This window comes from Geodermatophilus sp. SYSU D00708 (genome assembly GCF_054050115.1).
Window position 1 is genome coordinate 111,885 of the sequence record NZ_JBJGYS010000005.1, and the last position, 85,381, is coordinate 197,265.

At 73.9% G+C, this 85,381-nt stretch carries 75 protein-coding genes and 4 tRNA genes (1 of these 79 running past the window's edge); 22 read left to right on the forward strand and 57 right to left on the reverse strand.

Annotated features, from left to right (window positions below):
* The 8 genes from rpoB to ACI79D_RS06635 all read right to left on the reverse strand — a co-directional run.
* Positions 1 to 2,413: the 5' portion of a DNA-directed RNA polymerase subunit beta gene (gene rpoB / locus ACI79D_RS06600; protein WP_456917535.1), read on the reverse strand. It extends 1,097 nt beyond the left edge of the window; the window shows 2,413 of its 3,510 coding nt (coding positions 1-2,413); the start codon lies at positions 2,411 to 2,413; its stop codon lies beyond the left edge, outside the window.
* Positions 2,414 to 3,020: 607 nt separating this feature from the next.
* A complete protein-coding gene (rplL, locus tag ACI79D_RS06605; RefSeq protein ID WP_456917536.1) occupies positions 3,021 to 3,413 on the reverse strand; it encodes a 50S ribosomal protein L7/L12 in 393 nt (130 codons plus the stop codon).
* Positions 3,414 to 3,430: 17 nt separating this feature from the next.
* A complete protein-coding gene (gene rplJ, locus ACI79D_RS06610; RefSeq protein ID WP_456917537.1) occupies positions 3,431 to 4,024 on the reverse strand; it encodes a 50S ribosomal protein L10 in 594 nt (197 codons plus the stop codon).
* A gap of 383 nt (positions 4,025 to 4,407) precedes the next feature.
* Positions 4,408 to 5,127 carry a 50S ribosomal protein L1 gene (gene rplA, locus ACI79D_RS06615; RefSeq protein WP_456917538.1) on the reverse strand — a complete coding sequence of 240 codons (720 nt, stop codon included), beginning with the start codon at positions 5,125 to 5,127 and terminating at the stop codon, positions 4,408 to 4,410.
* Positions 5,128 to 5,261: 134 nt separating this feature from the next.
* On the reverse strand, positions 5,262 to 5,693 hold the full coding sequence (gene rplK / locus ACI79D_RS06620; RefSeq protein ID WP_091446692.1) for a 50S ribosomal protein L11: 432 nt from the start codon (positions 5,691 to 5,693) through the stop codon (positions 5,262 to 5,264).
* Between the two features lie 88 nt (positions 5,694 to 5,781).
* Positions 5,782 to 6,660 carry a transcription termination/antitermination protein NusG gene (nusG, locus tag ACI79D_RS06625; protein WP_456917539.1) on the reverse strand — a complete coding sequence of 293 codons (879 nt, stop codon included), beginning with the start codon at positions 6,658 to 6,660 and terminating at the stop codon, positions 5,782 to 5,784.
* A gap of 44 nt (positions 6,661 to 6,704) precedes the next feature.
* Positions 6,705 to 7,259, reverse strand: a complete 555-nt coding sequence (gene secE / locus ACI79D_RS06630) for a preprotein translocase subunit SecE (protein WP_456917540.1) — start codon at positions 7,257 to 7,259, stop codon at positions 6,705 to 6,707.
* Positions 7,260 to 7,368: 109 nt separating this feature from the next.
* Positions 7,369 to 7,441 (reverse strand) — tRNA-Trp (locus tag ACI79D_RS06635).
* A 333-nt stretch (positions 7,442 to 7,774) separates the two neighbouring features.
* Here ACI79D_RS06635 and ACI79D_RS06640 point away from each other — a divergent pair.
* On the forward strand, positions 7,775 to 9,031 hold the full coding sequence (locus ACI79D_RS06640) for a pyridoxal phosphate-dependent aminotransferase (RefSeq protein ID WP_456917541.1): 1,257 nt from the start codon (positions 7,775 to 7,777) through the stop codon (positions 9,029 to 9,031).
* Positions 9,032 to 9,140: 109 nt separating this feature from the next.
* Here ACI79D_RS06640 and ACI79D_RS06645 read toward each other — a convergent pair whose 3' ends face one another.
* The 7 genes from ACI79D_RS06645 to ACI79D_RS06675 form a co-directional block, all read right to left on the reverse strand.
* Positions 9,141 to 10,562 (reverse strand): M1 family aminopeptidase, encoded by a 1,422-nt coding sequence (locus ACI79D_RS06645; RefSeq protein WP_456917542.1) that lies wholly within the window; start codon positions 10,560 to 10,562, stop codon positions 9,141 to 9,143.
* Positions 10,559 to 10,975 (reverse strand): MaoC family dehydratase, encoded by a 417-nt coding sequence (locus tag ACI79D_RS06650; protein WP_456917543.1) that lies wholly within the window; start codon positions 10,973 to 10,975, stop codon positions 10,559 to 10,561. Before ACI79D_RS06650 ends, ACI79D_RS06645 begins: the two co-directional genes overlap by 4 nt.
* A 40-nt stretch (positions 10,976 to 11,015) precedes the next feature.
* Positions 11,016 to 11,462: an FAS1-like dehydratase domain-containing protein gene (locus tag ACI79D_RS06655; RefSeq protein ID WP_456917544.1), complete on the reverse strand. Its 447-nt coding sequence runs from the start codon at positions 11,460 to 11,462 to the stop codon at positions 11,016 to 11,018.
* A 33-nt stretch (positions 11,463 to 11,495) separates the two neighbouring features.
* Entirely contained in the window at positions 11,496 to 11,660 is a 165-nt protein-coding gene (gene rpmG / locus ACI79D_RS06660; RefSeq protein WP_097205646.1) for a 50S ribosomal protein L33, read from the reverse strand.
* A 96-nt stretch (positions 11,661 to 11,756) separates the two neighbouring features.
* Positions 11,757 to 11,830 (reverse strand) — tRNA-Met (locus ACI79D_RS06665).
* Between the two features lie 46 nt (positions 11,831 to 11,876).
* Positions 11,877 to 11,949, reverse strand: a tRNA-Thr gene (locus ACI79D_RS06670).
* 70 nt (positions 11,950 to 12,019) lie between these two features.
* Positions 12,020 to 14,569, reverse strand: a complete 2,550-nt coding sequence (locus ACI79D_RS06675; RefSeq protein ID WP_456917545.1) for a putative bifunctional diguanylate cyclase/phosphodiesterase — start codon at positions 14,567 to 14,569, stop codon at positions 12,020 to 12,022.
* A 613-nt stretch (positions 14,570 to 15,182) separates the two neighbouring features.
* Between ACI79D_RS06675 and ACI79D_RS06680 the strand changes: the two genes are divergently transcribed.
* Positions 15,183 to 15,614: a pilus assembly protein TadG-related protein gene (locus ACI79D_RS06680; protein ID WP_456917546.1), complete on the forward strand. Its 432-nt coding sequence runs from the start codon at positions 15,183 to 15,185 to the stop codon at positions 15,612 to 15,614.
* 68 nt (positions 15,615 to 15,682) lie between these two features.
* Here the strand turns inward: ACI79D_RS06680 and ACI79D_RS06685 are convergent.
* Positions 15,683 to 15,764, reverse strand: a tRNA-Tyr gene (locus ACI79D_RS06685).
* Between the two features lie 88 nt (positions 15,765 to 15,852).
* Between ACI79D_RS06685 and ACI79D_RS06690 the strand changes: the two genes are divergently transcribed.
* Positions 15,853 to 16,344 carry a YajQ family cyclic di-GMP-binding protein gene (locus tag ACI79D_RS06690; RefSeq protein WP_456917547.1) on the forward strand — a complete coding sequence of 164 codons (492 nt, stop codon included), beginning with the start codon at positions 15,853 to 15,855 and terminating at the stop codon, positions 16,342 to 16,344.
* Positions 16,345 to 16,431: 87 nt separating this feature from the next.
* Here the strand turns inward: ACI79D_RS06690 and htpX are convergent, their stop codons facing one another.
* The gene (htpX, locus tag ACI79D_RS06695) at positions 16,432 to 17,301 is read right to left on the reverse strand and encodes a zinc metalloprotease HtpX (RefSeq protein WP_456917548.1); all 870 of its coding nucleotides are present in this window, start codon (positions 17,299 to 17,301) and stop codon (positions 16,432 to 16,434) included.
* 189 nt (positions 17,302 to 17,490) lie between these two features.
* Between htpX and ACI79D_RS06700 the strand changes: the two genes are divergently transcribed.
* From ACI79D_RS06700 to ACI79D_RS06715, 4 genes are all read left to right on the forward strand, one after another.
* Positions 17,491 to 19,428 carry a 2-oxoacid:acceptor oxidoreductase subunit alpha gene (locus ACI79D_RS06700; RefSeq protein ID WP_456917549.1) on the forward strand — a complete coding sequence of 646 codons (1,938 nt, stop codon included), beginning with the start codon at positions 17,491 to 17,493 and terminating at the stop codon, positions 19,426 to 19,428.
* Positions 19,425 to 20,516 (forward strand): 2-oxoacid:ferredoxin oxidoreductase subunit beta, encoded by a 1,092-nt coding sequence (locus ACI79D_RS06705; protein WP_456917550.1) that lies wholly within the window; start codon positions 19,425 to 19,427, stop codon positions 20,514 to 20,516. The genes ACI79D_RS06700 and ACI79D_RS06705 overlap by 4 nt, the downstream gene beginning before the upstream one ends.
* 226 nt (positions 20,517 to 20,742) lie before the next feature.
* Positions 20,743 to 21,507 (forward strand): ABC transporter ATP-binding protein, encoded by a 765-nt coding sequence (locus ACI79D_RS06710; RefSeq protein WP_456917551.1) that lies wholly within the window; start codon positions 20,743 to 20,745, stop codon positions 21,505 to 21,507.
* A 233-nt stretch (positions 21,508 to 21,740) separates the two neighbouring features.
* Positions 21,741 to 22,856, forward strand: a complete 1,116-nt coding sequence (locus tag ACI79D_RS06715; protein WP_456917552.1) for a LacI family DNA-binding transcriptional regulator — start codon at positions 21,741 to 21,743, stop codon at positions 22,854 to 22,856.
* Between the two features lie 15 nt (positions 22,857 to 22,871).
* On the opposite strand, the gene ACI79D_RS06720 is transcribed toward ACI79D_RS06715, so the two are convergent.
* The 10 genes from ACI79D_RS06720 to ACI79D_RS06765 are packed head-to-tail and all read right to left on the reverse strand — an operon-like array spanning position 22,872 to position 31,959.
* Positions 22,872 to 25,214, reverse strand: coding sequence for a xanthine dehydrogenase family protein molybdopterin-binding subunit (locus tag ACI79D_RS06720; protein ID WP_456917553.1), 2,343 nt, complete (start codon positions 25,212 to 25,214; stop codon positions 22,872 to 22,874).
* Complete coding sequence (locus ACI79D_RS06725; protein WP_456917554.1) at positions 25,211 to 25,696, reverse strand: (2Fe-2S)-binding protein; 486 nt, start codon at positions 25,694 to 25,696, stop codon at positions 25,211 to 25,213. Before ACI79D_RS06725 ends, ACI79D_RS06720 begins: the two co-directional genes overlap by 4 nt.
* Complete coding sequence (locus ACI79D_RS06730) at positions 25,693 to 26,559, reverse strand: FAD binding domain-containing protein (protein ID WP_456917555.1); 867 nt, start codon at positions 26,557 to 26,559, stop codon at positions 25,693 to 25,695. The genes ACI79D_RS06725 and ACI79D_RS06730 overlap by 4 nt, the downstream gene beginning before the upstream one ends.
* The gene (locus ACI79D_RS06735; RefSeq protein ID WP_456917556.1) at positions 26,556 to 27,026 is read right to left on the reverse strand and encodes a GlcG/HbpS family heme-binding protein; all 471 of its coding nucleotides are present in this window, start codon (positions 27,024 to 27,026) and stop codon (positions 26,556 to 26,558) included. The genes ACI79D_RS06730 and ACI79D_RS06735 overlap by 4 nt, the downstream gene beginning before the upstream one ends.
* Positions 27,023 to 27,910 (reverse strand): NAD(P)-dependent oxidoreductase, encoded by an 888-nt coding sequence (locus ACI79D_RS06740; RefSeq protein WP_456917557.1) that lies wholly within the window; start codon positions 27,908 to 27,910, stop codon positions 27,023 to 27,025. The genes ACI79D_RS06735 and ACI79D_RS06740 overlap by 4 nt, the downstream gene beginning before the upstream one ends.
* 33 nt (positions 27,911 to 27,943) lie before the next feature.
* The gene (locus ACI79D_RS06745) at positions 27,944 to 28,264 is read right to left on the reverse strand and encodes a redoxin domain-containing protein (RefSeq protein ID WP_456917606.1); all 321 of its coding nucleotides are present in this window, start codon (positions 28,262 to 28,264) and stop codon (positions 27,944 to 27,946) included.
* A gap of 9 nt (positions 28,265 to 28,273) precedes the next feature.
* A complete protein-coding gene (locus ACI79D_RS06750; protein WP_456917558.1) occupies positions 28,274 to 28,426 on the reverse strand; it encodes a hypothetical protein in 153 nt (50 codons plus the stop codon).
* Between the two features lie 15 nt (positions 28,427 to 28,441).
* Positions 28,442 to 29,374 (reverse strand): fumarylacetoacetate hydrolase family protein, encoded by a 933-nt coding sequence (locus tag ACI79D_RS06755; RefSeq protein WP_456917559.1) that lies wholly within the window; start codon positions 29,372 to 29,374, stop codon positions 28,442 to 28,444.
* 28 nt (positions 29,375 to 29,402) lie between these two features.
* The gene (locus ACI79D_RS06760; RefSeq protein ID WP_456917560.1) at positions 29,403 to 30,710 is read right to left on the reverse strand and encodes a bifunctional 3,4-dihydroxy-2-butanone-4-phosphate synthase/GTP cyclohydrolase II; all 1,308 of its coding nucleotides are present in this window, start codon (positions 30,708 to 30,710) and stop codon (positions 29,403 to 29,405) included.
* Position 30,711: 1 nt separating this feature from the next.
* Positions 30,712 to 31,959 (reverse strand): LLM class flavin-dependent oxidoreductase, encoded by a 1,248-nt coding sequence (locus tag ACI79D_RS06765; RefSeq protein WP_456917561.1) that lies wholly within the window; start codon positions 31,957 to 31,959, stop codon positions 30,712 to 30,714.
* Positions 31,960 to 32,176: 217 nt separating this feature from the next.
* On the opposite strand from ACI79D_RS06765, the gene ACI79D_RS06770 reads away from it, so the two are divergent.
* Together ACI79D_RS06770 and ACI79D_RS06775 are read left to right on the forward strand one after the other, a co-directional pair.
* Positions 32,177 to 34,144, forward strand: coding sequence for an AMP-binding protein (locus ACI79D_RS06770; RefSeq protein ID WP_456917562.1), 1,968 nt, complete (start codon positions 32,177 to 32,179; stop codon positions 34,142 to 34,144).
* A gap of 90 nt (positions 34,145 to 34,234) precedes the next feature.
* Positions 34,235 to 36,154: a helix-turn-helix domain-containing protein gene (locus ACI79D_RS06775; protein ID WP_456917563.1), complete on the forward strand. Its 1,920-nt coding sequence runs from the start codon at positions 34,235 to 34,237 to the stop codon at positions 36,152 to 36,154.
* Between the two features lie 9 nt (positions 36,155 to 36,163).
* Here the strand turns inward: ACI79D_RS06775 and ACI79D_RS06780 are convergent, their stop codons facing one another.
* The 6 genes from ACI79D_RS06780 to ACI79D_RS06805 form a co-directional block, all read right to left on the reverse strand.
* Positions 36,164 to 37,162, reverse strand: a complete 999-nt coding sequence (locus ACI79D_RS06780; RefSeq protein WP_456917564.1) for an LLM class flavin-dependent oxidoreductase — start codon at positions 37,160 to 37,162, stop codon at positions 36,164 to 36,166.
* Between the two features lie 67 nt (positions 37,163 to 37,229).
* Positions 37,230 to 37,994 (reverse strand): ABC transporter ATP-binding protein, encoded by a 765-nt coding sequence (locus ACI79D_RS06785; RefSeq protein ID WP_456917565.1) that lies wholly within the window; start codon positions 37,992 to 37,994, stop codon positions 37,230 to 37,232.
* Positions 37,991 to 38,749 carry an ABC transporter ATP-binding protein gene (locus tag ACI79D_RS06790; RefSeq protein ID WP_456917566.1) on the reverse strand — a complete coding sequence of 253 codons (759 nt, stop codon included), beginning with the start codon at positions 38,747 to 38,749 and terminating at the stop codon, positions 37,991 to 37,993. The genes ACI79D_RS06785 and ACI79D_RS06790 overlap by 4 nt, the downstream gene beginning before the upstream one ends.
* Entirely contained in the window at positions 38,746 to 39,801 is a 1,056-nt protein-coding gene (locus ACI79D_RS06795; RefSeq protein ID WP_456917567.1) for a branched-chain amino acid ABC transporter permease, read from the reverse strand. The genes ACI79D_RS06790 and ACI79D_RS06795 overlap by 4 nt, the downstream gene beginning before the upstream one ends.
* The gene (locus ACI79D_RS06800; RefSeq protein WP_456917568.1) at positions 39,798 to 40,658 is read right to left on the reverse strand and encodes a branched-chain amino acid ABC transporter permease; all 861 of its coding nucleotides are present in this window, start codon (positions 40,656 to 40,658) and stop codon (positions 39,798 to 39,800) included. Before ACI79D_RS06800 ends, ACI79D_RS06795 begins: the two co-directional genes overlap by 4 nt.
* Positions 40,659 to 40,733: 75 nt before the next feature.
* Complete coding sequence (locus ACI79D_RS06805; RefSeq protein WP_456917569.1) at positions 40,734 to 41,996, reverse strand: ABC transporter substrate-binding protein; 1,263 nt, start codon at positions 41,994 to 41,996, stop codon at positions 40,734 to 40,736.
* 205 nt (positions 41,997 to 42,201) lie between these two features.
* Here ACI79D_RS06805 and ACI79D_RS06810 point away from each other — a divergent pair, with 205 nt between their 5' ends.
* The 3 genes from ACI79D_RS06810 to ACI79D_RS06820 all read left to right on the forward strand — a co-directional run bounded on the left by ACI79D_RS06810 (position 42,202) and on the right by ACI79D_RS06820 (position 44,947).
* The gene (locus tag ACI79D_RS06810) at positions 42,202 to 43,218 is read left to right on the forward strand and encodes an LLM class flavin-dependent oxidoreductase (protein WP_456917570.1); all 1,017 of its coding nucleotides are present in this window, start codon (positions 42,202 to 42,204) and stop codon (positions 43,216 to 43,218) included.
* Positions 43,219 to 43,220: 2 nt separating this feature from the next.
* On the forward strand, positions 43,221 to 44,081 hold the full coding sequence (locus tag ACI79D_RS06815) for an amidohydrolase family protein (protein WP_456917571.1): 861 nt from the start codon (positions 43,221 to 43,223) through the stop codon (positions 44,079 to 44,081).
* Between the two features lie 92 nt (positions 44,082 to 44,173).
* Positions 44,174 to 44,947 carry a hypothetical protein gene (locus ACI79D_RS06820; RefSeq protein WP_456917572.1) on the forward strand — a complete coding sequence of 258 codons (774 nt, stop codon included), beginning with the start codon at positions 44,174 to 44,176 and terminating at the stop codon, positions 44,945 to 44,947.
* Between the two features lie 25 nt (positions 44,948 to 44,972).
* Here the strand turns inward: ACI79D_RS06820 and ACI79D_RS06825 are convergent, their stop codons facing one another.
* The 11 genes from ACI79D_RS06825 to ACI79D_RS06875 form a co-directional block, all read right to left on the reverse strand.
* Positions 44,973 to 47,096, reverse strand: coding sequence for a molybdopterin cofactor-binding domain-containing protein (locus ACI79D_RS06825; protein ID WP_456917573.1), 2,124 nt, complete (start codon positions 47,094 to 47,096; stop codon positions 44,973 to 44,975).
* Between the two features lie 29 nt (positions 47,097 to 47,125).
* A complete protein-coding gene (locus ACI79D_RS06830; RefSeq protein WP_456917574.1) occupies positions 47,126 to 49,465 on the reverse strand; it encodes an amidase family protein in 2,340 nt (779 codons plus the stop codon).
* Positions 49,462 to 50,028: a (2Fe-2S)-binding protein gene (locus ACI79D_RS06835; protein WP_456917575.1), complete on the reverse strand. Its 567-nt coding sequence runs from the start codon at positions 50,026 to 50,028 to the stop codon at positions 49,462 to 49,464. The genes ACI79D_RS06830 and ACI79D_RS06835 overlap by 4 nt, the downstream gene beginning before the upstream one ends.
* Before the next feature lie 49 nt (positions 50,029 to 50,077).
* Positions 50,078 to 50,926 (reverse strand): alpha/beta hydrolase, encoded by an 849-nt coding sequence (locus ACI79D_RS06840; protein ID WP_456917576.1) that lies wholly within the window; start codon positions 50,924 to 50,926, stop codon positions 50,078 to 50,080.
* The gene (locus ACI79D_RS06845) at positions 50,923 to 51,927 is read right to left on the reverse strand and encodes a Gfo/Idh/MocA family protein (RefSeq protein WP_456917577.1); all 1,005 of its coding nucleotides are present in this window, start codon (positions 51,925 to 51,927) and stop codon (positions 50,923 to 50,925) included. Before ACI79D_RS06845 ends, ACI79D_RS06840 begins: the two co-directional genes overlap by 4 nt.
* 87 nt (positions 51,928 to 52,014) lie before the next feature.
* On the reverse strand, positions 52,015 to 53,769 hold the full coding sequence (locus ACI79D_RS06850) for a CocE/NonD family hydrolase (protein ID WP_456917578.1): 1,755 nt from the start codon (positions 53,767 to 53,769) through the stop codon (positions 52,015 to 52,017).
* Between the two features lie 55 nt (positions 53,770 to 53,824).
* Positions 53,825 to 54,658: an ABC transporter ATP-binding protein gene (locus ACI79D_RS06855; protein ID WP_456917579.1), complete on the reverse strand. Its 834-nt coding sequence runs from the start codon at positions 54,656 to 54,658 to the stop codon at positions 53,825 to 53,827.
* Between the two features lie 26 nt (positions 54,659 to 54,684).
* Complete coding sequence (locus tag ACI79D_RS06860; protein ID WP_456917580.1) at positions 54,685 to 56,448, reverse strand: CocE/NonD family hydrolase; 1,764 nt, start codon at positions 56,446 to 56,448, stop codon at positions 54,685 to 54,687.
* Between the two features lie 79 nt (positions 56,449 to 56,527).
* Complete coding sequence (locus ACI79D_RS06865) at positions 56,528 to 57,433, reverse strand: ABC transporter permease (RefSeq protein WP_456917581.1); 906 nt, start codon at positions 57,431 to 57,433, stop codon at positions 56,528 to 56,530.
* Positions 57,430 to 58,191 (reverse strand): ABC transporter permease, encoded by a 762-nt coding sequence (locus ACI79D_RS06870; RefSeq protein ID WP_456917582.1) that lies wholly within the window; start codon positions 58,189 to 58,191, stop codon positions 57,430 to 57,432. The genes ACI79D_RS06865 and ACI79D_RS06870 overlap by 4 nt, the downstream gene beginning before the upstream one ends.
* A 30-nt stretch (positions 58,192 to 58,221) precedes the next feature.
* Complete coding sequence (locus tag ACI79D_RS06875) at positions 58,222 to 59,259, reverse strand: ABC transporter substrate-binding protein (RefSeq protein ID WP_456917583.1); 1,038 nt, start codon at positions 59,257 to 59,259, stop codon at positions 58,222 to 58,224.
* A gap of 276 nt (positions 59,260 to 59,535) precedes the next feature.
* Here ACI79D_RS06875 and ACI79D_RS06880 point away from each other — a divergent pair, with 276 nt between their 5' ends.
* Positions 59,536 to 60,288, forward strand: coding sequence for an SDR family oxidoreductase (locus ACI79D_RS06880; protein WP_456917584.1), 753 nt, complete (start codon positions 59,536 to 59,538; stop codon positions 60,286 to 60,288).
* Positions 60,289 to 60,317: 29 nt separating this feature from the next.
* Entirely contained in the window at positions 60,318 to 62,186 is a 1,869-nt protein-coding gene (locus ACI79D_RS06885) for an oxidoreductase (RefSeq protein WP_456917607.1), read from the forward strand.
* A 96-nt stretch (positions 62,187 to 62,282) separates the two neighbouring features.
* Here ACI79D_RS06885 and ACI79D_RS06890 read toward each other — a convergent pair whose 3' ends face one another.
* Genes ACI79D_RS06890 through ACI79D_RS06900 form a run of 3 tightly spaced genes read right to left on the reverse strand, consistent with a single transcriptional unit; the run spans position 62,283 to position 65,340 of the window.
* A complete protein-coding gene (locus ACI79D_RS06890; protein WP_456917585.1) occupies positions 62,283 to 63,074 on the reverse strand; it encodes an SDR family NAD(P)-dependent oxidoreductase in 792 nt (263 codons plus the stop codon).
* Positions 63,071 to 64,054 (reverse strand): cyclase family protein, encoded by a 984-nt coding sequence (locus ACI79D_RS06895; protein WP_456917586.1) that lies wholly within the window; start codon positions 64,052 to 64,054, stop codon positions 63,071 to 63,073. Before ACI79D_RS06895 ends, ACI79D_RS06890 begins: the two co-directional genes overlap by 4 nt.
* 59 nt (positions 64,055 to 64,113) lie before the next feature.
* Positions 64,114 to 65,340, reverse strand: a complete 1,227-nt coding sequence (locus ACI79D_RS06900) for an FAD binding domain-containing protein (protein ID WP_456917587.1) — start codon at positions 65,338 to 65,340, stop codon at positions 64,114 to 64,116.
* Between the two features lie 131 nt (positions 65,341 to 65,471).
* On the opposite strand from ACI79D_RS06900, the gene ACI79D_RS06905 reads away from it, so the two are divergent.
* Complete coding sequence (locus ACI79D_RS06905) at positions 65,472 to 66,710, forward strand: PucR family transcriptional regulator (RefSeq protein ID WP_456917588.1); 1,239 nt, start codon at positions 65,472 to 65,474, stop codon at positions 66,708 to 66,710.
* Positions 66,711 to 66,721: 11 nt separating this feature from the next.
* Here the strand turns inward: ACI79D_RS06905 and ACI79D_RS06910 are convergent, their stop codons facing one another.
* From ACI79D_RS06910 to ACI79D_RS06925, 4 genes are read right to left on the reverse strand one after another with little or no spacing between them, the layout of a single operon-like run.
* Positions 66,722 to 67,690, reverse strand: a complete 969-nt coding sequence (locus ACI79D_RS06910; RefSeq protein ID WP_456917589.1) for an NAD(P)-dependent oxidoreductase — start codon at positions 67,688 to 67,690, stop codon at positions 66,722 to 66,724.
* Positions 67,594 to 68,373: an alpha/beta fold hydrolase gene (locus ACI79D_RS06915; RefSeq protein WP_456917590.1), complete on the reverse strand. Its 780-nt coding sequence runs from the start codon at positions 68,371 to 68,373 to the stop codon at positions 67,594 to 67,596. Before ACI79D_RS06915 ends, ACI79D_RS06910 begins: the two co-directional genes overlap by 97 nt.
* Positions 68,370 to 68,951 carry a carboxymuconolactone decarboxylase family protein gene (locus tag ACI79D_RS06920; protein WP_456917591.1) on the reverse strand — a complete coding sequence of 194 codons (582 nt, stop codon included), beginning with the start codon at positions 68,949 to 68,951 and terminating at the stop codon, positions 68,370 to 68,372. Before ACI79D_RS06920 ends, ACI79D_RS06915 begins: the two co-directional genes overlap by 4 nt.
* Positions 68,948 to 70,078 carry an LLM class flavin-dependent oxidoreductase gene (locus tag ACI79D_RS06925; protein WP_456917592.1) on the reverse strand — a complete coding sequence of 377 codons (1,131 nt, stop codon included), beginning with the start codon at positions 70,076 to 70,078 and terminating at the stop codon, positions 68,948 to 68,950. Before ACI79D_RS06925 ends, ACI79D_RS06920 begins: the two co-directional genes overlap by 4 nt.
* A 260-nt stretch (positions 70,079 to 70,338) precedes the next feature.
* Here ACI79D_RS06925 and ACI79D_RS06930 point away from each other — a divergent pair, with 260 nt between their 5' ends.
* A complete protein-coding gene (locus ACI79D_RS06930; RefSeq protein ID WP_456917593.1) occupies positions 70,339 to 71,487 on the forward strand; it encodes a flavin reductase in 1,149 nt (382 codons plus the stop codon).
* Positions 71,488 to 71,501: 14 nt separating this feature from the next.
* Here the strand turns inward: ACI79D_RS06930 and ACI79D_RS06935 are convergent, their stop codons facing one another.
* Entirely contained in the window at positions 71,502 to 72,539 is a 1,038-nt protein-coding gene (locus tag ACI79D_RS06935; protein WP_456917594.1) for an asparaginase, read from the reverse strand.
* Positions 72,540 to 72,619: 80 nt separating this feature from the next.
* Here ACI79D_RS06935 and ACI79D_RS06940 point away from each other — a divergent pair, with 80 nt between their 5' ends.
* From ACI79D_RS06940 to ACI79D_RS06955, 4 genes are all read left to right on the forward strand, one after another.
* Complete coding sequence (locus ACI79D_RS06940) at positions 72,620 to 73,987, forward strand: dihydroorotase (protein WP_456917595.1); 1,368 nt, start codon at positions 72,620 to 72,622, stop codon at positions 73,985 to 73,987.
* Between the two features lie 93 nt (positions 73,988 to 74,080).
* Positions 74,081 to 75,619, forward strand: a complete 1,539-nt coding sequence (locus tag ACI79D_RS06945) for an aldehyde dehydrogenase (RefSeq protein ID WP_456917596.1) — start codon at positions 74,081 to 74,083, stop codon at positions 75,617 to 75,619.
* A complete protein-coding gene (locus ACI79D_RS06950; RefSeq protein ID WP_456917597.1) occupies positions 75,619 to 76,329 on the forward strand; it encodes an enoyl-CoA hydratase/isomerase family protein in 711 nt (236 codons plus the stop codon). The genes ACI79D_RS06945 and ACI79D_RS06950 overlap by 1 nt, the downstream gene beginning before the upstream one ends.
* Before the next feature lie 61 nt (positions 76,330 to 76,390).
* Complete coding sequence (locus ACI79D_RS06955; RefSeq protein ID WP_456917598.1) at positions 76,391 to 77,053, forward strand: GntR family transcriptional regulator; 663 nt, start codon at positions 76,391 to 76,393, stop codon at positions 77,051 to 77,053.
* Positions 77,054 to 77,059: 6 nt separating this feature from the next.
* On the opposite strand, the gene ACI79D_RS06960 is transcribed toward ACI79D_RS06955, so the two are convergent.
* The 5 genes from ACI79D_RS06960 to serA all read right to left on the reverse strand — a co-directional run bounded on the left by ACI79D_RS06960 (position 77,060) and on the right by serA (position 83,772).
* Positions 77,060 to 79,525: a xanthine dehydrogenase family protein molybdopterin-binding subunit gene (locus tag ACI79D_RS06960; protein ID WP_456917599.1), complete on the reverse strand. Its 2,466-nt coding sequence runs from the start codon at positions 79,523 to 79,525 to the stop codon at positions 77,060 to 77,062.
* Positions 79,522 to 80,040, reverse strand: coding sequence for a (2Fe-2S)-binding protein (locus tag ACI79D_RS06965; protein WP_456917600.1), 519 nt, complete (start codon positions 80,038 to 80,040; stop codon positions 79,522 to 79,524). The genes ACI79D_RS06960 and ACI79D_RS06965 overlap by 4 nt, the downstream gene beginning before the upstream one ends.
* A gap of 8 nt (positions 80,041 to 80,048) precedes the next feature.
* Positions 80,049 to 80,918, reverse strand: a complete 870-nt coding sequence (locus ACI79D_RS06970) for an FAD binding domain-containing protein (RefSeq protein ID WP_456917601.1) — start codon at positions 80,916 to 80,918, stop codon at positions 80,049 to 80,051.
* A 213-nt stretch (positions 80,919 to 81,131) separates the two neighbouring features.
* Positions 81,132 to 82,154 (reverse strand): 3-isopropylmalate dehydrogenase, encoded by a 1,023-nt coding sequence (locus ACI79D_RS06975; RefSeq protein WP_456917602.1) that lies wholly within the window; start codon positions 82,152 to 82,154, stop codon positions 81,132 to 81,134.
* Between the two features lie 16 nt (positions 82,155 to 82,170).
* The gene (gene serA, locus ACI79D_RS06980; RefSeq protein ID WP_456917603.1) at positions 82,171 to 83,772 is read right to left on the reverse strand and encodes a phosphoglycerate dehydrogenase; all 1,602 of its coding nucleotides are present in this window, start codon (positions 83,770 to 83,772) and stop codon (positions 82,171 to 82,173) included.
* Positions 83,773 to 83,956: 184 nt separating this feature from the next.
* Here serA and ACI79D_RS06985 point away from each other — a divergent pair, with 184 nt between their 5' ends.
* Both ACI79D_RS06985 and ACI79D_RS06990 read left to right on the forward strand, forming a co-directional pair.
* A complete protein-coding gene (locus ACI79D_RS06985; RefSeq protein ID WP_456917604.1) occupies positions 83,957 to 84,754 on the forward strand; it encodes a hypothetical protein in 798 nt (265 codons plus the stop codon).
* A gap of 88 nt (positions 84,755 to 84,842) precedes the next feature.
* Complete coding sequence (locus ACI79D_RS06990) at positions 84,843 to 85,250, forward strand: hypothetical protein (protein ID WP_456917605.1); 408 nt, start codon at positions 84,843 to 84,845, stop codon at positions 85,248 to 85,250.
* The last annotated feature ends 131 nt before the right edge of the window (positions 85,251 to 85,381 follow it).

The following is an 85,381-nucleotide window of genomic DNA, read 5'->3' on the forward strand; positions in this document are numbered from 1 at the left end:
TGGGCGTGACCTTGCCGACGAGGATGTCGCCGGGGACGACCTCGGCACCGATGCGGATGATGCCGCGCTCGTCGAGGTCGGCGAGGACCTCCTCGGAGACGTTCGGGATGTCCCGGGTGATCTCCTCGGCACCGAGCTTGGTGTCGCGGGCGTCGACCTCGAACTCCTCGATGTGGATCGAGGACAGGACGTCGTCCTGCACGAGGCGCTGCGACAGGATGATCGCGTCCTCGTAGTTGTGACCCTCCCACGGCATGAAGGCGACGAGCAGGTTCTTGCCCAGCGCCATCTCGCCCTGGTCGGTGCACGGCCCGTCGGCGATGACCTGGCCGACCTCGACGCGCTGGCCCTCGTCGACGACGGGGGTCTGGTTGATCGAGGTGCCCTGGTTCGAGCGGCGGAACTTCAGCAGGCGGTAGGTCTGCCGGGTGCCGTCGTCGGCCATGACGGTGACGTAGTCGGCGGTGGAGTCCTCGACCACACCGGCCTTCTCGGCCACCACGACGTCGCCGGCGTCGACGGCGGCACGCAGCTCCATGCCGGTGCCGACCAGCGGCGCCTCGCTGCGCAGCAGCGGGACGGCCTGACGCTGCATGTTCGCGCCCATGAGCGCGCGGTTGGCGTCGTCGTGCTCGAGGAACGGGATCATCGCCGTCGCGACCGAGGTCATCTGCCGCGGCGAGACGTCCATGTAGTCGACCTGCTCGGGCGAGAGGTAGTCGACCTCACCGCCCTTGGTGCGGACCAGGACGCGCTCCTCGGCGAACCGGCCCTGGACGTCCAGCGGCGAGTTGGCCTGGGCGACGACGAAGCGGTCCTCCTCGTCGGCGGTCAGGTAGTCGATCCGGTCGGTGACCACACCGTTCTCGACCCGGCGGTACGGGGTCTCGATGAAGCCGAAGGCGTTCACCCGCCCGTAGGCCGACAGCGACCCGATCAGGCCGATGTTCGGGCCTTCCGGCGTCTCGATCGGGCACATCCGGCCGTAGTGGCTCGGGTGGACGTCGCGGACCTCCATGCCGGCCCGCTCACGGGACAGACCACCCGGGCCCAGCGCCGACAGACGACGCTTGTGGGTCAGGCCCGCGAGCGGGTTGGTCTGGTCCATGAACTGGGACAGCTGGCTGGTGCCGAAGAACTCCTTGATGGAGGCGACGACCGGCCGGATGTTGATCAGGGTCTGCGGCGTGATCGCCTCGACGTCCTGGGTGGTCATCCGCTCGCGGACGACGCGCTCCATGCGGGAGAGGCCGACCCGGATCTGGTTCTGGATCAGCTCACCGACGGTGCGCAGCCGGCGGTTGCCGAAGTGGTCGATGTCGTCGACACCGTGCTCGGGCTCGCCCGCGTGCAGGCGCACCACGTACTCGATGGTGGCGACGATGTCGTCCTCGGTCAGCGTCAGCGTGCTCTGCGGCACCTCGACGCCGAGCTTCTTGTTGACCTTGTAGCGGCCGACCTTGGCCAGGTCGTAGCGCTTCGGGTTGAAGAAGAGGTTCTCCAACAGCGCCTGGGCGCTCTCCCGCGTCGGCGGCTCGCCCGGCCGCAGCTTGCGGTAGATGTCGAGCAGCGCCTCGTCCTGCCCGGCGATGTGGTCCTTCTCCAGGGTGGCGAGGACGGTCGGCGACCACTGGAAGTGCTCGCGGATGCGGTCCTCGGTCCAGCCCAGCGCCTTGAGCAGCACGGTGACCGGCTGCCGGCGCTTGCGGTCGATGCGGACGCCGACGGTGTCGCGCTTGTCGACGTCGAACTCCAGCCACGCACCGCGGCTGGGGATGACCTTGGCGCTGAAGACGTCCTTGTCGGAGGTCTTGTCCAGGGTCTTGTCGAAGTAGACGCCGGGGCTGCGGACGAGCTGCGAGACGACGACACGCTCGGTCCCGTTGATGACGAACGTGCCCTTGTTCGTCATGATCGGGAAGTCGCCCATGAACACCGTCTGGCTCTTGATCTCGCCGGTGGTGTTGTTCATGAACTCGGCGGTGACGAACAGCGGCGCCGCGTAGGTCATGTCCTTGTCCTTGCACTCCTCGAGGGACGCCTTGACGTCCTCGAAGCGCGGGTTGGAGAAGGACAGCGACATCGAGCCGCTGAAGTCCTCGATCGGCGAGATCTCCTCGAGGATCTCGGCGAGGCCGCCGACCGCGGTCGCCTGCTCCTCGGGGGAGAGGGTGGCCCGCCACTCGGGGCTGCCGACCAGCCAGTCGAAGGAGGCCGTCTGCAGCGCCAGGAGGTCCGGCACCTCGAGGGGCTCGGAGATCTTGGCGAACGAGACGCGCAGCGGGGCGCCGGGGATCTTCTGCTGGTCGGCCTCGCCGGTGCGGGGGCCGGTCTGCGGGGGCTGCTGGGTGGTACCGGTGGTGCCTGACTCAGTGGTGCTGGCGGAGATGCTGGTGGGGCGAGAGCCTGCCAAGATGCGTCCTTCCAAGGACCTCACGACGTGCGGGCGGTGGGTGCTGGTTCGTCCTGGGTCGTCGTCGGTAATGGCGGGGCTGTCCGCGTCGGTCCTGCACCGTGTCGGTCTCCCGGGTGTGGCCGGGACGAATCCCGGGCACCACTGGTGACCCGTCAGTAGCGGGCAGGCAGTCAGGGGGCAGCGCAACAGAGAACCCTACCCCTGCTACGGCGGGCTGTCCACGTCGGGGGTCCGGTAGCGACCGGAGACACACCCGGGAAGGCAGCCGGCCCAGCGGGGCCGGGTCGGGTCGTGCGCGACGACACGGCCATGATGCCAGGCCGACCGCCTCTGCGGGACCGCCACGCCGGGCTTTCCTGGCCGGACCGCACGGTCCGCCGGACGTCAGGGGATGGCGCGCCCTCGCCGTCCGCCGGTCCGACGGCGCACCGGCGAGGGCTCGGGGGCGGAGCCGGCGAACGCCGCAGGGGCCGCCCTCCGGGTGGAGGACGGCCCCTGCGGGTCGTGCGAGGTGGTGCTCACCCGGCGACGAGGCGCCGGGCAGGGGGCTTCGCTGCAGGGTCCCGCTGCCTGCGCGTGCGAGGCGTGGGGGCAGCGAGGGCCCTTACTTGACGGTGACGGTGGCGCCGGCGCCCTCGAGAGCGGCCTTGGCCTTCTCGGCGGCGTCCTTGGCGACCTTCTCCAGGACCGGCTTCGGCGCGCCGTCGACCAGGTCCTTGGCCTCCTTGAGGCCCAGCGAGGTCAGGCCGCGCACCTCCTTGATGACCTGGATCTTCTTGTCACCGGCGCTCTCGAGGATGACGTCGAACTCGTCCTGCTCCTCGGCGGCCGGGGCACCGCCGTCGCCGCCACCGGCGGCCGGGGCGGCCGCGACGGCGACCGGCGCAGCAGCGGTGACCTCGAAGGTCTCCTCGAACTGCTTCACGAAGTCGGACAGCTCGAGCAGCGTCATCTCCTTGAACGCGTCGAGCAGGTCCTGGGTGGACAGCTTGGCCATGATCTCTCCTTCGGGGGTCAGTCGGTGCTGGCCGCGGCGTCGGCGGCGTCAGCGTCGGTGGCGGGGGTGGTGTCAGCAGCAGCGGAGTCGGCGCCCTCGGCGGGCTTCTTCTCCTGCAGCGCAGCGGCCAGGCGGGCGACCTGGGACAGCGGGGCCTGGAACAGACCCGCGGCCTTGGTGAGGTTGCCCTTCATCGCGCCGGCCAGCTTGGCCAGCAGGACCTCGCGCGGCTCGACGTCGGCCAGGGCGGTGACCTCGGCGGCGCCGACGGTGCGGCCCTCGACGACGGCACCCTTGACGACGAGCAGCGGGTTGGCCCGCGCGAAGTCACGGATGGCCTTGGCGGCGTTCACCGGGTCGCCCTCGATGAAGGCGATCGCGGTGGGCCCGTTGAGCAGCGGGGCGAGGTCGCCGAAGCCGACCTGCTCCGCGGCACGCTTCGTCAGGGTGTTCTTGACGACGGCGTAGCTGCTGCCCTCACCGAGGGAACGGCGCAGCTGGGTCAGCTGGGCCACGGTCAGCCCGCGGTACTCGGTGAGCACCGCCGCGCTGGACGACTGGAACCGCTCGGTGATCTCGTCGATCACCGCGGCCTTCGCCTGCGTGGGCATGGGCCTCCTCTCGTCTGTCGGGCGACCACCGGCCGGTGCACGACGGCGGGCGATGTCCGGGCCCGGAGACGAGGAACGCCCCGGCGCAGGGCGCACGGGGCGAGGGGTGGGCGCACGGCGCTCACCGATCGAACCGTCCTCCTGCGCGGGCCGCCCGGGATCCGGGACCTTCGATCGCACGCGGACGTGCGACGACCTGCGGTCTTGGGGGGAACGAGGTCAAGGGTACACCCGCCCGCGGGGCCGCCGCTGTCGCCGTCGTCACCCGGGACGACGGAGGCCCCGCCGCGCGGTGCGCGACGGGGCCCCGTGACGTGCGGGTGCTGGCCCCGTCCAGAGGCTCACCGCGAGCGTGCGAGCGGTGAGGGGGACGGGGTCCTTCCTCAGGCGGTGGGCTCGTCCACCGTCAGGTTGCGGGTGCGGTTCGGGTCGACCGGGATGCCCGGGCCCATGGTCGTGGAGATGGTGACCTTCTTGACGTACCGGCCCTTGGCCGCGGCCGGCTTGGCCCGCAGGACCTCGTCCAGCGCCGCGGCGTAGTTCTCCACCAGCTTGGTCTCGTCGAACGAAGTCTTGCCGATGACCAGGTGCAGGTTGGCCTGCTTGTCGACGCGGAAGTTGATCTTCCCGCCCTTGATGTCGTTGACGGCCTTGGTCACGTCGGGGGTGACGGTGCCGGTCTTCGGGTTCGGCATCAGGCCGCGCGGGCCGAGGATGCGGGCGATGCGGCCGACCTTGGCCATCTGGTCCGGGGTCGCGATCGCGGCGTCGAAGTCCAGGAAGCCGCCCTGGATGCGCTCGATCAGGTCGTCCGAGCCGACGACGTCGGCGCCGGCGGCCTCGGCCTCGGCGGCCTTGTCACCGGTCGCGAACACGATGACCCGGGCGGTCTTGCCGGTGCCGTGCGGCAGGTTGACCGTGCCGCGGACCATCTGGTCGGCCTTGCGCGGGTCGACGCCCAGCCGCATGGCCACCTCGACGGTCGCGTCGTAGGTGGTCGGCGACGTCTCCTTGGCCAGGGACGCGGCCTGCAGCGGGGAGTACAGGTTCTCGCGGTCGACCTTCGCGGCCGCCTCGCGGAACTTCTTGCCGTGCTTCGCCATGGTGTGTCCTCTCCCCCGGCGCGCGGCCGGGAGTCGTGTGGTGCGCGGGCCTGGCGAGAGGCCCTCCCACGAGTGCTGTCGGGCCCGTGGCCCGGACCCGGTGGTACAACGCCGCCGCCGAGCGGCGGCTTCCGTCAACCCTGGACGGTGATGCCCATCGACCGGGCGGTGCCGGCGATGATCTTCTCGGCCTCGTCGAGGGAGTTGGCGTTGAGGTCGGCCATCTTGGTCTGGGCGATCTCGCGGACCTGGTCACGGGTGACGGTGGCGACCTTGGTCTTGTGCGGCTCGCCGGAGCCCTTCTCCACGCCGGCCGCCTTGAGCAGCATGCGCGCCGCCGGCGGGGTCTTGGTGACGAAGGTGAACGAGCGGTCCTCGTAGACCGAGATCTCGACCGGGATCACGTTGCCGCGCTGCGACTCCGTGGCGGCGTTGTAGGCCTTGCAGAACTCCATGATGTTGACGCCGTGCTGGCCGAGCGCCGGACCCACGGGCGGGGCGGGGGTGGCCGCACCGGCGTTGATCTGGAGCTTGATGACCGCGGTCAACCGCTTCCTGGGGGGCATGACTTCCTTCTTCGTGACGGGGTGGAACGGCCTCGTCGCAGGGCCCCGCCGCGAGAGTGCGAGCGGTGGGGAGCGACGGGGTCCTTCCTCAGATCTTCTGGACCTGGTTGAACGAGAGCTCGACCGGCGTCTCCCGGCCGAAGATGGAGACGAGCACCTGCAGCTTCTGCTGCTCGGCGTTGATCTCGTTGATCGTGGCCGGGAGGGTGGCGAACGGGCCGTCCATGACGGTGACCGACTCGCCGACCTCGAAGTCGACGACGGCGGCCGGCGCGGCCGTGGTGGTCGTCGTCTCGGCGGCCTTGGCCGCCGGCTTCTGGACGGCCGGGGCGAGGATCTTGACGACCTCGTCGAGGGTGAGCGGCGAGGGCCGCGAGGTGGCGCCCACGAAGCCGGTGACGCCCGGGGTGTTGCGCACCGCGCCCCAGGACTCGTCGTTGAGCTCCATGCGGACCAGCAGGTATCCGGGGAAGACCTTGCGGTTGACCTGCGTGCGCTTGCCGTTCTTGATCTCGGTGACCTCCTCGGTGGGCACCTCGATCTGGTAGATGAAGTCCTCCATGTCCAGCGACTGGATGCGGGACTCGAGGTTGGTCTTCACCTTGTTCTCGTAGCCCGCGTAGGAGTGGACGACGTACCAGTCGCCGGGCGCGATCCGCAGGGCCTTGCGAAGCGTCTCGGCCGGGTCCTCGTCCTCCTGGTCCTCCGGGAGGTCGGAGGACGGCGCGGGCGCGGCCAGCGGGTCGCTCACGAGGCTCTCGGCGTCGCCGCTCTCGACCTCGGGCGCCGCGTCGGCCACGCCGGTGAGGGCGTCCTGGTCGGCGGTGTCGGAGGAACCCTCGGCGGCACCGGGCTCCCCCGCGCCGGTCTCCACGTCAGCGGCACCGCGGACGTCGAAACGTGCGTCGTCGAGGTCGATCCCCTCGACGGCGCTGTCGGTGTCGAAGGGCTCGCGGGGGTCGGTCACGGTGTCTCTTCCTCGTCGGCGTCGTGTGGGTGTGGCGGCGGTGCTCAGCCGAAGACGGCGAGCACGCCCTTGGCGAAGAGGAGGTCCAGGCCGGCCACCAGCGCCACGATGAAGGCCACGAAGACGATGACGACGGTCGTGTAGGTGATCAGCTCGCGCCGCCCCGGCCAGATGACCTTGCGCAGCTCGGCGACGACCTCGCGCAGGAACCGGCGGATGCTGCGCCGCTGGCGGACCTCCTCGGCGCGGGCCCGCTGCGCGGCCGCGCGCGACCGCGTGCCGGCACCGTCCGCGTCCCGCCCGGCGGGACGGGCAGCGGTGCGCTCCCGGGCCGGCCTGCGGGTGCGCGAGGCGACCGGCTCGTCGTCGTCCTCGTCGTCCCCCGCGGTGATGCGGCTGCCGCGCCGGGCGCCCGAGGGGCGCCCGGCCACGACCTTGCCCTCGTCGGCCTCGGCCTCGGCGGCGACGTCGGCCTCGGCGGCCTCGAGCTCGGCGGCGTCGTCGACGCCCGGGGCCTCGCGGTCGAGCTGCTCGTCGGTCAGCTCGGCGTCGGAGGCCGCGCGAGGATCGTCCTCGCGGCCCGGCTTCTCGTCGCTCACTGCGCCTCGCTCGCCTCGTGGGTGGTGGCCGCTGCTCTCGGGCCGACGGTCGGTGGTCGGTGCTGTCGTACGGATCGTGCACGTCGCCGGCGGGAGCCGGCGGCACGGGCAGGGGTGACAGGACTTGAACCTGCAGCCTGCGGTTTTGGAGACCGCTGCTCTGCCAATTGAGCTACACCCCTATGCCCTGGGCCGGGCCTGGGACCGCGCGCCCCACCCCGGCCAGCACCGAGCCCGTGGGGGCATCCGGGGCACGCCGGTGGCGGGGTCAACTGCCCCAGGACAGCCAGTGTACGGGACCGACGGGGGCCTCAGCCAACGTCCCTCCGAAAGGGTGCCGAGGGATCGACGAGTCCGCCCCGGGGCCGGTCCGCCGGGCGCTGGAGGGAGGCCGTGCGAGAGGAGGCCGGCGGGCCACCTCCCCCCGTCGTCACCGACGGTGCTCGAGGCCACCGGGGGTCGGTGGTCCGGGATCGGGGGCGACCCCGGCCGCCATCCTTTGACACGATGAGGGCATGACCGCCGTCTCCTCCTCGGAGCCCGCTGCCCCCGCCACCGACCTGCCGCCAGCGCAGCGGCGGATCTCCCGCCGGATCGCCGCCATCGCCGAGTCCGCGACGCTCGCGGTGGATGCGAAGGCCAAGGCGCTCAAGGCGGCGGGCAAGCCGGTGATCGGCTTCGGCGCCGGCGAACCGGACTTCCCGACGCCCGACTACGTCGTCGAGGCCGCCCTCACCGCCTGCCGCCAGCCGGCCATGCACCGCTACACCCCCGCGGGCGGCCTGCCGGCGCTCAAGGAGGCGATCGTGGCCAAGTCCGCCCGCGACTCCGGCCTCCGCATCACCCCGGCCAACGTGCTGGTCACCAACGGCGGCAAGCAGGCCGTGTACGAGGCGTTCGCCACGATGCTCGACCCCGGTGACGAGGTGCTGCTCCCCGCGCCGTACTGGACGACCTACCCCGAGGCGATCGCCCTCGCCGGCGGCGTGCCGGTGCCGGTCGTGGCCGACGAGGAGAGCGGCTACCTGGTGTCGGTCGCCCAGCTGGAGGCCGCCCGCACGCCGCGCACCAAGGTGCTGCTGTTCTGCTCGCCGTCGAACCCCACCGGCGCGGTGTACCCGCCCGAGGTGGTCGAGGAGATCGGCCGATGGGCGCTGGACAACGGGCTGTGGGTGCTCACCGACGAGATCTACGAGCACCTGACCTACGACGGGGCCACCGCACCCTCCATGCCGGTCGTCGTCCCCGAGCTGGCCGACCGGTGCGTCGTGGTCAACGGGGTCGCCAAGACCTACGCGATGACCGGCTGGCGGGTCGGCTGGATCGCCGGCCCAGCCGACGTCGTCAAGGCGGCCACCAACCTGCAGTCGCACGCCACCTCCAACGTGGCCAACGTCTCGCAGGCGGCCGCGATCGCCGCCCTGAACGGCGACCTGTCGGCGGTGGCGACCATGAAGGAGGCCTTCGACCGGCGGCGCCGCACGATCGTCGCCATGCTGCGCGAGATCCCCGGCGTGGCCTGCCCGGAACCGCGGGGGGCGTTCTACGTCTACCCGTCGGTGAAGGGCCTGCTGGGCCGGCCGATCGCCGGGCGGACGGCGAGCACCAGCGTCGAGCTGGCCGAGCTGATCCTCGAGGAGGCCGAGGTCGCGGTCGTCCCCGGTGAGGCCTTCGGCACCCCCGGGTACCTGCGGATGTCCTACGCGCTGGGCGACGACGACCTGGTGGAGGGCGTCAGCCGGATGCAGCGCCTGCTCGGCTCCGCCGACTGAGCACGGACCCCGAGAAGGACCCCCCTGCAGGGTCCCGCCGCTCCCAGGCTCGTGGCGGGACCCTGCAGGGGGGCCACCCGACCGCGGGCAGGCTCGCGGCGGACCGGGCCTAGCCGGGCAGGTCGTCCTCCTGCAGGGCCCCGGCGTCCACCAGGACGTCGAGGGCCGCGGGGAGGTCCTGCAGCGCGAGGGCGACGTCCTCCGGGGTGGCGATCGTCCAGGCGTTGGCGTTGACGTAGCAGCGCAGCGCGGCGTCGAAGGCCTCGGCACCGGCGGCCTCGCGGGCGGCCAGCAGCGCGGCACCGCCCTTGCCGTAGACCCGGCGGAAGTACGGCCCGGAGGCCGTGAACGCGTCCATCGCCGAGCCGACGTCCCCGGGCACCTGCAGCGCCTGCTCCACCTCCACGCCCGGCGCCGGGAAGGCCACCGACTCCGCGTAGGTGGCGAAGGCCTCGTCCAGCCAGGGGTCGCGGAACTGGGAGTCCCCGACCATCCCGTAGAACCACATGTGCGCGACCTCGTGCAGCAGCACCACCCGGTCGGCGCCGGCCAGCAGGATCGAGCTGGGGTACTCGATGCCGCCGCCGTAGTCGGCGAGCAGGGGCACGGTGAGCGTCTCGTACGGGAAGTCGCCGAAGCGCTCCTCCAGCGCGCCGATGGCCTCGACGGTCCAGCCGGCCAGCTCGTCGGCGGGGACCTGTGGATCGGGCAGCACCCCGGTGGTCACCTCGACGCCGCCGGGCGTGGTGGCCGTGGCGGTGGTGAACTCCCCCACCGCGACGCTGACGTCCCGCGCCACCGGCTCGGTCGACGTCCAGGTGCGGCGGCCGTCGCGGGGCGCGGAGGGCTCCTCCTGGTCGCCGGTCATGAGGACGGTGAGGTCCTCGGGCGCGGAGACGCGGATCGTGGTGTCGGCGACCGGGCTGACCGCGGTCTCCCCCGTCACGTCGACGAACGGGTCGCGGGCCCAGCCGACGGCGGGCTCCCAGGCGAGCAGCGGGGCGCCGCTGGCCCACCAGGACACCCCCTCGGCCGTCCCGACCCGCTCGAAGCCGCCCTGGCCCAGCGTCAGCGTGAAGTCCAGCTCCACCTCCGTGGCGTCCCCGGCCGCGAGCTCGTCGTCCAGCCGGACGACGTAGAGCCCCCCGGGGTCCTCGGCGCCGGCGTCCTCGTAGCCGCCCCCGGCGACGTCGTCCCCGCGGACGGCGTCGACGGCCAGCCGGTTGCCCGCGCGGGCGGCGTCGGGCGCGTTCGGGACCAGGCGGAAGACCAGCTCGTCGGTGGCGCGGTCGGGGGTGAAGACCACCGTCTCGGTCCCGGTGACCGTCCGCAGGTCGTCCTCCAGCCGGACGTCGAGGGTCACCACGGGTCGGTCGGGGTCGGGCTCCGCGCGCCGGTCGCAGCTGCCGGGCTCCCCCGCCGGGGGCGGCGGAGCGCCCTCCGCGGCGACGGTGTCGACGAAGGAGGTCCCGCAGCCGGCCAGGAGCAGCACCGAGGCGGCCGCGACGACCGCCCGGTGCCGCCCGTTCACGCCAGCTGGACGGTGGCCCGGGCCAGCGAGAGGACCTTCTCGCCGCCGCTGGTGACCGTGAGGTCGACGCGGACGCGACCGTGCTCCCCGAGGGCGGCGACCTTCCCGCGCACGGTGACTGAGGCGCCGTCGGCGTCGTCCGGGACGACGACCGTCCGGCCGAACCGGACGTGGTACTCCACCAGGGCGCCCGGGTCCCCGGCCCAGGCGGTGACCGCGCGGCCGGCCAGCGCCATGGTCAGCATCCCGTGGGCGATGACCCCGGGCAGGCCGACCTCGGTGGCCACGCGCTCGTTCCAGTGGATCGGGTTGAAGTCGCCCGAGGCCCCGGCGTAGCGCACCAGGTCGGCGCGGGTGACCCGGTAGGTCTGCTCGGGCAGCTCGGTCCCGACGGCGACGTCCGCGGCTCTCACGCTGCCCCCCGCTCGCTGCCGGGCTCCCGCCCCTGCCCGCTCACGCCGTCCCCCTCGCGACCAGCATCGACGACGCCGAGCACACCGGCTCGCCGTCCTCGGTGGCGACGTCGACCCGCGTGGTGAGCAGGTCGTTGCCCGCGACGCTGCGGACCGCCTCGATCGTGGGGACGGCGACCAGGCGGTCCCCGGCGCGGATCGGGCGGTGGTGGGTGAACTTCTGCTCGCCGTGCACGACGCGGCTGTAGTCCAGGTCGACGTCCGGGTCCTCGACCACGACGCCGGCGGCCGAGAGGGTCAGCACGATGGCGAACGTGGGCGGGGCGATGACGTCGAGGTGCCCCGCGGCGCGGGCGGCGGCGGGGTCGCGGTGCACCGGGTCGGTCTCGCCGATCGCGGCGGCGAACTCGGCGATCTTCTCGCGACCGACCTCGTAGACGGCGGAGGGCGGGTAGCTGCGCCCGACCAGTGTCGGATCAAGCGCCATGCTCCCGCCCTCCTCCCGCGTGGGGCCGCTGCGTCAGCGGGTCTCGCGGTGGATCGTGTGCTTGCGGTCCTTCGGGCAGTACTTCTTCAGCTCGAGCCGGTCGGGGTCGTTGCGCCGGTTCTTGCGGGTGATGTAGTTGCGGTTCTTGCACTCCTGGCACGCCAGGGTGATCTTGGGACGGATGTCGGTGGCTGCCACGGAGTTCTCCTAGCCTTGTCGGACGGGCCTGCCGGGCCCGGCGTGCGGACGGCGTCCACACGACGACGGACCCCGGGGTGCGGGGTCCGTCGAGAGTAGCGGTGACCGGATTTGAACCGGTGACACAGCGATTATGAGCCGCTTGCTCTGCCTGGCTGAGCTACACCGCCGGGATGACCCGTGCGGCCCGGTCTCGCGACTGGACCGGTGGGTCGGAGCCCCTTTACGGAATCGAACCGTAGACCTTCTCCTTACCATGGAGACGCTCTGCCGACTGAGCTAAAGGGGCGGTGGCCGGAGCCGTCATGAACTCTACCTGACGGCTCCAGGGGCCTGCTGCAGGGGGGTCCCCCGGCCGGTCACGTGCGGACGAACAACCGCCGGTGCGGCGTGCCCGGGACGGCGGACCGGACGCCGGTGCGGGCGAGGATCCAGCTCTCCAGGCGGTCGTCGGGCAGCGGCCGGCTGACCAGGAAGCCCTGGAGCTTGTCGCAACCCATCTCGGCCAGGAGGTTGCGGGTCAGCTCGTCCTCGACGCCCTCGGCCACCACGCGCAGCCCCAGGTTGTGGGCGAGCTCGATGATCGAGCGGGCGATGAACGACTCCCCCTGGCTGGTCGACATCCCCAGCACGAAGGACTTGTCGATCTTCACCTCGTCGATCGGCAGCTGGCGCAGCTGGGACAGCGACGAGTACCCGGTCCCGAAGTCGTCCATGGACAGCCGCAGCCCGAGGGCGTGGAGGTCGGCCAGCACGGTGCTGCTGCGCACCGAGTCGTCCACGACGCTGCCCTCGGTGAGCTCCAGGGTGAGCAGCTCCCCCGGGACGCCGTGCCGCCGCAGCGCCCGGCGCACGCGGTCGACCAGGTCGGGCTCGGAGAGGCAGCGCGCCGAGAGGTTGACCGCGACCGAGAGGGCGATGTCCTGGTCCAGCCACTTGCGGCAGCGGGCCAGCGCCAGGTCGAGCACGTGGTCGGTGAGCAGGCCGATCCGGCCGATCTGCTCGGCCAGGTGGATGAAGTCGTCCGGCGCGATGGCGCCGTAGCGGGGGTGGGCCCAGCGCACCAGCGTCTCCACCGAGACGATGTCGGAGGATCGCGCGTCGATGATCGGCTGGAAGACCACGCTGATCTGCCCGTCGGCCATGGCCTGCTCGAGCTCGGTGCCCAGCTGCAGGCGGCGCAGGCTCTGCTGGTCGAGCACCGGGTGGTAGCTGGCGATCCCGCTGGAGCCGGAGCCGGCGAGCAGGGCGACGTCGGCCCGCTGCATGAGGGTGCCGGCGTCGTTGCCGTGGACCGGCGCCGCGGCCACGCCGATGGAGAGGGTGACCTCCAGGTCCAGCCCCGCGACCCGGGCGCGGGTCGAGGTCGCCTCCCGCAGCCGGCGGGCGGCGCGCTCGGTGGCCGCCAGGGACAGGCCGGGCAGCAGGACGGCGAACTGCTCGCCCTCCATCCGCGCGACGAGGGCCTGCGGTGGCGCGTGCTCCCGGAGCAGGCCGGCGGTCACCAGCAGCAGCTCGTCGCTGGCCGCGTGCCCGAGGGTGTCGGTGACCTCGGTGTAGTTGTCCAGCGCGGCGAGGATCAGGCCCACCCGGCCGCCGACCGGGTCGGCGGCCAGCAGCGCGTCGATCTCCACGGCGAGGCGCTGCCGGTTGGGCAGGCCGGTGAGCCGGTCGTGGTCGGCGTCGTAGCGGATCTGGGTCAGCAGCTGCTGCTGCCGGATCGCCGCGTTGACGTGGGTGAGCATGGAGTCCAGCGCGGAGCGGTCGCCGCCGCCGAAGGTCATCACGTCACTGCGCCGGTCGCAGACCTCGAGGTAGCCGGGCTCGCCGGCGGCGGTGGCGACCGGCGCGGCGAGCAGGTCACGGGCGCCGCGCCGGGCCAGGGCAGCGGCCTCGGTCTCGGTCGCGCGGGCGAGGCTCACCAGCAGCGGGCCGTCGTTCGACCCGTCGGTGGCCCGCCGGCGGATGAGGTCGTCGGGGTCGCCGGGGCCGTCGTACCAGGAGCGGCCGTCCTCGGCGGCGACGACGAGCTGGGGCCCCTCGTCCAGGTACGGGGGCAGCCACAGGGCGACGCGCTCGGCGTTGAGCAGCTCCCGGACGGCGTCGACGATCTGGAAGGTGCCCTCCTCGTCCGGCGCGACGCCCTCGACGCGACGGGCGAACTCGTACACCCGCTCCAGCCGCTTGCTCTCGCGCGCCACGGCCGCGAACCGCCGGAACAGCAGGATGACGGCCGCGGCCGCGGGGAGCATGAGCACCCCGGACCACACCGTCAGCGAGGTCAGCAGCAGCGCGACGACGGCCACGGAGACCGCGAACGGCCCGACCACGGCGATCGGCAGCAACTGCTCCTGCCAGAACTGCCGGCCGGGGTCGCCACCGCTGAGCCGGATGGCGGTGACCACGAGCGAGGTGCCGACGACGTCGGCCGCCAGGACGGCGAGGATGAGGGCGAACCAGGTGATCGGCGCGGTGAGCTCGCCCACGGGCAGGATCTCGAGGACGGCGGCGGCCACGGCCATCTCCACCACGGCGACCGCGAGGTTGTACACGGCCTTGGCCGGCGCGTAGCGCTGCACGGCCAGGCTGGCGCCCAGACCCAGGACCCGGGCGACGGCCGCCCAGAGACCGCCCACCTCGACCAGGGCGAGGGTCATGGCCAGCTCGCTCACCGACCACAGATAGGTCTGCCGGCGGAACTCGATCTGCAGGGAGACGGTCTCGGTCACGAAGAACGCGATGGCGACGAGCAGGAAGGGCAGCGGCTCGAACGCCGTGGTCGCCCGGGGGAACACGAGGACGGCGACGACCACCGCGAGCAGGACACCGCCTGCCGCGATGGCCCACGGATGGAGTGGCGCGGCGGCCCGTGGCAACGGCGCGCGCGGCTCGGGACTGGCCAACGTCACCCGGATTCTGGGGAAGGGGAGGAGAGCGCGCCGAGGCTAACAGCGGAATTCGCCGGGAAGGGAGCGCCACCAACCCGAACGGGGCAGCCGGTCCGCCGCCGGACCAACTGCCCCGTGGGGATGTCTAGCGGGTACTCAGCAGCCCCACTTGGCCCCGCGACCCCACTTGGCCCCGCGACCCCACTTGGCTCCGCGACCCCACTTGGCTCCACGCTGCGTGTTCATGACGCCTCCTCAGGCATGAAGGACTGCACAGATGTGCGGCAGTCACCCAGGCGCGGGGGCAGAGCGTCGTTCGGTACGGACCGCGCCCGAGAGATTGCTGCCCGTCACCCGATCCGGACAAGCACGGAAGATCACGACCGAGTGACGAACCGTCATGCCGTCACTCTGCGTAGCGCGATCTGCCACTGTGTCACCTGTTGGCGTGACCACCGGAACGGGTGAGACTCCTGTGCCCACCGGGACGCCGACCGCGACAGTGGAGGGCGTGTCGCCCGCGATCCACAGGCGGCGGAGCCCCGCACCGGCCCTCCCGACGCCTCGTCCACAGCCGTCCACAGCGCAGTCCACAGGCCGTGGACTGCGCGCGACGCGCCCTGCGCTCCCCGCCGTGCGACGCGACGAGCAGGAGGCCGAACGCGGTTCCACGTTGCCGCTGGTGCTGGTCTGCTGGCTGGTCGCGGCGCTGATGGCCTTCGGCGCGATCGCGGCGTCCGACGCCTTCCTCGAGCAGCAGGAGGTGCAGGCCGTCTGCGACGGAGCGGCGCTCGCCGCCGCCAACGCCACGGACGAGGCCGCGGTCTACGCCACCGGGCTGGGGACGACGCTGCCGCTCACCCTCGCCAGCACGCAGGCCGCCGTCGCCGACCAGCTCGCCGACGGCCGGACGCCGCTCGACGCGTGGTCGACCGAGACCGACGGGGTGGAGGTCACCGTGCACTGCACCCGCCGGGTCGAGATCGCCTTCGGCTGGCTCTTCCTCGGCGGGGAGCCGCTCGACCGGACCGCCGTCGCCAGCGCCCGGGCTCCGGCCACCGCCTGACGCGGGCCGGCCGGGGAAGCACGCAGGCCCCCGACCTCGGTGGAGGTCGGGGGCCTGCGACGTACCTGTGGCGGGTGAAGGATTCGAACCTTCGTAGGCTAAGCCGACGGATTTACAGTCCGCTCCCATTGGCCACTCGGGCAACCCGCCGTGGTGGTACCGGAAGAGCGTACAAGACGACACCGCCGCCCCCACCAGGCACCCCGCGTGGACGGCGGACCGAGAGGAGCACCCACAGATGGCCGACTCGTCCTTCGACGTGGTGAGCAAGGTCGACCGCCAGGAGGTCGACAACGCGCTCAACCAGGCCGCCAAGGAGCTCACCCAGCGCTTCGACTTCCGTGGCACCAACGCCAGCATCGCGTGGGCCGGCGAGGAGGGCGTCACCCTGCAGGCCGACACCGAGGAGCGGGTCACCGCCGCCCTCGACGTGTTCAAGGACAAGCTGGTCAAGCGCAAGATCTCGCTGAAGTCCCTCGACGCCGACGACCCGCAGTCCTCCGGCAAGGGCTACAAGATCTCCGCCCGCATCAAGCAGGGCATCGAGTCGGACACCGCCAAGAAGATCGCCAAGATCATCCGGGACGAGGGGCCGAAGGGCGTGCAGGCGCAGATCCAGGGCGACTCGCTTCGGGTCAGCGGCAAGAAGCGGGACGACCTCCAGGCCGTCCAGCAACTGCTGCGGGGCAAGGACCTCGACGTCGCCCTGCAGTTCGACAACTACCGCTGAGCGGCTGAAGAGGCCCCCTCGCAGGGGCCCGCCCCGAGGAACGAGGGGTGGGGGGCGAGGGGGTCCTCCTCCCCTGGCAGGGTGCCGTCACCCCAGCTCGCGGGCGAGCTGCTCGAGCCGGGCGATGCGCTGCGGCATCGGCGGGTGGCTGGCGAACAGCGATGCCAGCCCCGGCCCGCGGAACGGGTTGGCGATCATCAGGTGGCTCTGGGTCACCAACCGGTCCTCCTGCGGCAGGGGTCGGGCGGCCGCACCCCGCTCGATCTTGCGCAGGGCGGAGGCCAGGGCCAGCGGGTCGTGCGACAGGACGGCCCCGGAGGCGTCCGCCTGGTACTCGCGGCTGCGGCTGACCGCCATCTGCACCAGCCCGGCCGCGAGCGGGCCGAGGACCACCAGCAGCAGGCTGCCGAGGGCGTTGCCGCCTCCGCGCTCGTCGGACCGCCCGCCGAACAGCGAGGCGAACATCGCCATGTGCGCGAGGTAGGTGACCACCGTCGCCATCGCGCCGGCGACCGAGCTGATCAGGATGTCGCGGTTGTAGACGTGCGACAGCTCGTGGGCGAGCACCCCGCGCAGCTCCCGGCGGTCCAGCAGCTCGAGGATGCCCTGGGTGACGCAGACGGCCGCGTTGCGCGGGTTGCGCCCGGTCGCGAACGCGTTGGGTTGGTCGGTGGGGCTCACGTAGAGCCGGGGCATCGGCTGGCGGGCCTCGGTGGCCAGCTCCCGGACGATCGAGTACAGCGCCGGCGCCTGGGTCTCGGTGACGGGGAAGGCCCGCATCGCCCGCAGCGCCAGCTTGTCGCTGTTGAAGTACGCGTAGCCGTTGACGGCCAGGGCGACGACGAGGGCGACCAGCAGCCCGCTGCGCCCGCCGATCAGCGCGCCGGCGGCCAGGATCAGCCCGCCCATGAGACCGAGGAGGACCGCGGTCTTCAGCCCGTTGCTCCAGCGCTGCACGTCCCGCACAACGGAGCGCCGGGGGGCGCCGTTCCCCGCGCCGGGGAGCCGCGTCCTGCGAGCACCGTCACGGAATGGCGACGCCGGAGCGGGGGTTGCGCCTCTCGGCAGCCGGGTCCGGCCCGGCGCTCTCCGACCGTCAGCCCAACAGCCGGACCGCGGGTTGTGACGGACACGTAACCTCGGCCGGTGGAGGTGCACCCACTGATGACCACGACCAACCCGCCCCAGACCGCCGGATCGGCGGGCAGCACGGCGCCCTTCGTCAAGAGCGTCGTCGAGCTGGACCGGGTCGTCATCCGGCTGGCCGGCGACTCCGGCGACGGCATGCAGCTGACCGGGAACCGGTTCACCAGCGAGACGGCGTCGTTCGGCAACGACCTGTCGACGCTGCCCAACTTCCCCGCCGAGATCCGCGCGCCGACGGGGACCCTGCCGGGCGTCAGCTCCTTCCAGCTGCACTTCGCCGACCACGACATCATGACCCCGGGCGACGCGCCGGACGTGCTGGTCGCCATGAACCCGGCCGCGCTGAAGGCCAACCTCTCCGACCTGCCCGGCGGCGGGCTGCTGATCGTCGACTCCGACGAGTTCACCCCGCGCAACCTGGCCAAGGTCGGCTACGCCACCAGCCCGCTCGAGGACGGTTCCCTCGACGGCTGGCAGCTGGTGAGCGTGCCGCTGACGAGCATGACCCTGGACGCGCTCGCCGACTCCGGCCTCGGCAAGAAGGAGGCCGAGCGCAGCAAGAACATGTTCACCCTCGGCCTGCTGAGCTGGATGTACCACCGGCCCACCGAGGGGACGATCCGCTTCCTCGAGCGCCAGTTCCGCCGCAAGCCCGAGATCGCCGCGGCCAACATCGCCGCCTTCCGGGCCGGCTACAACTACGGCGAGACGACGGAGGCCTTCGCGGTCTCCTACGAGATCAAGCCCGCGCCGATGGCCCCGGGGCGCTACCGCAACATCTCGGGCAACCAGGCCCTGGCGCTCGGCATCGTGGCCGCCGGGCAGCGGTCGGGCCTGCCGGTCTTCCTCGGCGCCTACCCGATCACGCCGGCGTCGGACATCCTCCACGAGCTGTCCCGGCACAAGGCCTTCGGCGTCCGGACCTTCCAGGCCGAGGACGAGATCGCCGGCGTCGCCTCGGCGATCGGCGCGTCCTTCGGCGGCGCGCTGGGCGTCACGACGACGTCCGGGCCGGGGATCTCGCTGAAGTCCGAGGCGATCGGCCTCGCGGTGATGACCGAGCTGCCGCTGGTGGTCGTCGACGTGCAGCGCGGCGGGCCCTCCACCGGGCTGCCCACCAAGACCGAGCAGTCGGACCTGCTGCAGGCCATGTTCGGCCGCAACGGCGAGGCGCCGCTGCCGGTGATCGCACCGCGCTCCCCCGCCGACTGCTTCGACGCGGCGCTGGAGGCGGCGCGGATGGCGCTGACCTACCGCACCCCGGTGATCCTGCTGTCCGACGGCTACCTGGCCAACGGGGCCGAGCCGTGGCAGATCCCGGACATCGAGGCGCTGCCGGACCTGCGGGTCGAGTTCGCCACCGAGCCCAACGGCGAGGACGGCGAGTTCCTCCCCTACCTGCGCGACCCCGAGACCCTCGCCCGCCCGTGGGCGATCCCGGGCACGGCCGGGATGCAGCACCGGATCGGCGGCCTGGAGAAGGCGGACAAGACCGGGAACATCTCCTACGACCCGGCCAACCACGACCTGATGACCCGGCTGCGCCAGGCCAAGGTCGACGGCATCGCGGCCACCCTGCCGCCCACCGAGGTCGACGACCCCGACGGCGACGCCCGTGTCGCCGTGATCGGCTGGGGTTCGACCTACGGCCCGATCGGGGCCGCCTGCCGTCGGATCCGCAGCTCGGGCCGCTCGGTCGCACAGATCCACCTGCGCCACCTCAACCCGATGCCGGCCGACCTCGGGGACGTCCTGCGCCGCTACGACCAGGTGGTCTGCCCCGAGATGAACATGGGGCAGCTGGCCCTGCTCCTGCGCGCCAAGTACCTCGTCGACGTCCAGAGCCACACGCAGGTGCGCGGGCTGCCCTTCCGGGCCGCCGAGCTCGCCGCGGTCATCCAGGACGTCATCGACTCCACCACCGGAGGCACCCAGTGACCACCATCGACCTCGGCATGCCGGCCGAAGGTCCCATCGCGGACGCCATCGCCCGTTCCCTCGAGAGCCAGGGCGAGAAGCAGACCGCGCTGAAGGCCAAGGACTTCAAGACCGACCAGGAGGTCCGCTGGTGCCCCGGGTGCGGTGACTACGTCATCCTCAACGCGGTCCAGAGCTTCCTGCCCACCCTCGGCATCGCGCGCGAGGACATGGTCATCGTCTCGGGCATCGGCTGCTCGTCGCGCTTCCCGTACTACATGAACACCTACGGGATGCACTCGATCCACGGCCGCGCCCCGGCGATCGCCACCGGCCTGGCCGCCTCGCGCCCGGACCTGTCGGTCTGGGTCGTGACCGGGGACGGCGACGCGCTGTCGATCGGCGGCAACCACCTGATCCACACGCTGCGCCGCAACGTGAACCTGAAGATCCTGCTGTTCAACAACCGGATCTACGGGCTCACCAAGGGCCAGTACTCGCCCACCAGCGAGGTCGGCAAGGTCACCAAGTCCACGCCGATGGGCTCCCTGGACCACCCGTTCAACCCGGTGTCCCTGGCCATCGGGGCCGACGCGACTTTCGTGGGCCGGGCGATGGACTCCGACCGCAAGGGCCTCACCGACGTGCTGCGGCAGGCCGCCGAGCACCAGGGCACGGCGCTGGTGGAGATCTACCAGAACTGCAACATCTTCAACGACGGCGCCTTCGACCTGCTCAAGGACCCGACCACCGGGACGCAGTGGTCGATCCCGCTGGAGCACGGCAAGCCGCTGGTGTTCGGTCCGGAGGGCGCGTCCTGCGTGGTCCGCGACGAGTTCGGCGGGCTGCGCATCGCCGAGACCAACCAGGTGGCCGCCGAGGACATCGTGGTGCACGACGCCACGCGCCAGGACCCGTCCTACGCCTTCGCGCTGTCGCGGCTGTCCAGCCAGGACCTGCGCTACACGCCGATGGGCGTCTTCCGGGCGGTGCAGAAGCCGACCTACGACCGGATGATGGCCGAGCAGATCGAGGAGGCCCGGACGCAGTCGCCGGCCGACCTCGACGCCATCCTGGCCGGCGGCGACACCTGGACCGTCAGCGCCTGACGGACGACGCGCACGAGGGGGGGGGGGGGGGGGGGGGGGGGGGGGGGGGGGGGGGGGGGGTGGTGGGGGGGGGGGGGGAGCGCGGGCGGTGGGGGGGGGGGTGGGGGGGGGGGGGGGGGGGGGGGGGGGCCCCGCCCCGCGGGCCGGCGGGGGCCGCCCCCCCCCCCCCCCCCCCCCCCACCCCTCCCAAGACCTCAGCTGGCCCCCACATCCGAGAGGCACTGACATGGCCGTCCTGACGGTGAACGACCTCTGCAAGACCTTCGGCGCGGGCACCGCCCGCAGCAACCGCGTCCTCGACCACATCAGCTTCGACGTCCGCGGCCAGACCTTCGTGTCGATCGTCGGCCCGTCCGGCTGCGGCAAGAGCACCCTGCTCAACATCATCTCCGGGGTCGAGACGCACACCTCCGGGGACATCTCGGTCACCAGCGACGAGGGGCGGCCGGCCCGCCTGGGCTACGTGTTCCAGGACCCGCGCCTGCTGCCCTGGCGCTCGGTGCGGAAGAACATGATGTACGTCCAGGACAAGGACGACGAGGTCACCGGCAAGCGGGTCGACAAGTACCTGGACATGGTCGGCCTGGGCAAGCACGGCGACTTCTACCCGGGCCAGCTCTCCGGCGGCATGCAGCAGCGGGTCGGCATCGCGCGGGCCTTCGCCGTGGAGCCGGACCTGCTGATCATGGACGAGCCGTTCAGCCACCTCGACGCGATCACCGCCCGCGGGCTGCGCGCCCAGCTGCAGGACATCTGGTCGCAGTCGAAGAAGACCGTCGTCTTCGTGACCCACGACGTCGTCGAGGCCGTGGAGCTCTCCGACCGGATCATCGTGCTGCAGCCCGGTGGCCGGATCTACGAGGACATCACCATCGACCTGCCGCGCCCGCGCCGTCAGTCCGACCCCGCGGTCGCCACCCTCCAGGCCGAGGTGCTCGCCCGGCTGGAGAAGATGAAGGCCATGACTCCCCAGGTCGCCGCGGCCGTCTGACGGCCCGCGCCTCGACGTCCCGCGGGCAGCGCGCCCCGCTGCCCGCGGGACGTTGGCCCCCGCGGGCCGGCAGCGGGGCGCGGCACCCTGGAACTCCACACCACCGTGCGGTGCGCCCGGACGGTGAGGCCGCGATGCCCGACGCCGTCCGGCCACCGTCACCCGCACGACCCGAGGGGGAAGACCATGTCCACCGCCTGCACCGGCACGGCCCGCCCGCACGGGGCCGACCGGTGACCGCCGGGTCCTCGGCGCTCGACCCGACCGACGATCCCGCCGGCCCGCCGTCCCCGCTGTCCCCTCCCGGGACCCGGGACCGCCACACGCCGGAGACCCCACCGACCAGCTGGACCGTGGCCCGGGCGGCCGGGGTGTCGCAGTCGACGGTCTCCCGGGCACTGCGGGGTGACCCCCGGGTGCGGGAGGAGACCCGGCGGCGGGTCGACCAGGCCGCCCGGCGGCTGGGCTACGTGCCCAACTCGCTGGCCAGCAGCCTGGTCTCCCGGTCCACCCGCACCGTCGCGGTCGTCGTCTCCGACCTGACCAACCCGTTCTTCCCGTCGCTGCTGACCCCGATCTACGACGAGCTGCAGCTGCTCGGCTACCGGGTGGTCCTGCTCACCGAGCGGACCGACAACCTGGCCGGCCAGGAGACCCTCCAGCGGCTGCTGGACCGCTCCATCGACGGGGTGCTGGTCACCACCGCGACGCTGGGCTCCCGCTTCGCCGTCGAGCTGCAGCGCCGGGGGCTGCCGACGGTCCTGCTCAACCGGTACATCGACGGCCTGGACGTCGACCGGGTGATCAGCGACAACCACGGCGGGGCGGTGGTCGGCGGCCGGCACCTGCTCGAGCTCGGGCACCGCAGGATCGCGGCCATCAGCGGCCCGTCGAACACCTCGACCAGCCGGGACCGGCGGGCGGGCCTCATCGACGCGCTGACCGGGGCGGGGCTGCGCCTGGACCCGGCCCTGGTGCACGAGGGCACCTACTCCCACCAGAGCGGCTACCAGCACACCCGCGAGCTGCTGCGGCTGCCGGAGCCGCCGACCGCCATCGTCTGCGGCAACGACGTGGTGGCCTTCGGCGCGATCGACGCGGCGCTGTCCCTCGGCGTCCGCGTCCCCGACGACGTCTCGATCCTGGGCTTCGACGACATCCCGATGGCGGCCTGGGAGGTCTTCCAGCTGACCACGCTCCGCCAGCCGATCGGCGACATGGCCCGCGCGGCGGCCCGGATGCTGGCCGAGCGCATCGAGCACACCGGCGAGCTCGGCCCCGGCCGCGAGCAGGTGTTCGCCACCAGCCTGGTCCGCCGGGCCACCGTCGACCGCCCGCGCAACGGCTGAGCGCCGAGGCGGCCCTCAGCGCGCCGCCGCGAGCGCGGCGAGCACCTCCTCCGGGCGGATCGGCTGCTGCCACACCCGCGCCCCCGCCCTGGACAGCGCGTCGTTGACCGCGCAGTGGAGCGCGGCCGGCGCCCCCGCGGTCCCCGCCTCGCCGACGCCCTTGGTGCCCAGCGTGGTGGTGGGGGCCGGCGTCTCGATGTGCTCGATCCGGATGTCGGGCAGGTCGACGGCGGTCGGCACGAGGTAGTCGAGCAGGGTGGAGGTCAGCGGCTGGCCGATCGGGTCGTACACCACCCGCTCCAGCAGCGCCCCGCCCAGCCCCTGGGCGACGCCGCCGCGGATCTGGCCGTCGACGACGTCGGGGTTGACCAGCACCCCGCAGTCCTCGACCACGGCGTAGTCGACGACGCGGACCAGGCCGGTGGCCCGCTCCACCTCGACGACGGCCACGTGCACGCCGTTGTTGAACGTGTACGGCGGTCCGGCGTAGGACCCCACGGCGCCCAGGCCCACCTCGACCTCCGAGGGCAGCCGGTGGGTGCCCCAGTACGCCGCGGCGGCCACCTCGCGCAGCGGCGTCCCGGCACCGGGGACCCCGCGGACCCCCACCACGCCGTCGGCGAGCTCCAGGTCGTCCGGGTCGGCCTCCAGCAGGTGCCCGGCCAGGACGAGCAGCCGTCGGCGCACCTCCACCGCCGCGGTGTGCGCCGCCCCGACCGAGACGACGGCCGACCGGCTGGCCCACACGCCGCTGCCGTGCGGCACCACGCGGGTGTCGCCGGAGACCACCCGGACGTCGTCCAGGCGGACGCCGAGCCCGTCGGCCACCACCTGCGCGGCCGTGGTGTGCAGCCCCTGCCCCTGGCCGGGGGTGCCCAGCAGCACGGTGACCGACCCGTCGGGCTGGACGGTGACCTCGACCTGGTCGTGGGCGGTGATCGGCGCGCCCTTGGCGCCGTAGAACATCGCCCCGGGGGCGGAGAGCTCGACGAACGCGGCGAGCCCCACGCCGAGCAGGCAGCCGCGCCGCTCGGCGTCCCGCCGCCGCTCCTCCAGCCCGTCCCCGAGCAGCGCGACGGCCCGCTCCAGGGACTCCAGGTGCGAGCCGGAGTCGTACACGTTGCCGGTCGGCGAGGTGTAGGGCAGGTCCTCAGGGCGCAGCAGGTTGCGCCGCCGGATCTCCGCGGCGGTCAGCCCCAGCTCCCGCGCCGCCTCGTCCACCAGCAGCTCCATGACCAGGATCGCCGGCGGGTGCCCGACCGCGCGGTAGACCGCGAGCGGGGTCTTGTTCGTGAACACCACGCGCAGCGAGGCGGCGCTGGCCGGCACCCGGTAGGGCCCGGGCATGATCGTCGCGACCTGGACGCCCTCGGTGACGCAGCCGCGCGGCAGCATCGAGTACGCCCCGGCGTCGGAGACCACCTCGGCGCGCAGCCCCAGGATCCGCCCGTCCGCGTCCACGGCGAGCGCGGCGGTGACCCGCTCGTCGCGCGCCTGGGTGTCGGACTGCAGCGCCTCGAACCGGTCCTGGGTCCACTTCAGCGGCCGGCCCAGGAGCACCGCGGCGGCGACGACCGCCATCTCGTCGGGGTAGACGAACGCCTTCATCCCGAACGCGCCGCCGACGTGCTCGGTCACGACACGGACGGAGTTCTCCGGCAGGTCCAGCAGCCGCGCGTAGAGGGTCTGCAGCATCTGCGGCGCCTGCGTGGACACCCGCACGGTCAACGTGCGCTCGTCGCGGTCGAAGGCGGCCAGCACCCCGCGGGGCTCGAGGGCGACGGCGGTGTGCCGGCCGGTCTGCACCGCGACCTCGACCACGGCGGCGGCCCGCGCGAAGGCCGCGTCGACGTCGCCGCTGCCGAACGGGGCGGCGAAGCAGAGGTTGGTGCCGAGGTCCTCGTGCACCAGCGGGCTACCCGGCTCCAGCGCCTCGACCGGGTCGAGCACCGCGGGCAGCTCCTCGTAGTCGACGACGACGAGCTCGGCGGCGTCCTCGGCCTCGGCGCGGCTGCCCGCGGCCACCAGCACGACCGGCTCCCCGACGTGCCGGACGACGCCGGCGGCCAGCGCCGTCTGCTCCCCGGCGACCATGCCCGGCCAGGACAGCAGTCCCCGCCAGGCCGGGCAGAGCGGGGCGAGGTCGGCCGCGGTGAGCACCGCGACCACCCCGGGCGCCGCCTCCGCCGCGGCGGTGTCGACCCGCACGATCCGCCCCGCGGCGATCGGCGACCGGACGAACGCGACCACCGCCTGCCGCGGCTCGTCGACGTCGTCGACGAACCGGCCCCGCCCGGCCAGCAGCCGCGGGTCCTCGCTGCGGAGCACCCGCTGCCCGACGTACCGCGGCGCGCTCACCGGCCGGCCTCCGGCAGCTCGGCCGCGGCGGCCAGGACGGCGTCGACGACGGTCTGGTAGCCGGTGCAGCGGCACAGGTTGCCGCCGAGCCGCTCGCGCAGCGCCGCGCGGTCCCAGTCGGTCCGCTCGCGCAGCGCCACCAGCGCGGTCATCAGCAGCCCCGGGGTGCAGAACCCGCACTGCACCGCCGAGCGCTCCCAGAAGGCGCGCTGCAGCGGGTGCATCCCCTCCCCGCCGAGGCCCTCCACGGTCTCCACCGCGCACCCGTCGGCCTGCACCGCGAACACCAGGCAGCTGCGCACCGCGACCCCGTCGAGGACGACGGTGCACGCCCCGCAGACGCCCTGCTCGCAGCCGACGTGGGTGCCGGTCAGCCCGAGCTCCCCGCGGAGGAAGTCGGCCAGCGTCGTCCGCGGCTCGGGCGACCCCGACTCGCGCCGGCCGTTCACCTCCAGCCGCACGCGCACCGGCTCCCCGGTCACGTCGCCTGCCCCGCGACGGTGGCCAGCGCCCGCCGGACCAGCGCCCGGCCGGCCTCCCGCCGGTAGCCGGCCGAGGCGTGCACCTCGTCGCCGACCACCTCCACGCCGTCGAACGCGGCCGCGGCGGCCGCGTCGACGACGGCGGGGGTCGGCTCCTCCCCCACGAGCACCTGCTCCGCGCCGACGGCCCGGACCGGCGTCCCGGCCACGCCGAACAGCGCCACCCGGGCCCGCGAGCAGCGGCCGGCGTCGTCGCGCTCGAGCCCGCAGACCACCCCGGCGAGGGCGAAGTCGCCGCGCCGGCGGGAGATCTCGTCCACGGTCCAGGCCGACCCCGGCGCCGGCAGCGGCAGCCGCGCGGCGACGACCATCTCGCCCTCTCCCAGGGCGGTGCCGAACGGCCCGGTGAGGAAGTCGGCGGCGGCCACCCGGCGCCGGCCGGCGGGCCCGTCGACCTCCACCTCGCCGTCGGTGGCCAGCAGCAGCGCGGGCAGCTCGGCCGCCGGGTCGGCGTGGGCCAGCGAGCCGCACAGCGTGCCGCGGGCCCGGATCTCCGGGTGCGCGACCAGCCCGAGGGTGCGGACCAGCAGCGGGTGGGCGGCGGCCACCTCCGGGTCCAGCTCGAGCTCCCGGTCGGTCACCGCGGCGCCGACGGTCAGGACGCCGTCCGCCCGCCGGGAGGTGCGCAGCTCCGGGCACCGGGTGATGTCCACCAGCAGGGCGGGGGTGGCCAGGCGCAGCGCCATGACCGGCACCAGGCTCTGCCCGCCGGCCAGGACCCGGGCGTCCTCCGCCGAGCCCAGCGCGGCCAGCGCGTCGGCCACGGTCTCCGCGCGCACGAGGTCGAAGGGCGCGGCCTTCACCGGCCGCTGCCGGCGGGCGGCGCGGACACCCCGTCCTCCGGCGCGGCGGGGTCGGAGAGCAGGCCCGACGCCGCCACCCCGGCGAGCGCGCAGACCTCGTCGACGTCGGAGACGTCGCCGCTGACCCCCACCGCACCGACGACCCGGCCGCCGGGCGTGCGCACCAGGACGCCGCCCGCGGCCGGCGCGAACCGGCCGTCGGCGACGGCGGCCAGCGCGGTGAAGAACACCGGCTGCCGCTCGGCGCGCACGCCCAGCTCGCGGGAGCTCAACCCCATCCCGAGGGCGCCGTAGGCCTTGGCCGTGGCGATCTGGGGGCGCAGGATCCCCGAGCCGTCCTCGCGCTTGAGGGTGACCAGGTGCCCTCCGGCGTCCAGCACGGCGACGGTCAGTGGTGCCGCGCTGATCGACCGCCCGTGCGCGAGCGTCGCCGAGGCCACCACCTCGGCCTGCTCCAGCGTGATCATCGGGGCTCCTCCCTCGATCGGTGGTTGCCGGCGCCCAGCACCTCGAGCAGCGCCGCCGCGTCGGCGGAGGCCAGGCCGAGCTCGACGGCGCGGTCGTAGAGCGGGCGGACGGCGGCGAGCACCGGGGTGTCCAGGCCGAGCCGGTCGGCGAACTCGGCGATGACGCCGACGTCCTTGACGAACATGGAGACCTTCGCCGTGGCCGGCTCGTAGGTCCGGTCGACCATCAGCCGGCCGCGCTTCTCGAAGATCACCGAGTTGCCCGCACCGTCCCGGATCGTGTCGTAGAGCAGCTGCGCGTCCAGCCCGGCGGCCTCGCCGAGCGCGAACGCCTCGGCCGTCGCGGCGTTGTGCACGGCCACCAGCAGATTGGCGACCAGCTTCATCGTCGAGCCGTTGCCGAACGGCCCCAGGTACCGCACCGAGCGGGCGACGGTCTCCAGGACCGGGCGGATCCGCTCGAAGGCCGCCTCGTCGCCGCTGCCCAGGACGACCACGTCCCGCTCGAGGGCCTGCGCGCCGGTGCCGCTCAGCGGGCAGTCCAGGAGCACGCCTCCGGCGTCGGCGAGCCGGGCGCGGCACGCCTCCTTGACCTCGTGGGGCAGCGTGGAGGTCTCCGCCACGACCAGCCCCGGGTGCCCGGCGTCCGCCAGCCCGGCGACCACCTCCCGCGCGGCGTCGGCCGTGGGCAGCGAGGTGAGGACCAGGTCCGCCGCCCCCGCCACCTCGCCGGCCGAGGCCGCGGCGGTGCCGCCGGCCGCGACCAGCTCGTGCACCCGGCCGGGGTCGACGTCGTACCCGACGACGGCACGGCCGCGGGCCAGCAGGTGGCCGGCCATCGCCGAGCCCATGATCCCGAGCCCGACCATGCCCACGGTCGTCATGCCGGCCTCCCGGGCGGACCGACCGGGGTCGCCTCACAGGTCCCGCAGCGCCGCCACGACCGCGTCGAGGTCCGGGAGGACGAGGGCGTCGTCGGTGACCCACCGGTACCGGACCACGCCGTCGCGGTCGATGACGAAGACCGACCGCTTGGCCAGGCCGGCGTGCCCCTTCCACACGTCGTAGCGCACCCCGTAGTCGGCGCACACGGTGCGGTCCCAGTCCGACAGCAGCGGGAAGTCCACGCCCAGGGACCGGGCGAAGGCCTGCTGCGAGAACGTGGCGGTGACGGCGACCGCGAGGACGTCGGCACCCAGCGCGCGGATCTCGTCGGCCCGTTGTCCCAACTGGGACAGCTCGGCCGTCTAGACGCTGCCGAAGTCGAAGACGTAGAAGTGCAGGACGACCGGGCCGTGCTGCAGCCGCTCGGCCAGGTCGACGTCGTCGTCGAAGGTGTGCCGGAGCCGGAACGCGGGCGCGCGGTCACCGACGTCGACGGCGGGCGGGAGTGCGGACACCGGGTCCTCCTCACGTCACTGCAGGGGGTGCAGCGGCTGCGGCTCGGTGACGGTCGCGGTGATCGCGCCGAGCAGCTCGGTCTCCAGCCGCACCTCGTCGCCGGGCCGCAGCCACGGGTACTGCTCCGAGCCGTGCACGGTGGACAGCTCGAGGATGCACCCGGTGCCCACCGTGCCGCTGCCGATGACGTCGCCGGTCCGCACCTCGGTGCCCCGGGAGGCGTAGGCGATCATCTGGCCGAAGCTCCAGTACAGGTCGGCGGCGTTGCCCTTGCTGTAGATCTGCCCGTTCACCGACGCCTGCATCTGCAGGTCGAACGACCGGTCCCGCCGGCGGGGCTCGAGCTCGTCGGGGGTGACCAGCCACGGCCCGAGGCTGGTCGCGGTGTCCTTGCCCTTGACCGGGCCCATGCTGTGCCGGACCTCCTGGGCCTGCAGGTCCCGGGCGCTCCAGTCGCAGAACAGCAGGTAGCCCGCGATGTGCCGCTCGGCCTCCTCGGGTGTGAGGTTGGCCCCCGTCCGGCCGATGACCGCGGCGAACTCCAGCTCGAAGTCGAAGTCCGTGCAGCCGGGCGGCAGCGGCACGTCGTCGCGCGGACCGCGGATCGCCGCCGGGTTCTGGAAGTAGAAGACCGGCCGCTGGTACCAGTCGGGGTCCATCTGCAGGCCGTTGGCCTCCCGGTAGGTCCGCACGTGGGTCTCGAAGGCGTAGAAGTCGCGGACCGACGGCGGCACCGGGATCGGCGCGCGCAGCCGGGCCTCGGCCTCGGGGACGACGTCGAGCGGGTCGGCCTGTGCCTGCTCGGCCGACCGCGCGAGCAGCTCGCCGTCGTCGCCGAGCAGGTCGAGCAGCCGGGTCGCCGTGCGCAACCCGTGCAGGGCGCCGTCGACGAGCACCGCGGGGTGCTCCTGGCCGTCGGACGGCGACACGTAGGTGGTCCAGCGCACGGGGGTCCTCCTCGAGAGGGGTCGGGGGTCAGACGAGTGCGGAGCCGGACCCCGCGAACAGGTCGCGGGGCGGCGGGGGGACGACGGCCGGCGGGTCCTCCAGGCCCTCCAGCAGGTGGCCCATCCGCCGCTGCTTGGTCCGCAGGTAGACGAGGTTCTCCGGGTTCGGCGCGGTCAGCAGCGGCTCGCGGGCCGCGATCTCCAGCCCGTAGCCGGTCAGGCCGCCGTACTTGGCCGGGTTGTTGGTCAGCAGGCGCAGCCGGCGGGCGCCGAGGTCGACGAGGATCTGCGCCCCGACGCCGTACTCGCGGCTGTCGACCGGGACGCCGAGGTCGAGGTTGGCGTCCACGGTGTCCCGCCCGGCGTCCTGCAGGTCGTAGGCGCGCAGCTTGTGCCCCAGGCCGATCCCCCGGCCCTCGTGCCCGCGCAGGTACACGACCGCCCCGCGGCCGGCCGCGGCGACCCGGGCCATCGCCGCCTCCAGCTGCGGGCCGCAGTCGCAGCGCAGGGACCGGAAGATGTCGCCGGTCAGGCACTCGCTGTGCACCCGCACGAGGAGCTCGTCGTCGCCGGCGACGTCGCCGAGGGTGAAGGCCGCGTGCTCGGTGCCGTCGAGGACCGACCGGTAGCTGACGCACCGGAACTCCCCCCACGGCGTGGGCACGCGGGCCTCCCCCGTCCGCTCCACCAGCACGTCGACCCGCCGGCGGTGGGCGATCAGGTCGGCGACGGTGATGATCGGCAGGCCGTGCGCGGCGGCGAAGCGGAACAGGTCGGGACGGCGGGCCATCGTGCCGTCGTCGTTGACCACCTCGCAGATCACCCCGGCCGGCTCCAGCCCGGCCAGCCGCGCCAGGTCGACCGCCGCCTCGGTGTGCCCGGCCCGCTCGAGCACGCCGCCCTCCCGGGCGCGCAGCGGGAAGACGTGGCCGGGCCGGTTGAAGGCGGCCGCGCCCACGGCCGGGTCGGCCAGCGCGCGGATGGTCGCCGCCCGGTCGGCCGCCGAGATGCCGGTCGTCGTCCCCGCCGCGAGGTCCACGGTGTGGGTGAACGCCGTCCGGTGCGACTCGGTGTTGCGGTCGCCCACCATGAGCGGCAAGTCCAGCCGGTCGCAGCGCTCCCCGGTCAGGGCCACGCACACCACCCCGGAGCCGTGGCGGACCATGAACGCCAGGTCCGGCGGGCGGACGTGCTCGGCAGCCATGACGAGGTCGCCCTCGTCCTCGCGGTCCTCGTCGTCGACCACCAGGACCATGCCGCCGTCGGCGATCTCCTGCACCGCCAGCTCGACCGGGTCGAACCGCGGCCCTCCGGTGCCCGGCTCCGCGTCGCCCACGTCAGGCCTCGTAGGGGGTCATCTCGTCGAGCGCGGGCTTGACGTGCTCCATGAACAGCTCCAGCTGCCGGACGACGCTCTCGGCCGGCTGCTGCGCCCAGTGGTAGATGAGCACGACGTACTCGGCCGGCAGCTGCCGCCACAGCTCGACGTACTGGTCCCGGACCTGCTCGGGGGTGCCCACGACCCACAGCCCGGAGTTGACGACGGAGTCCACCGGGTTGGCCGGGTCGAACTTCATCGGGGTGGTGCCGGCGTAGAGGTCGCGGAAGATGTCGACGTCGTACTCGGCGACCATGCGGCGGGCCTCGTCCTCGGTCTCGGCCATCTGCCCCCAGCGGACCAGCGCCTGGTTCTGCCCCAGCGCGTAGGTCCGCCCGGCGCCGGCCGCGGCCTCGACGTAGGCCGCGCCGAACTCGGCTGCCCGCTCGATCTTGGAGAAGTAGGTCGGGATGAACCCGCGCGGGCCGCAGTACTCGATCGTCTCCTTGCTGGCGTTGCTGGAGACGAACACCGGCGGGTAGGGCTTCTGCAGCGGGCTGGGCACGACGCTGACCCGCCGGATCCGGTTGTGCTCGTCCATCTCGCCGGGCGCGCCGAGCTCGCGGGTCGCCGTCATCGTCCAGTCGACGCCCTCGTCGTAGGGGTAGGGCACCTGCCAGCGGCCCTTGGCCTCGACGCTGTCCTGGGTCCAGGACTGGAGCACCAGCTCGACGTTCTCCTCGAAGATCTCCCGGTTGATCTGGTCGTCGGAGATCCGGGCGGCCTTGGTGGCGTCGTCCAGCTCGGCCATCTTCTCCTGGTTGCCCGACGGCGACAGCGTCGCGCGGGTGCCCAGGTGCTGGCCGAGGATGTTGGTCCAGCGGGCCTGGTAGCCGCGGGAGAAGCCACAGAAGGAGCGGCCGCCGGAGAGGTGGTCGATCACCGCGACGTCCTCGGCCACGCGGAACGGGTTCTGCGCGCTCATCGTGTAGCCGAGCTGGCCGACCCGGATGTTCCTGGTCATGGCCGCCCAGTAGGCGTCGAGCAGGCCCGGGTTGGGGCCGACCTCGTAGCCCTCGCTGTGGAAGTGGTGCTCGATGGAGGAGATGCCCCACAGGCCCAGCTCGTCGGCCGCCCGCACGATCGTCGGCATCTCCCGGATGAGCGCCTGGTACCGCTCGGCGTCGCGGCCGAGGGGCCGCTGCTCGATGCGCTCCTCGCGGGTCGCGGCCACCTGGGGGTAGAGCTGCAGGATCACTTTCACCATGGCCGCCGGCCTCCACTCGTCGTCGCAGACTGTGGGGTGGGTCACCCCCGTCGGCCAGCGACGCTACGGAGGACGGCGGGGCCTGACTGCTGAGGTCCCGACAGTGTCTGCCCGGCTCCCTTTGTGGCCGCGCACAAGCCGGGCAGGCCCGCGACCACTCGATACTCGACGCCCACGACGGCCCTCCCGGGTCGGCGCGGACGGGAGGAGACCTGCGTTGCCGATCGACGAGCTCGAGGGCCTGGCCGTGGCCTGGACGCCCCCGCCCGGGGCCTTCGCCGACTCCCCCGCGGGGCGGATGGCGGCCCGTCACGGCATCACCGACCCGCAGGAGTTCGTGGCCCGCGCCGCCGCCGACCCCGAGTGGTACTGGGCCGCGGGGATGGCCGACCTGGGCATCCCGTGGATGCGCCCGTACGAGGCCGTGCTCGACCTGTCGCGCGGCGCCCCGCACCCCCGCTTCTTCCCCGGCGGGCAGCTCAACTGGGCGGACTTCGCCGTCGACCGCTGGGTGCGCGAGGGGCGCGGCGAGGCCCGCGCCGTCTGGTGGGAGGGCGACGACGGGGCCACCCGCACCCTGACCTACACCGAGCTCAAGGCCGAGGTCGACGCGGCCGCGGGCGCGCTGCGCGCCGCCGGCGTCGGCACCGGGGACGTCGTGGCCCTGCTGCTGCCGATGCTGCCCGAGGCCATCGCCACCGTGCTGGCCGCCGCCAAGACCGGCGCGGTGGTCGTGCCGCTGTTCAGCGGCTACGGGCCGCTGGCGGTGCGCGCGCGGCTGGAGGACTCCGGCGCCTCGGTGCTGGTCACCTGCGACGCCGTCCCCCGCCGCGGGCGACCGGTGCCGCTCAAGCAGGTCGCCGACGACGCCGTGCAGGACCTGCCGGGGCTGCACACCGTCCTGGTCGTGCGCCGGCTCGGGGTCGACGTCCCGATGACGCCGGGGCGCGACCGGTGGTGGCACGAGGCCTGCGCCGCCGCCGAGCCGGTGGCCGACGCCGAGCCCATGGACGCCGACGCTCCGTGCCTGCTGCTCTACACCTCCGGCAGCACCGGCCGGCCCAAGGGCTGCGTGCACACCCACGCCGGCCTGCCGTTCAAGGTGGCCCTGGAGGCCCGGCACGCCATGGGCGTCGACGAGACCGCGGCGATGCTGTGGCTGACCGACATGGGCTGGGTCATGGGCTCGTTCGTCATCGCGGCGGCACTCGGCAACGGCGGCACCGCCGTCTTCTTCGAGGGCGTGCCGGACTGGCCCGAGCCCGACCGGCTCTGGGCGGTCGCCGAGCGCAGCGGCACCACCGTGCTGGGCATCTCCCCCACCGTCGTCCGCGCGCTCATGGCCCACGGCGACTCCTGGCCCGACCGGCACGAGCTGCCCGACCTGCGGGCGATCGGGTCCACCGGGGAACCGTGGAACGCCGGCCCCTGGCGCTGGTGCGCCGAGCACGTGGGCAAGGGCCGGGCGCCGATCGTCAACATCTCCGGCGGCACCGAGATCGGCGGGTCGCTGCTGTGCGGCTCGACGTTCCTGCCGGTCAAGCCCACGTCGTTCGCCGGCCCCACCCTCGGTGTGCGCGCCGACGTCGTCGACGAGCACGGCCGGTCGGTGCGCGGGGAGATCGGCGAGCTCGTCGTCCGCTCGGTGTGGCCGGGCATGACCCGGGGCTTCTGGCGCGACGACGAGCGCTACCTCGAGACGTACTGGCGGCGCTTCCCCGGCGTCTGGCACCACGGCGACCTCGCCTACGTCGACGCCGACGGCCACTGGTACCTGCTGGGCCGCTCCGACGACACGATCAAGGTCGCCGGCAAGCGGCTGGGCCCGGCGGAGGTGGAGTCGCTGCTGGTCGCCGACGAGCGGGTCGTCGAGGCCGCCGCCGTCGGGGTCCCGGACGACGTCAAGGGCGAGGCGCTGGTCTGCTTCGTCGTGCTGCACGACGGGGTGGACGCCGATGCCGCCGTCCCGGCGCTGCGCGAGGTGCTGACCGCGGCGCTGGGCCGGGCGATGGCCCCGCGCGCGGTGCACGTCGTCGAGGCGCTGCCCAAGACCCGCAACGGCAAGGTCCTGCGCCGCGTCGCCCGCGCCTCCTACCTCGGCGTGCCGGCCGGCGACCTCTCCTCGATGGAGGACGTCCGGGTCCTCGACCGGTGGCCGCGCCCGGAGACCGCGCCGGTCGGGTGAGGGACGCGGTCGGGTGATCGGCGCGCAGAACGCGGAAGGGGGGTTGCGGTGTCCGTAGAGTGGCGTGACCTGCGACACAGTGCTGTGGAGGTGGGATCCGTCGTGGTGCACCCGCCGCTCGCCGAGGCCGACGTCCTCCTCGCCGGGGAGCCGACCGCCGCCGAGCTGAGCTCGTGGCTGGACGCGATCGCCGAGATCACCCGCGCGGCCAACCGGGCCGCGCCCCTGGACGAGCTGCTCGACCTCATCGCCGGCACGACCGCCCGGCTGACCGGCTACGACTTCTGCGCGGTCTTCGTCGCCGACCCCGAGCGGGAGGCGCTGATCATCCAGGGCAGCTACGGGCTGTCCCAGGAGTACATCGACGCCATCAACGCCCGGACGCCGATCCTGCTGCGCGCCTGCGACACCGGCGAGGGGCCCTCCAGCCGGGCGTTCCGCGCGCAGCGGCCGGTCACGGTGCTCGACATCTCGGCGGACGCGCCGTCCCGCTCGTGGGAGACCGTCGCGGCGCAGCAGGGGTACTCGTCGCTGCTGGCGGTGCCGCTGGTCGTGGGGCAGGTGCCGTTCGGGCTGGTCACCTGCTACACGGTGGACGCACACGACTTCTCCGCCCGCGAGATCATCCTCATGGAGAGCATGGCCAACCAGGCGGGCCTGGCCATCGAGACCACCCGCCGGCTGGCCGAGGCGCGGGAGCGGGCCGACCGGCTCGCCGCCGAGGCCGCGGGCCAGCGCACCGAGCTCGACGCGCAGCGCCAGGCCGACGACGACCACGGGGAGCTGCTGCGGGTCGTGCTGCGCGGCGGCGGGCTCTCGGCCATCGCCGAGTCGGTCGCGGCGATGCTGCGGTGCGGGGTCGCGATCGACGACGCCGGCGGCCGGCTGCTGGCCTCGGCGGGCGGGGGCGGGCGGCCCGGCGCCGGGCAGCGCCAGGTCGCCGCGGCCTGGTCGCGGGCGCGGGCCCGGCTCGGCGAGGAGGTGGACGTCGACGCGGTGACGGTGCCCCGTGAGGAGGGACTGCCGGCCGGGTCCGAGGGGCTGGTGGTCCCCGTCGTCCTCGACGAGGAGACGGTGGGGCACCTGTGGGCGCTGCACCCGCAGCAGCCGCTGGGCGCGGCGCAGCGGCGGGCGCTCGCCCGCGCCGCCGCGGTCGTCGCGCTGGCGCTGCTCAAGGAGCGCACCGCCCAGGAGGTGGAGTGGCGGCTGTCCCGCGACTTCCTCGACGACCTGCTCGACCCGGGCACCCAGGCCCCGGAGGCGCTGCACGCCCGCGCCCGCCAGCTCGGCGCCGACCTGTCCCGGCCGCACACGGTGCTGGTGATCCGGCGCGACCCCACCCCGGACACGACCGGGCCGGGCACGGAGGACCGCGCGGCCTACGCCCAGCGGGCGCTGCTCTCCCTGGTGCAACGGACCGGCGCCGCCTGGCGGGGGGCCACGCTCACCGCGACCCGCAGCGACCACGTCGTGGTGCTGTGGCACGACGGGGAGGCCAACCGCTCGGCCCAGGACTTCGCCGAGCACCTCCGCCGGGAGATCCAGGCCTACGCCAGCGGCTGGACGGCGACGATCAGCGTGGGACCGAGCTGCACCGACGTCCACGAGTACGGCGACGCCTACCGGCTGACCTGCGGGGTGCTCGACCTGGTGCAGCACGCCGACCGCGGCGACCGCGTGGTCTCCCTCGACACGATCGGCGCCTACCGGCTGCTGCTGCAGGTGAAGCGGCCGCGCGAGCTGCAGTCCTTCGCCGACTCGATGCTCGGCACCGTCCGGGAGTACGACCGGCAGCACCAGACCAGCCTGCGGGCGACCCTGGACTCCTACATGTCGCACCGGTGCAACGTCTCGGTCACGGCCAAGGCGCTGCACGTGCACCCCAACACGGTGGCCTACCGGCTGCGTCGGGTGGAGGAGCTGCTCGACTGTGACCTCGGTGACCCGCAGGCGCTGCTGCACCTGCAGCTGGCGCTCATGGTCGAGGCCGTGCTCGGCGACCCGGCCTGACCGGTCCGCTCAGCGGGGCGCGAGCCGGTCGATGGCCCGGCGCACGCCCGCGACGTAGCCGTCCGCCTCCTGCACCGGGTGCGGGACGACCGCGACGGTGGCCGCGTCGGTGTCGTGCCAGGCGGCGAGCTGCTCCCGGCACCGCTCCGGCGGCCCGACCAGGCAGTACTCGTCGACCAGCCGGTCGGAGATGGCCGCGCGCAGGCCGGCCTGGTCGTCGGCGGCGAAGGCGGCGGCGATCGCCGCGGCCTCGGCCTCGTAGCCGGCGCGGGCCAGGGCGCTGTTGTAGCTGGGCAGCCCGACCCAGTAGCCGAGCGAGGCCCGGGCGGCGTCCCGCGCCGCGGCGAGGTCGTCGGTGACGAAGGCGTGCACGGTGGCCTCGACCGGCGGCGCGGGCCGGCCGGTGCGCTCCCCCGCACGGGCGGTCGCCGCGGCCAGCACCGCCAGGCCCGAGCGCGGGACCAGCCACGCCATCACCCCGTCGGAGACCGTCGCCCCGGCCTCGGCCATCTTCGGGCCGACCGCGGCGGTGTAAACCGGCACGGGGTGCTCGGGGAGCCGGAAGTCCAGCAGCTCCCCCTGGTAGACCTGCGGCGGCAGATCGGGGTAGCGCTCCCGGCCGCGGCCCTCCAGCACCGCCTTGACGTCGCGCACGTAGGCCGGCAGGTCCTCGCTCGGCCGGCCCACCTCGACGCCGAGGGCGGCCAGCCGGACCTTGTGGCCCAGCCCGAGGCCCAGCACGAACCGGCCGCCGGAGAGGTCCGACGCGGTCACGGCCATCTGCGCGGCGATGACCGGGTGGCGCAGGTAGCTGATCGCCACGCAGCTGCCGACCCGGATGCGGCTGGTGCCCAGCAGCATCGCCAGGTCGATGGCGAGGGTGTCGGTCAGCGACTCGGTCGTGTAGAAGGCGGCGTAGCCGGCGTCCTCGGCGGCGCGGGCCAGCTCGACGAACTCGCAGGTGCGGGCGGGGACGAAGGTGGGCAGCGCGACGCCGGTCTGAGCCATGCGGGCAGGGGTCCTCCCTCGAGTGGTGCACGACAGGTTCCGGCTGCAGGCGTCGGGGCCGCAGGGGTCACAGCTGCAGGTACTGCTCCATCCAGCCGGGGTCGCGGCGCAGCTCGGCGGCGACGCCCGAGTGCACGATCACCCCGGAGTCGATGACGTAGACCCGGTCGGCGAGCTCGAGGGCCATCTGGGCGTTCTGCTCGACGAGCAGCACCCCGTGCCCCTCGTCGGCGATCCGGCGCAGGGTGGTGCCCATGTCGGCGGCGATGTTGGGCGCCAGGCCCTGGGTCACCTCGTCGACCAGCAGCAGGTTGCGGCCGCAGATGAGCGCGCGGCCGACGGCGACCATCTGCTGCTGGCCGCCCGACAGGCGGGAGGCGTCGCGGTCCAGGTGCGCCTCGAGCTGCGGGAAGACCTGCAGCGCGCGGTCGATGGCGGCCTGCTGCTCCGGCTTGGGCACGCGGGAGCCCAGCGCGGCCAGGCGGAAGTTCTCCCGCACGGTGAGCCCCGGGAACATCCGGCGGTCCTCGGGCACGTAGCCGACCCCGTTCTGGGCGACGCTCTCGGCCGGCAGCCCGACGACGTCCCGCCCGGCGCAGCGGATCCGCCCGCCGCGGACGGTGACCAGCCCCATGATCGACTTCACCGTGGTGGTCTTGCCGGCCCCGTTGCGGCCCAGCAGCGCGACCAGCTCCCCCGGCTGCACGGTGAGCGAGACCCCCTGCAGCACGTGCGCCAGCCCGTAGTAGGCCTGGATGTCGGCGACCTCGAGCAGCGTGGGCGGGGCGGCGTCGGCCCGCTCGGCGCGGCCGGCGCCCTGGGCGGTGCTCACCGGCTGCCCGTCAGGTAGACGGCCTGGACCTCGGGGTGGGTCCGCACCTCGTCCGGCGTCCCCTCGAACAGCTTCCGGCCCTGGTGCAGGACGGTGATCCGGTCGGCGATGGAGAGGATCACGTCCATCTTGTGCTCGATCATCAGGATGGTCACGTCGCGGTTCAGCTCCTGCACGAGCTCGACGGTCGCGGCCGTCTCGGGTGGGCTCATCCCCGCCGTCGGCTCGTCGAGGAGCAGCAGGCGGGGCCGGGTGGCCAGCGCGATCGCGAGGTCGAGCCGGCGCTGGTCGCCGTGGGAGAGGTTGCTGGCGATGACGTCCCGGTCGGCGGCCAGGCCGATCCGCTCGAGCACCTCCTCGGTGCGCCGGAGGACCGGCTTGATCCCGTCGGCCGGGCGCCAGAACACGTACGAGTGGGACGCCGCCTGGGCCGCGATGCGCACGTTCTCGAAGACGGTGAGCAGCGGGAAGACCGTGGTGATCTGGTAGGACTTCGCCAGCCCCTTCCGGGCCACCTTCGAGTACGGCATGCCGGTGATGTCCTCGCCGGCGAACCGCACCCGCCCGGCGCTGGGCCGGGTGTGCCCGGTGATCAGGTTGAACAGCGTCGTCTTGCCCGACCCGTTGGGGCCGATGATCGCGTGCAGGCTGCCCTCGGGGACCTCCAGCGACACGTCGTCGACCGCGTGGATGCCGCCGAAGGAGCGGTCCAGCCCCTCGGCCTGCAGCACCAGGTCGCGCCCCGGACCGCTCACGACGCCCTCCGTCCCCGCCGGAACAGTCCCGGCAGCGTCTGGGTGAGCAGGCCCCACAGCCCCTGCGGGAAGGCCAGCACGCACAGCACGAAGATCGCGCCGACGATGAGCTGCCAGGACGCGAAGGTGCGGCTCAGGCTGCTCTCCAGGAGCAGGTAGACGACCGCGCCGAGGAACGGCCCGAACAGCGACGACCGCCCGCCGAGGATCACCATGATCAGCACGACGCCGGACAGCAGCCAGTACGGCTGCAGGCCGACGAAGTTGTTGAGCATCGCGAACAGGCCGCCGGCCAGCCCCGCGACCGTGCCGGCGACGACGAAGGTGACCAGCTGGACCAGCCGGGTGTTGTAGCCGCACCCGCGGGCGCGCTCCTCGTTCTCCCGGATCGCCTGCAGGACCCGGCCCATCGGCGACTCGGTGTAGAGGATGAGCGCGGCGAAGACGACCAGCACGACCACCGCGGTGAACACGAAGAAGGTCAGCGGGTCGCGCAGCGCGTTGAGCTCGATCGACGCCCCCGGCAGCCACAGCGTCGAGACCGGGATCCCGGACAGGCCGTCGTCCCCGCGGGTGACGCTGTCCCACTGCAGCGCGATGAAGAAGCCGAGCTGGGCGAAGGCCAGCGTGAGCATCGAGAAGTACACCTCGGTGCGGCGCAGGCACACCGCCCCGACCAGCAGCGAGAGCACCGCCATGCTCAGAGCCGAGACCAGGAGCGCCAGCCAGGCGCTGGTGCTGACGTGCAGCAGCACCAGCCCCGCTGCGTAGCCGCCCCAGGCGAACGGCAGCGCGTGGCCGAAGGACACCAGGCCGCCGTACCCGACCAGCAGGTTCAGCCCCGAGGCCCACAGCCCGTAGACCAGCATGCCGATCGCCAGGCTCGGGTTGGGCACGGTGAACATGACGACCACCGCGAGGACCACGAGCAGCACCAGCTGCCCCCAGGTCCAGCGCGCCGGCCCGGCACCGCGGGCCCGCGCGACGGTGACCGCCGCCGCCCCGGCGTCGGGGGTGCCGTCCGACGCGGACGAGGTCCTCAGGTCGGTCATGTCGCCCCCAGCAGGCCGCGCGGCCGGAACGTCATCACCAGGATCATCAGCACGAACGGCACGATCCCGGCGTAGATGCTCGCGTACAGCGTGGTCAGGGAGACCACGACGCCGATCAGCAGCCCCGCGGCGACGGCGCCCCAGAAGCTGCCCATGCCGCCGACGACCACGACCACGAACGCGAGGATGAGGATGTCGGCACCCATCTCCGGGTAGACGCCGGTGATCGGCCCGGTGAGGACCCCGGCGATGCCGGCGACCGCCACGCCGAGGGCGAACACCAGGGTGCGGTAGCGGTCGAAGCGCACCCCCAGCGCCCGGATCATCACGTGGTCGCGGATGCCGGCGCGGACGACCAGCCCGACGTTGGTCCGCTGTAGGAACAGCCACAGCCCGGCCACGACGAGGCCGACGACGATGACGACGAACAGCAGGTAGGCCGGGATGGGGCGGCCGAAGCCCAGGGGGACCTGGAAGTCCAGCAGGCCCGGCGAGGGGACGCGGCGGCCACCGGAGCCGGCGACCAGCCGCACGCCCTCGATGAGGATGTAGGTCAGGCCGAAGGTGAGCAGCAGGGCGTCGACCTGGTCGCGCCCGTACATGGGCTTGATGACCGTCCGCTCCAGCAGCGCGCCGAGCGCGGCCATCACGACGGGCACCAGCAGCAGCGCCGGCCAGATGCTGCCCGTCGCCGCGGCCAGGTATGAGGTGACGTAGGCGCCCACCATGTACAGGGCGCCGTGGGCGAAGTTGATGAACTCGAGCAGGCCGAAGATCAGGTTCAGGCCGAGCGCGAGCAGCACGAGCAGGGCACCGCTGACGAGCCCCAGCACGAGCTGGGAGAGCAACTGGTCCATGCGCCTCCTTCCCTGGTGGGGTGCCGTCCGGACCGGGCCGGCCCGCGGACCCCCGTGACCCCGCGGGCGGGCCGGTCAGCCCACGCGCTGGAACTCGCTCTTCACCTCGTCGCAGGTGGGCGCGTACTCCTCGGTCCCGGGCGCGGTCGCCACGACCTCGCGGTAGCCGAACTGGGCGTCCCCGCCGCGGCTCTCCGCCTCGTCGGCCGCCAGGCCCTCGAGGATGTAGATCGGGATCAGCGCCTGGTGGTCGCAGGCGCGGATGGTCATGTCGCCCTGTCCGAGGGTGACCTCCAGGCCCTCCATCCCCTCGCGGAAGGCCTCGGGGGTGTCGTTGCCCGCCTCCACCTGCTGGGCGATGAGGTTCACCGCGTTGTAGGTGTAGACGCCGTAGCCGCCCGGCACCGACCCGTTCGCCTCCCGGTAGGCCTCGACGTACTGCTGCACGCCGTCGTCGTCGACGTTCCAGTAGAAGGCGGCCATCGCCCAGGTGTTGTCGATCAGGTCGAAGCCGAGCTCCTGGTCGAAGCTGAGGTCCTCGAGGGTGAAGAAGGTCTTGAACCGGTCGGTCAGGCCGAACTGCGAGGCCTGGCGCAGGAAGCTCACCTGGTCGCGGCCGACGCCGCCGAAGACCAGGACCTGCGCGCCGGACCCCTCGATCGTCGGGACGTAGGGGTTGAAGTCGGTGGTGCCCAGCGGAAAGTACGCGGTGCCGGCCACCGAGCAGCCGGACTGCTCGGCGATCGCGTTCTTGTAGCCGGCCTCCTGCTCGTAGCCGAACGCGTAGTCCGGCAGCAGCAGGAAGACGCTCTGCCCGAGCTCGCTGCAGATGAACGGCGCCGCGGCGTTCGTCGTCTGCGACGGGACCGGCGCGAGGTGGTAGGTGATCGCCGGGTCGAAGTTCGGCGGCCGGTTGAGCTGCTCGGTCTGGCACGCGCCGAGGTACGGGACGCCGGCCTGCGCGGCGATCTGGTTCATCGCCAGCGTCGTGGCCGCCGAGACGCAGCCGGTGAGGAAGTCGACCTGCTCCTCCTGGACCAGCGCCTGGGCCTCGCGCAGGGCGACGTCCGGCTTGAGCTGGTCGTCGCGGACGACGAGCTCGATCGGCCGGTCGCCGATCTTCCCGCCGAGCTGCTCCACCGCCAGCTCCGCGCCGTTGCGCTGCTCCTCGCCCAGCTGGACGTAGGCGCCGGTCAGCCCGGTGATGACGCCGATCTTGACCGGCTCGGTGGAGCCTCCCCCACCTCCGCCCCCGCCGCCGTCGCCTCCGGCCACCGTCCCACCGCAGGCGGCGAGCAGGAGTGCCACCCCCGCCACCATCCCGGCCTTAGCCCGCATGACACCCACCTCTCGCCGTCGACAGGTGGGCGAACCCTACGAGCGCAGTGGTGATCTACGTCTCATGTGCGTGCACATGATCGAGCGGACCCGGCTTGTGGAACGGCACAACCACAGGCGTGGTCGCGTGCTGTTGCATGCGGCGTGGGTGCGGCCGGGTCGCCGTCCCCGCCTCCCGAACGCCTCAGACGAAGGCGAGGACCGCATGCAGATCGGTCTGTTCCACTCCATCCAGTGGCCCGAGGGCAGCGACCAGCGCGACCGGTACGAGCAGGCCCTCACGCAGGCCTGCCACGCCGATGCGGTCGGCTTCGACTCCGTCTGGCTGACCGAGCACCACTTCAGCCGGCACGGCATCGTGTCCGACAGCCTCACCGTCCTCGGGCACCTGGCCGCCCGCACCAGCTCGGTGCGGCTGGGCACCGCGGTGTCGGTCCTCCCGCTGCACCACCCGCTGCGCTTCGCCGAGTCCGCCGCGACGGTCGACCAGCTCTGCGGCGGCCGGCTCGACCTGGGCATCGGCCGCGGCTACCAGCCCGGCGAGTTCCGCGGGTACGGGGTGGACATCGGCGAGAAGCACGACCGCTTCGCCGAGGCCCTCGACGTGCTGCAGCGGGTGTGGTCGGCCGACGGCCCGGTCTCCTACTCGGGGCGGTTCTGGTCGTTCGAGGACGCCTCCCCCCAGCCGCGGCCGGTGCAGCGTCCGCACCCGCCGCTGTGGGTGGCCACCGACAGCCCCGACGGGCTGGCCCAGTGCGCGGCCAACGACTGGGGGGTGCTGCTGCCGCAGGGCACCTCGCTCACCGTCACCGCCGGTCAGGTGAAGCGCTACGCCGAGGCGCTCGAGGGCGTCGGCGCGCGGCTGGAGGACGGCCGGGTGTACCTGGCCCGGGCCGCGCACGTGGCGCCGACCGACGAGCGGGCGTGGGACGAGGCGGAGGGTCCCTACAAGGACTTCCTCGGCTACGCCGACAAGCTGCGGCGGGCGCAGGCGGGCAGCGACCCGGGCGGGCGCAGCCCGTTCGACCTGGACGCCGACCTGCGCGACAGCGCCCTGTTCGGCAGCCCGGAGACGGTCCTGTCGCGGCTGCGCGAGATCCGCGAGCTCGGCGTCGAGCGGGTGATGCTCTTCCTGCACATGGGCGGCCTGCCGCACGAGCGGATCATGTCCTCGCTCGACCTGCTGGCGACCGAGGTCCTCCCCGTGGTCCGGGAGTGGTGACCGTGGCTCCGCAGGTGGCCGGCGGGACGCCGGTGGTCGACGCGCAGGTGCACGTGTGGCTGCCCGAGGCGCCCGACCGGCCGTGGCCGCCCGGGGGTGCGGAGCGAGCCCAGGCCATGCACCGGGCCGAGCCGATCAGCGGCCCGACGCTGCTGCGCGAGATGCGCGAGGCCGGCGTCGACCGCGCCGTCCTCGTGCCGCCGTTCTTCGAGGGGTACCGCAACGACTACGCGGTGGCCTGCGCGACCGAGGCGCCCGACGCCTTCCGCGTGATGGCCCGGGTGGACCTGCGCACCGGCGATCCCGGCCCGGTGCGGGAACTGCTGCGCGACCCGGTCGTGGCCGGCGTCCGGCTGGTCTTCCTGCCCGCCGACGCCGGCCGGGTGGACGACGCGGGCGCGGAGTGGCTGTGGGCGTTCGCCGAGGCCGAGGACGTGCCGGTGGCGCTCCTGGCCTCCGGTCAGCTCGGTGCGCTCGCGGACCTGGCGAAGCGCCGGCCGGGGCTGCGGCTGGCCGTGGACCACCTCGGGTTGACCGGGCAGGCCACCGACGCCGCCGCCGGACCGGAGATCGAGGAGCTCGCCGGGCTGGCGGCGCTGCCGAACGTGTCGGTGAAGGTGACCGCCGTCCCCTGCTACAGCACCGAGGACCACCCCTGGCCGGCGATGCACCCGCACCTGCGTCGCCTGTTCGACGCCTACGGCCCCGACCGGCTGTTCTGGGGCTCGGACCTCTCCCGGCTGCGGGGCTCCTACGCCGACCTGGTCCGGCTGTTCCGCGAGGACCTGGACTTCCTCTCCGGCCCGGACGTCGACGCCGTCATGGGCGGCAGCGTGCTGCGCTGGCTGGGCTGGCCGGCCTGACCGCCGTCCTGCTCGGCCTGCTCACCGCCCTGCTGTTCGGGTCGGCGGCCTACCTGGGGCCGGTCCTCGGCCGGCGGCACGACCCGGGCGCGGTGCTCGCCGCGGGTCAGGTCGCGGGCGTGGCCGGCGCCGGCCTGGTCGTCGCCCTGCTGCGCGCGCCCGCGCCGCCCGCCGGCGCGCTGGTGTTCGGCCTGCTGGCCGGGGTCGCCAACGGGCTGGCGCTGCTGGCGATGTTCGAGTGCGCCCAGCACCTGCGGCTGTCGGTGATGGCCCCGATCGGCGCCTCCGGCGGCGCGGTCCCGGTCGTGGTCGCGCTGGCCCTCGGCGAGCGCCCCGGACTGGCGCAGCTGGCCGGCATCCCCCTCGCCCTGCTCGGCGTGGTGCTGGTCGCGGCGGGGCAGGCCGGCGGCTCCGGGGAGGACCCGCCCGGTGGGCGGCGCCGGCTCGGGCTGGGGCTGGCCGCCCTCTGGGCGCTGCTCTACGGCGTGTTCCTCAGCCTGTTCGCCGAGGCGGTGGCCCTCGGCGGCACCGACCTGGCCGGCGGGATGTGGGCGGTGCTCACCAGCCGGGCGATGCTGCTGGTCACCGTCGTCCTGGTGCCGCTGGCCCGCCGGTCGCCGCTGCGGCTGGCGCCGTCGGCGCTGCCGCTGGTCACCCTCAACGGGCTGCTCATCCTGGGCGGGGTCACCGCGTTCGCGGCGGCCACCTCCGCGGGCCTGGTGAGCGTCGTGTCGGTGCTGGCGACGCTGTCCCCGCTGGTCACCGTGGCGCTGGCCGTCGTCCTGCTGCGGGAGCGGCTGGGCGCCGGCCAGCAGGCGGGCCTGGCGACGGCGACCGCCGGCGTGGTCCTGCTGGCCGCCGGCTGAGGCGCCGCGCCCCGGCCGGTCGCGGTCAGCTCGCCAGGATGGCGGCGGTGATCCGCTCCGGGGTCAGCGGCAGCCCCCGGACGCGGACGCCGACGGCGTCGGCGAGCGCGTTGGCCAGGGCCGCGGTCACCGGTCCCCCGGTCACCTCCCCGGCGCCGAGCGGCGGTTCCCCCGGCCGGTCCAGCAGCGTCACGGACACCCGGGGCACGTCCGGGAAGCGCAGGACCGGGTAGCCGTCCCAGTCCCGGCTGGTGACCGTCCGCTCGTCGAAGGACACCTGCTCGCGCAGCGCCCAGCTGGTGGCCTGGATCGCGCCGCCCTCCAGCTGGTTGACCAGCCCGTCGGGGTTGACCACCTGCCCGGCGTCCACGGCGACCCACAGGTCGGTCACCCGGAGCTCGCTGACCGCCTCGACCCGCGCGACCACCGCGCAGTAGCCGCAGACGCCCTTGTAGCGGGAGTAGCCCACCCCCCAGCCGACCGACTCGGCCGGCTGCCGGCCGGCCCACCCGGACCGCTCGGCGACCGCCCGGAGGACGGCGCGGGCACGGTCGTCGGCCAGCTGCCGCACCCGGTACTCCAGGGGGTCGACCCCGGCCCGGACCGCCAGCTCGTCCACCGCCGACTCGATGGCGAAGACGTTCACGGTGGCGCCCAGCCCCCGCAGCGCCGAGGTCCGCAGCGGCATCTCCAGCACCCGGTGCGCGCGGACGGCGAGGTCGGCGACGCGGTACTCGGGGACGGCGTCGCGGGCGTTGCCCCCGCCGGTGGCCAGCGACGGGTCCGCGGCCGGGTCGGCGGGCGCACCGGCGGCGTGGCGGGCGCCGAGCAGCCCCGGACGGCCGTCGAAGCCCGGCCGGCTGAGGTGCCCGGTGCCCCAGGCGTCGGAGGTCCAGGTCACCAGGTCCCCGCCCTCGTCCACACCGGCCTCGACCACCACCGCCATCGCCGGCCCGTAGGGCTCCCACGCGAACTCGTCCTCGCGCGACCACACGACCTGGACCGGCCGGCCCGGCACGGCCCGGGCGAGCAGGGCCGCGTCGCAGGCGACGTCGTCGGCGCTGTTGTGCCCGTAGCAGCCGGAGCCCTCGACGTGCCGGACGACGACGCGGCCCGGGTCGAGGCCGAGCGCGGCGGCGAGCGCCTGCCGCAGGGGGTGGATGCCCTGGCTGGCGCACCAGACCTCGAGCCGGTCGGCATCCCAGCGCGCGACGGCGCAGCCGGGGCCGATCGAGGCGTGCGCGACGTAGGGGCGGGTGTAGGTGGCGCGCAACGCCGCGACGACCCGGTCGCCGGCCGTGGGGTCGTGCCGCCGCGCCACCTCGGTGCACTCGGCCTCCTGGCCCACCAGCTCGTCCGGCAGCCACCCGACCCGGCCGTCCGGTTCCTCCCAGCGGGCGGCGGCACGGAGCCGCTCGGCAGCGCGCACCGCCTCCTCCTCACGGGTCGCGACGACGCCGAGGAAGTCGCCCTCCCGCACGACGGCGACGACCGCGGGCAGCTCGCGGGCCGGCCGCTCGTCGCAGGACACGAGGCGCGCCGAGGGTGCCGGCGGGCGCACGACCCGGCCGGACAGCTGGCCGGGCAGGGCCAGGTCGTGGACGAACGCCGGTGCGCCGGTGAGCTTCGGGGGCAGGTCGACCCGCGGCAGGCTGCGGCCGACCACCCGGTACCGGGCGGGGTCCTTGGGCGGCGCCGTGCCGGACACCGGGACGTCGAGGGCGGCCCGGTCCACGAGGTCGGCGTAGGTCCCGCAGGGGCGCCCCGTCTCGTCGCGCACCTCCCCGTCGACGACGGTCAGCCGCTCGGCCGGGACGCCGGTGCGGGCGGAGGCCGCGTCCAGCGCGCAGGCCCGGACCTCGGCGCAGACGGTCCGGACCGCGGTCCCCGAGTCCATCACCGACCGGCTCCCGGCGGTCAGCCCCTCGTCCGGGCTCCCGTCGGTGCCCGCCGGGACCAGCGTGATCCGCTCCACGCCGACGTCGAGCTCCTCCGCGGCGATCTGCCTCAGCGCGGTGAGGACCCCCTGGCCCAGCTCCACCTTGCCGACCCGCAGCAGGACCCCGCCGTCGGCCCGGAACCCCAGCCACGAGGACGGCAGAGGGTTCGCGCGCAGGCTGGGCCCCGGCGGGGCGGGGACCCCGGTCACCGGGGACGGGGTGCGCCTGCCGGGGTCGCTCACGGCACGCCTGCCCGGCCCGGGAGAGGGCCGAACGCCGGCGGCGGGATGCGGCGGCGGGAGGCGGCCTCGTAGGCCGAGGCGACCTGCAGGACGACGTCCTCCCGGCCGGGCTCGGCCCGGAAGACGAGCGAGAACGGCAGCCCCGGCTCGGGCAGGGTGGTCGCCCGGTCGGACTCCGTCGGCACGTACTCGGTGCGGTCGGCGCTGAGCGTGAGGACCGGGTCGTGGACGGTCCGGACGTAGCCCGCCGGGACCAGGACCTCGGTCAGCCCGGCGTTGGGGCCGGAGAAGGACTCCGGGCGGAGGTTCTGCGGGGTGCCCGGCTCGATGGCGGAGCCGATCTTCCCCGGGGGCAGCGGGGTGTGCAGCCGGACGAGGACGTCGAGGTGGTTCTCGAGCAGGACCATCATGTCCACCCGGCGCAGCAGCTCGCGGAGCATGACCCGCTCGGGGATGCCCTGGCGCTGGTCGAGCGGGTTGCGCACGTCGGTCACCTCCGCCCAGTTGCGCCACCAGGCCCGCTGGTCGTCGCCCCAGAACTTCGAGCGGGCGTTGAGCGTGGCGAAGTCGACGAGGGTCTCGGTGTGGCCCCGCGCACGCCAGTCGGCCGCGCGGCGGGTCAGGTACTGGGGGATGTGGAAGCGGAAGGCCATCGCCAGCTCCTGGTCCTGGACCGTGGCGAGGTCCAGGTTCGCCGGCGCGGGGATGCGCTCGTCGGCCAGCTCGACCAGGTAGTCGACCGGCTGCATGCTGCCGGTCCCGAACACCCGGCCGGGCATGAACTCCGTCGGGACGACAGCGGCCGCGACGTCCGGGAACAGCGGCGTCCCGTCCGCCCGCAGGCGGAACAGCAGGTCCGGCAGGAAGACCGGCACCAGGCGGGCCAGCGCCCGCCGGAAGTCGGTGACCATGGGCTCGGCGTCGGGGTCGGCCGACCAGAGCGGGTCGGCGGACTCGACGAGGGTGGCGCCCAGGTGCCGGCCGAGGACCGCCGTGATCTCCGCGGCCGCGCGCGGGGGGATGACCGAGGAGGCGGGGGCGTCGGGGCGGGTGAGCATGGACTCGCGGACGACGCCGATCCGCGTGCCGCGCAGCGCGCCGGCCTCCCCGGTGCGCCGGGCGTGCGGGGCGTAGGCGGGCAGCACGCTCGAGCGCGGCACGGTGGTGTGCGGGTCGCGGGGGTCGTAGTAGCCCTCGACGGGGTCGCGGAGGGCGTCGAGGACCCGGGCCGCGTCGTGCAGCGTGCGTGCGAGGACCCCGGTCCGGTCGACGTGGATGTCCGCGCCGATGGCCCCGCCGTCGAAGCCGAGCATCGCCTTGTGCGGGAGGACCAGCGCGACGGCGTTGTGGTTGGCCGGGCCCCGGCACGACGCCCGGGTCTCCTCACCCAGGCTGCACATGACGAGGTTCGCGCTGACCGAGACGCCCGACCCGGAGCTCGAGCCCAGGGACGCCGACCGGGTGGTGTCGTAGGGGTTGGCCGGGTTCCCGGCCCAGGTGCTGCGCTGGTAGCCGAGGGTGGAGGGCAGGACGGCGTCGGGCCGGTGGCGGCCGCCCGGGTCGCCGACCCGGCCGTTGTACTCGGTGCAGACCGCCTTGGCGTAGATGATCGCGCCCTTCGCGCGCAGCTGGGCGACCAGCGCGTGGTCTCGTGCCGGGAAGTCGATGTCGAACCGGGCGTCGGCGCCGCCCGTGGTGCGCATGTCCGCGGTGTCGAAGGGGTCCTTGAAGGAGAAGACGACCCCGTACACCGGCATCGCCTCGAGGTCGGGGTCGCGGCCGTACGCGGCGTCGAGCGCGGCGGCCTGCTCGAGCGCGTCGGGCTGCCGGCGGAACAGCTCGCACACCGCCGGCGCGTCCGGGGGCAGCGGCCCGTCGTCGGGGTGGCGGTCGAAGTCGCCCCGGCAGGTGACCGAACGCTCGCCCCGGATGTTCAGGGTGGCCAGCGCGTTGAGCTGACCGCCTCCGGGGATCCCGGCGATCATCCCGAACTGCTGCTGCACCCCCGGGTCGGAGGCGGTGGCCTCCATCCGGCCGAACTCCAGCGGCGGCCCCTCGTACTTCTCCAGGTCCGGGAGGATCGTGGCGGCCGCGACGGTCTCCGTGGGGAACCGCAGCGGAGCCCCGGCCCGGACGGTGCCGGTCGTGGGAGACACCGGAGCGCCGTCCGCGGTCACGAGCCGGCTGGCCACGCCGTTGTAGGCGCGTGCCCGGTCGATGTAGTGCTGCACGACCTCGACGCAGGTGACCTCCCCGGCGCGGATGGCCCGGTGGAGGTCCTCGATGGTCGCCTCCTCCAGCCGGAAGGGCCGGCCGGGAGTCGGGTCGTCGGTCATCGGTCGCCCCGTCCGTCGTCGGTGGTGGAGGACCCGGGGCCGGCTGCGGGCCGGTCGGCGGCGAGCGCGGCGGCTGCCTGTGCCACCGCCCGGAGGACGCGCTCGTGGCTGCCGCACCGGCACAGGTTCCGCTCCAGCGCCTGCGCCACCGCGGGCCGCGGCGGGGCCGCCTCCGCCCGGAGGAGGGCGCACGCGGAGACGAGGATGCCGGAGCTGCAGTACCCGCACTGGGCCGCCTGCAGGTCCAGGAAGGACCGCCGCAGCGCCTCCATCACGCGGTCGCCGGCCAGCCCCTCGACGGTGACGACGTCGTGCCCCTCCGCGGCCTCCACCGGGACGTCGCAGGACGGCGTCGGGTGCCCGTCCAGCAGCACCATGCAGGCGCCGCACTGGGCCAGCCCGCAGCCGAACCGGGAGCCCCGCAGGCCGAGGTCGTTGCGGAGGAGGTGGAGCAGCGGCGCGTCCCCGCGGCAGGTCACCTCCTCCTCCCGGCCGTTCACGCGGAGGTGGAAGGTCGCCTCCGGGGGCAGCCGGCGGGCGGTGCTCCACGCGGGGCGGCTCACCGAGCGGCTCCGGCGGGCGTCGTCGGGCTGTCCGTCCCCGCGCGACCGGTCACCCCAGCACCGAGTCCAGCCACCCGGCGACCAGCTCCCCGACCGCGGCCTCGTGGCCGGTGTAGAAGTGGTCGCAGTCGGCGAGGATGCGTACGTCGACGGGTCCGGCCGCCACCTCGGCGAACCGTTCGGCCGGGTACATCCCCGGGTCCTCCCGGTCGCCCCGGACGTAGAGGACCGGGCAGGTGATCTTGGCGGCGTTGTCCAGGAGGACGGGCAGGTTCTCGGCCAGGTCCACGAAGGACCCCGCCGTGATCACGTAGAACCAGCCCGGCAGCAGCAGGAGCTCGTCCGGCCGGCCCGCGTCGACCAGCTCGTGCGCCTGCCGGGTCAGCTCCGCGAGCCGGTCGCCGGCCAGCAGCCCGAGCTCGGACCCGCGGCGGAGCATCCCCCGGCCGCCGAGGTGCGCCGACAGCAGCACCAGCGCGGGGGTCTCGGGATGGCGCACGACGTGCTCGGAGGCCAGCATCCCGCCGTTGCTGTGGCCGATCACGACCGGCGCCGGGTACCCGCGGTCGGCCAGCCACCCGGCGGCGCGCTCGTTGTCGTCGATCGCCTGCGCCGTCGTCTGGTAGGCGTTGCCCTCCGCGACGCGGGTGCGGGCGCTGACGGTGTCGTGGCCGTGCCGGTTGTAGCTGAGCACCGCCAGCCCGGCGGCGGTCAGGTGCGGCGGGAGGAACCCCGAGGCGCCGTAGTAGAAGTTCATGCCGTTGCCGTGCATGAGCATCGCCGCCGTCCGCGGCGGCCGGCCGGGCTCGTAGAACAGGCCGTCCAGCGGCGTCCCCGGGGTCGGGATCGACACCAGCTCGGCGAGGACCGGCGCTCCCCCCGGCCGGGCGGGCGTCACCGGCCCAGCGCGACGGTCCGCCGCTCCTGCGCGGAGCGGGTCAGCGCGGCGATGAGCTCCACGCTGCGCAGGCCGTCCACGCCGGACGGGCTGGGGTCCTCCCCGCGCAGGACGGCGTCGGCGAACGCCTGGACCGTGGCGAGGAAGGCGCCGCCGGTGGAGACGGTGCGCTCGCTGGTGCCGTCGGGGCCGATGACGGTGAAGGTGCCGGTCAGGTTCGGCCGGGTGACGTTGCGCCCGAGCACCGTGCCCTCGGTGCCGTGGACGGAGAGGTCCTGCTGGGGGTTGGGCAGCGACTGGTTGGCGTTGACGTAGGCCAGCGCGCCGTTGTCGAAGCGGAGCACGGCGAGGGCGAGGGTGTCGACGTCGTAGCCGGGCTCCACGTCGACCACGGCGGTGGCCTCCACCACCTCGGCGTCGAGCAGGTAGCGCAGCAGGTCGAAGGCGTGCACCCCGAAGTTGTTCATCACCCCGGCGCCGGCGAGGGCGGGGTCGGTGCGCCAGCTCTTCGGCAGCATCCGCCCGGGCCCGAGCTGCAGCTGCACCAGCCGCACCGGCCCGATCTCCCCGCGGGCGACCAGCTCCCGCAGGTCGCCCATCCCCTCGTGCTGCCGGGTCTGGAAGGTGATGCCGAGGCCGACACCGGCCTCCCGGCAGGCGGTGACGGCGCGCTCGGCGTCGGCCACCGTCGTCGCCAGGGGCTTGTCGCACAGCACGTGCTTGCCGGCGGCCGCGGCCGCGACGACCTGGTCGGCGTGCAGGGCGTTGGGGGTGGCGATGTAGACGGCGTCGACCGCGGGGTCGGCCAGCAGCGCGCCGAAGTCGTCGTAGGCGGACGCGGCACCGTGCCGATCGGCGAAGTCCCGGGCCCGGCCCAGGTCGCGACTGACCACCCCGGCCAGGGTGCTGTTGTCCGCGGCGGCCACGGCGGGGGCGATCTCGGTGTCGGCGATCCGGCCGAGGCCGACGATGCCCCAGCCGATCCGGTCTGCGTCAGTCATGGGGAGCCTCTCGGTCGTAGGGGTGCGCGGCCGCCGGGCCGGGCCGGGCCGCGGCGGCCGCCCGGGAGCGGCCGCCGCGGCACCCGGTCAGGCCTGGGGGATCACCGGCAGCAGCAGGTGGGAGGGCCGGTCCGGCCCGGTGTGCACGGTGACGTCGCCGCCGAAGACCTCCGCCGGACGGTCACGCGGGTCGTCGTGCTTGAACGGGCCCACGCCGTTCCACACGCCGGCGAGCTTCTCCCCCTCGTCGCTGACGTCCCCGGGGTAGACGTAGTCCCTGCCGCGCACGGTCAGTCCGATGCGGTGGCCCGGCGGCACGACGATGCACGTCGGCCAGATCTCCACGTCGAGCTCGTACACCTCGCCGGGCGCGAGCGGCTCGATCTCGTCGTGGGTGTGGTACGGCCGGTAGGGCAGCGACAGCTCCTTGTCGAGCTTGCGGTGGGAGGCCCGCAGCCAGCCCTGCGCGACCGGGGTGTGCGGGTCCAGCGCCCCGTGGAAGACGACCTCCTTCAGGTCCGGGCCGAACACCCGGACGACGAGGAAGAGGTCGGCGTCCTCCGTCGCCGACGAGACGAACAGCTTCGCCGCCAGCGGGCCGGTGATCTCCGTCTCGTCCTGCACCGGCGGCAGCAGGAAGGTCACGCCGTCGCCCATCCCGGCGTAGGTGACCGAGCCGGCCGCCTCCGGCACCTCGGTCGAGAGGGTGAGGTCCCGGGCGTCGAGGTGGTACTCGGTCCACTGCGTCCGGGCCAGCGGCCACTCCTGCTCCCGCCGCTCGACGAACCGCTCCCCCGGGTGCCGCACCTGCAGCAGCACCGGCGGCTGGTCGGCCCAGCCGGTGTCCTCGCCCTTGAGGAAGTGGCCGAAGAACTTCTTCTGCAGGGCGACGCCGTAGTCGGTGTAGAACTCCGTCCAGTGCTCCAGCCCGTGCACCTCCAGCCACTTCTGCGAGCTGGCCGAGCGCACGAAGCCCTCGAAGTTGCCCCGCGGGTGCAGGCCCTGGCCGCCCCAGTTGGCCGAGGAGAGCAGCGGCGTCTCCACCTTGCTCCAGTCGGGCATGCGCGACTGCCAGTACTCGGCGGTGTCGAGCTTGTTGGCCAGACAGTCCTCGTAGAAGTCCCGCCGGTTGGCACCGAGCTGCTCGGGGGTCAGCGTCTCCGGTCCGGAGACCCAGTCACCGGTCAGCCGGCTGCGGTAGCCGTTGGTGCCCTTGCCGTTCTGGACGCTCCAGACCTGCGCCTCCGACCACGCCTTGGTGAACCCGTTGCAGAAGATCCCGCCGTGGTGGGCCATGTCCCGGTAGAAGTCGGCCGCGCCCTCCCAGGTGCAGATGGCGGCCAGGTGCTCCGGCTGCAGGGCCGCGGTCTGCCACTGGTTCTCCGCGAAGTAGGAGATGCCGTTGAGCCCGACCTTGCCGTTGGACCACGGCTGCACGCCGGCCCAGTCGACGCAGATCGCGAGGTCCTGGGCCTCCCGCAGCGACCAGATGTCGATGACGCCCTCGGAGGTGCCCGCGCCCCGGCTGTCCACGCGGATGACGACGTAGCCGTCGGGCACCCACTTCTCCGGGTCGACGACCTCCCACACCTGGTACTTGTTCGTCGACCCCGTCGGCACGTCGGGGTGCTCGGCGCACATCAGGTGCCACTGGAAGGCGTAGCCGTCCTCGAAGTGCAGCTGCTTGCCGTAGGGCCCGAGGGTCATGATCACGGGGTAGCGGCCCTCGGCGGGCGGCCGGTAGATGTCGCACCGCAGCACGACCCCGTCGTCCATCACGATCGGCATGTCCCAGTCGATGAGCATGCCGTCGCGCAGTTCGGTCTTCTCCCGGTGGCGCATGGATCTCCCTCGTCGTCGGATGCGGGCCGCAGGGCGGCGGACCAGGTGGTGGGGCTCAGCCGACCTCGCGCTCGGCGGCGATCACGTCCTGCATGAGCAGGTCCCAGACGTGTGCGGTGACCTCCTGGAACCGCGCGGTCTTGAGCGTCGCGCGGGTGCGGGGGTGCGGGATGCCCACGTCGATGACCTCGTGGATGTGGCTGGGCCGGCCCTTGAGCACCACCACGCGGTCCCCCATGAGGACCGCCTCCTCGATCGAGTGGGTCACGAACATCATCGCGATCGGGCGGGTCTCCCAGATGCGCAGCATCTCGAACTGCAGGATCTCGCGCGTCTGGGCGTCGATGGCGCTGAAGGGCTCGTCCATGAGCAGGACGCGGGGTTCGACGGCCAGCGCCCGGGCCAGGCCCGCGCGCTGCTGCATGCCGCCGGAGAGCTGGTGCGGGAAGGCCTTCTCGAAGCCGGCGAGGCCGACCATCTTGATGTACTCCGGGACCACCTCGGCGATGCGCTCCTTGGGCGCCTTCGCCAGCTTCAACCCGTAGGCGACGTTGTTGTAGACGTTCTTCCACGGGAACAGGCCGAAGTGCTGGAAGACCATGCTCACCCCGGGCGTCGGCCCGTCGACCGGCTTCCCGTCGATGGTCACCGAGCCCGAGTCGAGCCGGGTCAGCCCGTCGACGCTGCGCAGCAGGGTGGTCTTGCCGCAGCCGGACGGGCCCACGATCGAGACGATCTCGCGGTCCTGGATGGTCAGGTCGATGCCGTCGAAGACGGTCAGGTCGCCGTAGCGCACCGCCGCCTCCGAGACGACGACGCGGGGGGCGGTCGCGGGCCCGGTCGCGGCGCCGCCCGGGGCAGCGCCGGGGCCGGTGGTGGATCGGGTCATCGCTGCGCTCCTCGTCCTCGGGTCCCTCAGGCGCCCGGGATGATCGGGAGCAGCAGAGAGGACTGCCGCTCCCCGCCGGTGTGGACGGTGACCGTGCCCTCGAACAGCTCGGCGGGCCGGTCGACGGGGTCGTCGTGCACGAACGGGCCGCACCCGGTCATCGGGTTCTTCATGTTCGACAGGTGCTCGGCCGGGCCGGGGTAGACGTAGTCCTTGCCGCGGACGTCGAGCTGCAGGGTGTAGCCGGCCGGGATCACCAGGCAGGTCGGCCAGATCTCGACGTCGAGCTCGTACACCGTGCCCGGCTCGAGCAGCTGGATCTCGTCGTGGGTGTGGTACGGCCGGTAGGGCAGCGACAGCTCCTCGTCGAGCTTGCGGTGCGAGGCCCGCAGCCAGCCCTGGGCGACCGGCGTGTGCGGGTCGAGGGCCCCGTGGAACACGACCTCCTCCCCCTCCGGCGAGAAGACGCGGACGACGAGGAACAGGTCGGCGTCGGCGGTGCTGGACTCCACGAAGAGCTTCGCGGCCAGCGGGCCGGTGATCTCGGTCTGCTCGGGGAACGGGCCGAAGGAGAACGTCGCGCCGTCGCCCGTGGTGTCGTAGGCGACAGAGGCGGCGGCGGCCGGCTGCTCCTCGCTGAGGGTCCCGGCGTCGGCGTCCAGGTACAGGCGCGTCCACCGGGTCCGCTCCAGCGGCCAGGACTGCTCGTGGCGCACCACGAAGGTGCTGTCGACGTGCCGGATGTTCAGCTGCACCGGCGGCTGGTCGGTCCAGCCGTTGTCCTCGCCCTTGAGGAAGTGGTCGAAGAAGCGCAGCTGCAGCTCGCGCCCGTAGTCGGTGTAGAAGTGGCTCCAGTGCTCGAGGCCGTGCATCTCCAGCCACTTCTGCGACGCCGCCGACCGGCCGTAGCCCTCGACGTTGCCGCGCAGGTGCAGCCCCTGTCCGCCCCAGTTGCCGGTGGACAGCAGCGGCACCGTGATCTTCGAGAAGTCCGGCGTCCGCTCCCGGTAGACCTCGTCGTCGAGCGGGTGGCTGCGGTACCGCTCGTCGAGGTCGGTCAGGTTCTCGGCGAGCTCCTCCTTGCTGAGCTTCTCGTCGCCGCAGACCAGCAGGCCGGAGTTCGGGTCACGGGGGCCGTCCTCGCCGCGGCCGTACTGCACGGTGGTGACCTGCATGGGGATCCAGTTCGCCACGAAGGTGCAGAGGATCCCGCCGTGGTGGCTCATGTCCCGGTACCAGTCCGACGCGCCCTCCCACACGCAGATCGCCGCCAGGTGCGGGGGCTGAAGCGCGGCCACCTGCCACTGGTTCATGGCGTAGTAGGAGATGCCGTCGAGCCCGACCTTGCCGTTGCTGTACGGCAGGGTGCCCGCCCACTCGATGCAGTCGTAGAAGTCGCGGGTCTCGCGGGCCGACCAGAGGTCCATCTTGCCGGGCGAGCGGCCGGCGCCCCGGGAGTCGACCCGGATGCAGACGTAGTCGCGGGGCACCCACTTCTCCGGGTCGACGACCTCCCAGTTCTGGAAGCGGTTGGTCGAGCCGGCCGTGACGTCGGGGTGGTTCCTGGCCATGATCTCCCAGGACGTCCGGTAGCCCTCCTGGAACGGCAGCCCCTTCCCGTAGGGGCCGTAGGTGATCAGCACCGGGAAGCGGCCCTCCCGGGCGGGCCGGTAGACGTCGGCGCGCAGCAGCAGGCCGTCGTCCATCTCGATGGGCACGTCCCACTCGATGAGGATGTCCTCGGGCGTGGTCTCGCGGTGGTGGGCGCCGGGGGTCTCGGTCAGGGCCACGGGGGAACTCCTTCTCGACGGGCGACGGGAGGGCGCCGGGGGGGGCGCACCGGGGAGGAACGGGTGGAGGGGCGGGGGGTCAGCGGCCGTACCAGGGCAGGAACCGCCGCCGGGCCAGCGTCAGCAGGGCCCGGGCGGCGACGACGAAGAGGGTCAGCACGATGACCCCGACGAAGGCCTGGTTCTGCTGGAAGCTGCGGCTCTGCTGCAGGATCGAGTAGCCCAGGCCGGGGACGCCGGCGAGGAACTCGACGGCGACGGCGGTGACCAGCGCACGGGCGATGGCCAGCTGCAGACCGGCGATGAGGTACGGGATCGCGTTGCGCAGGGCGATCCCGAACCAGATGTTGTGCACACGCGCCCGGAAGGTGCGGGCCACGTCCAGGTACTCCTTGGGGATGGCCCGCGACCCGTCCGCCGTCGTCACCACGATGGGCAGGAACGCCGACAGGGCGACGGCGACCAGCCGGGTCTCGGCCGTGTAGCCGAGCCAGATGGTCATCAGCGGGACCACCGCGACCATGGGCAGGGTGTAGAGGGCGCTCACGTAGGACGTGAAGAACCAGCGCACGAGTTTGATCCGGCCCATCGCCAGCCCCAGGACCAGCCCCGCGGCGGCGCCGATGAGGACGCCGTAGACGACCGAGCCGATGGTGGCCCAGGCGTCCTCCCAGAACTGCTCGCTGGCGAACACCTCCGGGACGGCCTGCGCCACACCCAGCGGGCGGGCGATGAACGGCGACTCCAGCATCCGCGCGCCCAGGTCCCAGAGAACCAGGATCAGCACGCCGGTGATCACCCGGAGCAACCAGTTCGGCGGCCGACGGCGTTCCCGCCGCCGTCCCGGCGGGACCGCCTGGGGCGTGCCCGAGGGCTCGCCGGGCAGGGGTACCGCCTCGGTGGCCGTCGAGCCCTGACCCGTGGGTGCGCTCACCGGCCGGCCTGCGGCGGCCGGCTCCCTGGTGCCGGTTCGCTTCGTGGTCATCCGGACAGCCCCTCCCGCCAGCCGGCGAAGCGCCGCTCGACGACCCCGCTCACCCCCATCAGGCTCACCGCGATGACGGAGATGACCAGGGTCACCGCCAGCGCGCCGGCGGAGTCGAAGTTGGTCGACGCGCGGATGAGCAGGTCCCCGACGCCGGTGGCGTTGAGGAAGAGCTCGGCGATGATCGTGCCGACCAGCGCCCCCGCGATGCCCTGCTTGATGCCGGTCACCGCGTACGGGACCGTGTAGGGGATCACCACGTCGGCCCACAGCTGCCGCTCGGTGGAGCCGTAGGAGTGGGCGACGTCGAGCAGCCGGCCGGGGACGCTGCGGGCGCCCTCCATCGCGCTGATCAGGATGGGGAAGATCGCCGTCAGGACGACGACCAGGACCTTCGCCCGGAAGTCGAACCCGATGCCGGCCAGGATGAACGGCACCAGCGTGATCACCGGGATGGCGTAGAGCCCGTACACGTACGTCTCCACCGCCGCGGTGACCAGCGGGAACCGCGCGAAGACCAGCCCGAGCGGGAGCCCCAGCACGATCGACAGCACCAGGCCGGTGAGGAAGATCTTGCCGGAGGACACCAGTGCCGCCGGCAGCTCGCCGTTGCTGATGAGCTCACCCAGGCGCGCCATCGTCTCGGTGAAGCTCGCCAGCAGCAGCCCGCTCCCGGCGGCCGCGAGCTGCCACACGACCGCGAGCACCACCAGGCTGAGGGCGTAGACGCCCCAGCGCGCCCATCTCTCCGTCGCCATCCCGATCGCTCCCCCTCGGTGGCGTGCCGGTCAGTTGCTCGACTCGACCAGCTGCTGGGCCTCGTCGTAGATGCTGGGATCGATGAGGTCCTCGTAGGTCGGCGCGTTGGCCTCGGTGATGGCGCCGGCGTCGATCTGCTCCTGGATGACGCCCTCGACCTTCTCCTGGACCAGGCCCGAACCCTCCGGCCAGAACTCGAAGTCGAGGAAGAGGTCGACCGCCTCCTGGGCCACCTCGACCGGCTGCTGGTTGTACTTCGAGGCGATCTCGGCGAAGCGCTCGGAGTTGGCCGGGTCGCGGACGAACTCGTTGGCCTCGATGTAGGCCGCGGTCAGCCGGACGACGGCGTCCCGGTTCTGCTCGATGTAGTCGGTCGTCGCCACCTGGAGCACGTAGTGCGTGTTCGGGTTGACGTCCTTGACGAGGCTGATGACCTCCTCGACGTTGGTGTCGGTGGTCGCCTCGATGAACGCCTCCTCGTCGTAGTGCAGGTTGGCGATGGTCACCTGGCCCTGCACCAGGGCCTGGATGACCGGCGGGCCGGCGAAGTTGACGAACTCGACGTCGTCCACGGTCAGGCCGCAGGAGGCGAGCATCGTGACGGTGGAGTTGTAGCGGGCACCGCCGGTCTGGTCGACCGCGATGGTCTGGCCCCGGAGGTCCTCGCAGCTGGTGATGGCCGGGTCGGTGGTCCCGAGGTAGTAGTCGGGCTTGTCCATGCCGACCATGCCCTTGACCGGCGCGCCCTCGGCGACGACGTTCACCAGGCTCGACGTGGACGTCAGGGCGGCGTCGATCTGCCCGCCGATGACGGCGCGCACGGAGTCGGCACCGTTGGCGAAGTTCTGGAAGGTGACGTCCAGGCCGTACTTGTCGAGGATCCCCTCCTCGTCGGCCACGTGCATCATCAGGCTGCCGTAGACCACCGGCGTCCCGGCGGTGCCGAAGGTCAGGGCGATGGTGTCCCCTCCACCTCCGCCACTGCCGCCTCCGGCGGACCCCGAGTCCGCGTCGTCCCCACCGCAGGCGGTGGCGGCCAGCAGCACGGCGAGGCAGGCGCCTGCCATCCGCGAGCGTCGAGTGGTGCGTCCAAGAGCGGTCACGGGCTTGCCTCCGGGCCTGGGAGGGACTGCGGACAGCGATCCGGTCGACGCCCGGCGCGTCCACGGAACCGAGGGTTGCGCCGGGCTCGGGCGACGAAGTTAGCGGCGATGTGACGCGCAGCACTCCACGATCCGGACAGATCGACGGCCGGGTTTTTGGGCCGCCACACAAAGCCCTCGGCTTGTGGCCGAACACAATGCAGAGGACCGAGCCGACGCCAGCCGACGGGGGACGCGCCCATGGACGACCTGGACGGGCGGATCGCCGTCGTCACCGGTGGAGGGACCGGCATCGGCCGGGCGACGGCCGTGGCCCTCGCCGTCCGGGGGGCCCGGGTGGTCGTGGTCGGCCGGCGGCCCGAGCCGCTGGAGGAGACCGTCGACGCGGTGTCCGCCGCGGGCGGGTCCGCGACCGCCGCGACGGCCGACGTCGGGGACGCCGAGGCGGTGGAGCGACTGGTCGCGGACGTGACGGGCCGGCACGGCCGCCTGGACCTGCTGGTCAACAACGCCGGCGTCAACGTCGCACGGCGCAGCCTGGCGGCGCTGTCGGTGGCCGACTGGCACGCGATCGTGCAGGTCAACCTGACCGGCACGTTCCTGATGACGCACGCGGCGCTGCCGACGATGCGGGCCCAGCGGTCGGGCACGGTGGTCAACGTGTCGTCGATGGCCGGCTACCGCGCCAGCGCGCTGACCGGGCCGGCGTACAACGCCGCCAAGGCGGGGGTGAACTCCTTGACCGAGTCGGTCAACCTCGCCGAGCGGGTCAACGGCATCCGGGCCTGTGCGATCTGCCCGGGCGAGGTGGCCACCCCGATCCTGGAGAACCGGCCGGTGCCCCCGACGCCGGAGGCGCGGGCGACCATGCTGCAGCCGGAGGACATCGCGGACACCGTCGTGTTCGTGGCCGCGCTGCCCCAGCGGGCCAACGTCGAGTTGCTCACGATCTACCCGACCCAGCAGCGGGACTGGACGACGGAGCTGGGGTGACGCCGTCGCCGCCCGAGCGGTACCCGGCCGTGCGCAGGCCCCTGACGATCGGGGGCATGCGGCTCCCCAACCGCCTGGTCATGTCGCCGCTGACGACCTACGGGCTCCCCGACCCCGACGGCTCCTCCAACCCTCGCCACCTCGCGTTCTACGAGCGCCGGGCGCGCAGCGGGCTCGGGCTGGTGCACGTGGAGTCCGCGCTGGTGCACCCGTCGGGCCAGTGCTGGCCGAACCACCTGGCCATCCACGACGACCGGTTCGTCCCGCGGCTGGCCGAGCTGGCGCGGGCCATCCAGCGGCACGGACCGCCGGCGGTCCTGCAGCTGCACCACGGCGGGCGGGTCGCGGTGGAGGCGCTCAGCGGCTGGCCGGTGCTCGCCCCCTCGCCGCTGCCCGCCCCCGGCCGCCCGGTGCCCAAGGAGATGACCCTCGACGAGATCGACCTGCTGGTCGAGGCCTTCGCCCAGGGCGCCCGGCGGGCGCGGGAGGCCGGGTTCGACGGCGTCGAGCTGCACATGGGCACCGCCTACCTGCTGCTGGGCTTCCTCTCCCCCGCGCAGAACCAGCGGCAGGACGAGTACGGCGGCGACCTCGCCGGCCGGATGCGGTTCCCGCTGCGGATCATCGAGCGGATCCGGGAGCTGGTGGGCGAGGACTACCCGGTCGGCGCCCGCATCGTCGGCTCGGACTACCACGACGGCGGCGTGGACCTCGACGTCTGCCGTCGGGTGGCGGTCGGGCTGGAGCGGGTCGGGATCGCCTACCTCGACGTGTCGGCCGGGGTGGGCCCCAACGCCGTCCGGGACTCGCCGCTGGTGATGGGCGGCGGGTCGGCGGTCTTCGCCGGGTTCGCCGCCGCGGTCCGGGAGGTCGTCTCCGTCCCGGTGGTCTCCGTCGGCCGCTACTACACGATGGCCGCGGCCGAGCGGGCCGTCGCCGAGGGCAGCGCCGACCTGGTCGCACTGGGCCGCGCACTGATCGCCGACCCGGACTTCGTGACCAAGTCGCTGTCGGGCCGGGAGGACGAGGTCGTCCCCTGCATCGCCTGCCAGGCCTGCCACGGCGGCATCACCACGGCCCTGGGCGTGTCCTGCCTGCTGCACCCGGAGACCGGCCGCGAACTGGACCTGCCGGTGGTGCCGGCCGGGCGGCCGCGCCGGGTCCTCGTGGCCGGGAGCGGCGTCGCGGGCCTGGAGCTGGCCCGGGTCGCCGCCCTGCGCGGCCACGACGTCACCGTGGCCACCGGCGCGCTCCCCTTCGGCGGGCTGCTGGCGCTGCGGGCGCGGGTGCCCGGCGCGGCCGAGGTCGGCGACGGCGTCACGTACTTCCGGCGGGAGCTGGACCGCCTCGGGGTCCGGGTCGTGCCGGTCGCCGACCCGGCGCACCACGACGTGACCGTCGACGCGACGCCGGGCACGCCGGTCCTGACCGACCCGCCCGGCGACGGGAGCGTCCCGGTGGTCACGGCGGACGACGTCCTGACCGGGCGCCTGGACCTCGACGCCGCCGGTGAGGTGGTGGCCGTGGTCGGCCCCGGCCTGCTCGCCGGGGAGACGGCGCTGCTCCTCGCCGCGGCCGGCAAGCAGGTCATGCTGGTCGTGCCCGGCGACCGGCCCATGGCCGACGCGCACCCCCTGGTCGCCGGGACCACGGCGCACCGGCTGGCCGGCCACGGCGGGCGGACGGTCACCGGGGTCGTCCCGGGCGGCGTCGCCCGCGCCCACCTCGGGCTCGGCGGCGCCGAGGGGCCCGGGGCGGTGGGTCCCCTGGACCTCGTGGTCTGGGCGGTCGGCTGGACGCCGGCAGAGCGGGGACCGCTGACCGTGGGCGACACCTGGGACGCGTTCGCCCAGCGCCTGCTGGTGCACGACGCCGCCCGGCTGGCCCGGCAGCTCTGAGCAGCGCCCGGTGGCGGCCGCGCGGCACCGCCACCGGGCGACCCCTCCCAGGTCCCGCCCCGAGCGTGCGAGGGGTGGGGAGGAGGGGGTCCTCTGTCAGTACATGACCAGCCCGTTGGACACGTTGAGGTCCTCCCCGGTGATCGCCGCGGCGCGGGGCGAAGCCAGGAAGGCGACCGCGTCGGCGACGTCCTGCGGGCTGACCAGCCGCTTGAGCGCCGCGCCGGACAGGAAGTCGGCCCGGGCCTCCTCCACGGTGATGCCCCGGGCGGCGGCCTGCTGCTCGAGCACCCACTCGATCCGGGCGCCCTCCACCGGGCCCGGCGAGATCAGGTTGACCCGCACCCCGGAGCCGCCCAGCTCGACGGCGAGGGTGCGGACCAGGCCGATCAGCGCGGTCTTCGACGCCGCGTAGGGCGTGCGGTTGACCAGCGGCCGCTTGCCGGTCATCGAGCCGATGACCACCACCGAGCCGGACCGGCGGGCGATCATGCCGGGCAGGAACGCCTTGCAGGCCAGCAGCGTGCCGGTCACGTTGACGCGGAAGGTGTCCTCCCACTCGTCGAGCGGCATCTCCACCAGCCGCGCGCTCGGCCCCCCGACCCCGCTGTTGTTGACCAGGACGTCCACCCGGCCGAACTCCGCGTCCGCGGCCTTGGCGGCGGCCGTGATCGAGTCCGGGTCGCGCAGGTCCATCGCGACCGGCAGCGCCCGCTGCCCGGCGGCCCGGATCTGCTCGGCGACCTCCTCCATCGCCTCCGTCGACCGCCCGGTCAGGACGACGTCGGCGCCCTCGGCGGCCAGCCGCAGGGAGATCGCCCGGCCGATGCCGGTCCCCGCCCCGGTCACCGCGGCCACCTGCCCCTCGAGGGGCGCGCCGGTCGTCACTTGACCGCGATCGCGTTCATCGGCGAGCCGGCCGCGCCGGTGATCGGCAGCGGGGCCGCGGAGAGCATGAACTCGTAGACGCCGTCCGCGGCGCAGTCCTCACCGATGGCCTGCAGGTCCCAGATCTCGCCGAAGAGGATCCCCATGTGCACCAGCGCGACGATGTGCAGCGGCTGGAAGAGGTCGACCTCGTTGGGGCGCACCTCGCAGCCCCACGTGTCGGTGGCGATCGCCGCGACGTCGTGCTCGTACAGCCACGGCGCGGTGTGCAGCGACAGGCCGGGTGCGTCCCCGCCGTTGTAGTCGCCCCAGTTGCCGCGGCGGGTCTCGGTCATCCCCGTCCGCACGATGACCGCGTCACCGGTGCGGACCTCCACGCCCTGGGCCGCGGCCGTGGCGTCGAGGTCCTCGACGGTGATCGCGTAGCCGGGCTCCAGGCACTCGACGCCCTTGTGCCGGGCGACGTCGAGCAGCACGCCCCGCATGACCAGCTTGTCCTTGGCGACCTGGATGCCGCAGGTCGCCGCGCCCTTGGCGGTGACGTTGCCGGCGTCGAAGCCGTTGTACATCTGCCCCTTCCAGAAGATGTGCGCCAGGCTGTCCCACTGGCTGCCCGACTGGTTGGGGGTGACCAGGACGTCGTCGGAGAAGCCGAACCCCTTCGACGGGCCGAACCCGCCCGGCAGCGGGTCCTGCTTGCCGGCCAGGTAGTCGGTGCCGGTCGCGGTCATCATGTTCAGCGGGTTGGCGCGGAAGCCGCCCGACTGCGGGCCGTTGAGGTCCAGCGGCAGCCCCATCGAGATGACCTTGCCCTGGCGGACCAGCCCGGCGGCCGCGACGACCTGCTCCGGGCCGACGTGGTTGAGGGCCCCGAGCTGGTCGTCGGCCCCCCAGCGGCCCCAGTTCGAGAACTTGCCGATGTAGTCGCGGATGACGTCGTCTCCCCGGAAGGGCACGTCATCGGCCGGCGAGTTGGCCATGGTTCCTCCTGACCTGGTGGGTGGACGCGCCCCGGGGCTGGGACGCGGGTCGGTTGGGGTCACCGCACGGGCATGTCCGCGGAGTCGCCCGGCTCCCGGAGACCGAACGTGAGCGACGGGTCGCCCGGGACCCAGTCGCTGCGGAACTGCGCGCCCTCGCCCAGGTCGCGGGTGCGGGCGAGCAGCGCGCGGCCGAGGTCGAGCTGGGCGGGCTCCCACAGCCGCAGCGCCTCGGGGACGTCGCCGCCGGCGCGCAGCAGGGCCGCGGCCAGCGCCCACACGTCGTCGGCGCCCTTGGCGGTGGCCGCGGCCGCGTGGGGCCGGACGGCGAACGCGGCGTCGCCGACCAGCGCGACCCGGCCGAAGGCCATCCGGGGCACCTCGACGTCGACCATCACCTGCAGGAACGGGGCCGCCGCCCGGCCCGCGACCTCGGCCAGCGGCGGCGGCAGCTGGGCCTGCGCGGTGTCGCGGAAGTCGGCGAGGTGCTCGTCGCGCACCGCGCCGGGCGGGAGGGAGACGTCGCGCTGCCGGCCCGTGCGATCGGTGAGCAGGTCGGCCAGCGCCGCGCCCTCGGCGACGTTGCGGTACCAGACCAGGTTCATCAAGCGGCGTCCCGGCTCGACCGCGCCGTCGTAGTTCGGGATCGGGTAGGTCAGCGCGTGGCTGTGGGGGCGGACGTAGTAGGTGAGCGAGTCGTCGAGCGCGGCGAACGTCGCCGGGCTCAGCTCGCGCTCGTCGACGACCCCGCGCCAGGCCACGTAACCGCCGTAGCGCGGCTGGACGTCGGGCAGCATCGTGCGGCGGGCGAACGAGGAGACGCCGTCGGCCCCGACCAGCAGGTCGCAGGTCGCGGTCCGGCCGTCGGCGAAGGCGATCTCCACCTCGTCGGGCGTCTGCCGGATGCCCGTCGCCTCGGAGTCGAGGTGGTAGCGGTCGCGGCCGAAGGCGCCCAGCAGCGTGCCGTAGAGCGTGTTGTAGCCGGTGAAGTGGTGCCGGCGGGCGTCCTCGCTGAGGACCGACCCGTCGTCGGCCAGGTAGCGGTGCCACCGCGCCGACGTGCTCACCGCCGACAGGTCCAGCAGCCGGTTGTCCAGCAGGTACCGCACCGTCGTGGGGTGCAGCACGATGCCCACCCCGCGGCCCTCCAGCGGTGCGCGGGAACGCTCGTAGACGTCGACGTCGCAGCCGATGTCGCGGAACACCAGCGCGGTGGTGAGCCCGATCAGCGAACCGCCGAGCACGCCCACCCGCAGCGGCCGGTGGCCGGGCAGCACGCCGGTCACCGCGACACCGGTCCGGTCGGCGTCCGCCCGGCGGCCCGCTCACCCGGGAGCGGGAGGGCACCCCCGCACGCTGGAACGTGCCCTGCGTCACGTGTAGCGTCGCGGCGGCCGTCGGCGGAGGGAGGGACCCGGTGCTCGACGCGGCCGACCCCGCGCTCACCGGTCGCGAGCCGCTGCCCGCCTGGGTGCGCGAGCTGGCCGCCGACGTCGACCTGGCCGCGCTGTGCGAGCGCGTGGTGGCCCGCGACGTCGCGGTGGCCTTCCCCGACCTCGCCGACGACGCCGGCTTCGCCGAGCACCTGCGGGCCAGCGTCCAGGAGAACCTGCGGCTGCTCCAGCAGGTCCTCTGCGGGCGGCTGCCGCTGGAGGCGGTCCGCCTGGAGCAGCCGCTGGTGTTCGCCCGCGTGCAGGCCGAGCTGCGGATCCCGCAGACCGCGCTGCAGCGCTCCTACCGCGTGGGGTTCGCCGAGATGTGGCAGGCCTGGGCCGACCGGCTGCAGGAGGTGGCCGAGGCCGCCGACGTCCCCCGCGCGGAGGCCGTGCACGCCCTGGTCCGGCTGACCACCGCGATCTTCGACTACCAGGACCACGTCGCCTCCTTGGTCGCGGACAACCACGCGCGGGTGGACGAGGCGCTCAGCCGCACCCGCGCGCACGTCCGGCAGGGGCTGGTGCGCGAGATCCTGCGCGGGGACCGCACGTCGCTGGCCCCCTCGGACCTCATCACCCTCGACCACGACCTCGGCGGGGAGCACGTCGTCGTCCTGCTGCCCTCGGTCGCCGAGGGCGCGGCCGGCAGCCTGATGACCGGGGTGCGCGCCCGCACCGGCGTCCGGTCGACCCTGGTGCACCCCGTCGACCTGAGCCGGACGGCGGTCTGGCTGACCGTCCCCGGCTGGACGCCGGACGGGCGCCGGCGCCTGCTCGCCGCGCTGGCCGACGCCGGGGTGGAGGCCTCCGTCTCCGAGCCGCTGGCCGGCCTGGCGGGCTTCCGCGAGGCCTACGCGCAGGCCCAGGACGTCGAGCGGGTGCGCGCCGCGTGGGGCCGCGCCGCCGCCCCGCGGGTGCTCGAGCACGCCGCGGTGGCCCTGGAGATCCTGCTCATGCGCGACCCCGAGCGGGCCCGCCGCTTCGTGCGCACCGAGCTCGGCCCGCTGGCCGAGGACACCGCCGAGGCCGCCCGGCTGCGCGAGACGCTGGAGGCCTCCTCCCGGCTCGGCAGCCACGTGGCCACCGCCGAGCACCTCCAGCTGCACGAGCACACCGTCCGCAACCGGCTGCACCGGGCCGAGGAGCACCTCGGTCACCCGCTGTCGGAGCGGCGCACCGAGCTGCAGGTCGCCCTGCGCCTGCAGCGGCTGCTCGCGTAGCAGTACCGCGCTCACTGGCCGGCCAGCCGCTGGAGGACGCCGAACACGCAGGCGGTGTCCTCGGTGAGCCGGTCCTGCGCGACCGCGGCCTCGTAGAGCACCCGGGTGGCCGCGAACAGCGGCGTCGGGCTGGCCACCCCCTGCGCGAACTCGGCGATGAGCCCGTTGTCCTTCTGCATGGTCGCGACGGTGGCCGTGGCCGGCTGGTACCGCCCGGCGGCCATGAGCGGGCCGCGCACCTGCAGCATCCGCGAGCCGCCGGCGCCGTCCCCCACGGCGGAGAGCACCTGCTCCAGGTCCAGCCCGGCCCGCTGCGCGAGCAGCAGCGCCTCCGCGGCGGCGGCGTTGTGCACCGCCACCAGCAGGTTGGCCACCAGCTTCATGGCGGTGCCCTGGCCGAACGCGCCCAGGTCGTACTGGGCGCGGGTGAAGGTCTCGAGCACCGGCCGCGCCCGCGCCTTGGCCTGCTCGTCCCCGCTGAGGTAGGCGATCAGGTCGCCGTCGCGGGCCTGCTGGCCGGTGCCGCTCATGGGGCAGTCCAGCAGGGTGGCGCCGAACGCCCGCGCGCGCTCGGCCCCCTCCCGCTTGGTCTCCGGGGACAGCGTGCTGGTCTCCACCAGCACCAGCCCCTCGTGCACGCCGCCGGACAGCGCGTCCAGCACGCTGCGGAGGGCGGCGGCGCTGGGCAGCGAGGTCACCACGACCCCGGCGCCGCGGGCCACCTCGGCGGGGTCGGCGCAGACCGTCCCCCCGCGCTCCTCGTGCTCGGCACGGCGGGCGGGGTCGGGGTCGAAGCCGAGGACGGGGTACCCGGCGGCGAGCAGGTGCCCGCTCATCGCCGAGCCCATGACGCCCAGGCCCAGGAACCCGACCGGCTCGCGGCTCACCGGGCCGCTCCGTCGCCGAGGAAGCCGGTGAGGGCGTCGACGAACGCGTCGCGCTGCTCCAGCACGCCGGCGTGCCGGGCCGGGGACAGCCACACCAGCCGGGCGTCGGGCAGCGTGGCGGCCAGCTCGCGGGCCGCCGCGGTGAACGGCGGGGCGTCGTCCTCCCCGCAGACCAGCAGCGTGGGCGCGGTGATCCGCCCGACGAGGCCGGTCAGGTCCACCTCCTCCAGGGCGGCGCAGGCGGCCGCGTAGCCCCGCGGGTCGGCGTCGGCGACGGTGCGCCGGACCCGTTCGACGACCGGCCCACCGGCGGCCAGCGTGTCCGCGGTGAACCACAGCGACAGCGTCGGGTCGACGAACGACGCCATGCCCTGCTCGGGTGCGGCCGCCGCCCGGTCCCGCCACTGCTGCTTGAGCGGCGGCGGGTAGACCACGACGGCGTCGACCACGACCAGCCGGCGGACCAGCTCCGGGTGACAGGCGGCCAGCCGCTGCGCGACCAGCCCGCCGAGGGAGACGCCCACGACGTCGGCCGGGGCGGCGCCGGCCTCGGTCAGCAGCGCCGCGGCCTGCTCGGTGAGGTCCTCGATCGTGTACGGCTGCTCGGGCACCGGCGTCGCCCCGTGGCCGGGGAAGTCGTAGGTGAGCACCTCGTGGCCGGACAGGGCCGGGACGACGTCGTCCCAGAAGCCGGCGTCGACGCCCAGCGGGTGCAGCAGCAGGACCGGCGGGCCCTCCCCGCTCCGGTGCAGGGCCGGGGTCGGCAGCGGGCTCACCGTCGCACCTCCTCGGCGCGCAGGTCGGGCAGGATCGAGCCGCCGGGCACCGGGGTGCGGGCCACGTTCATGACCATCGCCAGCGTCGTGTAGTAGCCGGCCGTGCCGACGACCTCGACCGCGCCGGCGTCCCCGAGATGCTCCAGCGCCCGGGCCCAGGTGTCGTCGCCGACCCGCTTGGTCCGGTGCAGCTCGTCGAGCAGGTCCCAGACCGCCTCCGCGGCCGGGTCCATGCCCTCGGGCCGCCGTCCCTCGCCGATGGCGTCGGCGACCGCCGGGTCCAGGCCCGCCTCGAGGGCGAGCGGGTGGTGGTAGCTCCACTCGAAGTCCTGGTCCCACCAGCGGGAGACGAACAGGATGGTCATCTCGAACAGCCGGCGGTCCAGCGGGCTGGACCAGCGCAGGTGCTCGCCGACCTTCTGCAGCCGGGTCATCAGCTCGGGGCTGCGCAGCAGCGGCGCGAACGGGCCGATGACCGCGCCGCGCGGGCCCGAGCTGATCTCGGCGACCGCCGCCCGCTGGGCGTCGGTCAGCTGCTCCTCCGGGGGCAGCGGCAGCCGGTCCTCCCCCACCGTCACCGCCCCCCGTCGGCCGGGACGGGGCCGTCGTCGGCGCCCAGCGCCTCGTTGACCCGCGGCATGACCTTGGTGGCCATGAGCTCCATCGACCGCCGGGCCAGCTCGGGGTCGACCCAGTCCAGGCCGGCGTAGACCAGCTCGCCGAACTCCCCGGTCTGCTCGCGCAGCGCCAGGATCTGGTCGGCGACCGAGTCGGGGGTGCCGCAGATGACCAGGTCGCGCAGGACGCCCTCGAGGGTGACCTCCTCGTCGGGCTGGTCGCGGGAGGTCTTGAACAGCGCCAGGCGGCCCAGCGACCGCATCTTGCCGAGCATCTTCCCGTAGTAGTAGCGGTACGGGCTGCTCGCGTCGGCCCGCCCGTAGGCCTCGGCGACGTCGGCGTCGTCGGCGACGAAGACCGTGCGCGCGACCCGCCAGTCCGCCGGGGACGCGGTGGCGCCGACCGACTCCTTGCCCTGCACGTAGTTGGGCCAGTGCGTGGCCACCCACTGCGGCAGCAGGAAGTTGGCCGACAGCGGGTGGAAGTCCTTGGCGCCCATGGCGACGACGCCCTTGGAGAACGGCGCGACGACGGTGCCGACGACCTCGGGGCGGGGCTGCTGCAGGGGCTTGCCGACGATCCCGACCCCGACGTCGCCGTCGAAGGTGTTGGCGGTGCTGACCGTGAACCGGTTGTCGGGGAAGTCGATGTCGTACGGCGGCTCGCGCTCCCACAGCGCCGTGATGACGTCGATGGCCTCGGCGAAGATCTGGTTGCGGTCCTCCTTGAGGATGCCGAGCAGCTCCGCGTCCGAGGGCAGCGCGCCCGGGCTGACGCCGAGGATGAACCGGCCGCCGGCGAGGTGGTCGAACATGGCGCTGTTCACGGCCACCAGCGCGGGGTGCATGTGCGAGAGGTTCGTCGTCCCGGTGCCGAGCCGGATGCGCTGGGTCTCCGGGATGAGGGTGGCGAGGAAGACCAGGCTGTTGGTGATGTTCTCGTGCCGGTCGGTGAGGTGCTCGCCGATGAACGCGTCGTGGAAGCCGAGGCGGTCGGCCAGGATGACCGCCTCGCGGTCCTCCTGCAGCGTCTCGGCCCAGGTGCGCCCCTGCGGGTGCATCGGCATGGCGAAGTAGCCCAGTCTCACGACGTCTCCTCGGGGCTCGGCCGGTGGACGCCGCCAGTCAAGGCCCCGGACCGGTCCCCGGGCAGTGTCGGGACCGGACAAGTTGACCGCCGGCGGATGACGGCGGACGTGAGTCGGGACGCCGTGGTGACGGGCTCCGCCATCGCGGCGGCACCCGCATGACGCGCTCCGCCATCCCCCCGGGCCCGCGCCGCCGTTCTACTCGACGGACAGGTCCGCGCCCGACCGGGGTGCGGCACGGCCTCCCGAGGAGGTCCCGCGTGACGACCCCCGAGCCGGCAGCTCCCCCGGCGTTCGACGCCCAGCGGTTCCGGCACGTCGTCGGCCACCTCGCCAGCGGGGTGACACTGGTGACGACCCGCACCGCCGAGGGTGCGTTCGGCATGACGGCGAGCTCGGTGACCTCCCTGTCGCTGGACCCGCCGATGATGCTGGCCTGCCTGAACAGCTCCTCGGCCACCTGCGCCGCGGTGGCCGAGGCCGGCGCCTACGGCGTCAACGTGCTCGGCCAGGGCCAGGGCCACCTGGCGCAGCAGTTCGCGACACCGTCGGTGGACAAGTTCGCCGGGGTGCAGGTGGCCGAGGGCGTCACGGGCGTGCCGCTGCTGACCGAGGCGCTGGCACGGATCGAGTGCGAGGTGGTCGAGCAGGTCGACGCCGCCACCCACACGATCTTCCTCGGCCGGGTCCGCCAGGCCGAGGCCGACGAGGGCGCCCCGCTGACCTACTTCCGCGGCGGGTTCGGGCGCTTCGAGTTCGCCCGCGACGACGCCGTCTACCTGCGGGCCCGCCAGCAGGTGCTGGAGCGTCGGTACGCCGCCGACACCGTGCTGCTGCTCGACGACCTCGCCTACTCGCTGGACGTGGACAAGTCGGCGGCGTTCTACGCGCTCTCCCGGTTGGCCGCCGAGGGCCTGGTGCGCCGCGACCCGGAGCGCGGCTACGTCGTCGTCCCGTTCACGGCGCGGACGTCGGACGAGACCTTCGACGCCCGCTGCGCCATCGAGCTCGGCGTCATCGACATGGTGTGCGGCCGGGTGCCCGAGGCGGAGCTGGCCGGGCTGCGGGCCCGGTTCGAGGCCATGGCCGCGCTCCTGGTGGGTGAGCGCTTCGTCGACTTCGACGGCTACCTCGACGCCAACTACGCCTTCCACGAGACGCTGGTCGCCCTGGCCCACAGCACCGCGCTGACCGCGGCCTTCAGCGAGCTGCACATCCGGTCGGTGATGACCCGCAGCTTCGGGGCGACGCCGGTGACCTCGCAGAGCTTCATCGAGGCGCAGCGCGGGATCACCGAGGGCCTGGAGCGCGGCGACGCGGAGACGGCCCGGGCGGCGGTCTACCGCTACACCGAGCTGGCCAAGCAGCGCGTGCGGGACATCCTCGAGCAGACCGGCGGCCGGCTCTGAGCCGCCGCCCCTGCCTAGGCGGGCCCGGCCTGGGCGGGCCCGCCCGGCGCCGCGCCCCGGGCGCTCACGGTCGCCCGGACGGTCGCCGCGTCGGCACCGGCGGCCAGGAGGGTCCACAGCAGCAGCCGCGCCTTGCGTGGGTCGAGCCACCCCGCGGGCAGGACGCCGCGGCCGAGCAGGTCCTCCTCGCTGCCGACGAAGCCGTAGGTGGCCGACAGCACCGGGCCCCCGCCGGTGCGGGTCGCCAGCACGAGGGGGCAGCGGCCCGCCACCGCACCCACCACCTCGGCCGCGGTCGCCGACACGTGCCCGGCGCCGAACCCGGCGACCACGACCCCGTCCCAGCCCGCCTCGGCGACCAGCGCCAGCAGCTCGCCGCGGTCCCCGAGGGAGGTCTCCAGCAGCGCCACACGCGGGTCGCGGCCCTCCTGCGGCCGGGGCAGCGCCGGCCAGCGCGCCGCCGGCCCGGCGAAGGTCACCGTCTGCTCGTGCACCCGGCCGAGCGCGCCGAAGACCCCGGAGGTGAAGGCCTGCAGCGCGGTGCTGTCGGTCTTGCGCACCCGCGCCGCGGCGTGCACCTCGTCGGCGAACACCACCAGCGCGCCGCGGTCGCGCGCCCCGGGGTCTGCCGCGACCCGGACGGCGGCGAGCAGGTTGGCCGGGCCGTCGGCGCCGGCCGACGACGGGTTGCGCATCGCGCCGGTGACGACGACCGGCTCGGGGCGGTCCCAGAGCAGGTCCAGCAGGTAGACCGTCTCCTCGATCGTGTCGGTGCCCTGGACCAGGACGACGCCGGCCGCGCCCGCTGCCACCTGCTGCCCGGCCCAGTCCGCGGCGGCGACCACGTCGGCCGGGCTGAGCCAGGCGCTCGGCACGGTCTGCAGCGTGGTGGCGGCGAGGTCGGCCACCTCGGCCAGCGCGGGGACGCCGGCGAGCAGGTCGGCCGCGGTCAGCGCCGGCTGCACCCCGCCGCCCGCCGCGGGTGCGGTCATCGTGATCGTGCCGCCGAGCGACCCCACGGCCACCCGCGGCCGCTGCGCCGAGCTCCCCATGCCCCTGCCCTCCCCTGCCCGGCCCCGGTCGGCGCCCGGCCGGCCCACCGTAGGGCCCACCCCGATCGAGAGGACCGCTGATGCCCGACCTGGACCTGCTCGTCGCGGGCGGCACCGTCGTCACGCCGTCCGGCCGTCGCCGTGCGCACGTCGGCGTGCGGGACGGCGTCGTCGTGCACGTCGGGCCGCCGGGCGCCGCGGACGCGCCGAGCGCCGCGCGCACGGTGGACGCCGCCGGCCTGGTCGTCCTGCCCGGCGGGATCGACACCCACGTGCACCTGATGGACCCCGGCAGCCCCGAGCGCGAGGACTTCCCGACCGGCACTGCGGCCGCCGCCGCGGCGGGGGTCACCACGATCGTCGAGCACACCCACGGGGCGCCGGTCCGCACCGTCGACGACCTCCGCGACAAGACGGCGTACCTGCGCGAGCGGTCCGAGGTCGACTTCGGGCTGGCCGCGCACGCCTGGCCGGGGGCGGCCGGGGAGGTCGGCGCGCTGTGGGCGGCGGGCGTGGCGTTCTTCAAGGTCTTCACCTGCACCACCCACGGCGTGCCCGGCCACGACCCGGCCCGGCTCAAGGAGCACCTGGAGGCGACCGCCCGGGCGGGGGCGGTCAGCCTGCTGCACTGCGAGGACGAGTCGCTGACCGGCGCGGCGGAGGCGCTGCTGCGGGCCGAGGGCCGCACCGACGGCGGGTTGGTGCCCGAGTGGCGCAACCGGGACGCCGAGCTCGTGGCCGCCGCCGTCGCGGCGCTGCTCGTGCGCCGCACCGGGGCCCGGGCGACGGTCGCGCACGTCAGCAACCCCGAGGTCGCCGCGTACCTGTCGGCCGAGCGGGCCCGCGGGGCGGGGCTGGCCGCGGAGGGCTGCCCGCAGTACTTCCTGCTCCGCGAGGACGAGGTGCTCGACGCCGGCGCGCTGCGCAAGTTCACCCCGCCGGCCCGGGCCCGCACCGACGCCGACGAGGCCGAGATGTGGCGGCTGCTGCGCTCCGGGGTGCTCACCCACATGTCCAGCGACCACGCACCGTCCACGCTCGAGCAGAAGCGCGCCGGCGACATCTGGAACGTCCACTTCGGCCTGCCCGGCCTGGACAGCACCATGCAGCTGCTCCTGGACGCGGTCGCCCGCGGCCACCTGGCCTACGAGGACGTCGCCCGCGTCTACGCCGAGCAGCCCGCCCGGACCTACGGCCTGTGGCCCCGGAAGGGCCGGATCGCCCCCGGCGCCGACGCCGACCTCGTGCTGGTCGACCCCGGTGGTCGGCGGACGCTGCGCGACGCCGACGTCCTGTCCAAGGCCGGGTGGACGCCCTACGACGGCCGGGCGGTGCAGGGGCGGGTCGTGCAGACCTGGCTGCGCGGGGAGCTGGTCGCCGAGGAGGGCCGCCCCGCCCGGGGCCGCTGCGGTCGCTTCCTCCCCGGCCCGGGTGCGTCCACGGCCTGAGCCTTGCCAGGGCCGCGGAACCGCCCTAGGGTCGCCCGCAGCCCGTATACAGCCGTGCACCTCCGGCATACGCCCCCTCCCGGGAGGACACCCGTGACCCTGTCGAGCCCCGTCCCCGACGTCGTGGACCTGCCGGTCGCCTCGCTGCCGACCGGCCTGCGCATCGGCGGGGAGCTCTCCCCCGGCGGCGCCGAGCCGATCGAGGTGGTCAACCCCGCCACCGGCGAGGCCTTCGCCACCGTCGCCGCGGCCGACGCCGCCGACGTCGACCGCGCCGTGCGGGTGGCCGACGAGACGTTCCGCTCCGGGGTGTGGAGCCAGATGCCGATCCACGACCGGGCCGTGCTGCTGCACCGCTTCGCCGACGGCATCGAGGCCCGGATGGAGGACCTCTACAAGCTGGAGACGATGAACAACGGCCGGCCGATCACCGAGACGAAGGCGCAGATCACCCGCCTGTCGGAGTGGTACCGGTACAACGCCGCGCTGCTGCTGGCCGACCGGGACGCGGTGGTCCCGCTGCGCGGCGACTACCACGCCTACACCAGCCGCTTCCCGCTGGGCGTGGTCGGTATCCTGGCGCCGTTCAACCACCCGATGATGATCGCGTCGAAGAGCCTCGCGCCCGCGCTGGCGACCGGGAACAGCGTCGTCCTCAAGCCCTCGGAGCAGACCCCGCTCACCGCGATGCTCCTGGCCGACATCGCGGAGGCCGCGGGCATCCCCCCGGGTGTGCTCAACGTCATCAACGGCCTCGGGCACACCGCCGGGGCGGCCCTGACCGAGCACCCGCTGGTGAAGAAGGTGGTGTTCACCGGCGGGACCGAGGTGGGTCGCGCGATCTCGCTGGCCACCGCGGGACGGTTCGCCAAGGCGACCCTCGAGCTCGGCGGCAAGTCCCCCGTGCTGGTCTTCGACGACACCCCGGTCGACACCGCCGCCCGCGGCGCGGCCTTCGCCGGGTTCATCGGCGCCGGCCAGACCTGCATCGCCGGCAGCCGGCTCCTCGTCCAGCGCGGCATCTACGACGACGTCGTCGAGGGCCTCGCCACCCAGGCGCGGCAGATCCGCATCGGCGACCCGACGCTGCCGGAGACGCAGCTCGGCCCGGTGATCTCCGAGCGGGCCCGGACCCGCATCCTGCGGCACGTCGAGAGCGGGATCGCCGAGGGCGCCCGGCTGGTCACCGGTGGCCGGCCCGCCGACGTGCCGGACCTGCCCGGGGGCTTCTTCGTCGAGCCGACCGTGCTGGCCGACGTCCGCAACGACATGCGGATCGCCCAGGAGGAGGTCTTCGGGCCGGTCGTGGTCGTCATCCCCTTCGACGACGAAGACGAGGCGATCCGGCTGGCCAACGACTCCCCCTTCGCGCTGGGCTCGGCGATCTGGACCCGCGACGTCGCCCGCGCCCACCGCGTCGCGCAGCAGCTGGAGATGGGCATGGTCTGGGTCAACGACCACCACCGCCTCGACCCCTCCTCGCCGTGGGGCGGCCTGAAGGAGAGCGGCACCGGTCGCGAGGGCGGCTGGGAGTCCTTCCACGACTTCACCCACGTCCGCGCGATCACCGTCCGGACCGCGCCCGACGACGTCGACTGGTACGGCGGCCGCGCGACGGGACGGCTGAACTGATGGCCGGGCTGACGGTCTCGCCGGTCACCGACGGCGTCGTCGTCGCGGAGCTGGACCGGCCCGACGGCCTCTGGGCGCTGGCCGACCTGCGCGAGCTGACCGCGCTGCTGACGGACCCGCCCGAGGGCGCGCACGTGCTGCGCATCCGCTCGGCGGCCGAGGCGTTCTGCCTGGGACGTGAGCGCGGCGGCACCAACGCCGCGCCGGGGGTGGTCCGGGGCGAGGCGGAGACGCTGGCCGCCACCACGCGGGCGTTCCGCCGGACCCGGCTGGTCACCGTCGCCGAGGTGCACGGCGACGCCGCCGGCTTCGGCGTCGGGGTGGTCGCGGCCTGCGACGTGTCGGTCGCCGTGGCCGACGCCCGCTTCTCCTTCCCGGAGGTCGGCATCGGCCTGGCCCCCGCGCTGGTGCTGGCCTGGCTGCCGCGCAAGGTCGGCGAGCGGCAGGCGTTCTGGCTGACCGCGACCGGCGAGCAGGTGCCGGCCTCCCGCGCCCTGGAGCTCGGCCTGCTCAACGCCGTCGTCGCCTCCCCCGAGGAGCTGCGCAAGGACGTCGACGACCGGGTGGCCGCGCTGCGCACGCGCAGCCCGCGCGTGCACGCCGAGATCAAGGACATGCTGCGGGCCTTCGGCGCGGTCGGCGACGACGCGGCCCTCGACATGAGCGTCGACCGGCTGGTGGTCGGCTCACTCCGCCGGGGCGAGAGCTGAGGCGGACGGCGGTGCCACGATGGACCGACCGGGAGCCGGACCAAGCCGAGGGAGGTCGCCGATGAGCGAGGAGTCAGCGGGCAGCCGTGTCGCGCGAGGGCTGCGCGACCGGCTGCGCACCGGCGCGATCCCCCCGGGGACGGTGCTGTCCCAGTCCGACATCGCCGCCGAGTACGGGGTCAGCCGCATCCCCGTCCGCGACGCGCTGCACGTGCTGTCCACCGAGGGCCTGGTCGACCTCGCGGTCACCGGGGCGGTCGTCACCGGGCTGTCCATCCCGGAGCTGCAGGAGCTCTACGAGCTGCGGGAGGCCGTCGAGCCGGTGGTCACCGCAATCGCGGTGCCCAACGTCGGCCGTGCCGAGGTGGCCCGGATGGCGGCGCTGGCCGAGCGGATGGAGTCCGGCGAGATGACCCCGGGCGAGTGGCTGGAGGCCAACGCGCGCTTCCACGCGCTGGTCTACGAGCGGGCCGACCGCCCGCGGATGGTGGCCCTCACCGAGCAGCTGCGCCGGCTGACCGACCGCTACGTGTACCTGCACCTCGACGTCATCGGCGACGTCGAGCACCTGCACGAGGAACACCGGCAGATCCTGGCCGCGGTGCGCCGCGGGGACCCGCGGGAGGTCGCCGAGCTGACCCGCGTGCACCTGGCGACGTCGCACGACTTCATCCTGCGGTACCTGCTGCGGACGGCGGCCGTCGAGGAGGAGGCCGCCGGCTGACCGCGGTCAGCGGGGGCGGGGCACCGCCCCCGCTGCCGCCGCCCGGATCGCCGCGCGCAGCCGGTCGGGCGTCATCGGCAGCTCGGTCACCCGCACCCCGAGCGGTGCGAGGGCGTCGTTGACCGCCGCGTTGAGCGCGGCCGGCGCCATCATCCGGCCGCCCTCACCGCCGCCCTTGATGCCGTGCGGGGTGTACGGGGACGGCGTCTCGACGTGCCCGATCCGCAGCTCCGGCACCTCCATGGCGGTCGGGATCGAGTAGTCGAGGAAGCTGCTGGTGACCAGCTGCCCCTGCTCGTCGTAGATGAACTCCTCGTACAGCGCGGTGCCGATGCCCTGGGCGGTCCCGCCCACGATGTGGCCGGCCAGCGAGCGCGGGTTGACCAGCGTCCCGCAGTCGTGGACCGCCGCGTAGGCGAGGATCCGCACCTCCCCGGTGGCCGCGTCGACCTCCACCACGGGGACGTGGCAGGCGTTGCCCATGAACGGGTAGAAGACGCCGAGGTCGCTGCGGTCCTGCGCGGGCATCGTCGTGTAGGGGTGGTCGTAGACCTTCGACTCCTCCAGGCCCGACTCCAGGTCCTCGGGGAAGCTGTGCTTGAACATGTGCAGCATGGCCGCGACCTCGTCGAGGCCCTTGCGCTGGTCGGGCACGCCCTTGACCTGGAAGCCGCCGTCGGCCCACTCGAGGTCGTCGGGGTCGACCTCCATCAGGTGCGCCGCGGCCCGCCGCGCCTTGGCCTTGATCTTGGCCGAGGCGCCCTCGACGGCGCCGGCGAGCATCACCGTCGTCCGCGAGCCACCCGGGCCGGTCGCCGGCAGCCCGCCCGACAGGCCGTGGTAGATGATCGAGACGTCGTGCGGGTCGCAGTCGAACTCCTCGGCGACCAGTTGCGCGACCATCGTCTCCGGGCTGTTGCCCCAGAAGGCGCAGGAGTACAGCGTCGCGGTGATCGTGCCGGTCGCGTCCACGCCCAGGGTCACGCTCTCCGGGCTGCTGGTCACCGGGGCGTTGGGCTCGTCGAACCAGAACCAGAACTCGGTCGCGGAGAAGACGCTGCGCTCCTGCGCGGAGATCACCCCGATGCCGATGTACCGCCCCTGCTCACGGGCGCGGGCCTGCTCGGCCCGCCAGCGGTCGTACTCCCCCAGCCGCAGGGCCTCGTCGAGGACGGCGGCGTAGTTGCCGCTGTCGTAGACGTTGCCGCTGGGGATGAAGTACGGGAAGGACTCCGGCGGGATGAAGTTGCGCCGCCGGATCTCGACCGGGTCCATCCCGATCTCCCGGGCGGCCAGGTCGACCATCTGCTCGAGCATCCAGTTGTTGACCTCGGAGCCGAAGCCCCGGTAGGCGCCCTGCTGGTTCTTGTTGGTCATCGCCGCGCGCACGCGGTACTGCACGCTGCCGATGGTGTACGGGCCGGTGACCTGGGCCAGGGCGTTGCCGTGGTGGCCGACGCCGAACTGGATGTAGGCCCCGTAGTCGTCGACGGTGTCGATCTTGATGCTGCGCAGCGTCCCGTCGCGCATGAGCGCCAACTCGACGTCGTAGACCCGGTCGGAGCCGTGGTGGTCGCAGTTCGACATGTTGTCGACGCGGTCCTCCAGGTAGACGACCGGCCGGCCCAGGGCGCGCGAGCACATGCCGGCGATGACCGTCGGCTTGGTGACGAACAGCTTCGAGCCGAAGCTGCCACCGGCGGGCACCTGGTGGACGTCGAACTTGTTCATGGGGATCCCGAGCGCCCCGGCCGCCATGAACATGTAGCTGGTGAAGCTCAGCGAGTTGGTGTGCACCGTGAGCTTCCCGGTCGCCGGGTCGAAGTCGGCGATCGCGCCGACCGTCTCCAGCGGCTGCCCGCCCGAGCGGTGCCAGCGCAGCCGGTCGCGGACGACGACGTCGGCCTCGGCGAAGTCGCGGTCGACGTCCCCGAAGGTGAACTGCCGCTCGTAGGCGCAGTTGCCCTCGAGCGCCTCGTGCACCACCGCCGCACCCGGCTGCAGCGCCGCCTCGGGGTCGGTCACCGCGGGCAGCGGGTCGTACTCGACCTCGATCAGCTCGAGGGCGTCCTCGGCCAGGTAGCGGCTGTCGGCGACGACGACGGCCACGCCCTCCCCGACGTAGCGGACCTTGTCCACGGCCAGGCAGCGCCACGTGTGCTTGGTCGGGTCGGGGCCGAAGTCGGGCAGCGGGCCGGTCAGCTCGGCGGCCTGCGCGCCGGTGAGCACCAGGTGCACACCGGGGGCGGCCTCCGCGGCCGAGGTGTCGATCGAGACGATCCGGGCGTGCGCCATCGGGCTGCGCAGCACCGCAGCGTGCAGGGTGCCCGGCCGGACCAGGTCGGCGACGTAGCCGCCGCGGCCGCGCAGGAACTTGGGGTCCTCGACCTTGCGGATGCTCTTGCCGACCCACGTGCGGTCCGCCTTGTGGGTGCGGACCGGCGGTGGGGCGGGACGCTCGACGATGGTCATGCCTGGGCTCCCGTCGCGGGCTGGGGGGCGGTGGCGTCGGCCTGCCGCACGCGCGGCGCCGCGGCCATCACCGCCTCGACGATGAACTGGTAGCCGGTGCAGCGGCACAGGTTGCTGGCTATCCCCTCGCGCACCCCTTCGGGCGTCGGGTCGGGGTCCTCCTCCAGGATCTCCAGCGCCCGCATGAGCATGCCCGGGGTGCAGTAGCCGCACTGCAGGCCCTGCTTCTCCCAGAACGCCTCCTGCAGCGGGTGCAGCCCCGCTCCGTTGCTGAGCCCCTCCACCGTGCGGATCGTCCGCCCGTCGGCCTGGACCGCCAGGGTGGTGCAGGACCGGGTGCTGGCGCCGTCGACGAGCACGGTGCACGTGCCGCAGACGCCGTGCTCGCAGCCGATGTGCGTCCCGACCAGGCCGAGGTCGTCGCGCAGCACGTCGACGAGCAGCCGGCGAGGCTCGACCGCCAGGGTGTAGTCGCGTCCGTTGACGGTGAGGGTGATGTCCTGCAGCTGGGTCATCTCTCCGGCTACCTCCGGTCCCGTGCTCGGTCCAGTGCGCGCCTGATCCCCTCGCGCAGGCACGCCCGCGCGACGTCGATGCGGGTCGCGGCGCTGGCGTGCACGTCACCGGCCGGGTCCAGGCCGGACGTGCCCGCGTCGACCGCGGCCTCCACGGCGGCCTCGTCACCCGCCGTCCCCACGAGCGCGGCCTCCGCGGCGGTCAGCCGCACGGGGGTGGGCGCGACGCCGCTGGCCGCGAGGGCGGCGCGGGTGACCCGCCTGTCGGCGACGGCGACGAGGGCGGCCACGCCGACGACGGCGAAGTTCCCGTGCGTTCGGGCGAACTCCACGAACGCGTGCCCGCCGGGGGAGGTCGGGAAGCGGACCTCGGTGAGGATCTCGTCGGCGGCCAGCGCGGTGGTGAACGGGCCCTGGAAGAACTCGGCGGCGGGGATGCGCCGTTCGCCCTGCGGCCCCACGGCGGTCATCTCGGCGTCCAAGGCGAGCGCGACCGCCGGCAGCTCGGCGGCCGGGTCGGCGTGCGCGATGCTGCCGACGACGGTGCCGCTGTGCCGCACCGGCGGGTGCGCCACGTGCCCGAGGGCCTCGGCGAGCATGGGTACGGCGAGCGCGACCTCGGGACTGCGCTCGGCGGTGGCCTGCCGCACCATGGCGCCGACCACGAGGTCCTCACCGTCGAGGCGGAGCGTGTCCAGCCCCGCGACGCGGCGCAGGTCGACGAGGTGACCGGGGTGGGCCAGCCGGAAGTTCATCAGCGGCACCAGGCTCTGCCCCCCGGCGAGGACCCGCGGCTCCTCCTCGGCGTGCTCGACGAGCAGCGCCACGGCGTCGGAGACGGTCGTCGGGACCGAGTAGGTGAACGGCGGCGGTTTCAACGGCGGCCTCCTCGCGACGGGCTCGCGCAAGCGTGCCGCGATCCTGCCGGGGAACCCGGACCCGCACCATGTGCCCGGCCCCAGGAAGTGCGCCGTTCCTCGGTGACCGGGCACAGGCCCGGCCACCGAGGGTGGACCCTCTGCAGGGTCCCGCCGCCGGGCCCGTCCCGGGCACCGCCCTCAGCCGTCGAAGGGCGGGGAGGACGGGGTCCTTCAGCCGCCGGCGAGCGCCGCGAGCCGGTCGCCGACCTCGGCGGTGCGCAGGGTGCTCTGCCGGTCGCGCGTGGACAGGTCGAAGGCGACGGCCGCGTTGACCTTCTTCGCCTGGTCGCTGCGCCCCAGGTGCTCGAGCAGCAGGCCCACCGACAGCACGGTGGCGGTCGGGTCGGCGATGCCCTGGCCGGCGATGTCGGGCGCCGAGCCGTGCACCGGCTCGAACATGCTCGGGTGCGTGCCGGAGGTGTCGAGGTTGCCGCTGGCGGCCATCCCGATGCCGCCGGTCACCGCCGCGGCGACGTCGGTGACGATGTCGCCGAACAGGTTGTCGGTGACGATGACGTCGTAGCGGCCCGGGTCGGTGATGAAGAACATCGACGCCGCGTCGACGTGCTGGTAGGCGACGGTGACCTCGGGGAACTCCGCCGAGACCTCCTCCACCGTCCGCGACCAGAGACCGCCGGCGTGGGTGAGCACGTTGGTCTTGTGGATGAGGGTCAGGTGCCGGCGCGGCCGGGCGACGGCCCGCTCGAAGGCGTACCGGACGACCCGCTCGACACCGAAGGCGGTGTTGAGGCTGACCTCGGTGGCGATCTCCTGGGGCGTGTCCCGGCGGATCACGCCGCCGTTGCCCGCGTAGAGGCCCTCGGTGCCCTCCCGGACGCAGAGCATGTCGATCTCGCCCGGCTCGGCCAGCGGGCTGCGGACGCCCTCGTAGAGCCGCGCCGGTCGCAGGTTGACGTGGTGGTCGAGCTCGAAGCGCAGGCGCAGCAGCAGCCCCCGCTCGAGGATGCCGCTGGGCACGCCGGGGTCGCCGATGGCACCGAGCAGGATCGCGTCGTGCTGGCGGAGCTCGTCGAGCACGCTGTCGGGCAGCAGCTCCCCGGTCCGCTGCCACCGCGCAGCACCGAGGTCGTAGGGGGTGGTCTCCACGTCGGGGGCCACCTCGCGGAGGACCTTGAGGCCCTCGGCCACCACCTCCGGACCGATGCCGTCTCCAGGGATCACTGCCAGGCGCATGGGACCAGACCCTAGGTCAGCGGGGGGTGAGGTCCGCCGAGCGGGCCTCACGCGCGCCGATCCGGCCCGCGATGTCCCCGAGCAGCTCGGCGGGCACCGGGCTGTCGACGGTGACGGCCATGAGTGCCTCGCCGCCGCGGTTGGTGCGGCTGACCTGCGCGCCGGCGATGTTGATGCCGGCCTCGCCGAGCGCGGCGCCGATGGCGCCGACGACGCCCGGCCGGTCGGAGTAGACGAAGAACAGCAGGTAGCCCGACAGGTCCAGGTCCATGTCGAAGCCGCTGATCTCGACCAGCTTGGGCACCTGGTTCTTGCCGAAGAGCGTGCCCGAGACGGTGACCTCGGTGCCGTCGGCCATCGCGCCGCGGACGCTGATCAGGTTGCGGTAGTCGGGGCTCTCCACGTCGCTGGTCATCGCGACGTCCAGGCCGCGCTGCTCGGCGAACAGCGGGGCGTTGACGTAGGTGACCTGCTCCTCGACGACGTCGGAGAACACGCCCTTGAGCACGGCCAGCTGCACCACCGAGACGTCGAACTCGGCGATCTTGCCGCGCACCTCGACGTTCACCGACTGGGCCAGCCCGCCGGCGACGGCGGTGAAGACCCGGCCGAGCTTCTCGGCCAGAGGCAGGCCCGGCCGGACGTCCTCGGCGACGACGCCACCGGCCTGGACGTTCACCGCGTCCGGCACGAACTCGCCCTGCAGCGCCAGCCGCACCGAGTGCGCCACGGCCGTGCCGGCCTTGTCCTGCGCCTCCGTGGTCGAGGCGCCCAGGTGCGGGGTGACCACGGTGTTGGGCAGCTGGAACAGGGGGCTGTCGGTGCACGGCTCGGTGGCGTAGACGTCGATGCCCGCCGCGCCGACCTGGCCGGACTTCAGCGCGTCGGCGAGGGCCGCCTCGTCGACCAGCCCGCCCCGGGCGGCGTTGACGATGATGACCCCGCGCTTGGTGGTGGCCAGCTCCGCGGCGCCGATCAGGCCGAGGGTCTCCGGCGTCTTGGGCAGGTGGATGGTGATGAAGTCCGCCTCGCGGAGCAGCTCCTCCAGCGACACCATCCGGACGCCGAGCTGCGCGGCCCGGCCCGGCTGGATGTAGGGGTCGTAGGCGATCAGCGTGACCCCGAAGGCCGCCAGCCGCTGGGCGACCAGCTGGCCGATCCGGCCCAGGCCGACGACGCCGACGACCTTGTCGGTGACCTCGACGCCGGTGAACTTCGACCGCTTCCAGGTGCCCTCGCGCAGCGACGCGTCGGCGGCGGGGATGTGCCGGGCGGCGGCCAGCAGCAGCGCCACGGCGTGCTCGGCGGCGCTGACGATGTTGGAGGTCGGCGCGTTGACCACCATGACGCCACGCTCGGTGGCCGCCGTGACGTCGACGTTGTCCAGGCCGATGCCCGCCCGGGCGACCACCTTGAGGTTGGGTGCGGCGGCCAGCGCCTCGGCGTCGATCTGCGTGGCGCTGCGGATCATCACGGCGGAGGCCTCGGCCAGCGCGGGCAGCAGCGCGGCGCGGTCGGCGCCGTCGACGTGACGGATCTCCACCTCGCTCCCGAGCACCTGCAGCACGCTGGGGGCGAGTTCTTCGGCGATGAGGACGACGGGCGCAGGCGTGGTCACAGGGAGAGAGCCTAGGGAACCCGGTCCTCCTCTCCCCTCGACAGCCCCTTCCCGCACGCACCGTCACGTCACGGATGCGGCACGACACCTCCGCCGGAGGGGGGAGTGTGCTTGCTCCCGTCGCTCCCCGGCCGACATCCTGGCCGGGACGAGTCGGCGAGTGCCGGCGCCGACGGAGGAGACCATGAGCACCCACGACAACGAGCCCGGCTCGAACGCCGGTTCCCCGCAGTACGGCCAGCCCGGCCACGGGCAGGACGCCGGCTCGCAGGGGTACGGCCAGCAGGGCTACGGACAGCAGTACGGACAGTCGTCCTCCCCCTCCTACGGCCAGCAGTACGGGCAGCCCTCCCCCTCCTACGGCCAGGAGTACGGGCAGCCCTCGCCGTCCTACGGCCAGCAGTACGGGCAGTCGCCCTACGGCCAGGCCCAGCCCTACGGCCAGCAGGGGTACCCCGAGCAGTACGGCCAGCAGGGCAACTACGCCCAGCAGTACGGCCAGTACGGCCAGTCGGCGGTCCCCGCCAAGCCCGGTGGCGTCGTCACGGCGGCCGTCCTCGGGTTCGTCTTCGGTGCCATCGGCATCCTCATCAGCCTCGCCCTGATCTTCGCGGGCGCGTTCTTCGGCGGCGCCGCCGGCGACACCGAGATCCCCGGGCTCGGGGAGGTCGCGGGCGCCGTGGCCGGCATCGCGCTGGTCTTCGGCCTGCTGGCGCTGGTCTGGACCGTCGTCATGATCTGGGGCTCGGTGTGGGCCCTGACCGGGCGCAGCCGGGTGATGCTGCTGGTCGGCGGCTCCATCGCGCTGGCCTTCACCGCGATCAACGTCGTCGGCAGCCTCGCCGACACCGGGAACAGCGGCGCCGGCGGCGTCGTCATGAGCCTGCTGTTCTTCCTGGCCGCGCTGGCGATCGTGGTCCTGCTGGCGATGAAGCCCGCCGCGGCCTTCTTCGCCGCGCACCGGGCGCGCCGCGGGCGCTGACCCGCCGGACCGAGCCGCTCACCTGGGCCCCTGTCCGCGCCGCCGACGGCGCGGACAGGGGCTCCCGCTCTCTCAGGAGGACTCCCCCGTGACCGATCCCGACCGGACCCCGCCGGGCCGGCGCCCCCCTCAGGTGCTCGCCGCGGCCGGGATCGGCTTCGTCCTGGCCTTCTACGTCCTGATGTACGCCCTGCTGCTCCTGGGGGCCACCCGGGTCCTGGGCGCAGCCAGTGCGGCCTTCGGCACCGTGTACCTGGCCGTCGCCGTTGCCAACATCTGGGGCGGCGTCCTGGCGCTGAAGGGCAAGGGCAGCAGGGTCCTCGAGGTCGCCGGCCTGGTGATCGCCGGCATGGCCGCGCTCGGGCTCGTCGTGTCCCTGTTCGGCGGCGGCTTCAGCATCTGGTCGATCGTGCTGATCCTCGCCGGCGTGGGGGTCTTCGTCCTGCTCCGGCAGCCGGCCTCCCGCCAGTACTTCGCCGACCGCCGCGCCCAGTAGTCCGCACGAACGACAGGGGCCCCCGCTGCCGGCCGGGCGCGGGGGGCCCGTGGTGTCGTACTGGAGCGGGCCCCCGTGAGGGTCCCGCGCCGAGCCTGCGCGGGGGGGGGGGTAGGGTGGTCCTTGTTCAG

Coding starts and splice junctions, on each gene's coding strand:
- rplL (WP_456917536.1), bottom strand. CDS start 3,413: ATGGCCAAGCTGTCCACCCAGGACCTGCTCGACGCGTTCAAGGAGATG.
- rplJ (WP_456917537.1), bottom strand. CDS start 4,024: ATGCCCACGCAGGCGAAGGCCGCGGTGATCGACGAGATCACCGAGCGG.
- rplA (WP_456917538.1), bottom strand. CDS start 5,127: ATGGCGAAGCACGGCAAGAAGTTCCGCGAGGCGGCCGCGAAGGTCGAC.
- rplK (WP_091446692.1), bottom strand. CDS start 5,693: ATGCCCCCCAGGAAGCGGTTGACCGCGGTCATCAAGCTCCAGATCAAC.
- ACI79D_RS06640 (WP_456917541.1), top strand. CDS start 7,775: ATGACCGCCGTCTCCTCCTCGGAGCCCGCTGCCCCCGCCACCGACCTG.
- ACI79D_RS06655 (WP_456917544.1), bottom strand. CDS start 11,462: ATGGCGCTTGATCCGACACTGGTCGGGCGCAGCTACCCGCCCTCCGCC.
- ACI79D_RS06690 (WP_456917547.1), top strand. CDS start 15,853: ATGGCCGACTCGTCCTTCGACGTGGTGAGCAAGGTCGACCGCCAGGAG.
- ACI79D_RS06710 (WP_456917551.1), top strand. CDS start 20,743: ATGGCCGTCCTGACGGTGAACGACCTCTGCAAGACCTTCGGCGCGGGC.
- ACI79D_RS06735 (WP_456917556.1), bottom strand. CDS start 27,026: ATGATCACGCTGGAGCAGGCCGAGGTGGTGGCCTCGGCGACGCTCGCG.
- ACI79D_RS06740 (WP_456917557.1), bottom strand. CDS start 27,910: ATGACGACCGTGGGCATGGTCGGGCTCGGGATCATGGGCTCGGCGATG.
- ACI79D_RS06765 (WP_456917561.1), bottom strand. CDS start 31,959: ATGGTGAAAGTGATCCTGCAGCTCTACCCCCAGGTGGCCGCGACCCGC.
- ACI79D_RS06780 (WP_456917564.1), bottom strand. CDS start 37,162: ATGGCTCAGACCGGCGTCGCGCTGCCCACCTTCGTCCCCGCCCGCACC.
- ACI79D_RS06795 (WP_456917567.1), bottom strand. CDS start 39,801: ATGACCGACCTGAGGACCTCGTCCGCGTCGGACGGCACCCCCGACGCC.
- ACI79D_RS06800 (WP_456917568.1), bottom strand. CDS start 40,658: ATGGACCAGTTGCTCTCCCAGCTCGTGCTGGGGCTCGTCAGCGGTGCC.
- ACI79D_RS06805 (WP_456917569.1), bottom strand. CDS start 41,996: ATGCGGGCTAAGGCCGGGATGGTGGCGGGGGTGGCACTCCTGCTCGCC.
- ACI79D_RS06810 (WP_456917570.1), top strand. CDS start 42,202: ATGCAGATCGGTCTGTTCCACTCCATCCAGTGGCCCGAGGGCAGCGAC.
- ACI79D_RS06830 (WP_456917574.1), bottom strand. CDS start 49,465: ATGACCGACGACCCGACTCCCGGCCGGCCCTTCCGGCTGGAGGAGGCG.
- ACI79D_RS06845 (WP_456917577.1), bottom strand. CDS start 51,927: ATGACTGACGCAGACCGGATCGGCTGGGGCATCGTCGGCCTCGGCCGG.
- ACI79D_RS06850 (WP_456917578.1), bottom strand. CDS start 53,769: ATGCGCCACCGGGAGAAGACCGAACTGCGCGACGGCATGCTCATCGAC.
- ACI79D_RS06855 (WP_456917579.1), bottom strand. CDS start 54,658: ATGACCCGATCCACCACCGGCCCCGGCGCTGCCCCGGGCGGCGCCGCG.
- ACI79D_RS06865 (WP_456917581.1), bottom strand. CDS start 57,433: ATGACCACGAAGCGAACCGGCACCAGGGAGCCGGCCGCCGCAGGCCGG.
- ACI79D_RS06870 (WP_456917582.1), bottom strand. CDS start 58,191: ATGGCGACGGAGAGATGGGCGCGCTGGGGCGTCTACGCCCTCAGCCTG.
- ACI79D_RS06875 (WP_456917583.1), bottom strand. CDS start 59,259: ATGGCAGGCGCCTGCCTCGCCGTGCTGCTGGCCGCCACCGCCTGCGGT.
- ACI79D_RS06880 (WP_456917584.1), top strand. CDS start 59,536: ATGGACGACCTGGACGGGCGGATCGCCGTCGTCACCGGTGGAGGGACC.
- ACI79D_RS06895 (WP_456917586.1), bottom strand. CDS start 64,054: ATGGCCAACTCGCCGGCCGATGACGTGCCCTTCCGGGGAGACGACGTC.
- ACI79D_RS06935 (WP_456917594.1), bottom strand. CDS start 72,539: ATGGGGAGCTCGGCGCAGCGGCCGCGGGTGGCCGTGGGGTCGCTCGGC.
- ACI79D_RS06940 (WP_456917595.1), top strand. CDS start 72,620: ATGCCCGACCTGGACCTGCTCGTCGCGGGCGGCACCGTCGTCACGCCG.
- ACI79D_RS06950 (WP_456917597.1), top strand. CDS start 75,619: ATGGCCGGGCTGACGGTCTCGCCGGTCACCGACGGCGTCGTCGTCGCG.
- ACI79D_RS06955 (WP_456917598.1), top strand. CDS start 76,391: ATGAGCGAGGAGTCAGCGGGCAGCCGTGTCGCGCGAGGGCTGCGCGAC.
- ACI79D_RS06960 (WP_456917599.1), bottom strand. CDS start 79,525: ATGACCATCGTCGAGCGTCCCGCCCCACCGCCGGTCCGCACCCACAAG.
- ACI79D_RS06965 (WP_456917600.1), bottom strand. CDS start 80,040: ATGACCCAGCTGCAGGACATCACCCTCACCGTCAACGGACGCGACTAC.
- ACI79D_RS06975 (WP_456917602.1), bottom strand. CDS start 82,154: ATGCGCCTGGCAGTGATCCCTGGAGACGGCATCGGTCCGGAGGTGGTG.
- ACI79D_RS06985 (WP_456917604.1), top strand. CDS start 83,957: ATGAGCACCCACGACAACGAGCCCGGCTCGAACGCCGGTTCCCCGCAG.